This is a genomic window from Pseudopedobacter beijingensis, from assembly GCF_042678145.1.
Taxonomy (GTDB): domain Bacteria; phylum Bacteroidota; class Bacteroidia; order Sphingobacteriales; family Sphingobacteriaceae; genus Pseudopedobacter; species Pseudopedobacter beijingensis.
Genome location: NZ_JBHUDG010000003.1, coordinates 288,358 through 403,700, shown reverse-complemented (window position 1 = coordinate 403,700; position 115,343 = coordinate 288,358). Strand labels below are relative to the sequence as shown.

Here is a 115,343-nt window from a genome sequence, read left to right as displayed (position 1 = left end):
GAAGCCGCATGCAGCATGAACTGATAGCAAGGGACAAAAAGGTAAACTGGCATCCTTATACCCAGATGAAAACTGCGAAACACATTCCTATTGTCAGGGGCGAAGGGGCGTATATTTTTGATGCCAACGGCAAACGTTACATTGATGCCGTGTCGTCCTGGTGGGTTACTTTACATGGCCATGCTCATCCCTACATTGCTCAGAAGGTGTCTGAACAATTAAACACCTTAGAGCAGGTGATATTTGCCGGATTTACCCACCCAGTCGCCATAGAACTTTCGGAGAGGTTGTTGAAGCTGCTACCACAAAACCAGCAAAAGGTTTTTTATACAGATAATGGTTCTACCGCAGTGGAGGTCGCTTTAAAAATATGTGTGCAGTATGGCTACAATAAGGGAGGTAAGAAGAATAAGGTTTTAGCTTTCCGTAATGGTTATCATGGAGATACTTTTGGCGCTATGTCTGTTAGCGGTCGGGGACTATGGACAGCATCATTTGGAGAACTTCTATTCGATGTGCTGTTTATTGATGTACCTACAAAATATAATCTTCCTGATATAAAAGCTATTGTTGAACAGCATACAGATGAAATTGCCTGTTTCATATACGAACCTTTGGTGCAAGGTGCAGGTGGGATGTTGATGCATGAGGCAGATGATTTATCTGAGTTGATGAAGTTTTGTAGATCAAAAGGGATTTTGTTGATACAGGATGAAATTTTTGTAGGTTTTGGGCGTACCGGAAAACTGTTTGCTGCCAACCATTTGTCTGAACAGGCGGATGTCATGTGCTTTTCCAAAGGACTTACAGGAGGGACCATGCCATTAGGTGTAACCACCTGCACTCAAGAAATTTACGATGCTTTTTATGCTGATGATAAAACCAAAGCTCTTTTTCATGGCCATTCGTTTACTGGTAGTCCTTTAGCTTGTGCAGCAGCTTTAGCTAGTATGGATTTATTGTTACAGGAAGAAACCCAAAGCAATATTCAGAGAATTTGCAGACAACATCAGGGGTTTAGTATCATTTTGAAAAAACACCCGAAGATAAAAGATGTCAGACAGCAGGGGACTATTCTTGCTTTGGAATGGAAAATAGCAGCAGAAACTTCTTATTTTAGTGATATCCATGATGCGCTATATCCTTTCTTTTTGGAACGAGGTGTTTTAATGCGTCCCTTAGGGAATATTATTTATTTGGTGCCTCCGTATTGTGTTTCGCAAAAAGATCTGGAATATATTTATGAGTGTATTTTAGATGCACTGGAAATACAGGAGTGAGTATCAGGTTTATAAAAAAAGAGGGTATCTAAAAAGCATTAACGCTGTCACACTGAGTTTGTCGAAGTGTCCCTGCAATGGGACATAAAGGGCTTCGAGTGCCTCAGCCTGACAGAGAAATCTCTCTTTTTAGACACCTTCTTTTGTATGTTTTAAGGATTTCTTATCCTATTTGTGCTTTAATGTCTTCAGACATAGTTTCGTCCACTAAGATACGTCCGCAATGCTCGCAAACGATGATTTTTTTACGTTGACGGATATCTGATTGTCTTTGAGGTGGAATCTTGTTGAAACAACCAGAGCAAGAATCTCTTTCAATGGTTACTACAGCCAAACCATTCTTGTAGTTTTTTCTTAAACGGTTGTAAGCAGTTAGCAATCTCTCTTCAATTTTGCTGTTGTATTTTTCTGCGTCGTTTAATAAAACCTCTTCTTCTTTTTGAGTTTCAGAAGTAATGGTTTCCAATTCTACTTTTTTAGCAGAAAGGTCACCTTTTCTTTCCTCTAAGTTTTGAGAAGCTTTCTCGAATATCTCAGTCTTTGTTTTGATTTCATATTCGTGCTCTCTTATCTTTTTCTCGCAAACCTGAATTTCAAGACCTTGTATCTCAATCTCTTTTGCCAGTGCATCAAATTCGCGATTGTTTTTTACATTATCTTGCTGACCTTCGTATTTTTTAATCAAAGCCTGTGAGTCTTTGATCATGTTTTTTCTGGTAACGATGGCGTCTTCTAAATCGTCCAGTTCGTTTTTGATTTTTTGTATACGAGTTTCAAGGCCAGCCACCTCATCTTCTAAATCAGCAACTTCCATCGGAAGCTCTCCTCTGGTTTGACGGATCTTGTCAATCTTTGTGTGAATTGTTTGCAGTTCGTATAAAGCTTCAAGCTTTTGTTCTACGGTTTGTTCCATTAGGACAAATATTTTATTGGGTTCGTATTCTGTACAGTTAAACGGAGTGCAAATTTAGGAAATTTTTTTTGAATTATTTCCAATAGTAAATGTTGCGTAAATTGTTCACTTTCAAAATGTCCAATATCTGCAATCACGATTTTGTCTTCCGCATCAAAAAACTCATGGTATTTAAAATCGGCAGAGACGTAAACGTCTGCTCCTGCACGGATAGCGTCTTTCAACAAAAAGCTTCCAGCACCTCCACAGACAGCAACTTTTCTAATAGGTTTTTCCAATAGAGGGGTGTGTCTGATGACCTGTGCATTCATCTTTTGTTTCAGACTATGTAAAAATTCAAGGGCATCCATTTCCTGCGGTAATTCGCCAACCATACCTGCACCAACTTCAGAAAAAGCATTTCCCAATGCATAAATATCAAAAGCAGGTTCCTCGTATGGATGAGAATTTATAAGCGTGTTAACCAGTTTTCTCTCTAAATAAGAAGGGAAAATGACTTCAATACGTTTTTCCTCCTCGGTATGTCTTGTGCCAATATTGCCAACATAAGGAGAAGCTCCATCTTTAGCCTTGAAGTTTCCTAAACCATTGGTTTCGTAGCTACACTCTTCATAGTCGCCTATCTGTCCTGCACCGGCAGTAAACAAAGCCTGTTTAACTTGTTCCTTATGTTCGTTAGGAACAAAAGTCACCAGTTTTTTTAGTAGCCCTGTTTTTGGAGCCAAAACCCTGGTATTTATCAGACTTAGCCTGTCGCAAATTCTTTTGCTTACCCCAACATGTACATGGTCTAAATTGGTATGTATAGCATAAATGGCAATATCATGCTTAATGGCTTTGATGACCACACGTTCTACATAATTTTTGCCATTTAGTTTCTTTAAACCCTTAAATACAATGGGATGGTGAGCAATGATGATGTCGAATTGGTTTTCTATAGCCTCGTCAACAACAGCTTCTGTACAATCTAAACAAATAAGAGCATTGCTGATTTCTCTGTTAGGGTCGCCCACAATTAACCCGGCATTATCATATGATTCCTGATAAGCCAAAGGAGCAATTTCTTCAAGATAACCGGTCAGGTCTTTTATTTTCATTTAACAAAGATACAGAAGTACGGTCAGATTTATCCAAGAGACAAAATTCTGGCACTTTCCATCGCCATTTTGTAATTATACTCATTGGCCATGCTTTTGTAGTTAATCAAATCAACAATGGTTCCTATAAAACAAAGACCTACAGTAAAGAAATAAAGTATACCAAGAGCAATCTGGTTGGTCAAAAAACGTTGAATACCTGCAGCTCCAAAGAAGCCCAGCAAAGTAAACAGTAACAGATGCTGAGGATCTCGTCTTTTTCCATCATAAATAACAGAAAAAGTTTTTCTTTGTTCCTCATTCATATTCTTAGTGATCTCTTTCAGGAAAAAAAGTTCCTGGTCAGTAACATTGCTTAAATAGAAGAAATTACTATCCATGGTTAGTCTTAAATTTAGTTTGTAAGAACGTTTTCTTTGTTAGAGTGCAGATTCTGGAAATTATTACAAAAAATGCAAAAAAACCAAGAGGATGCATTTTCCATGATAAACTCCATTGGCCATGCATAAGGTAATGAATAGAGCGCCCCAGCCCGCAGCCCGGACAAAAACTAAACCCCAGCTGGTGAATAGGACATAAAGATATATGTTCCTCGGTAACCTTCATAAAATAAAGCAATAGCATCGCTCCCGAGAAAAAAAGAAGCTCTAATGGGATGTTTTTCAGTGTTTTTAGAGTAATTGGATAATTTTTCATCGATAAAAATATGCAGGTTAAGCATTCTGCTAAAATAACTATACAAAAGAAAAGAACGTTTGTTTGTCCCTTTATGTTTTAGATAATTATAGTCATTTCTTACAGTTTAAACAGGTTTGGCTATATTTGTAAAGAGGATAACGTTGTGAATATTAAGGATATTTTAAAAAGATACAAAGAAGACGAGCGTATAACCGGTTTGTCAAAAGAGCTTAATGGGGCAAAACCAAGAGTGCATTTAAAAGGACTAATAGGTTCTCAGGATGCATTTGTAGCGTCAGCGACTTATTTTATTAACCATAGAAACTTTATTTTTGTACTTCCGGACAGAGAGGAAGCAAATTTCTTTTCGGCCGATTTAGAAAATCTGACAGAAAAAGAAGTATTGCTTTTTCCTTCATCTTTTAGGAAGTCTGCCGATTTTACACAAGTTGATTCTGCGAATGTGTTATTAAGAGCCGAGGTTTTGAGCGAGCTTAATCATCATTCAGAATATGGGCGTTTAATAGTCACCTATCCCGAGGCTTTAGCAGAAAAGGTAATCAACAGAGCTGCTTTAGAAAAAAACACCCTTGAAATTACAGTAAATAATAAACTTAGTATTGATTTTATCAACGAGTTTTTAGTTGAATACGATTTTGAAAGAACCGACTTTGTTTACGAGCCAGGGCAGTTTTCTGTCAGGGGAGGTATTGTCGATATTTTTTCATTCTCGCATGACCTACCTTATAGAATTGAGTTTTTTGGAGACCATATAGAATCTATCCGAACTTTCGAAATAGAAAGTCAGCTTTCAGATGAGCAAGTTCGTTCAGTAACCATTGTGCCTAATGTGCAGTCTAAATTTCTTACCGAGAGTAACGTTTCTTTATTGGAATTTATAGATAGAGACGCCTTGGTTTGGTTTAAAGACGTACAATTTACAGTAGATGTGATTAAATCGGGATATAAGAAAGCGAATGAACTGTGGAAAGCCTTGCCGGTAGCAGATAAGGAAAAGAATCCCGAATGGTTAGATCCTAAATTTACGTTTATTGACGAACGGCTGTTTGCGGAACACATGAATGATTTTCCGGTGATTGAATTTGGAAAACAGTTTTTTTATACGCCTACATCAACTATATCTTTTGACTCTAAACCTCAGCCCTCTTTCAATAAAGATTTTAGCCTGTTGGTGCATAATCTGCATGAGAACGAAAAATCCAATATAGAAAACTATATTCTTACAGATTCACCTAAACAACAAGAGCGTATATTTTCTATACTTTCTGATCTGGATAAGAAGTTAAAGTTTACTCCCTTAAATACCTCTATCAGGGAAGGATTTGTAGATTATGATCAAAAAATAGCTTGTTATACAGACCATCAGATATTTGATCGTTACTATAAGTATAAGTTAAGACGAGGATATGCGAAGTCGCAGGCCATTACACTAAAAGAATTACGGGATTTAAAACCGGGCGATTATATTACGCATATAGATCATGGGGTTGGAAAATACGGTGGTCTGGAAAAAGTGGAGGTGAACGGTAAAGAACAGGAAATGATCAGGCTGATTTATGCCGATAACGATTTGCTGTACGTTAATATCAATTCCCTGAACCGGATCTCAAAATATTCGGGCAAAGATGGTCATATCCCTAAAATGAATAAGCTGGGTACCGAAGCCTGGGATAGATTAAAAAAGACGACTAAAAAAAAAGTTAAAGATATAGCCCGTGACCTGATTAAGCTTTATGCTACCAGAAAGGCACAGGAAGGGATGGCTTTTTCGCCAGATACCTATCTGCAAAATGAGCTGGAAGCATCTTTCATTTATGAAGATACACCCGATCAGGAAAAAGCTACGGCAGATGTAAAAAAAGATATGGAATCTCCGCATCCGATGGATAGGCTGGTGTGTGGAGATGTTGGCTTTGGAAAAACCGAAGTAGCTATCAGGGCTGCATTTAAAGCAGCAACAGATGGCAAACAGGTGGCTATTTTGGTGCCAACCACCATTCTGGCCATGCAGCATTATAAAACATTTACAGAGCGGTTGCAGGGTTTTCCTGTAAATATAGACTATATAAACAGGTTTAAAACAAGTAAACAGGTAAAAGATAGTTTAGAAGCATTAAGACAGGGAAAGGTAGATATACTGATAGGTACCCATAAACTGGTGGGGAAAGAAGTTAAGTTTAAAGATCTGGGCTTGCTGATTATAGATGAAGAGCAGAAGTTTGGCGTGACCGTGAAAGAAAAATTGAAGCAGATGAGGGCCAATGTAGATACACTTACCCTAACTGCTACGCCTATTCCGCGTACATTGCATTTCTCTTTAATGGGCGCCAGGGACTTGTCTATTATACAAACCCCTCCACCAAACAGACAGCCTGTATCAACAGAACTTCATGTTTTTAATGAATCGTTAATTAAAGAAGCGGTTGAGTTTGAGTTGGAAAGAGAAGGACAGGTGTTTTTTATCCATAATAGAGTAGCAGACCTACGCCAGTTAGGAGGGTTAATACAGAAATTAGTACCGAAGGCAAGAATAGCCATTGCCCATGGGCAGTTGGAGGGAGATAAGCTGGAAGATATTATGCTGGATTTTATTGATGGTAAATATGATGTTCTGGTTGCTACAACTATTATAGAAGCTGGTTTAGATGTGCCTAATGCCAATACCATTCTTATCAATCATGCCCACATGTTTGGACTGAGCGACCTTCACCAGATGCGTGGAAGAGTTGGTCGTTCCAATAAAAAAGCATTCTGTTATTTATTGAGTCCGCCATTATCAACTTTAACCCCCGAAGCCAGAAAACGTTTAAGTGCTATTGAAGAATTCTCTGATTTAGGTAGTGGATTTAATGTTGCGATGCGTGATTTAGATATCAGGGGAAGTGGCAATTTATTAGGTGCCGAACAAAGTGGTTTTATTGCTGAGATTGGTTTTGATATGTATCACAAGATTTTGGACGAAGCCATTCATGAACTTAAAGACGAAGAATTTAAAGAACTATTTAAAGACGAAAAGCCAAAACCTTTTGTAAGCTCTACTCAGATAGAAACAGATATGGAATTGCTTATTCCTGACGAATATGTAACCAGTATTCAGGAGCGTTATAATCTGTATACAGAGCTTTCCAAAATAGAAGACAAGGGCGCTCTGAAAGACTTCTCGAGAAAATTACAGGACAGGTTTGGGCCTTTACCAGGACAGGTTAAAGATTTGTTGAGAACGGTAGAGCTGCAATGGCTGGGGAAAGAAATTGGTCTGGAAAAAATCAGTTGGAAAAAAGGAATTCTGCGAGGGTACTTTGTTTCAGACAAACAGTCTAAGTATTTTGAATCAGAAATGTTTGGAAATATTCTACAGTTTGCCCAACAAAACCCCAGAAAGGTAAATCTGAAAGAAGTGAAAAATACCTTAAGGATAGCTGTGGAAGATGTGAATAATATTGATGAAGCCATCTGGGCATTAGAACAGATGAAAGACCCTGTGGTAATATAATAAAGCAAGAGAGCCGAAACATATGTTTCGGCTCTCTCACTTTATATCAAAATTATTTCTTCTATTTCAGGCTAAAAGAACCTCTGCCCATGGTAGCGCCATCAGCGTATAATATTACGCTATAAGTACCAGATTCAAAAGGAACCCGGTTGGTCCAGTCTAGAATATAAGATTTTGTTTCTCCGTTATATTCTACTGCAGTTTTATAAGTGTACTGGAACTCCTGATTGTTTGCGTTAAATATACCGCCTTCTCCAATGATTAAATTTCCGGCCGGATCTATAATTCGCATATAAATATCATGCATTCCCTTTGTGGCAATAGGGTTAGGGTTAATGGTAAAGGCAACCTTTATCTTTTGTGCCGTATTTGCCCTTGTTACCTGTGTCTCTTTTCCGTTAGATTTTACCTTAAAGCTGGCAATCTCTATAGAGCTGGTTTTTAAAGCAGCGCCTTCTCGTACTTTAACATTCAGCGAGTCATTTGCCTTAGAAAGATTTTGAGCCACTCTGCTTACGTTGTCTACCTGACTACGTAAACTGTCTCTTTCAGACGTGAGCACAGCATTCTTTTGTTCCAAAGTCTCTATGTCTTTGGTGTACTTCGTGACGAAATACCTAAGTTGTGTAACATCTTCTTTGGCCTTTTCCAGTTCGCGGGCTGTAAGCTGACCTTTGTTAAGTGCAACCCTAAGCTGCGCTATTTTAGCCTTTAGTTCCTCTTCTTTAGCCTTTAAATCATCAGAAAGATGTATGGTAGTAGTATTGGCTTGTTCCAGTTCAAGCTCAAGCTTTTCAAGTTCAGCCTGTAAAGCAGTTCTTTCCTCGCTTACAGTTACAATTCTTTTATCTGATTTGTTTTTTTGAAAGAACAAATAGGCATTGGTTCCCAATAAAGCCACAATAACGGCTATCAGGAAATAAATTTTACTCGTATCTTTCTTTTTTTGCTCTTTGGTTTCCATGTTAAAAATTTGTGCGGTTGTTCAGTTTAAAGCATTTAGCTACAAAAATTATTCCATTTGGTTACATAAGTGGCGAAAATAAAAAAAACGTTTGAATAAGAGGCAGAATAAAAAGTAATATCCTAAAAGTAATTGCAATGATGATTGCTTTTCCACGTTCTCATTGTTTGTTTATCTTTACATCCTTTAAAGACGAAGAATAGATTTTAATGAAAAATACAAGCAGGTGTCTAATCCTTTTTATAGTGTTGTTTTTTTATAGCACTTTAAGAAGCAATGCACAAACAGAAAACCCAAAAAGAGAATTCAGAGGCGTATGGATTGCTACCGTAGCCAATATAGATTGGCCCTCCAAAACGGTGAGAGATGCGCAACAACAAAAGCAGGATTTGATAGCTATTCTGGATCAGCATCAGAAACAGGGAATAAATGCAGTTATGTTCCAGATCAGGCCTGCGGCAGATGCATTGTATGCCAAATCAGAAGAGCCCTGGTCGCAATGGTTAACCGGAGTTCAGGGGCAAAAACCACAACCTTTTTACGATCCTTTGGAATTTGCAATTGCCGAATGCCATAAAAGAGGAATGGAGTTACATGCCTGGTTTAACCCGTACAGAGCTACATTTGACGCAACCAGTGCTATACACGAAAGTCATATTACCAAAAAGAAACCCAGTTGGTTCTTCTCTTACGGAGGCAAAAAGCTATTTAATCCGGGAATACCCGAAGTGCGGGAATACATTACAAAAGTTATCCTGAATGTAGTTGAAAACTACGATATAGACGGCGTACATTTTGATGATTATTTTTATCCCTATGCTATCAAAGGACAGGTAATTAACGATGCAGCGGCCTTTGCTAAGTATAACCCCAATAATCTTTCTTTGGCCGACTGGCGTAGGTATAATGTAGATGAGTTAATTAAAATGGTTGCCGATAGTATCAAGAACCATAAAGAATATGTGAAATTTGGTATCAGCCCTTTTGGTATCTGGCAAAATAAAAGACAAAGCCTAGAAGGATCGGAAACAAGTGGAGGCGATTCTTTCCATGGCTTATATGCCGATTCCAGAAAATGGGTAAAAGAAGGATGGATAGACTATATAAATCCCCAGATTTATTGGTCCTTTGCTTCTGCCCCGGCACCTTATGCTAAACTGGTAGATTGGTGGTCAGAAAATGCATATGGTAAACACCTGTATATTGGGCATGGTGCATACCGTATTAATGATGCCCGGGATTATGCATGGAGAGATCCCCGTCAAATTCCGGATCAGATAGAATACAACCGTAAAAATCCAAGAGTACAGGGCAGTATTTACTTTAGCTCTAAATCTTTAACCACTAACAAGCTGGGTGTAGCAGATTCGTTGAGTAATCATTATTATAAATATCCTGCTTTACCACCCGTAATGTTGTGGATAGACTCTATAGCGCCTTACAATCCGCAGAACCTGTTGGCACTGCAAACAGACAAGAGCGTACTGTTGTCGTGGAAACAGCCTTTGCCATCAAAAGATCACCAAAAAGTATATGGTTTTGTAGTTTATAGATTTAAAGAAGACGAAGATATTGATCTGGATAAGGCAGAAGCTATAAGAAATATATATTATTCAAATATTACATCCTGGGAAGATCTGGATGTGGTAAAAGGAGAAACTTATAAATATGTGATAACAGCAATAGATCGTATGAAAAATGAAAGTGAGTATTCCATACCAGTAGTTATTACTATTAAATAAAACACGAAAACATAATGAAACCGATAAAGACGGGGTTGCTGGCGTATGGTATGTCTGGCAAGGTATTTCATGCTCCATTTATAGAGCAGCATCCCGATTTTGAACTGACAAGTATTGTAGAGCGGTCCAAAGATCAGGCTATAAAGGATTATCCGAATATAAAACACCTGAAAGAAATAGATGATTTACTGGCCGATGAATCTATAGAGCTTGTAATTGTTAATACGCCTAACTTTACCCATTACCAGCTTGCTAAAGAAGCTCTTAATGCAGGGAAACATGTGTTGATAGAGAAACCCATGTCTGTTTTGAGAAGAGAAGCAGAAGATCTTTTTGCTTTAGCCTATCGTAAGAACCTGAAAATAATGGTTTATCAGAACAGGAGATTTAACAGTGATTTTTTGTCTGTTTCCGAAGTCTTAAATAGTGGACGCCTGGGGAAAATTGTTGAAGTACATTTTAGATTTGATAGGTACAGGACTGCTATAGGGCCTAAATATTTCAAAGAAAACCCAATGCCAGGTTCCGGTATTTTATACGATTTAGGAGCGCATCTTATAGATCAGGCGATCAGTCTGTTTGGGATGCCCCTGGATTTTATAAAAACCTACGGCTGTAACCGTCCAGATTCGCAGGTTGATGACTATGCCAATGTACATTTAAAATATAAAAACGGACTAAATGTATACCTGACGGCTAATCTTTTAGTTGCAGATGAAGGGCCTGCCTATATCATACACGGTACTCAGGGTACTTATTCTAAGGGAAAGACAGATGTGCAGGAAGATCAGCTTTTAGCAGGAATGAAACCTTTGGATAAAGGTTTTGGTATAGAAAAAGAAGGTTCGGAGGGAAGGTTGGTGACTATAGATGAAAATAACGAAAAACAGGTTGAAGCTATAAAAGCGCCATTAGGCAATTATATGGGACTGTTTGATGAAGTGTCTGCAACCATTAGACAAGACAAAGATTATTTTGTAAAACAACAGGAAATATTAGCCCAGATAGATGTTTTAGAAAAATAATTAGCTGATTATTAGTAGGGTTGTGCTAAACTTGTAGAAAAGCTATTGCAAATAGAAACAAATGTTTATATTTGCACTCCCAATCGCAAGGAAAGGGTTAAAAGGTCTGGTAGTTCAGCTGGTTAGATTATCCCGACATGTCGGGAGGGTCGCAGGTTCGAAGACAGTACCTTTTGAAAGTTTAGAATATTGGTCTGGTAGTTCAGCTGGTTAGAATACATGCCTGTCACGCATGGGGTCGCGGGTTCGAGTCCCGTCCAGACCGCTAAAGGTTAGCTTTTTAAGCTAGCCTTTTTTTGTTTATACCCCTTTATATTGCTCCAAGTGTTTTTCGCCTCCTTTCACCATCTTTTTTGTTATCTGACTTTCCCGAATAGGATAGATAAAGCCCTTGTTTTGTCAGCATATTTTGCTTATATTAGGTATTCCAGTCAATAACAACGTAAAAAGTAAAAGCCGTACTTTTTCTGTCAACCAGTATCGTATTTTCCAATTTATAAGTCCCACTCAAGTCCCACATAACTCCCAGTTAAGTCCCACTCAAGTCCCGGTTTACTATATACTTATTATATACTTACTTTACCCTTACTGTATACTTGCTATACTTATTCTTTACCTTGGGTATACTTTTTGGTTAGTGAGTCTTGGATAAAAGAGTTAATAAAGGGTAAGAAACAGCTAATAAAAGAGCAAATAGACTCCTAATGTGGTCAGTTGCAGGTAGCAAGTTTGTAGTAGCCCCAGAAAACTGACATAACAATATATGGGATTCTTTTATTTATGCTTGTTTCCTATTCTTGCCAAGACTAATATAAACTATAAGCCCACTACATGTTGCAAAAAACATAACGCCAACCATAGGTATAGCTGTGTTGTTGTGGAAATAGCTTACCAAAGCAGAGGTAAATGCACCTAGTGCCATTTGGATACACCCCAATAGGGCAGATGCACTGCCTGCCAGTTCTCTGAAAGGAGCTAGCGCCAATGCAGATGTATTGGGGAATATAAAGCCCTGACAGCAGAGATAAAAAAATATACAGCCAATGATTAAAGGAAGGGTAATGTAGCCGGATAGAGTGGCTATCAGCATGCCCAGAGATACAGCTACCTGAACATAGTTGGCTACTAAAGAAATTTGGGCGCTTGACCATCTGTTTAGCAAAAATCTGTTGATTTGCGTAGCTATAATTAAAGCTGATGATATAAAGGCAAATGCGGTACCGTATTGTGATGCGCTTAACCCAAAATATTCCTGCATAACAAATGAGGAACCGGCAAGATAGGCGTATAATCCGCTGGAGGCGAAGCTGCCTATCAGACAATATTTAAGAAAGTCCGGATTTTTTAATACTGACCAAAAGTTTTTGGAAACATCAGCAGGTTTTAAGGATAGCGATGCATTTCCCTGGTAGGACTCTGGAAGAATAAATAGAGTTCCCAATAAAATAATGAGGCCTATAAGGGTTAATATGATAAAGATGATGTGCCATTCGAAATGATTGAGTACAAATGCACCAACGCTAGGCGCTAAGATAGGTGATATACCTACTACAAGCATGAGCAAACTGAATATTTTAGCAGATTCTTTGGCATCATAATAATCTCTAACCATTGCTCTGGAAGCTACCATTCCACAACAACCGCCCAGAGCCTGTATAAGCCTGAATAAAATAAGATAATCTGCACTATTGGTAACTGCGCAAAATAATGAGGCGGCAATGTAGATGACTAAGCCTGCAATCAGCGGTTTTTTGCGTCCAAATTTATCCAGTAAGGGTCCATATATCATTTGACCTATGGCCACGCCAATAAAATAGGAGGTAAGCGAAAGTTGTATCTTTTCTACAGAAGTATTCAGGTCGCCTGCCATGTCCCCAAACGCCGGAAGGTACATGTCTATAGAAAATGGACTTATTGCTGTAAGGAGGCCTAAGAAAAGTAGAATAAGGAATCTTTGTGTTTTGCTCTTATCTTTCATACATAAAAAAGAGGCTAAGAGATGCTGAGATTTTGCAAAATGCAGAAAACCTGCTGGATGCCCCGTGAAATTATAAGTGGGCAAATTTACTTAAAAAATATGAAAGGGGTTTGGAACTGTGCTGAATTATTGGGCTGCGGTAAATAGTTCGAGAGCTTTACCCACCATTCTGTCTGAGCTATTGAGTACTTTATGGAAGCCTTCTTCTTTAAAATAATATCTGGCCATTAAGGCTTTGATTTCTTTTTTTAGTTTGGGTGTGCTTCTGGTAATATCACCGGGGCTGTAGTCAACTCCTTTTTCTTTTGCAAAAGATACAAATTTACCAATAACGTCATTAGATACGTTAAAGTACCTTTGGAAATCATCTGAAGAGCGGTATTTTACAGGTTGCTTGTTATTAATCAGAAACCTGTAGGTAAACTCAAGCAGAAGGTTATTTTCGTTGACCTTTCTATAGAATTCCGTAAGATAAGAGGTGTCTATCGGGATAAAATAATCGGGTGTAATACCGCATCCCGAAAATACTTCGCGGCCTTTACTTGTTTTAAATGCTTTATGGTCAGAATCTTGTTTCAGGGTGTCTTCAATAGAAAACTCGCCTTTGTTAAAACGGTTTAATAGATCCTGTTTGTATTCTGCAGAGCCTCTGTCGTATGATTTCTGTATAGACCTTCCTGAGGGGGTAAAGTACCTGGCAACGGTAAGGTTCATGGCAGAGCCATCCTCAAAAGCAAATTGCTCCTGAACTAATCCTTTTCCATAAGACCTTCTGCCAATAATATGGCCCCTGTCTAAATCCTGTACGGCTCCGGCTACAATTTCGCTAGCAGAGGCTGTATGTTCGTCAATCAGAATAGCTAATTTACCATTTTCGAAGATACCGTAATTAGTTGCTCTGTAGTCCGTTCTTGGTTCATGCAGGCCCTTTGTGTAAACAATAAGTTCATTGTCTCTCAAAAACTGATCTGCCATGCCGGTGGCTGCACTTAGGTACCCGCCTCCGTTTCCACGTAAATCAAGAATCAGGTTTTTCATTCCCTTTTTTTCCAGTTTACTGAGTTCGTTGGCAAAGTCTTCTTCAGTCCGTACATCAAATTTGCTGATTTTAACAAAAGCTGTTTCCGGGTTAATCATGTAGGCAATATCAATACTGCTTACTGTTATCTGGTCTCTTACAATAGAAAAACTCCGGGGAGTATTGCTTCCATAGCGTAGTACAGAAACCTCTACAGCACTTCCTCTTTTGCCTTTAAGCTTATTTACCAGATTATAGGCCAGTAGTCCTTTTCCGGTTAAAGCTTCTCCGTTTACGGCTATAATTTTATCGCCTTTTAAAAGGCCGGCTTTTTCAGAGGGGCCGCTGGGTCTTACTGAAGTTATAAATATGGTATCAGAAAGTAAATAGTATTCAATACCTATTCCTTCAAAGTTTCCTTCCAAACTTTCTGACTGTTTTTTGGCTTGTGTAGGTGGCAGGTAAATAGAATGTGGGTCTAAATGATCTAGTATTTCGCCAATGGCCAGGTTCTCCAGTGAGTCAACATTTACAGAATCTACATAGTTTTTTCTGATCAGGTTTAATACCCGGTTCACCTTGTTGTTTTTACCGAAATCGAAGTCCATAAGATTCCCTCCAACCATTTGTTGGTCGTATCTAACTCCTAAAATGAAGCTAAATATCATAACGCAAAGAAATGCGAGAATAATAAGGATGTTCTTATTGTGCGATTTCATAAAAAATTGACCACAAATTTAACAACAAGAATTTGATAAAACATGTTTTTATGGCTTTTAAAACATGATTTTTTATACTATTTGTTTTTTATAAAAAAATACAGCAATTATCTTTTAAGAATGGCTTGATCCTGATTAAAAGAACTTGCTGCGGATAGACTATTGATATTTGGAGGAAGAGATGTTCAGATAGTTTTAAATTAACCTGATCTCGACCATTATTCCTTATGTTTTATCCCTTTTTCAGCATCGACTGTAATGTAGTGCAACGGAGAAAACTCTGATGAAAGGGAGATGGAACAGACCTCTCGACTCGCAAGCTCACTATCATTGATGTTTTAATTAAGATTCTGATAATGAGCTTTTAATTGAGTTCGAAAGGTCTTTGATTTTTGTCATTGCGAGGAGGTTACGACGAAGTAATCTCTTGCTGTAACGTCATTCTATACTCAAGTCTACAGATCCTGAAGCAAGTTCAATATAATGCAATTATACAATGGTTCTCTTCTTACGTTGACGCTAATACGAAGGCTTTCGGATTCGGGAAAAAGGAAGAATCTTTTTAGGCAAGTTCTTTAATAGCATTAATTTGTTGTTGTTTTTGCTTTTAAGTTGTTAGTGATAAATGATATTCCTTTTTGCCGCAAGTTAGCAGGAGAAAGAGATCCGGACTCAAATTCAAAAAACATGATGTAATTTTCATTTTGAAAAACTATAGCGAAACCATTGGTTCTTGAACCAATATTATAGGATAATGTTTTGAGTTTTCCTATGGGCTCATCGTACTTTACATTTTGAAGATCTTTTCCTTTTTTGGTGGCTCTAAAATTGTCGCCAATATGTGTGTTGGGAGAGGTGAAATCATAGATAAATATATTCAGGTCTTCTTTTGATTTGAAAGCCATCTTTAGTGATTCATCATAGTTTTTCTGGAAATAATAATCTTTTGGACATTTTATTTTTGTTTGCAGATCAAAATTTATCAAAGAATCCTTTGTGACTTTTACAATCCCATACTTTTCTTTTTGGTAAGCAGGTAGTTGGTCTACGTATGCATAGCTATAATAGAATATGTTGTTAGAGATTTTTCTGGCCTCGTATTCACTGTTTTGTTGTTTTTGTTCGAGAAGCTGTTGTTGTTTGGAGGCTCTTTCAGCATTTATAATCTCATTTTGTTGTTTACGCTGGCATTTGTTGGCCATTTTAAACAATATCATTGTTATAAAAAAGATATATAAAAGTATCCTCCATATAGAAGGGGTTCTGTTATCTTGTTCTTCCATGTTTTTATACTGTTAATTGGTGGTAATTTCTCCCATTGTTTTACCCTCTTTGTCAACGTAAATGTATTTTACTGTTTTAATACCGTATTGTTGTATAGCTTTCAATGTGGCTTTAATGGTAGAGCTTCTTAATATTTCATCTCTAAGTATTTCACGGCTTTCATTGCTGGCCAATAATATAGTATAATCATCAGGAGCTTCAACGGTATACGCTAATTCGTTATCGGGGGTAATGTCTATTTTTAATATTTTAGTTCCTGTAGTTTTATCTTCAATAGGCAGGCCTTCATTAATAATTTTCAGTGCATCTGCCATTATTCCATGTGAAGGAGTTTGGGATTCTTTCAGGTTGTCTTTCCGATCTGTTTTTTGAGCTCGCAGTTCATTGAGTTTGGTTTTATTGATTTCAAATTCTGCAAAGCTTTCATTGTCTGACCCACATATTGCAAAAGTGATAGTTACGTCATTATTAATTAATTCGGTAAGTTTTGGGTTATCATTAAACATACTTTTGGTTAGGGGGCCGTACATTTGTTTGAAAAGATCCTGTTGGGTTTTGTCATCAGATTTGATGAAGGTATAAATCCATATTTTCATACTATTGGCAGAAGTAATTTCTGCCTTTGTACCTTTAATCATATCGTTTGAGATTGAAGAAGCATAGCGGTTATAACTATCTGCAAATTCTTTCATTTTTTGGGTAGTACTTTTACATCCGGTCAGTAATATTGTAACAGACACCAGTAATAAATACGACACTTTTTTGAATGTATAGGACATGATTTTAAATTGGTTTATTTTAAATTACAAATATAGTTTGTGTTTGCTAATTAAGAGAGTATTTAAAGCTTTAAAATAAAAATGTTTTCAGATATTTGCGGAAAGTAATAACAACAATAAAAATGGTTAAAACAACGGAGTCCGAATCAAAATACACCGATTTGGAGAAAATGTCGGTGTCAGAGTTGTTGGAAAATATTAACAGGGAAGACGCTACGGTTTCACTTGCTGTAAAAATGGCAATAAAATCTATTGAGAATTTAGTGGAGGCTATTGTTGCAAAAATGAAACTGGGCGGACGATTGTTTTATATTGGCGCCGGTACCAGTGGACGATTGGGGGTGGTAGATGCATCGGAATGTCCTCCAACATTTGGTGTGGATTTTAATTGTGTTATAGGGATTATTGCTGGTGGGGATGGAGCCATAAGAAAAGCTGTGGAATTTGCCGAAGACGACCAACAGCAGGCATGGAAAGACCTTAAGGCTCGTGGCATCACACAAAATGATGTGGTTATAGGTATAGCAGCATCGGGATATACTCCGTATGTTATAGGTGGTCTAGAGCGCGCCAATACCGAAGGTTTGGTAACAGGGTGTATTGTTTGTAATTCGGGAAGTCCTATTGCGCAGAGAGCTCAGTTTCCTGTAGAAGTGGTTGTTGGACCGGAGTTTGTTACCGGATCTACGAGAATGAAGGCAGGTACTGCTCAGAAGCTGGTATTAAATATGATAAGTACCTCGGTAATGATAAAGCTGGGGCATGTTAAAGGAAATAAAATGGTGGATATGCAACTCACCAATAATAAACTGGTAGATAGGGGTGTTAAGATGTTGATGCAGGAGATTAAGGCGGACGAGAAGACGGCTACTGATTTATTAAAGGAATACGGAAGTGTAAGGAAAGCGGCGGATGCCTACAGGAGGCTAAAAACAGAGTTATGCATGAAATAGAGCCTTTCTATAAATGGAGAGATGATTACGTGGCTGCGGAAGATGAGCGTTCGCCATTTTACGAAACAGAATATAGCGAGTTTTATTATGATAAACAGGTTTATAACTACCTGTTACATCCGCAATGGGACTTTTTTGGGTCAAATACATTGTACATTAAGGTGCTGTTTGTTGATTACGACCGTCAATATGCTATTATAGAGTTTATTGGTGAATGGAATGATGCTATTACCAATGATATTATGCTGTTGAAGCGTGAGATACTGGAAACTATTATGGATGAGGGGATCAATAAGTTTATATTGATAGGGGAAAATATCTTGAATTTTCATGCTTCTGATGATTGTTATTATGAGGAATGGTTTCAGGATGTAGAGGATGGCTGGATTGCAGGGGTTAATTTCAGACAACATGTTATTGATGAGTTTAAATCTATGAATCTGGATTACTATATAAATTTCGGAGGAGAACTGGATGAATTGGCCTGGAGAAATCTAAAGCCTTTACAGTTTTTTAAAAGGGTAGAGGAGTTAATGACACGACGTTTGAATTGAAAAATAAATCAGGAGATCTAAACATGATAACATCAAAAGTAAAATACCTGGGTTCTTTAAGAACAACTGCTACTCATTTAAGATCGGGAGAGACCATTATTACTGATGCTCCGGTAGATAACAATGGAAAGGGTGGGGCTTTTTCACCTACTGACTTATTGGCTACTTCATTGGCCAATTGTATGATGACCATTATGGGGATGGCTGCCAATACACATGGTATTGATTTAGGTGAAGTAGAAGCAGAGGTTACAAAAGTAATGGGTACTGAACCACGAAGGGTAACGGAAATTCATGTGAGTTTTAATTTTCCTAATCAATCAACTTATAGCGAAAAGGATAAGAAGATCCTGGAAAATGCTGCGATGACCTGTCCGGTGTTTTACAGCCTGCACCCAGATATCAGGAAAGAAGTTCAATTTAACTGGTAAGCGAAATTCAGTAAAATTTAAGCAAATTTACTTAAACTTCTTCTATACTGCTTCGGGGTTTCTTCGGGAAATACTCCCTGTTTCTCGAAGAAACCTCGAAGAAGCCTCGAAGGAATGTAAGAGATGCCGGCAGAACTCGGAAAACACTGGCAAAATGTAGCAAGTGATGCCGTTACCTATCCGAAAATAATGAGAGGTTTGTTGAAAACGCACTATTGAAGGTATTCAAAGGGAAATTGAGGGTATTTATTTACCCATTCTCTGACAATGAAACTACCCTCTTATAAAATTAAGGTTTAAATACTCCTAAACCTGGCTGTTAACCATTGTGGTAAATATATCTTTGAAAGAATAAAAATAAGTTGAGGGTATTTTGCTATATGTTAATTCTGTTTATATTAGATTTAATATTTTTTTCTGTTGATTTGATGAAAATACTATATCTATAAAAGATGGAACTACCGGCTACAGGTTTTGTGAGAGAGTTAGAGTCAGATAATTACCGTAACTATGTGCGCATGGTAGAGCAGATACAGCTGTTGTCTCCGGAAAACTTCATTACAGAGCTATTAAAGTACCATCCCGATGCAGATTATGATGAAATGAGGGGACGCATTCATATCAATACGGATATGATCAACACCGTGTTTAGATATATGAACCCCGAAGACGGATGTTATATTTTCAATTTTGACAGTTACAGCCCCATAGATATACATTATCACTATCTTCCTAATCCCGATACTGATTTTCTTTCAATAGCTCTTAATTTTATTGAAGAACGCGACAAGTTTCCACTTCATTATTATACTGCTGCCGGTTCTCATGCTACAGACAATCTCGGGCATATTTTTAACAATCTTTTTAGTGGAGATCTCTATATTAAAGCACATCAGAAGGCATTTGGTATAAGGATAGAGTTAGACAGGAACTGGATCAGGAATAATATTAACGAGCGTATTCTTCCACCTAAATCAGTGATAGATGCCATATTAAAAAAACAAAAAGAAAACTACTTCTTTATTGATGTTTTTAAGTACCGTTCTGTTGTGCAGGATATAAAGGCTTTGCTGGAGAGGCCTGACAATGCGTTACGAATTTTGCAGGTTAAAAATCTATGTTCTCAGCTTATTGCTGATCTCTTTACCGATGTCTTAAAAAACGAACTGTCATCCAATAATGCAGAAACAACATCGGGGGGCGAACTGGAGAAAGCGTTGCTCATTATTAGTGAATGTGCTGATGGGGATTTTCCGGGAATAGAGCGATTGGCTGCAGCTTGTAATCTTTCTCCCAGAACATTTATAACTCGTTTCAACAGTGTTTTTCATAATAGCCCCTATAATTATTATAAAAAAATTAAGATGGAATATGCCTGCACTGAATTAAAACGAGGAGTTACAGTAAAATCTGTAGCACATAAAGCAGGTTACAAAAATACCGCTTCTTTTTGCAGAGCATTTAAGCAGGTTTATGGAGAAAGTCCAATGACGTATTTAAAGCCCCAAACGGTTTAAGATAGAAGGCGAGACTTTTTTCAATATTTGCATATAAATTTTCAATATCTGTATATGTTTTCAAATTAATTTTGCTTTTCTAAGTGATTTGAAAACCAGATGAGGATGTCTAAAAGTACTAATACTGTGTACCCTGAATTTATCGGAGTGTCCTTATAATGGATATAAAAAACTTCGGGGGTCTCAGCCTGATAGGGCTCCTTTTTTATAACCTTATTCCTAACATAATATCAGATGAAAATGGATAAACCTTTACCTTTCTATTTAAAATCATTACTAACTGTTGCTATTCTGTCGCTAAGCCTTTCTGTCAATGCAGAAACCCCCGATGCCAACGGTATTGTCTATGTCAACATCAACGTTTCGGGAGGGAGTGGAAGTGGTAACAGCTGGGCAAATGCCACAACCAATTTACAAGGTGCTATTAATGCCTCGGGAGCATCAAAAGTTTTTGTAGCTATTGGGAATTACCCATCGCCAACTAATGGTTTTGTAATGAAAAACAATGTGGCAATCTACGGCGGTTTCGACCCCGATAATAACATAAAAACATTGGCCGATGCCCGTATCCTCCCCGCTTCTGGAGATGGTTTTGGCTCTATCCTTAACGGACAAAATGCAAAACCTGTTATTTGGAACGTATTTACATCTGCTACTGCAATGTATAATACAGCTGTTCTGGATGGATTTACCATTAGTGGGGGAAAGGTAACGGGAAATGGCGGTGGCATTCATAACGAATATGCTTCGCCAACATTAACCAATCTGGTAATCAAAAATAATAATGCAAGTAACAATGGTGGAGGGATGTATAATCTGTCCTCCTCGCCGATGCTCGACCACGTAACCATCAGCGAAAATACAGTTGACAATAGAGGCGGAGGAATGTATAATACTTCCACTTCTTCTCCTGCCTTAACTAATATGTTTATCAACGGCAATACGGCTGATTATGGTGGAGGAATGTATAATAACGGTTCTTCTTCTCCTACGTTGACCAATGTAACCCTTGCCGGAAATATGGCAGGCACAGGTGGCGGAATGCGCAATAGTGATGGAAGCTATCCCAAAGTATATAACACCATCATTCTCGGAAATCGTAATGGAATTGACAATGACGCTGCAGGACTTGATGCTGTAAGTAACCGTAATCTCATCCAAACAGGTAATGCAGCTTCAGGTGCCGAATTTGACGGAACGGCTACTGCCAATACTACTCCTGCAGATATTTTTACCGATTTTGCCAATGGGAATTACACGCTCAAAACAGGTTCATATGCTGTGGATGCCGGTAACAACGTTTTGTATAATGGTTTGGACGGAAACACCAAAGATTTGGCAGGCAATACAAGGCTTTACGGTTCTGCAATAGATTTGGGTGCTTACGAATACCAAGGAACACTGCCTGTAAGCTTAATCAGTTTTACCGCAAAAGCGGATGGTAACTACGCCAAACTGCAATGGACAACGGCTAATGAAACCAACAACAAAGGATTTATCATATATCGTAGTGGAAATGATGGGGTGTTTGTGAAATTGGGCGATGTACAGGCGAATGATTATTGCGCCCCTATATACTTACACCGACTACTCGCCCCTAAAGGGCACCAACTACTACAAACTGGTACAAACAGATAACGATGGCAAAACCACCGATTTGGGCGTTCGTATGGTAACTTTCAACCTTCAACTTTCTATTTTAAACTTATACCCTAACCCCACAACAGATGTAGTTATCACTACGTTTGCCACCGGCATTTACACCCAATTGGAAATAACAGACGTTACTGGTAAAACATTACAGCGCATGGCGATAAGTATAACGGAAAATAGTAAAACCGTTTCTTTAGGTAGATATCCGGCAGGGATGTATCTCATTAAATTAAAAGGAAACGGACAGGCAGAAAGGTATAAAATCATTAAAAAATAAGGGTGCTTTCAAACCAGCGGGATTGTTGCAAAATAGCCCATAGATTTTGAAAAACCAAAAAACGATTGATAAACAAAATGTACAGATCTTTATTCTCTAATCTCAAATTATTATTCGTTGCAATAATGCTATTGCTTTATATTAATGTAAACGCAGAAACCCCCGATGCCAATGGCATTGTGTATGTTAACATCAATGTTTCGGGAGGAGATGGTAATGGTAATAGTTGGCCAAATGCTACCACTAATTTGCAGGCTGCCATTAATGCCACAGGCGTTACCCAGGTATTTGTAGCCATAGGGAATTATCCTGTTGGTGCCAATAGCTTCATTATGAAAAACGGCGTGGCTATCTATGGTGGTTTCGACCCTGACAATAATATTCGCACATTAAACGATAGCCGTATTTTGCCCAATCTGGGCTCAGGTTCTGTACTAAACGGGCAAAATGTACGTCCTGTCATCTGGAACGTCTTCACCAGCTCAACCAAAATGAACGGCTCTGCCGTTTTGGATGGATTTACCATTATGAATGGCAGTTACAACGCAGACGGTGCCGGGATACGTAATATTTACGCATCGCCAACACTGCGCAATCTGGTTATCAAAAACAATACGGCAAACTATGGTGGTGGTATTGCAAATACAAGCAGCAGCAGTCCGGTACTTACCAATGTAAGCATTGTCGATAATACGGCTACTTCGTCTGAGGGTGCTGCGGGAATGTATAATACACTTTCCTCTTCACCTGTTTTAACCAATGTAACCATAGTCTATAATAAGGCAACCGCCTCCAATGCTGTGGCAGGTGGAGTGCGCAATTCAGGTGCAGCATCCACTCCGGCTTTTTACAACTGTATTATATGGGGTAACACCATCAATGGGAATGCTAGTACTTCGCAAGCCGATATAGGTGGCTCGGTAGCAGCACTTAAAAACAGTATTACCCAAAGCTATAATACAAACAACACGGCAGATAATAATTTGGTGGGTACAGACCCGAAGTTTACCGATGTAACCAACAAAGATTATACTTTATCTGCTGCATCTCCTGCCATTGATGCAGGAAAAAATAGTTGGTTTGTAGGTTTGGATGCCAATACCAAAGACCTTGTCGGCAATGCAAGGGTTTATAATTTTACAACAGGAGGTACTATTGATATGGGCGCTTACGAAAGCCCTTACGAAGCCGTTGGTCCACTACGGCCTGATGCTGCCGGCATTATATATGTAAGCCCTACAGGTGTTGGCAATGGTAGCAGTTGGGATAAAGCCACCTTTGATTTGCACAATGCCATTCACACCAATGGCGTACAAAAAGTATTTGTAGCCATTGGCAATTACGATGTAGGCGAGCACAGCTTTATCATGCAAAACGGTGTGGCCATTTATGGAGGTTTTGATCCCGGTCACAACATCCGTACATTAAGTGATAGCCGTATTTTGCCCAATCTGGGTATGGGAGCAGGCTCTATCCTTAACGGACAAAATGTACGTCCTGTAATTTGGAACGTTTTCGATAGCGGAACTAAAATGGATAATACTGCCATATTAGACGGTTTTACCATTACCAATGGTAAATATGATAATCATGGTGCCGGGATACGCAATCTTTATGCCTCACCAACGCTTACCAATCTGGTCATCACCGGCAATAACAATGTCACTACCGCTTACGACAGAGGAGGAGCCGGTATTTATATGTACTATTCCTCTCCGATTATAAGCAATGTACTTATCACCGACAATACATCCGGAGCACAGGGGGGTGGTGCTTGGGCTGACCAGTATTCGTTCCCGGTACTCACCAATGTACAAATAACCAGAAACAAAGGGGAATTTCAGGGTGGAAGTGGGTATTATAATGATAAAAATGCTTCATCCACACTCACGAACGTAAGCATTACCGATAATACATCATCCAACGGACAAACAGGGGGCATATATAATTTGGGGACGCTTAAATTAACCAATGTAACCCTTGCTGGCAATACGGCAAACAATACACCTACCGCTATTTATATGGCAAATAATAGTAGTATACAGTTTGATAATTCTATTGTTTATGGTGCTATTGCAGGTGCAGGCACTTATACAGCTCGATATTCTTTAACAGAAGGTAATACAGGTGGTATAAACGGTAATTTAGATGGCACTGCCATTTCGGCTACCCATGTTTTTAGTGATTTTTCCGCAGGCGATTACACCTTAAAATATACCTCACCAGCCATTAATGCGGGCAATAACACTTTGTTTTCGGGCTTAGATGCTAATACCAAAGACCTGGCCGGTAATGCCCGTGTGTACAATTACGCAAAGAGCGGTGTTATAGATTTGGGGGCTTACGAATATCAGGGGGAGCCTGTGTTACCCGTAACTTTAATCAGTTTTACAGCAAAGACCGATGGTGACTATGCCAAACTGCAATGGCAAACTACCAATGAAAAGGACAATAAAGGCTTTGTGATTTACCGTAGTGGAGATAATACGCTATTTACGCAGATTGGTGAGATACCAGGAACTTATAGCTTACAACCTACAACTTATAACTTTACAGACACAAACCCCTTAAACGGCAATAACTATTACAGGCTGGTAGAGGTAGATAAAGATGGTACCAATACAGACTTAGGTGTTAGAACAGCAACTTTTAACTTTCCACTTTCTACTTTCAACCTTTACCCCAATCCGGCAACAGAATATGTAAATATAACATTTGAAGCGGGTAGGTATACAGTTATTCAGTTACATAATGTACAAGGACAACTATTACAAATAATAGAATTGCAAGCTAATCAATCAGAATTAGGAATTTCTGTAACAGACTTATCTGGTGGGATTTATACTGTGATACTGACAGGGGAAGGAGGGCAGGTGGCAAAGAAATTGATGGTGGAACGATAGATAATCCTCAACCTAAAGATGTTGTTGTTTTTTGTCCATTATCTTGGTAAATACCTGATGCCCGAGCTGGGATATTTACGAAATCCTGATTATTTAAATGAGGATACTACTCCCTGAGAGAGATCAAACAGCATCCATTGTTTATTGAGTATATCGTTTTTTTTACTTTGCAGCAGGTTAATGAAATCTTTTACACCGGATGTTTCGTTGCCGTTTCCATGGATGAGTACAATACTCCCGTTTTTAGCTTTTCCTCCTTTTGCTAACCAGGCATCGCTACCTAAGGGTATAAGACCATATTGCAAAACTTTCTCAATAAGCTTTTGATCGGAAACAAGACCCGGGAACCGGAAAAAAACAGAGGGGACAATGCCATTTTTCAACAGTAGTTTTTCATTGTCCAAAATCTCTGCCTGTACATTTGTGCCTGGAGCCAGCATAAAATTTTGTGTTAAAGGGAGGTGGTTTACCTGATGGTTATAAGAATGATTAACCCATGTAATGGTGAATTGCTTTTTGTTCTGAAGTTGTTTTAACCATTCAAAATCAGTAGGGTGTTTGAGTAGCCATTTGCCAGAAATAGAGAAAGAAATGGGTATAGGAAGTGATGCTCCATTAAAATATGATAGCAGATTATTTATAATACTACGATCCATTTCTTTGTGTGCAGGGCATAAATCAACAGTTAGTGTTATTCCTTTTCTATTGGCTAAGGGAGTGTTTAGTCCCGAATTTTGTATGGGTTTGTCATTTAGTAAGATGCTTTCTATAGCTTTTATGTACGGAGAGGTTTTAAATATAACCCTGATGTTATTGAGTTCAACATTATTTAGCTGATAGTTTTCTGCGGGTTCTATGCGGTTAGTCAGGGTAAAGGGATCTGTCAAAAGAATATATTTTCTATTCTCTGCTTTAAAGCTTCTTATAGCGATGTATTTACCGGTTTGATTGGTAGCTAATGCATAAATGGTTTTATAAGAGTTAAGTTCGGCAATAGGTTGTGCATTATTTTTTAGGGCAAAGCAACAGCATAAGATAATTAGGTTTAGTTTTAGCAAGTATAAATTACCGGAAAACAGATGTGATAACATAAAAAAGGCATTCAGTGTTTTTACTTTGAATGCCTTAAATTAAGATATTTTCGTAAAATATTATGCATGTTCGGATGAGGGAGAGCCGGATTTATCAAATCTATCAGGGTAATTTAATGATACGGATATTGTCATGATAGGCAATTCGGGTAAGGGCATTGTCTGTTAAAATTACATTTCCGAGATCATCTTTACCTGCTTCACGGTATACACCCCACTTAAGATATCCTTTTTGACCTTTATTGAGCTGTGTGCCTGTATAAGTTCTGGCATTCAGGTTCTGTAAACGTAAGGTATAGTCTGTTTCTCCTTCGTATCGGGTGTATATCTTAAAATAACCGGTATTGTCTACCGTCCATTTTACATCTATTCTAAAATTAATCCATTTATTTATCTGTGGTCTGAAATCTGAAATGATGACACCGTTGCCTGTGGCATCATATCTTGCAGTAATAGTATTTCTTTTGGTTAATATCCTTATAGGTACAGGATCTCCGCCTGTTACTTTTAATTGAAAAATATTATCACCATAGGGCGGATTGGCAGAATTCCATTGCTGCCAGTCTTTTAAATAGACGCTAAATTCGTAACGGTATTCTGTTCCCGGGAAAAACAATGCGGAGGGAAGAGTAAGGGCATCTGATTCGCTGCGATAAGCGTCATTAGAGTAATACTCGGGAAGTCCCAGAGTTACCTTGTGGGCAATAGCATATTTACTGTTGAGTCCGGGGCTAACCATATAAGCGGCGTCTGCTGCGGAGGCTTTGGTTGATGTAATTTCAGGAATACCAGAGCTAAAAGTTCCCGATTCGTAATTGATGTTTAAAATGGTATCGGAAGCAGGAGGAATGGTACCTGTATCAACAACAGAAGTGTCCTTTTCGTTATCAGAGGGATTTTCGGTAGTTAGAGTGTCTTTTCTCTGATCTGGTTTGTAGGTTATACTTTCCTTTTTACCACAGCAAATAGTTGTTACCACACAGCTGCCTATTAACAGAAGGTTTATGAATTGATTTTTCATGAAATGATTGGCTTCTAATTGGTTTATTGTAAGAGAGTACCTGAAGATTAAATAAAAACGAGGTATGTTTTATTGTTTTCAGATACTCTCTTTGTTTTAATACAGTAAAGTAGTCAGTTTTTCTTTTTTACCGTTTACAACTATTGTAAGATCAATAATCCCTTTTTCGTAGTTGTTACCTTTATTCTCTATAACGGATACCTGCGGAGCCTGATCGGTCTCGAAAGGATAAAGCAAAGTGATAAAATACTGATTGTTAGCATTTGTTTTGGATTTTTCGAATGCAAATGCAGGTCTTTTCTCTTCTTTCTGGTATGCATAAGATACTTTTCCTTCTTCTTCTTTCAGACTTATTTTATCCGTGTTGAAGTTTTGTATCAGCAGGTTATTGTTGTCTGAATAAGTGGTGTAAACACTGTTTTTAATTTTGTCAAAAACCGGTTTGCTATCTTCTTTAAGCTGAAAATGGGTCGCTAAATTTCCAGTAGCTTCTCCATTGGCTTTATCAATAATGACGAAATACTTTTGGTTAACAAACAATACGCTACGTTGATGCTGAAGGCCGGAATAACTAGGGTTGGTGTAGGTTAAGATGTCCAGTTTCTTATCCGTTTTCCATTTATTTAGTTTCGCATCAGTAATCACCATGTTTTCGTCATTCAGCGTAAGGGTACTGTGTACTTTGGTTTGACGGTACCAATTTCTCATTTTCGTGATCTCCTCGTCACCGCTATATACGTAACAACCTGCATCTGGTGTAAAGTTTCTTCCTTTTATCCAAAGTTCAAAGGTGCCGTTATCTGGTTGTGCGTGGAACATTCCCGGACGACTTGCCTTTAATGTCATTACCGTCGAATGATCTGTCCAGCCGTTTCTAAAAGTATAAAAACCAGCTGTTTTTAGTGCATTTGAAAGATATTCTGGTTGTGTGCCTTCTTTACCATCGGTAGCAAAATATTTTATTACCTGATTGTTTGGAAATGCTTTTGACCATGATTGGTATTGTTTAATCATATTGGCTTTGGCACCTACCCATGAATCGCCAAACATAGGGAACGAATAGTCGGGGAATGAAAAGTTAATGGTTGCCAATATCATTTTCTCTACAGTTTGTTTATAGCTTGACGGGAATTCGTGTTCCTGTTTTGCCAGTTGGGCATATCTGTAGGCTTTTAAAAATATATCTATGGAAGCGTTGTGGTAAACAGGAGATAATTCCCATTGTAAACCATCGTCATACACCTGTTTTTTAATTTCTTCGTTTAAGATGTCTATTCCACTTTTTCTCCATTTTGGAGCCAGTTTAAGTTCTGGGAAAATACAGCCGGCACCTAATACCCTTTGCGCTTCAAATAATAGGTGATTTCCTTTTTCGGAGTAATTTTGATAAACATACTCTGTCTGATGGTTAAAGCTGCTTAAGAATTCCATCAGAAAATCCGGAGTAAACTCTGGTGAAGGGACAAAAAGATTAAAGATACCCGGTAAACTGTTGATTCTTTCTGATACCTCGAGCGAGCGCCAGGCAAAACGGTCATTGTCTTTAGATAGTCCTAAAGGGTTTTTTGTAGCCCAATCTCTAAATTGGAACACCCATTCTTTAGCATACTTTTCGTCGGCACTGCTACGGTAGGCCAATCCCATAGAAGTCCACCAGTATACCCTGTGTAACTGCCAGCGTACTTCATTGTCTTTTACGGGCCAGTATTGCCAGTTAATATCCTTACCGTAGTCATAAAAACCATAACCTTTCTGAGGCTGAAATTTATGTTCCAGGGCATTATCTGCTTTTTCCCGGTTAGCTTTACCTATGTCTTTACCGCGAAACCTGGCTTCATCGCCTACGTTGAATTCGGGATGCTTTACGGTTTTACGGTTGCGGTAATAATTTAGCAATTCTGCAGAAGCTTCATTGTATTTTCCTGCCTCAACCAGCTGTTTAACTTTTTCCAAGCCGGGATATTGTAAATCAATAATGTTAAAACTGTCTTTCGTTAACGGTTTATGCTGTGCTTTTGAAAACCCTGTGCCCAACAGTACGGTACAGCAAAGCATCAATAATCTGATTAATTTCATCTTTTAAAAGTTATAAGGTTTATATTTAATTACCCAGGTTAATTTTTTTGATTTCTGCATAGCGTTTCAGTGCTTCCAGATAGTAGTAATCCGCATAATTTAAAGGAGTGTCTGTTTCTGAATTGTACAGTAATGCACCCACACTATGTTTGAGAATAAAGTATTGATTCTCGTCTGGTTTAGCCAGATATTCATCGGATGATAAAGACTTAAGAATATCTTCCGCATAGTCCAGGTATTTTTTACCATCTTTTACCTGTGTACTTAACTCCAGTAAACCAGAGGCAATAACGGCGGCCGCCGAGGCATCTCGTGGAGCTTTTTCTTCTACATCTACTGCGTTATGTACATCAAAATCCCATACAGGCACTTTGTCTTTTGGCATACGCGGATGATTCATAATAAAAGCTGCAATATGTTTTGCCTGTTCTAAAAACTCCGGTTTTTTAGTGTTCGCATAACACATGGCGTAGCCATATAAACCCCATGCCTGACCACGAGCCCATGCAGACTCGTCTGTAACGCCCTGGTGTGTTCTTTGTGCCAGAACTTTGCCTGTTTTAGCATCATAATCTACCACATGGTACGAACTGTAATCTTTTCTGAAATGGTTTTTCATAGATGTTAAGGCATGTGCATTGGCTATGTCTGTATATTTGGGCTGCTTAAATTCTTTGGCAGACCAGTACAAATACTCCAGGTTCATCATATTATCTATAATCACCGGATAATGCCACCAGGAAAAGTCCCAGGAGCGGATAGCACCTACTTTAGGATTGAAACGGGCGGCTAAATTGGCTACACCGTCTTTTAATGCAGGTAAATATGCTTTGTCTTTGGTGATGCGGAATGCATTTCCATAAGAACAGAATAGCATAAAACCAACATCGTGGGTGTTTTTAATATAACGTACAGAGTCAAGAGCCAGTGTAAACTTACCTGCCTGTTGTTTTAAATTGTTGTCATGCGTAAGTTCATAGGCATACCATAAAGAGCCAGGGAAAAAACCAGTAGTCCAATCTGTGTATGGCGCAACTCTTACAGAACCATTTGGATTAATAGATCTGGGGTTTTGACCAGGGGTATAAACTGCTGTGGCTTTGTTTAATTGATATGCCGATGTTTTAACTGCTTTGGAAAACCATTCTTCTCCCTTGTTTTCGCCGGCTAATGCTCTTAATGAGTTTAGTTGTGAAAATACCAGGATGCATAACAGCATCCTACTGATACGGTTGTTATAGTACATAAATTCAGGTGTTCTTATTCACCGTGAAAATACACCTATACCTGAAAGAAGACTTTTAATTTTTGTCTAAATAGTTTTAATAATGTTGAATTACTTGCTGAAATGATAGTTTAAGAGTGATGGTATTAAAGGGTATTTGTTTTTGGCCCAATAACTCCTTTCGGAATCCTTTACAATGTTATCATATAAAACATTCCAAAATCAAAGTTGTATAGTTTATTCAGAATGAGTATATTGAAACATATAGCCTTTGCAAAGTTAGTTCTAATTGTATAGCTATAATAGGATAAGATAAAATCAAATAATCTCCCATTTTATAACTCCACCTATTCTCCGCCTATAGTCCACCTTTACTCCACCTATTCTCCACCATACCTGGTGTATACATGGTTTATATCTGGTGTTATTCTATAGCTATTCCTGTATCAACCCTGTGTTATACAGCCGCTTCGTTTTAGATAAAAGAATACTTCTGTATTTAGCACAATAGGTGTTCATCAGGAATAGCCAATAAAAGTACTTACGTTAGCTTCTTAAAGCTTTAATTTCTGCTTAATATCTTTTGGAAGACCTTTTTTATTTAGTAAAATGGATGTGGTTTTATATTTAACATAATTTTTGGTTACATATAAATATCCGCTATAGTCGTTATTTACACCCCATGAGTTTTTAACAATATAATACTCTTTGCCATTTTGATCTTTTGCCAATCCAATAATATGCATGCCGTGGTCGTCTGTAGTTTCGTAATTGTCAAAAGCCTTTTGGCGCATATCTTCCGTAATATCCAGTTCTGGTTTTGGACCGTTAAACATATTAGCTTTCTCTATATCGTTCATTATAGCAAAATCTCTGGCAGGTATATAGGCAACGCCATTTTTCCAGCTAAATCCTTTTTCGCTTACATCTGTTGCCCAGGCAATGGTATATCCGTTTTTAAGGGCATTGTCTATCACGTCCGTCAGTTCATTCATTCTTACATTATAAACCTGATCAAAAGACCAGTTGTCAGGAACCAGCAGTACAAATTTCTCGTAAAGCGGCTGATCTTTAAAAGAAGATATTTCTATATAATCAGCAGGGTTTAATCCCACAACTTCATCGGCAAAAGATTTTGGGGTATAGCTTTTTCCCTTGTAAGTGAATTTTTCTGGCACCTGTCCCAGGTAAGAATCAATTACCGCTGTATATGCATTAATCCAGTTAGGCGTTAATGATTTGTTGGGGTTTTTAACAACAGCTTTTAGTACACCTTCCTGTATAGCGGCCATTTCTCCAAAACGATTAATATCTGTCCCGTAGTTTAGTCCCGTATATACTTCTTGTGGCACTATCCCATATTTGGCATACATGTTAATTACATCATGTAAAGCACCACCATCACCTAAAGTTACAGCACCATGCATTCTTACATAGTTTTTTCCTTTTTCAACATAGGTGTTTCTTACGATAAACATTTCGGAAAGGTCAACAGCGGGTTTTCCTGCTTTTATCATTTCAGACTCAAGAAAAGAATTGGTAGAGTAACTCCAGCAGGTTCCCGAAGATCCCTGGTTTTTAATAGATGTATTAGAAAGATTAATAATAGGAGTAAAGGAGAAAGATTGTTTACTAATCTCGCTCTGGTTTTTAGTTAAGGAATTTATTAAGTTATCCTGGGCGTAGGAGGTAAAAACAGTTGAACCGGCAATGCAAACTAATAAAGCACTTCTAAGAAATTTATTCATTATATCAATCTGAATCAATTAGAGAATCAAAAAAGAGTCTCTCTTTTTATTAAAAAATTAAAAATAGCCAAAAATAAGCAAAACGGAGAAAGCTGTTAAGATACAATAGTGTAACATTGTTGTAGGCAAAGAGCGGAAGGCGATGTCCTTTAGGTACGGAGCTTAAAAAGACAAGGTTAGGTTACTAAATCATTACTGATTATAATTTTATTCTTATGTAACTTATTGTATTCAGTTTATTGCATCTCTTTTTTCTACCCTCTTAACTCATTAAAATTTAGTTTTAATCATTAAATACATTTGCAGAAAGCTCTTTACCCAGTCGGGAGCCATTCCATACCGATCTGGAATTATGATCTATTAAAAGTAATACTGCTAAAGAACAGCTTCTTTATATAAATGGTGAAAAACGGTACGCGGTAGAAAATTAACGTAGATTTTAATAAAGAAGTGAAGATAATGTTCAAACTTTTATAATAAGAAGTGATTTAAGATTGTTATAAATTTATATTGACATGGTTTTAATAATGTTTTGGGAAGTTAGGGAATCACTTTATGTTTTTCATGATAATTACTTCTCCATCTTTCAGGGCTTTAAACAGCCATTTGTTTTCTATACATTTTTATGTGCTTAATTTGTTTATTTGTATTACCACCTGCAAATATTTTAACACTCCCGGTCTGCAAATTCAGCACAGTGTTTCATTAAATTATTTTCTAAAACTTGCACCATTCTGTGTACAATTTATTAGAATAATCTTTAATTTTATTCATGCAAATTTTAATGTTAATCCTCTTTCGTTTTTTAGACTGCTATTGATGGAAAATTTATGTCTGGCAGAAACAACATCTGCACAACCGTTCCTGATCCTCTACGGTTGAGTTTCTCTATTTTTTGTCTAAAAAATAGAATAAATACACTTTGATATTTTACCCTTATATGAAAAAAAACTTACTTAAAGCATTTAAATGGAGTTGGGTGCTTTTGTTATTCCAATTTCAGATCATTAAAGCCCAAACTACCCTTGCGCCCGGTGATATAGCCTTTATAGGCTTTCAAACTGGAGGGGTGCCTGTTACACAGGATGGCTTCTCTTTTATTACCTTAAAAGACATTACAGCAACTACTAAAGTGTATTTTACCGAGAAAGGATGGGGCGGTACAACCTGGGTAACAAGTAGTACAGAGCCACATTTATTGTGGACAGTTCCTGCTTTTACACCTGCAGGTACTATAGTATCGGTTGTAGAAACAACTACAGCTGATGTATTTACAGTTACAGGCACAACAGGCACCTCAATTACATTTGCACTGGGGTCGGGTTTTAATCTTTCCGGAGGTGACCAGATGTTGGCCTACCAATCATCTACGGGTGCCGAACCCACTTCGCCTACATTTATTGCAGGTGTACATGCCGATTATAATTCAACGGATTATGATCTTGTGACTACATGGAATACTACATGGGATGGTACAACCGGTGCAAGTGGTGGTAATGAAAGTGCATTACCAACAGGTTTAACTAATGGGGTTAACTGTGTTTCATTATTTCCGGCTCCAGGTCCTGAAGTTGCCAACAGCAAATATACCGGTACACTTACGGGGACACCAACAGCTTTATTGGCGGCCATTAATAATCCGGCAAACTGGGATCATCATGCAAGTAATGATTTAGGTATAACACCATCAAGTTATCCTACACCTTCGGTATCTGTAGCTTCAGCTCCCTCTATTACAGGGCAACCCTCAAACAGCATCATTTGTGCCGGTGCCAATACCACATTTGGGGTTACGGCCAACAATGCTACAGGCTACCAATGGCAGGTAAGTACCAATGGTGGTAGTTCCTTTAGCAATTTAAGTAATGCAGCATTCTACTCAAACGTTACAACAGCTACATTAACCATTACAGGTGCAACAGCAGGCATGAACGGGTATCAATATAAATGCGTGGTTACCGGTACGGCTACGCCAAATGCTACTTCTAATTCGGCTACGCTAACGGTAAACGCTGCACCGGCCATTACGGCGCAGCCATCGGGAAGTAGCATTTGTGCGGGTACCAATACTTCTTTTACGGTAACGGCATCAAACGCTACAGGTTACCAATGGCAAGTAAATACAGGATTTGGATTTATAAATATTTCTAACGGAGCGCCCTATTCGGGTGCTACTACGGCTACCTTAACCATTACAGGCGCAACAGCAGACATGAACGCTTACGCTTACAGGGTTAAAGCCACAGGCAATTGTACACCAGAGGCTACTTCTAGTGCAGCCTTGCTAACGGTAAACGCTGCACCGGCCATTACGGCACAACCAATAGCAAAAAGCATTTCGGTAGGCGGTAATGCCTATTTTACGGTTACGGCTGCAAATGCTACCGGTTATAAATGGCAGGTAAGCACCAATAGTGGTAACTCCTATACCGATTTAAGCGAAACAGCACCCTACTCGGGCGTTACAACGTCTGCACTAAGCATTACAGGAGCAACAGCAGGCATGAACGGTTACCTTTACAGGGCTGTCGTTTCTGGAACCTGTACACCAAATGCTACCTCAAATGGTGCCACTTTAAGCGTAGCTACTACCATAAATTCCATTGTTGCGACTGGTACAAGTCCGTCAAACCAATCTATAGTTGCTTATACGGTAACTTTTGGAGCTTCGGTTACTGGCGTTAATGTTAGTAATTTTTCACTAACTCCCACAGGTATTACAGGGGCTTCTGTTTCTTCTGTAACTGGTTCGGGTACAGCTTATACGGTAAACGTTAACACGGGTAGTGGTGATGGAACGCTTCGACTTAATCTTGCTAATGCTACAAATATTTCGCCGGGTATTTCTACCACATTACCATTTACTGGTGACACTTATATTATTGATAAAACCCCACCAACGGTAACCGGTGTTACCAACAATGGCCTGTACAATACCAACAAAACCATTACCTTTAGCGATGGTACAGCGACTTTAGATAATGTTGCCTTTACAAGCGGAAGTACCGTAAGCGCCGAGGGCACGCATACCCTAATAGCAACCGATGCGGCAGGCAATAGCAGAACGGTAATTTTTACCATTGATAAAACTGCCCCAACGGTAACCGGTGTTACCGACAATAGCCTGTACAATATCAACAAACTGATTACCTTTAGCGATGGTACAGCGACTTTAGATAATGTTGCCTTTACAAGCGGAAGTACCGTAAGCGCCGAGGGTACACATACCCTAATAGCAACCGATGCGGCAGGCAATAGCAGAACGATAACTTTTACCATTGATAAAACTGCCCCTACGGTAACGGGCGTAACCTCGTCAACAGCAGATGGTACTTACAAAGCAGGAAATCCAATTAGCATACAGGTTAATTTTTCTGAAAATGTAACGGTAACAGGTACGCCAACACTTACGCTGGAAACCGGAACAACCGACCGTGTTGTTAACTATGTGTCAGGTTCGGGCACATCAACCTTAACATTTAGCTATACTGTACAGGCAGGCGATATAAGTGCCGATTTAGATTATGTTTCTGCCACGGCTTTGGCTTTTAACAGCGGTACTATTAAAGATGCTGCAGGCAATAGTGCTACCTTAACCTTGCCAAACCCAGGGGCGGCAGGTTCTTTGGGAGCTAATAAAGCGATTGTAATAGACGCTCAGGCCCCAACAAACACCATTGCAAGCCTGTCTTTCTCTGACGATACGGGAGCATCAAACACAGATTTTATTACCAATACTGCCGCCCAAACCATTTCAGGTACGCTTAGCGCCAATTTAGCTAGTGATGAAAAGGTAATGGTATCCATGGATAATGGTGCTACCTATACTGCTGCAACAATTAACGTTGGTACTAAGTCCTGGAGCCTTGCAAATGTTACCCTTAGTGGTAGTAATACGCTAATAGTAGTGGTGCAGGATTTGGCCGGAAACAGGGGTACACCACGTTCCCAAGCTTATACTTTAGACACTACCGCCCCAACCACTACCATTGCAAGCCTGGCTTTCTCTAACGATACGGGCACATCAAACACAGACTTTATTACCAATACTGCCGCCCAAACCATTTCTGGCACATTGAGTGCAACTCTATTACAAGAAGAACTGCTATATTTTTCTTCGGATAATGGTTCTACTCTGACAGAGATTAACTCCAGTGTTACCGGGACTAGTTTTAGTTTAACTCGCTCGCTTAGTGGTAGCAATACGATAAAGTTATATGTTGTAGATGCGGCAGGAAACAAGGGTGCAGAATTTTCACAAAATTATATTTTAGACCTTACTGCACCAACGGTAGCCATCACTTCTATAGCGGGGGCAAATGGCGCAAGCACTACAACTTCGCCCATACCGGTTACCATTACTTTTTCAGAAAATGTTACGGGTTTTACCTTGGGAGATATTATTATTACTGGCGGTATAGCAGGTAACTTTAGTGGCAACGGAGCTACCTATACCTTTAATGTAACACCAACAAACTACGGTACTGTAACTGTTAATGTGGCTGCCAATGTTGCAACCGATGCTGCCGGAAACGGAAATACACAAGCTACACAGTTTACGATTACCTATCAAAATCCGTTGCCGGTTAACCTGGTTAGCTTTACTGCTAAGGCAGAAAATAATGTAGCCAAATTACAATGGCAAACCGCCAGCGAACAAAATAACAGAGGCTTTGAGATTTACCGCAGTGGCGATGATAAGCAATTTATGCTCATAGGAACTGTAAAAGGTAATAGTAGCACTATTAACGATTATAGCTTTACGGATAAGCATCCGCTAGCTAGCGGAAACAACTACTACAAACTGGTACAGGTTGATATGGATGGCAAAGCGACCGAATTGGAGGTTAAAATCTTAAATTTTGCGCTTTCAGCAGCAGACATCCGACTTTACCCGAACCCAACTGCCAACAAAGCCACCCTGACTTACGATGCCGGACGATATACTAAGATGATCCTTGTGGATATAAACGGAAAAGTAATAAAGCAGTTGGCTATTGCAAAAGCCGATAGCAGTACGGTTGTTGATGTATCAGCTTTGCCAGGCGGAACCTATATATTCCGTTTAACGGGAAGTAGTTCTTCTGCACATATAAAAATGATAAAACAATAGGTCTCCGGTTCCCCAAAGTAATCCCTTTGGGGAACCGAAATGTTAAATTTAGGTATTATGAGTAAGAATAGTTTTTCCGATAAAAATAGTATGCCTGCTGTAATATCCCATACCATAATCCCCCATTTTAATTTTATGAAACAATTTTACAAGTCTTTGCTGTTACTCGTTGTGGTAATGGTATTTTTTGTAGGCAAGCTTACAGCCCAAACTACCGAAACATTTGAAAGCTATACCACTGGCGGCAAGCCTACAACGTTTACCAGTGCAGGGCGATCATTTACCCTATCTGCAAATGACTGCCATGCAAATGGCGGAGGAACCTTTGGTATTTTTATACCTGGGCAATCATACCAAGATTGTGACGGTAATTCCCACACAAGCACGGGTGCAGGCTATGGCGTTGGTGCAAGCTGCGCTTCGGCAACAGCGTGTGGTGGAGCCTCAAATAATTTCATAGATAACGGTGCATCAACAGGTGTTAATCAAATTTACTCCATAAAAACTACAAACAGTTCCCTTTTTACCATCAAATCTATTTATGTTTTTATCTCAACAGATCAAGGAAGTGCATCCTCTACTAACGGAGGTGTAACATTTAGAGGTAAAAAAGCTGGGGCAACTGTATTCACGCTTGCTAACCCTACGCTTAGTGTCAATACCAATGGTTTTACATTTATAAATTTTGTAGCCGCCGGTTATGGAAGTGCTAATATTGATCAATTGGAAATTCAAGGTGGCGCAGAAGTAAATTATTTAGCTTTAGATAACTTTACATGGGATGTTGCCGCTGTGGCTGTCCCAACGTTTGCCAACCTTAACAACGATGTTGTGGCCTGGGCAGGTGTTAACAGTACAGTAGGGCTTGATGAAGCCTCCAACGCCACCATTAGCGATGCCGAGTTTGATGCCTTAAACAGTGGCAACGGCAATTATTCAGGTGCAACTTTAACCGTACAGCGCAGCAGTACCACCCTAAGCAGCGATGTTTTTGGCTTTAACACCACCACTGGTGCATTGTTTACCGTAAGTGGAGCAAACCTGCAAAGCGGCGGGCTAACCTTTGCCACATTTACCAATACTGGGGGCGTACTTACCATAACCTTTACAAGTTCGGGAACAACGGCTACCTCAGCATTGGTGAACAACATCATAAGAAGAATTACTTACCGTAACGATACGCCGTCGGGCGATGCTACTATTCGTTTTACCTTTAGCCACGGCTCCTCAAACACCACCGCCGATGTTGCCGTAACCAGCAACACCATTTACATAACCAACACTACCGATACCGGAGTCATTAACCTTAGCGATGGCGTAAGTTTTAGCGAGGCTGTAGCTATTGCCGCTGCCGATGCAACCGGCAGTCAAACACTTGTTTTTACCAGTGCATTTAGCACTACGGTTGCTTTGGCAGGTAGTTTAACTATAAATGAAAGCCTAACCCTTAATACCGATGCGGCAAGCGGGATGACCATAAACGGCGGTACCACCATTACTTTGGGCAGTGGAACAACGCTCACTTTAACCGGTGCCTCTGGTACGGTTACCATAGCGGCTACATTGGGTGGTAGTGGCTCTTTAATTAAAGAAGGCAATGGCACGCTGGTGCTAAGTAGTGTAAGCAACGAGGCCAATATGTCTGGAGGTATTACCGTAAATGCCGGAACTTTACAAATAACCAGCGATGACCAGCTTTCTTCGGGTACATTAACGCTTAATGGAGGTACGTTAACTAATGGTACAGCTGCTTTTACCATAGACAATACTATTGTAATCGGTTCAGCAGGGGGTACGTTTAATATCGGTGGTGGCAGTGGTGCAACCCAGGTTGTGCTTTCGGGCGTTGTTTCAGGCTCCGGTACGCTTACCAAGAGCGGTACGTCCATTCTTGAGCTAAGTGGTAATAATACCTATACAGGTAGTACCAATGTTACGGCAGGTACGGTTGTCGTTAGCCAAGCCAATGCCTTGGGTACTACTGCCGGTGCTACTACGGTTAGTGCCGGTGCCACGGTACGGCTTGCAGGTGGCCTTACCGTAGCCGAGTTTTTCAACATAGCAGGTACGGGCAAAAGTGTATCTGCCGTTAACTATGGTGCATTACATTTAACTGGTGGCACCACCACGCTAAGCGGTCCGGTAATGTTTACCGGCAATGCCGATATTAGTGCTGCCTCGGGTGCTACCCTTACGCTTTCGGGGGCATTGGCGGGCAATTATACCCTTAACAAAACCGATGCCGGTACACTTATATTATCCAATACCAGCAACGCTGCAGGTATGTTGGGTGGGGCAACTGTAACAGCAGGTACTTTGTCTGTTACAAGTGCTGACCAATTACCTGCCGGAACCCTAACCCTTGATGGAGGAACTTTGCTTGCCGGAACGGGAACGTCTATCACGTTTGACAATGCTGTAGTGATAGGCAGTTCCGGAGGAACCATTAATCCCGGTACTGGTACAACACAACTCAATGGAGCTGTAAGCGGCAACGGTACGCTCACCAAATTGGCAAGCGGTTCTCTTTACCTCAATACTGCCAATACTTTTTCTGGTGGGCTAAAGGTAAGTGCAGGTTTTGTCGCGGCTTTCAATTCACCATTGGCACTGGGTACAGGGCTAATTACCCTTGAGAATGGCACTCAGCTTGGTTTTGCTACTATAACTAACGGAACAGTACCCAACAATATTCAGTTAAATGGTAATGCTACTATTTTAAATGGTACACTTGCATATACCATTGTAACCCTAAGCGGAGTAATTTCAGAAAGCGGAGGTAGCCGAAATCTTACCATAAATGCTAATAATGGTACTAATTCGTCCATCACGTTGGGCGGAGCCAATACTTATACAGGTACAACTACTATTGGTAGCGGCACAGTTGGCATTACCAATGCATCTAATATTAGTGCCGGTGCAATTATACTCAATGGCATAAATACCATTTTTAAAATTACGGGGTCTGGTGTTACGCTCAACCATAACATTACATTGTCAAACAGTGCTACTATTAATAATGCCAATGCTGTTACACTTTCGGGGGTAATTAGCGGTGCTAATGCGCTTACCAAATCGGGTGTAGGCACTTTAACGCTTAGCGGCACAAATACTTATTCGGGTAGTACAACCGTTACTGCAGGCACGCTTGCTGTAAATAGTAGCTTGGGCAGTACAACTGCTTTAACGGTTGCCAGTGGTGCTACTTTGGGTGGCAGCGGCAGTATATTTGCCAATGCATCAAACAATACGGTAACGGTTAACAACGGTGGTGCATTGGCACCGGGTAACAGCCCCGGCAAGTTAACCATTAACGGCAACTTGACTATGGCTAGCGGCAGTACCTTTTCGGCAGAAATTGCCGGAACTACCGCCGGTACCAATTACGATCAGGTAGAAGTATCGGGCAATGTAGATATTACCGGGGCTACACTTGTGGCAACCCATAGTTATACACCGGGCAATACCGATGTCTATACCATTATCAACAAAACAGGTTCGGGCGCAATAACAGGTACATTTAGCAGTTTGGCCGAAGGTGCAACACTTACTGCGGCAGGCAATGGTAAATTGCTAAAGGCATCGTATATTGGCGGTACAGGCAACGATATGGTATTAAGTTACCAAAACGCGTTGCCGGTTACCCTTGTTGCTTTTACGGCAAAGGCCGATGGCAATGATGCCAAATTACAATGGCAAACCGCCAGCGAACAAAATAACAGAGGCTTTGAGATTTGGAGAAAGACTGAGGGTTTGGAGTTTGTAAAAATAGGTGAAGTGCGATCAACTATCAACCATGGACTATCAACCATCAACTATCTTTTTACAGACAAGCAACCCCTAAACGGCAACAACTACTACAAACTGGTACAGGTAGATATGGATGGTACAGCAACAGAACTGGACGTTAGAACGGTAAACTTCGGACTTCCGACATCAGACATCCGACTTTTTCCCAACCCAACTACAGATAGGGTAACCATTGCTTTTACGGGCAGTTACCGTAGCCTTAATGTGTCAGATGCAATGGGGAAAATACTACAGACCCAACAATTAAATGCCACACAAAAAGAAATAACGCTCAACCTGTCAACTTATCCATCGGGTATCTACTTTGTTAAACTGGTAGGGGATAACCATGTAGAAACCCAAAAAGTCATTAAAAAACCATAGTGAATTATCAATAAAGAAGAATATAGATCGATATATTAAAAAAAAGGGGTATCAAAAGGATTTTGTCATCCCGGGAGCAGCTGAGGGATCTCTTTTAAAAGTACTTAGGGAAGAGATTTCTCTTCGCTGTACTCATCGAAATGACAACGTTTTTATTTTTTCTCCTTTTTGAAGAGGGATTAAAGGTGAGAAGATAAAAGTTCTTATCTTGACGCCTATGAGAACAATGGGGTAGAAACATAGTTTTTTTATCATAAAGCGCTATATCTCTATGTGGAAAAAAATGTCATGTAGTAAAATGTCTCGAATCTTGTATTTGTTTATCACTTTATTCTATTCTGATTTGCCTTTACAAAAGCGGACCACCCTGAATAAGATTTGCTATTCCCATTAGCAGATATTTTTTGGAACGAATGACAAACGGCAACAGCTAATCCATCGGTGGCATCGAGAAATTCTGGAGTTTCTTTGAAATTAAGCAACTGCATGAGCATGGCAGCCACTTGTTCTTTTGTGGCATTTCCATTTCCGGTAATCGCCTGTTTTACTTTTTTGGGAGAATATTCCATAATTGGGAGATTCTTTGCTAATCCAGCTGCCATAGCAACGCCCTGAGCTCTGCCTAGTTTTAGCATCACCTGAACGTTTTTACCATAAAATGGAGCCTCTAATGCCATACAATCCGGTTGGTATTGTTCAATCAAGAGGCTTGTCTTTTCGAAAATGCGTTGAAGTTTTAAAGGGTGATCATCCAAATGGTCCAAACGGATAACTCCCAGACTTATCAAAGAGATCTTGTTTCCGGTTTCTTTAATCAGGCCATAACCCATAATCGCTGTACCTGGGTCTATGCCTAAAATGATACGTTCTTTCGATTTTTCCCTCTGCATGAAGACAATATTAAGCTAATTTCTTAACATTGCACAAAAACAAATTCATTGACGCAGAAACAGAAGAAAATTTTAAGTTACCTCATTAAGTTCGGTGTTCTGGTACTGGCTACTGTTTTTATCTATAAAAAACTGAGCAACAACGAAAACTTAAAAAACTTTGTTGAACTCATTAATGGGTTACAGAAGAGCGCTGTGGTGCTGTGTTTAACTGGTGTATTTGTTTTAATGTTGTTAAACTGGTTTGTAGAAAGTGTAAAATGGCAGTTTTTAGTAAAACGGGTAGAGGAAATTAGTTTATGGCGGGCAATAGAATCTGTTTTTTGCGGACTTACCTGGGCGGTTTTTACCCCAAACAGAATAGGTGAGTATGGCGGAAGGGTCTTTTTTCTGTCCAGCAGAAAGCGGATAAAAGGAGCTGTAGCTATGAGTGTGGGGCATATTGCCCAAATGGTTTTAACCAACATTGCAGGCGCAGTAGCCATCATTTGGTTCCTTTATACTTTTCAGGAATTAAATGGCTGGCTTTTAATGCTTACTAGTGCTTTAGGTATTGTGTTTTGTGGTTTTTTTATTGTTTTCTATTTCAATATACATTGGCTTAGCAATCTGGTTAGTAAAATAGGTTTCCTGAAAAAATTCAGCCGTTTTTTTGATGTGCTGGAATCTTATTCAAAGCAAGAGCTTTTTAAGGTCATGCTTTTCAGTCTGCTTAGATTTGTAGTTTTTACTTCGCAATATTTACTGATTATGAAATTGCTGATTCCAGAAATAGCGGTTTATGAATGTGTATTATTGGTATTTATATTGTTTTTTGTACAGTCTGCGCTGCCTTCTTTAGATTTGTTGGATTTTGGCGTGAGGAGTATGACCGCTACTTATTTTTTTAGTTACATTACCCATCAGGAAATTGCAGTTATGGCGGCTGCCTCGCTAATATGGTTTGTTAATCTTATTATTCCGGCAGTAATAGGTTCTTTTTTTGTATTTAAACTTAAATTCTTTGGCAATAACTATTAGTATCATTATAGGTGCATTGCTTACGCTGTTTTACGTAAGTATGGTTCTTTTCTTTCGCAGAGGATGGATGAATATTCCCGAATACAAAATTCTTCCACGAGAATGTAATACCACTGTATCTATTATTATTGCTGCAAGAAATGAAGAAAAAAACATCGCTTCCACTATTAATGATATTCTTTCACAGAGTTACCCTAAACATTTATTTGAGCTTATTATTGTAGATGACCATTCTACAGATAATACGGCAAATATTGTAGAAAATTATGCTTCAGAAGGAGTTAAGCTTATTAGTTTAAGAGAAAGTAATGCTTTGAACTCTTATAAGAAAAAAGCAATTGCAGAAGCTATAACCAATGCAAAAGGCGATTTAATAGTTACTACAGATGCCGACTGCAATATGGGAACCAAATGGCTGGAGACGATTGTGAGTTTTTATGAGGCTAACGATCTTAAGTTTGTAAGTTCTCCGGTAAGTTATTTTAAAGAGCAAAGTCGTTTTGAGGAACTTCAGACTCTAGAGTTTTTGTTTCTGATAGGACTGGGAGCTGCAGGTATTGGGAATAAAATGCCATCTACCTGTAACGGAGCCAATCTGGCCTATAGAAAAGATGTTTTTATGGAAGTAGGAGGTTTTAAAGGAATAGATGACCTGGCCTCTGGCGATGATGAATTGTTATTACATAAAGTTGCAGAAAAGTACCCCAACAAAATAGGTTTTTGTAAATCAACCGATGCTGTTGTTTATACGCTAGCCAAAGAGAATCTTAAAGAATTTATATCACAAAGAAGAAGATGGGCAAGTAAGAGTGTAAAATATAAGGATAAAAAAATAGTGGTTATGGCAATTTCTATTTGGTTATTTAATCTATCTTTTTTGTTTAATTTTGTGGCAAGTTTTTTTTCTATTGTTTTTTTAAAGTTTTTTTTAGCTCAATATATAGTAAAAGTTTTAGCAGAGCTTAGTTTATTGTCGAAAATAACCAGTTTTAACAAAAGAAATAGCTTACTGAAGTATTTACCTGTTTTAAGTTTTTTACATGTTGTATATATAGTTTATATTGGTATAGCCGGAAATTCAGGCAAGTATAATTGGAAAGGACGTATGGTAAGGTAAAAGGCGATTTTTATAAATAATAATAGGCAATGACAAAAACTAGTTTGAAAAAGTATAACGATATCACAGAAGCTGAAATAGAACAAGTAGATCTGGTTGAGTTGTTGTTAAATCGTCAGGCCGAACTAAATACACTTCTTGAAATAACTCAAGCTATTAACAGAAATGTTTCCAGCGCGGTTTTGATCGAGATGATGGAACTTATCCTTAAAAATAGCTTAGAAATCAACAAATTTTTATTGCTGATTAAAGAAAAAGAACAGGTTAAATGTATTTCTTTCTTTGGCGAAAAGCTTAAAACAGAGCAAGAATACAAAGAAGTTTTATCACAGGTTTCTGATGTAAAAATTCCTCTTGATCTCACTAGCCACGGAAATGCCCTACTTTCCAACTACAATTATTTCATTCCCGTATATCATAAAAGCCAACCTTTAGCTTATGTATTTGTTGGAAACCTAAAATCTAAGGGCAGAATAATTATTAAAACTAAGCTTAACTATATACAAACACTGATAAATGTAATTATAGTTGCGTTTGAAAATAAAAAGCTTTTTAAGGAACGCATCCAAAAAGAACGTTTGCAACGCGAATTGGAATTGGCTGGAGAAGTACAAAATATGCTGATTCCGGGCGTGCTTCCAAATAACCCTAATCTGGAGCTGGATGCTATTTATCTTCCCCATCAAAATATAGGCGGTGATTTTTACGATTTTATCAAACTAAGCGATGGAGATTTTCTATGGTGCATTGCCGATGTATCTGGAAAAGGAATCTCTGCGGCTTTAATTATGGCTAATTTTCAGGCTAGTCTTAGGGCGCTGGCATCATCAGACCTATGTTTGAAAGAGCTGATTGTGAAGCTTAACGAATTGGTGTTTAAAAATACCGAAGGTGAAAGGTTTATTACCGTATTTTTGGGTAAGTTTAATGCCCGTACCAATAAAGTAGAATACATAAATGCCGGACATGTAGCTCCATTGCTTATGAGAGGTACTGATATTATTCCGTTAGAAAAAGGTTGTATGATGATTGGCGTGTTTGATGAATTGCCATTTATTAATATTGGAGAAGTAGAGGTTGAGCCAGGTTCTATTGTGTTTAACTATACAGATGGCATTATAGAGTATGACGGAGATGAAGAAAAAACCATTTCTGAAAAACATTTGGTAGACATGGTGTCCAAAAACAAAAAAAACAGCCTAAAAGACCTGCACAAAAATCTGATGAACTCTATTTCAGAAATACATCAAGGGCAAGAAGCCAAAGATGATATCACGATGTTAAGCATTCGTTTCTTATAAAATCCCCAAAAAACACCGGGAATTAAAAGTTTCCAATTTATGCAAACCTTACCGGTAACGATTGCATAAATAAATATAGACCGAAAGTAAAATGCTGGTTTTTTATTTACTAAAATTGTTCTCTAGCGGCATTTTATCGGTTTAAATAAGCTTTGAAAACAGAGCAAAATCATAAAATTTTCAGATCGGTAAACTGCTGTTTTTTTGAATAACCAGTTTATGTATAATTTTATGAAAGTACCTTTAAGCTTAATTGGATTAGTAGCTCTTAACATTTTTACCAGTCGGTCTTTTGCCGGTAATTTAATAGAAGAAAGAGCAGACTCGGTCTTATTCGAGAAAACTTTTAACGTTAGACTTCCTAAAATAGCTACACCAGTATTTAAGAAAGATACATTTTATGTAGAAAAGTTTGGGGCAAAACCAGATGGTATTACACTAAACACAAAAAGTATTAATGCGGCTATAGAGGCTTGTAGTAAAAATGGTGGTGGCGTAGTTTTTCTGGGTGGTGGTGTTTGGTTAACCGGACCTATCAAAATGCAAAGCAATGTTAATTTGCATATTAAAAGAGACGCTATCTTACAGTTTACAAAAGATAAAAACGAATATAAGCTGATAGAGGGAAATTGGGAAGGAAAACCAGCGGTAGTAAACGAGTCGCCTATTTCTGCTTTTAATGTAGAGAATATTGCTATTACCGGAGAAGGTATTGTGGATGGAAATGGAGATGCCTGGCGTTTAGTGAAAAGGGGAAAAATGACAGATTCTCAATGGAAAAAACTGGTGGCCTCAGGAGGTGTGTTGAGTGCTGATGGAAAAAGCTGGATGCCTTCTCAAAGTTACAAGAATGGAGATTTGTCTAAAGATGCCAGAACCATGCAGCCAGGATCAAAACCATCAGATTATGCGTCAATGAAAGATTTTTATCGACCTAATCTTTTGGTAATAGCCAATTCCAAAAAAATATTATTAGAAGGTGTTACCTTCCAGAATTCGCCAGCCTGGTGCTTGCATCCTTTAATGAGCGAAGATTTGGTGCTACGCAATGTGTTTGTTAAGAACCCGTGGTATGCGCAAAATGGAGACGGTATAGATATAGAATCCTGTAAAAATGTACTGATAGAAAATTCCACTTTTGATGTAGGTGATGATGGGATTTGCATAAAATCTGGAAGAGACGAACCCGGTAGAAAAAGAGGAATGCCTACACAAAATGTTATTGTTAGAAATAATATTGTTTATCATGCCCATGGTGGTTTTGTAATAGGTAGCGAAATGTCGGGCGGAGCCAAAAACCTTTATGTGTATAACAATTCATTCATAGGAACAGACATTGGTTTGAGGTTTAAAACCACCAGAGGAAGAGGCGGGGTAGTAGAAAATGTATATATCGCTAACTCTTATATGAAAGATATCCCTGGAGAAGCCATTCTTTTTGATATGTATTACGAGGCTAAAGACCCTATTCCTTTAGCAGGAGAAAAAAGACCGGCACCCGTAGCGGAGTTTAAGCCAGTGTCAGAAACGACACCGCAATTCAAAGATTTTTATATAAAAAATGTGGTATGTAATGGGGCCGACAAAGGTTTGTTTGTAAGAGGTATACCGGAAATGAACGTAAAAAACATCTTTATAGAAGATGCGATACTGGAAGCAAAAACAGGAATAGAGATTATAGAAGGAACCAATATTAATCTGAAAAACGTTCGTTTGATAACACAGGGGAATAATCCGTTAATCTTTATAGAAAACAGTAAAAAAGTAAATATAGACGGTTTAAAAAGCGATAAAAAAGAGCCAATGCTTATCAGTATTTCAGGAGACAGAAGCGGAGACTTAGTGCTTAAAAACTCAGAAATAACACCATCAAAAGATAAAGTAGAATTTAATTATGGTGCCAAAGCGTCCATTTTAAAAACAAAGTAATGAATATGGTAATCAAAAGTATAAGTAAGCTAACTGTGGCTGCTTTAATAGGGATCATATCTTTGCAATCCCAAAAGGCACATGCGGCTTCAGAACCCAAAGTTTCTGAAGAAATAGCAAAGACAATTATGTCTAAATGGCCTTATCCTATAGAGAATGAGAGCAGAAGGATAAAATGGACTTACGAAACCGGGGTATTCCTTGAAGGAATTAAGGATGTATGGCAAAGTACTGCAAAAAAAGAGTATTTCGACTATCTGCAAAAGGCAATGGATACCTATGTAGATGAAAGCGGGAATATAAAAACCTATAAAAAGGAAGATTATAATATTGATAATATAAAAACCGGCAGAACGCTATTGTTGCTTTATCGCGTAACCGGAAAGCAGAAATATTTTAAAGCTGCGGCAAAATTAAAGGAACAGTTAGACGAACAACCCCGTACCAAAGCGGGCAGTTTCTGGCATAAGAAAATTTACCCCCACCAGGTTTGGTTAGATGGCTTATATATGGGAATGCCTTTTTATACAGAATGGGCATCTATGTTTAACGATACCAAAATTTATGAAGATGTTGCCAATCAGTTTGTGCATATAGAAAAAGAGGCTAGAGATCCAAAAACAGGACTGATTTATCATGCCTGGGATGAGTCCAGAGAGCAAAAATGGGCAAATAAAGAAACAGGAAACTCACCTCATTTCTGGGGAAGAGCTATGGGGTGGTATGGGGTAGCTATGATTGATGTGCTGGATGATTTTCCTTTAGACCATCCTGGAAGAAAACAAATCATAGCAGTTCTTAATCGGTATGCAGAGGCAATTGCTAAAGTTCAGGATAAGAAATCAGGACTTTGGTATCAGGTATTGGATATGCCAACAAGAGAGAGGAATTATGAGGAAGCATCAGCCTCAAGTATGTTTGTTTATACTCTTGCAAAAGGGGTGAGATTAGGTTATCTGCCACAAAAATTTGAACAAGTAGCTCAAAAGGGTTATAACGGTATCCATAAAAAATTCCTTGAAAAAGGAGCCGATGGACTATTACATCTGAACGGAACCGTAAGTGTGGCAGGTTTAGGAGGAAAACCTTATCGTGATGGTAGCTATGACTATTATATGAGCGAGAAAGTAGTGCAGGATGATCCAAAAGGGATAGGCGCGTTTTTGATGGCAGCCAATGAAATGGAAATCAAAAACATTGCACAGGTAGGGAAAGGAAAAACTGTAGTTCTGGATAATTATTTCAATAACGAATTCAGAAAGAATGCACTGGGATATACAGAAAGCTATCATTATCTATGGAATGAACTTGATAATAATGGTTTTTCTTTATGGGGATTAAACTTTGCCAAACGGGGAGCAAAGCTCGAGACCTTAAAAGAGGCTCCTAATGCTAAAAACCTGGCGAATGCAAGTGTTTATATTATTGTGGATCCGGATGATGCCAGCGAGACGGCCAAACCTAATTACATGGATGAAACATCGGTAAAAAACCTGACTGATTGGGTGAAAAAAGGTGGTGTTTTAGTGCTCATGGCAAACGATGATAAGCATTGTGAGTTACCACATTTTAACAGCTTGCCAAGAGCTTTTGGAATGGAGTTTAAAGAAGAACTAAAAAATCCGGTTACCGGAAACCAGTATGAGATGGGGGCAATCTATGTCCCGGAAAACAATATCATTTTTAAAGAATCAAGAAAACTGTATCTCAAAGAGATTAGTACGTTAAACGTGAAAATGCCAGCTCGGTCGGTACTTGACCATAAAGGAGATGTGGCTATGGCTGTGGCTCAATATGGAAAAGGGACTGTTTTTGCAGTAGGAGATCCCTGGCTGTACAATGAGTATATAGATGGTAGAAAACTACCTGCAAGTTTTGACAACTTTAAGGCTAGTGAAGAACTGGCAGACTGGCTATTGAAACAAGCTACCACAAAATTGAAAAAATAGAATAATAAAGAAAAAGAGAGTGATGGAGTTATTGAATAAATCGAGTTTAAGGAAAAAATATCTTAATGTAGTGCTCCCATCGGAGCAAACATTGGAATTGCCAGAAAAGGTATTGCAGTTTGGCACCGGAGTATTGTTGAGAGGTTTGCCTGATTATTATATCAATAAGGCAAATTTAGAAGGAAAGTTTAACGGCAGAGTGGTTGTGGTAAAGTCAACCGATCATGGCGGTACCTCAGATTTCGATCAACAAGATAATTTATATACCATTTGCATCAGAGGAATACAAAATGGTGAGAAAAAAGAAGAAAACCAGGTTGTATCTGCTATAAGCAGAGTACTTACAGCGGGTAAGCATTGGGAAGAAATTCTTGATTTTGCAGCAAGTCCAACATTGGAAATTATTATTTCTAACACTACTGAAGTAGGTATCAGATTGGAAGAAGATAATGTGCATAGTCAGCCTCCGGTTTCCTTTCCGGGCAAACTGTTAGCTGTATTGTACCATAGGTATAAAATGTACAATGGCTCTAAGGAAAGAGGTTTGGTTATTGTACCCACAGAATTGATTCCCGATAACGGAACAAAGTTAAAAGATATTGTAATAGAGCTGGCGCATAGCAATCAGCTACCTCCACCATTTATACGTTGGGTAGAAGAGTATAACTATTTTTGTAATTCTTTGGTTGACAGAATTGTTCCGGGGAAACCAGCTGCAGATATTAAAGATAAATTAGAAGCAGAGCTAGGCTATCAGGACCAACTTTTGATTATGTCGGAAGTATATAGTCTGTGGGCTATAGAAGGAAATAATAAAGTAAAAGATGTTTTAAGTTTTGCAGAAACAGACAGCGGAGTGGTTGTAACACCGGATATAGGACTGCATCGTGAATTAAAATTGAGGTTGCTGAATGGTACTCATACTTTAAGTAGTGGCATTGCTTTCCTTTCGGGATTTTCTACGGTGAAAAAAGCAATGGATAATGTTGACATGAGCGCTTATGTAGAGCAATTGATGAAACAGGAAATTGCCCAAAGTATTCCTTACGAGGTAGAACATACCGCTGCTATTCATTTTGCGGACAATGTAATAGACCGTTTTAAAAATCCACATATAGAGCATCAATGGATAAGTATTACCATGAATTATACTTCTAAATTGGGTATGCGTGTAGTACCATTGTTGTTGAATTATGCAAAAAGCAATAAAAGTGTTCCGGAGCTGATGGCTTTAGGCTTTGCAGCTTATATCGCCTTCATGAAAGGATCTGAAAAAGATGGAAAATATTACGGGCAGGTAAACGGTGTAGAGTATCCTATTAATGATGATAAGGCAGCTTATGTAGTAGGGCTGTGGGATACACATGGAGAAGAAAATATAACAAAGGCAATATTAAGTGATACAAATTTGTGGGGAACAGACTTGTCTGAAATAGAAGGATTAGAGAAAGCAGTAAACGAAAACCTGCATAATATTCTAGAGCGTTCTATGGTGTCTGTTTTGAGCAATTTGTTTATAAAAGCATAACAATGAAACACAGAGTTTTAAAAGTAAATCCGAATGATAATGTATTGGTGGCATTAACGGATCTGAATAAAGGGGATATTGTTCATTATGGCGGAGAAGCTTATGAACTTTTAGATGATGTAAAAGCTAAACATAAATTTCTGACAGAAGATCTTTCCAAAGGATCGGAAGTAATTATGTACGGTGTTTTGGTAGGAAAGGTACAAAATGACCTGAAAAAAGGTGATGTATTAACAACTGCTAACTTAAAACATGCCGCATTAGGTTTTGAAACAAGCGAAGAAAGAAAGACAACATGGAATATACCGGAAGTAAGTCGTTGGAAAGATAAAACTTTTAAAGGATTTCATAGAGCGGATGGTAGCGTGGGTACTGCCAATTATTGGTTAGTTGTTCCTATGGTATTTTGTGAAAACAGAAATCTGGATGTTTTACAGGAAGCCTTAATCGCTCCTTTAGGTTATGGTCGTCAAAACGATTATCAGTCTCAGGCTGATAAATTGATTCAGATGTATCGTTCGGGGGCTGTTGCGGAAGACTTATTGAGTGCAGAGATTTTTGTAGAAAAACAAAATGAAAAAAGCAGAAGAGTGTTTCCTAATGTAGATGGGATAAAATTTCTGAAACACGATGGTGGTTGTGGGGGGATAAGACAGGATGCTGAGACTTTATGTGGCTTATTGGCAGGATATATTACCCATCCCAATGTGGCCGGGGCAACTGTATTGAGTTTAGGATGTCAGAATGCGCAGGTTTCTATTCTTCAGCAAGAGATTGCAAAAAGAGACGCTAAATTCTCTAAACCTTTATACATACTGGAGCAACAGCAAATAGGAACAGAGGCAGACCTGATGTCCGAATCTTTAAAACAAACAATGGCAGGTTTGGCATTGGCTAATGAGAATCAAAGAAAAGACGCACCTTTAAGTAAAATTACCATCGGTTTAGAATGTGGTGGTTCCGATGGTTTTTCTGGTATTTCTGCAAATCCCGCTATAGGTTATACTTCTGATTTACTGGTGGCTTTAGGCGGATCGGTGATTTTAGCAGAATTCCCTGAACTTTGTGGTGTAGAACAAAACTTAAGCGACAGATGTGTGTCGGTCACAGAAGCAGAACGTTTTTCCAGTTTAATGCGTACTTATGAGCAAAGAGCAGAAGAAGCAGGCTCTGGTTTTGATATGAACCCTTCGCCGGGAAATATTAAAGATGGCTTGATTACGGATGCTATTAAATCTGCCGGAGCGGCCAAAAAAGGAGGAACATCGCCAGTTGTTGAAGTTTTGGATTATCCTGAAAAAGTAACTAAACCCGGTCTGAACCTATTATGTACACCAGGAAACGATGTAGAAAGTACAACGGCAGAAGTGGCTTCGGGAGCAACTGTAGTTTTGTTTACCACAGGTTTAGGAACGCCAACCGGTAACCCGGTAACACCGGTAGTAAAGTTAAGTAGCAATACTACTCTTTATAATAAAATGAACGATATTATTGATATTAATACCGGAACAATTATAGAAGGAGAGGAGACGATTGAAGAAGCGGGAGCAAGAATTTTAGACTATGTGATTGCTGTGGCCAGCGGAGAAATTGAAGTAAGCGCAGTAAGGCATGGACAAGACGATTTTATACCTTGGAAAAGAGGGGTAAGCTTATAAAATTGTAAAAATAATAAAGAATAAAACAAGGCTATCGTAATCGGTTACGTGAATAAATCATGGAGAATATGAAGTTAGAATGAAGAATTTTTCTCAAATTTCATCTCCATAAATTTAGATGCGTTCCGTAAGTGATGGCTTTTTAGGTTAAATCATTTTAAACATTAAAGAAATGAAAGAAGGTTCAGTGATTCCAGAAGACTTTATTTTATATAGCAAACAGGCAAAAGCTTTGTATCATGATTATGCTAAAGATCTGCCTATTGTAGATTATCATAACCATTTGCCTCCAAATGAAATTGCGGAGAATAAAAAATTCAAGACAATTACAGAGATATGGTTAAAAGGCGACCATTATAAGTGGAGAGCAATGAGAGCCATGGGGGTAGATGAAAAATACATTACCGGTGATGCCAGCGATTTCGAGAAGTTTAAAGCCTGGGCAAAGATTGTACCTGCGTTAATCAGAAATCCATTGTTCCATTGGACACACATGGAATTGAAAAATCCTTTTGGTATTAATAAATTTTTGAACGAAGAGTCTGCAGAAGAAATTTATAACCATTGTAATGAACTTTTGGCTCAGGATAATTTCTCTACTCAGGGTTTGTTAAAAGGGTTTAATGTAGCTATGGTTGGCACAACAGACGATCCTATTGACTCTTTAGAATACCATAAGACATTATTGAATAGTGATTTTTCTGTAAAAGTAAAGCCATCTTTCAGACCAGACAAATCCCTTATGATTGGTGATGCAGCTAATTACAGAGCTTATATCGGGAAATTATCTCAAGCGTCTGGAGTAAATATTAAAGATGTAGATTCTTTGGTGGCAGCTTTAAGAAATAGAATTGATTTTTTTGCAGCACATGGAGCATCCATTTCAGATCATGGTTTAAATACTATTCCATCTAAAGTTTCGTTAACTACAGAACAAAAAGATGAGTTCAGGAAATTTCTGGCAGGCGAAATCAATTCCTTCTCAGATACTGATGCCTTTGCAGGTTATGTGTTAACAGAAGTCAGCAAAATTTATCATGAAAAAGGCTGGGTACAACAATTTCATTTAGGTGCTATCAGAAATAACAATCACGGGCAGATGAGGAAATTGGGACCGGATACAGGTTACGATTCAATAGCTGATTATCCTCAGGCGCAAAGTTTATCTAACTTTTTAGGTAATTTAAGTTTGGAAGATCAACTGACGAAAACAATTATTTATAATCTAAATCCAGCAGATAACGATGTTTTTGCTACAATGATTGGTAATTTCCAGGACGGCAAAACCAAAGGGAAAATGCAGTTTGGCTCAGGTTGGTGGTTCTTGGATCAGAAAGACGGAATGGAAAAACAATTAAATTCTCTTTCAAATATGGGGGTTTTAAGTACATTTGTTGGAATGCTTACAGATTCCAGAAGCTTTTTGTCATATTCAAGACACGAATATTTCAGAAGAATACTGTGTAATGTGCTGGGCAGCGAAATGGAGAATGGACAAATTCCTGATGATGAGAAATGGATTGGAAAGATTGTACAGGATATTTGCTACTATAATGCAAAAAACTATTTTAATTTATAATGGCTAAAGTATTAACATTTGGAGAGCTTCTTTTAAGAATCTCTCCAGATGCAGAAGCCAGCTGGCTAAAGACCAATAAGGTTTCTGTTTTTGTTGGAGGGGCTGAACTAAACGTAGCAACAGCTCTTGCAAAGTGGGGGGTAGATGTTTCTTATTTAACAGCACTTCCAGATCATTCGTTAACACACCAGATTTTAGATTATGTAAATGATCTGAAAATTGACACCTCTAAAGTAGCTCTGCAGGGCGAAAGAATTGGTACTTATTATCTTCATGAAGGAAAAGATTTAAAAAGTTCAGGGGTTATTTACGATAGAGCTTATTCTTCATTCTATTTCCTTAAACCAGGAGATATTGACTGGGATAAAGTATTAGAAGGAGTAAGTTATTTTCAGTTTAGTGCAATATGTCCGGCTGTTTCGCAAAGTGTGGCAAACGTTTGCCTTGAAGCTGTGAAGGCTTGTAAACAAAGAGGCATATTTGTAGCGCTGGATTTGAACTTTAGAGCCTTGCTTTGGAAATATGGCAAAAGCCCGGTAGATATTCTTCCGGAAATAGCAGAATATTGCGATCTGATTATGGGGAATATTTGGGCAGCCCATCGTATGTTGGGAACCCCATTGTATGACGAGTTGATAGAACCAGATACTTTAGAAAAATATTATGAGCACTCTGCGAAAACTTCGCAAGAAATCATAAACCGTTTTTCATCATGTAAAATGGTAGCCAATACATTCCGTTTTGAAGCGGGAGAGGGAATCAGCTATTCTACAACCCTTTATACGGAAGGTATATTACACACCTCAAAAAAATATAAAGCTGATAAAATCATCAATAAAGTAGGAAGTGGCGACACTTTTATGGGAGGACTCCTTTTTGGGGTGGTCAATAACCTGTCTGCCCAGGATACTTTAGAGTTTGCTACAGCTGCGGCATATAAAAAACTGTTTATACCTACAGATGCCACCTCAACAACCAAGGAAGAAATTTTTGAAACAATAAAAAGTCATGATTAATAAAGAAGGAATACTGGATGTTATTATAGAGCAAGGAATGTTGCCTTTGTTCTATCATGAAGACAAAAACTTGAGTTTAGATATCATCAAAACGGTATACAATGCCGGGGTGAGAACTTTAGAATATACAAACAGAGGTCCCGCTGCATTAGAAAATTTTAAGTTTCTGAAAGAAAACACCAAAGGTCTTGCAGGATTTTATTTGGGTATAGGAACTATAAAAAATGCCAAAGAAGCACAAGATTTTGTGAATGCCGGAGCAGATTATATTGTAGCACCTACAGTAAACGAAGAGGTAGCTAAAGTAGCAAGTGATAATAATTTGCTTTGGGTTCCGGGATGTATGACACCTACAGAAATTAGCAAAGCGCAAACTCTTGGAGCTTTATTAATTAAATTATTTCCTGCTAATATTTTGGGTCCGGGTTTTATGGGAGCTATTAGAGAATTGTTTGCAGGTCAGAAATTTATTCCAACCGGCGGTGTAGAAATTGAAGAGAATAATTTGAAAACGTGGTTTAAGTCTGGTGTTTGTGCAGTAGGTATGGGTAGTAAGATGATTACCAAAGAAATAATGGATAACAGGGACTTGAAACAATTAGAAGAAAATACGGTTAAAGCCCTATCTTTAATCAAACAATCTAAATAATAGAACCTAAATATTAAACGAGATGAGTACAAAAAAAGTAGGGAAATACAGGTGGTCTATATGTGCCCTTTTGTTTTTCGCAACAACGATTAATTATTTGGACAGGCAGGTCTTGTCACTTACCTGGAAAGACTTTATCGCTCCAGAATTTCATTGGACAAATAACGATTATGGTAATATTACAGCCTTATTCTCTATTTTTTATGCCGTAAGTATGCTGTTCGCCGGTCGTTTTGTAGACTGGATGGATACTAAAAAAGGTTTCTTATGGGCAATAGGTATATGGTCTATTGGAGCCGTATTACATGCTTTTTGTGGTATTGCTACATCAGGTGTTGTAGCTGGACAATGGTTTGTAGGTTTCGAAGGAGCTAAAGAAGCTATTGCAACAGTTAACGATATTGGCCTTGTGCTTAATGTGAGTGTGGCTTTATTTATTTTTGCCCGTTTTGTACTGGCTGTTGGAGAGGCAGGGAACTTTCCGGCTGCTATTAAAGCTACCGCAGAGTATTTTCCTAAAAAAGATAGAGCTTTAGCTACCAGTATATTTAATGCAGGAGCTACCGTAGGTGCATTGGCTGCCCCAATTACCATACCGGTTATTGCCGAACATTGGGGATGGGAAATGTCGTTTATTATTATCGGTGCTTTAGGTTTCGTTTGGATGGGATTCTGGGTGTTTATGTATCAAAAGCCAGAAGTTCATCCTAAAGTTTCTAAAGAAGAGCTTGCCTACATTCAACAAGATAATGCTGAAAACGTACAAACAGAAGTGGTAGCCGAAAAGAGGGTGTCTTTTGTTGAGTGTTTTAAACACAAGCAAACCTGGGCTTTTGCATTTGGTAAATTTATGACTGATGGAGTATGGTGGTTTTTCTTATTCTGGGCACCAGCCTATTTAAGCTCAGTTTATGGCATTAAATCATCGGACGTAGAAGGACAATTAGCCATATTTGTTTTATATGCTATTACGCTTTTGTCTATTATTGGAGGATGGTTACCTACTTATTTTGTAGAAAGCAAGGGAATGAATCCTTATGCTGGTCGTATGAAGGCGATGTTGATTTTTGCATTTTTTCCGTTAGTTGTTCTTTTTGCTCAGCCATTAGGACATATTACTTATTGGATTCCGGTTATCTTAATTGGTATCGGAGGTGCAGCGCATCAGGCATGGTCAGCTAATATATTCTCTACTGTAGGAGATATGTTCCCTAAATCGGCTATTGCTACAGTTACAGGAATTGGTGGTATGGCTGGAGGTATCGGAGCTTTTATCATCAATAAAACTTCGGGGGTACTTTTCGATTATGCTGGTCAAACAGGTATGGTGTTTATGGGGTTCAAAGGTGAAGAGGCTGGATATTTTATCATATTCTCGGTTTGTGCAATCGCATATCTAATTGCATGGGTTGTCATGAAATCTTTAGTTCCAAAGATGAAAATGGTAGAAATGTAATATTGATTTCTGATAAATTTTAATAAAAAGGGCAGATATTTTTCTGCCCTTTTTATTGCTCTAAACTTTTCCGTATTCCCAGCTCTAATCCCCTCAACTCTGCCAATCCTTTCAGCCTGCCTATAGCCGAATAACCAGGGTATGGGGTTTTGTTTAAATCGTCCAACATCTGATGTCCATGATCAGGACGCATAGGGATATTCCTATTTTCGGTAAGCATTAATTTTACCAGACGTTTCATAAGCTCGTACATATTGGCGTCTCCTTCCAGATGATTTGCTTCATAGAAATTACCCAGTTCGTCCCGTTGTGTGCTTCTCAAATGAGTGAAATATATTCTTGAACCAAGTTTTTCGATCATGCGAGGAAGATCGTTGTCTGGTCTGGCGCTAAAAGATCCGCTACAAAAGCAGAACCCATTGGATTTAGCAGGTACCTGATCTATAATATACAATGCGTCGGATTCTGTAGACATTATTCTTGGTAATCCTAAAATAGGATATGGTGGATCATCCGGATGTATAGCTAGTTGAATACCGAGTTGATCAGCAATGGGCGTTATCTCCGTCAAAAACGAGATTAGATTTTTCCGTAGAGAATGGGTGTCAATACCCTTATATTCGTTTAGGAGCTCTAAAACCTGTTTAGAAGTGAAGTTTTCGGTACTCCCTGGAAGAGCTTGTAAACAGGTAGCATTTAATTTGTCTCTTTCGCCAGCCGAAAGTGCATCGAAGAGCGATTGGGCCTTTTCTCTTTCTTCTTTAGAGTAATCATTTTCGGCTCCCGGTCTTTTTAATAAAAATAGATCAAAAGCAATAAAAGCCAACCTTTCAAATCTTAAAGCTAAAGCTCCTGAAGGAAGTGGGTATTGAAGGTCAGTACGCATCCAGTCTAAAACCGGCATAAAGTTGTACGTTACCACAGAAATACCACAGGTTGACAGGTTTTTTAAACTTTCTATATAATTATTTATGTATTGTTTATAATTCCCATTTCTTTTCTTGATATCATCATGTACAGGAAGGCTTTCTACAACTTCCCATTGTAGCCCTTCCTTGGTTATAATTTCTTTGCGTTCATTAATATCTTCCGTTGTCCAAAGTTCACCTACAGGAATTTGATGCAAAGCTGTTACAACTCCGCTACATCCTGCTTGTTTTATATCCTTTAAAGAAACGATATCTCCTGGACCATACCATCTCATGGTTTGTATAAGACTCATTGTTTTATGTGTTTTGTAACCGATGTAGGTTGTAAAGCTTTGTTTTTATATTTACAACCATTTGTAGGGTAAATATAAAAATTATATGCAATCGGTTGCAATTTTGATTTTTAGTTTTTACTTTTAAGTATTAATTCCGCTCTCCGGCAAGTTTTTATTACTAATCAATTTTATACCATTTGTATCAAATGAAAACACCAGGCGCTATTCTATTATTTTTGTTGGGAATAACGAAGTTTTATAATTTACAAGCCCAAATTCCTTTGGTTTATGGAATGGAAAATACAGGGAGAGATTGTTTGTTTCCTTCTTTACGTTTATTGGATGAACTGCCTGTTCAGAAGTATTTACCAGATCCTTTTATAAAATCTGATGGCAGCGGTCGTGTAGTGAGTTTTGAAGATTGGGAATGCAGAAGAAACGAAATTAAAAAACAGATAGAATATTATGAAATTGGTGTAAAGCCAGAAAAAACTGAAAACATCATAGCGAATTTTTCAGGAGATACCCTGACAGTTAATGTTACCGTAGATGGGAGAACACTGATTCTTCAGGTTCAGGTTCTTCTTCCTGCAGGAAAAGGTCCTTTTCCTGCTGTTATAGGGATGAACAGGCCAAGTGGGAGTCTTCCCGATTCATTATTTACACAAAGGAATATTGCGAGGATAGTATATCATCATGATCAGGTTACCTCTTATAAAAATCCCCAATCTACAGATGCTTTTTATCAACTCTATCCAGAATATAATCTGGATAATTCTGGTCAGTATTGTGCATGGGCTTGGGGAATAAGCAGGATAATAGATGGATTGGAGTTGGTGAAAGCAGATTTGCCTGTTGATTTAAATCATTTAGCGGTTAGCGGATGCTCTTATGCAGGTAAAATGGCATTGTTTGCGGGCGCATTTGACGAACGTATTGCTTTAACAATTGCACAAGAATCGGGAGGTGGAGGAGCTCCGTCATGGAGAGTTTCGGAAACAGACGGTAAAGTAGAGAAAATAGGAGCGACTAATTATCAGTGGTTCAAGAATGATATGATTCAATTTGCAGGAGATAATGTTTCAAAACTTCCTCATGATCATCACGAGCTGATGGGAATGATCGTTCCGAGGGCCTTATTGATTACAGGTAATACAGATTATGAATGGCTATCCAATTTTTCCTGTTATGTATCTGCCAAAGGAGTACAAAAGATATACAATGCTTTTGGTATAGGAGATAGATTTGGATTTTATATAGATGGGGGATATAGACATTGTGTTATACCTGATGCACAAGTGCCGATATTAGGTGCCTTTCTGGATAAATTTCTTCTGGGTAATTTATTTGTGAATACAGATTCTGTAGAGGTTTTTCCTTTAGGCTTTGAAGAAAAGTTTGCACAATGGATTCATTGGTGAGTGATTCTTTTGTACAGAATACATGATGAAAATGGAATAATCTTCTTTAATGCAATCGATAACAGTTCTTTTATATACTTAAATCCATGTTTTTTCATTCAATAAAAATAAAATCACAAAAATCAATGCAATCGGTTGCAAAAATGATTTTTAATTTCTAGCTTTATCCTAACCAATTAGAATATCGGATACAGAGAATCTAATTAACCAGATATAAAAACATAATTATGGACCAATTAATAAAAAGCATGAAAAAAAACTACCCGAAAACTTAAGCTGTGCTTTGCTTGAAAAGCAACTTTTAATAACCTAAAAAGAAAATTGACTTAATATTTCTAATCATGAACAAAACCAAAAAGCATAAAAAAAATTTATTTTTATTGCTGTTTATTATGGCGATAAGTGTTCTGCCGTATGGCGCTTTTGCCCAAATTAATTTACGGGGAAAAGTTCTGGACGAAGCAGGACAGCCTTTACCTGGTGCAGCAGTTAAACTTAAAAATGGGACATCAGGAACTCTAACCGGAGCTAACGGTGACTTTGAGATAAAGGCTCCTTCATCAAATGTTATAATTGTTGTTTCCTATATCGGCTATATCAGTCAGGAAATAAGTGTGGCAGGGAAAACCAATGTTACCGTTACCTTAAATCCCGACCAAAAGAGTTTACAGGAAGTAATTGTAATAGGCTATGGTACCCAAAGAGCGGAAGCGGTAACAGGATCTGTAGCTACTGTGAGGGGGGATGTATTAAGAGAGGTGCCATCAACCAACATAACTCAGGCTATGCAGGGACGCTTGGCGGGGGTTGAACTCTCTCAAACTTCCTCTCAGCCAGGGGCTGCCATGCAAATCCGTATTCGTGGTACACGCTCATTGAATGCGACTAATGATCCCTTTATTGTTCTGGATGGAATTCCCTTTTCCGGCTCTATCAGTGATATAAATTCGGATGACATCAAAAGTTTAGATATATTAAAAGATGCTTCTGCTACGGCTATTTATGGGGCAAGAGGAGCTAATGGTGTTATTTTGATAACTACCAATAAAGGACAGGCAGGGCAGGCTGCCAAAGTTAGTTATAGCAGTTATATAGGAACAAAGGATGTTTTTTCAAAATACCCGATGATGAACGGGCAGGAGTTTGTTGCACTACGTAAAGCCGCTGGGAAATACACGAATGCACTGGACGAAGCAGATGATGTAAATACCGATTGGCAGGATCTGCTATACAGAAAGGGAATAATGACTAATCATGATGTGAATGTAACTGGTGGATTACAACAAGGTAATTATAGTTTCAGTGCAGGATATCTGGAAGATCAAGGAGTTATACCTACTCAACAATACAATAAATATTCTGTCAGAGGTAGCTTGGATCAAGGAGTAGGAAAGTACTTCCGTTTTGGTTTTACTACCAACACGAATTACAGTAAATCTCAGGGATCCAATGTAGGAATGTACGGAGTTCTAAGTATGTCACCTATAGCTAATCCCTACGATGCCAATGGAAACTGGAAGAGAACTATTAAAATGCCTTTAGATGAACAATGGTCTTATTCTAAAGATGTGGTAGAAAGTTTAAAAGATCAATGGCTGAGTGAGACAAGAGCATTAGGAAGCTATAACTCTATGTATGGGGAAGTTAAAATTCCGGGAGTAGAAGGCTTGAAGTATAAAGTGAATATAGGCTTAAACTACAGGCAAAGTAACGGAGGAAGCTATACAGGAGAAGGGATTAATAATACAAACCCATTAACACCATCGGCGGCTTCTATAAGTAATTCGCTGACCACCTCCTGGGTTATAGAAAATTTATTAACCTATGATCGCACATTTGCCGAAAAACATCAGATAAATGCAGTTGCATTATATTCTGCTTCTGAAGATAAATATAACAGTTCAAGAGTTTCGGCAAAGGATATCCCCGCGGATGCTTTCCAATTTTATAATTTAGGAAGAGCAGAGGGAGAAATAACGATAGACCCTACTCAGCAACCTTATACCTTAAGCGGTTTACTATCATGGATGGGGCGTGTAATGTATTCTTATGACAATAAATACATGATTTCTGCAACGTTACGTTCTGATGGTTCTTCTAGATTGGCACCAGGACATCAATGGCATACCTACCCCGCAATATCATTAGGTTGGAATATCAAGAAGGAATCGTTTATGAACAATATCGATTTTATTGATATGTTGAAATTGAGATTTGGTTTTGGACAAACTTCTAATCAGTCCGTTAAACCTTATGCAACACTAGGGCTTTTGAATACCAGGCCTTATAATTTTGGAGACACTTATTCTACGGGCTACTATGTTACAGAATTGCCCAACCCTGATTTAGGATGGGAGTTTTCTAAAACCACAAATTATGGCTTAGACTTTTCTTTACTAAAAAGCCGTTTATCGGGTACAGTGGAGTATTATGATACCCGAACACATGATCTTTTAATGCAAGTAAGTCTTCAAAATATGTCAGGAGTTAGCTCCTATACAGCTAATATTGGTAAAACCCAAAATAAAGGGATTGAGCTTTCGCTGAATGGCGTAATTTTAGAAGACCTGAATGGATGGAGATGGGAAGCTGGTATCAACTTATATACTAACCGAAATAAAATTGTAGAGCTAGCTTCCGGAACAACAGAAGATAAAACTAACTGGTGGTTTGTAGGTCACCCCATAGATGTTATTTACGATTATCAGAAAATCGGTATATGGCAGGAAAATGAGGCTACTGCCGTAAAGCAATATGAAGGATCTGCAGGACAGCCGGGAATGATTAAAGTTCTTTATTCAGGAGATTATAATGCCGATGGTTCACCAACGAGAACAATTGGTCAGGATGATCGTCAAATTATAAGCATGGAACCAAAACTTCAGGGGGGTTTTAATACAAGAGTGTCTTATAAAGGATTTGATTTTACCGCAGTCGGTGCTTTTAAAGATGGAGGCGTACTGATTAGTACCTTGTACTCCTCATCAGGATATTTGAATATGATGAGTGGACGCAGAGGAAATGTGAAAGTAGACTATTGGACACCTGAAAACCCAGGAGCGAAATACCCTAAACCAGGAGGTGTAATGGATGGCGATAATCCGAAATATGGCAGTACTTTAGGATATTTCGATGCATCCTATTTAAAAATAAGAGCATTAACATTGGGCTATAGTTTTGACAACAGCAAGTGGTTAAAGAAAATTGGTGTAGACGGATTAAGGTTATACGCCACTGCTCAAAATCCTTTTGTGTTATTCTCTCCTTATCATAAAGAGTCTGGCATGGATCCGGAAACGAATTCCTATGGAGACGAAAATGCAGCGGTAACAACAACCTATCAAAAGCGTTTGTTGACTTTGGGAACCAATGCTCCGTCAACACGAAACTATTTATTTGGATTGAACTTAAGATTTTAAAGATTGGAAACTATGAAACATTCACATATAAGAAATTTAGTTGGAGCAGCATTGTTTTCGATGCTTTCCGTAGGTTGTTCCAAAATATTGGAAGAACAACCACGTAGCAATTATACACCAGAATATTTTAAAACAGAAAAGGGAGTAAATGGAGGATTAACAGCATTGTATGCACATCTACGTTATGTTTATGGACAGGCCTATTATTACAATACTTGTTTGACAGGTACTGATGAGGTTACCTATGCTCAAAGTGCTGATCAAAACTTTAAGGATATGGATCTTTCTGGTGTTGGAGAAATCACAGGATCCAGTAGTCGAACAGATGCATTATGGAATGCAGCTTTTCCTGGTATAAATACTGCAAATGGAATTATTGAAAATGCAGAAGCAGTAGGAACCATTTCAAGAGCTTTAATAGCAGAAGCCAGATTCTTTAGGGCATTTGATTATTTTGTATTGGTGCAAACCTTCGGGGGAGTCCCTTTAGATTTAGGTTCAGGAGAGTTGAAATTTAATATCAACCCAGTCAGGGCTTTTAAACGAAATACAGTGCCGGAAGTTTATACGAAAGTTGTATTCCCAGATTTATTAATAGCGGTAAATGACTTACCTGTTAGTGGACGTGTAACGGGTGGTGCTACAAAAACATTGGCTCGTTTGTATTTGGCAAAAGCGTATCTGACTTACGGCTGGTGGTTACAAAACCCCAATAATATTCCCACATATCCTGAGACAGCTCGCACAGATCCAGACGGGCATGATGCTGCCTGGTATTTTCAGAAAGCCTATGATATAGCAACAGATGCTATAAATAGTCCCGGTCCATTTAAGCTACAAGAGACATTTTATGATGTGAATCTGGGCACAAATGATCGTAATGCAGAGATTTTATTATATGCAGATCATACGGAATCTAGTGAATATTATAATGCATCCAGTTTGACTTATAGCAATGGTCAGGCACCGGAGAATTTTGCCGGTTGGATGATGACCTGGAACTATACGGAAATTCAGAGCGGAACAGATGTCGCCTGGACAAATAAAGTAAACTCTGTTCAGCGTGAAGCTGTGCAAGCTTTAGGCCGTCCGTGGACCCGGATGTGTCCGACCATTGGCGTAATAGAGAATACATTCGCTGATAAGACTCTGGATTCGAGATATGATGGAACATTCACTACAGTGTACCGAGGTAACTGGCAGAAAAACAATGTAAACTTAGCTTCGGTATACAACGCAAATAATTTGCCAGTAGCCCAGGGAGGTGCAATATTAACTTTCCTTAATGAAGAACCGGCTACAGCCATAACATATCCCAGCGGAGCGGGTAAAAGTAATATAGGCGTAGGGGAATTGGCAGGTCGCTCTGATTTTGTCGTATCTCCGGAAGGAATTAGCAGGATAGTTTATCCGGGTTTGTGGAAGTTGGGACCATATAGAACAGATAATGGTACTGGTTTAGGACAGCCTAATGCAGCAAGTACAAGACCATTTAATATTGCTAAATTCTCCGAATTATATTTTATTGCAGCGGAAGCTGCAGTTAAAGGAGCCACCGTAAAAGCGGGACAAAGTGCAAGAGAGTTGATAAATGTTATCCGGTCGAGAGCGGGTAAATGGCGTTGGGATAATGGAGGGAATATAGCAAAAGTACAGGATAATAGCTCCGATATGGTAGCCGCAACACCAGTAGCTATTGATATCAATTATATTTTAGCGGAGCGTTCCCGTGAGTTTTATGGAGAAGGGTATCGTTGGTATGATCTTGTTCGTACACAAAAATGGAATGAATTAGCTTCTGCTTATCGTATAGGGGGAGCCAATAAAGGGGATCATACACCTCAAACGGTTACCAGGACAATTTTACCATACCATTATATGAGACCGGTTCCATACGGAGAGATAGCCGGAATGGAAATAAGTGCTGAGGAAAAAATTAAGTTCCAAAACCCGGGCTATCAGTAGCCTGAGTTGTTATTATATTAAGTTCGGGTTATTATCAATGGAGTTATCGATAATAATCCGAACTTTTTTGTTTAGACTGTTCGCACACTTCTCAACTTATAATATGTCGATGGAATTTTTGAAATTTATAGTTTTACTGCTATCGATTTTTTGTTTTATTATAAAGGTTTTTAATGAGTTATAAACTTTTATAATAAAAAATAATGCAACCGGTTGCATTATTGGATTTTAATTTTTAATTTTATTTCACTGGAAAATTTAGAGTGTGCATTGTAAATTTTTTTGGGCCAATTTTTAAACCAAGCTACTCAAGAAAATACGCATGGTGATTCTCAAGTTTGTTGACCCAGACTTTTAAAATATTATATAAACCTTTTAATTATGAGAATTTCATACTTATCCTTTTGTAGGCAAATAGGGACGAATCTACTCAAGTATTTCTGTCTTTGTTTTGTTCTTGGAATCGCTGTAGGGGAAGTAATGGCACAAACCAACATTGCCATTAGTGGGAAGGTTGTTGATGAAACCTCCCAACCACTAACAGGAGTGTCTGTGCAGTTAAAAGCTGGCGGGGCAGCCACAATGACTGCGGTTGACGGTACATTTAAGTTAAATGTACCGTCAAATAGCATTCTTGTTTTTTCCTATTTAGGCTATATATCGCAGGAAGAAACAATAGGTAGTCAGCCTAAGATTTTAGACATCAGAATGGAACCTGCTGTAAGTGCTCTTAATCAGGTAGTGGTTATTGGTTATGGAACGCAGAAACGTTCTGATCTTACGGGTTCTATAAGTTCTATAGGGGAGAAAACCATAGCAGAGTCTGGAGTTATAGCTATAGATCAGGTGTTGCAAGGAAGAGTTGCAGGGGTGCAGATGCAGCAGAACTCGGGAATGCCGGGCTCCAGTAATACGGTTCGTGTTAGAGGTATTAATTCACTCAGTGCCTCTACAGAGCCTATTTATGTAATAGATGGTGTGATTATAGAAGGAGGGGCTTCCAGTGGTGCAAATACCAATACCAACGCACTGGCATCCATTAATCCTACAGATATTGTTTCGATAGATGTATTAAAGGATGCTTCGGCTACCGCTATTTATGGCTCCAGAGCATCTAACGGAGTTATCGTTATTACTACCAAAAGAGGAAAGTCAGGAACATCCACTATTAGTTATTACGGGAGTATGGGGATGCAGCAGCTCCCTAAGAAAATGGATATGCTTAATCTTAGGCAATACGCCGAACATCGCAATGTACTGGCAAGCTATAGTCTTATCAACCCAAATAATAATTTCATCAATCCAGAATTATTAGGAGAAGGAACAGATTGGCAGGAAGAGCTATTTAACAATGCATCTTTATATAATCATAACCTTTCGGTGTCAGGAGGAAATGGAGGTAACACTTATTCATTAATAGGAGGTTATACAGATCAGGATGGTATAGCCGCAGGTTCAGGATTTAAACGTATTACTTTAACAGGTAATTTTGATTCACAGGTTAAAAGTTATCTGAAGGCGGGAATTAACTTTTCTTTCAATAATCTGAAACAACGATTAACGGTATCCGATCAATCTTTGATTGCAACAGCTTTAAGAACCACACCGGATGTACCGGTACGAAATTCTGATGGATCTTTTGCTGCTTCTGATGAACAGTTTATGCCTACCAATCCCATGGCTATGGCTATGCTTATAAATAATAGAATGGAGTCCTATGGGATACGTGGCAATACCTATGTTTCTGCAGATATTATTAAGGGATTAAATTTCCGTTCGGAAGTAGCTTTTGATTTTAATACACCAAATAGTTATCGTTTCCAGCCGACTTATTATTTATCATCTACACAATTTATGGATGATAACGAAGGGACTTATTCAAAACAATTTAATAAGTTTTGGACCTGGCGTAATATTTTAACATATACCAAAAGCTTTGGTGTCCATAATATTAATGCCATGTTAGGGCAGGAAATGCAAAAGAATTCTTGGGAGTATCTAGGCGGTTCGCGTACGGGCTACACCACAAATGGATCTACAGATCTTAATCTTGGTGATGCTACTACAGCAGCAAATACAGGATATTCGGGAGCAAGCGCTATACTTTCCGAATTTGGACGGGTATTTTATTCTTATGATGATCGGTATTTGTTAACGACTACTTTACGACGAGACAGATCTTCTAAATTTGCACCGCAAAATCGTACAGGGTGGTTTCCTTCAGCAGCTTTTGCATGGAAGGTTTCCAATGAAAAGTTTCTGAAAGATAATTCCTCTATCAGTGACCTGAAAGTCCGTTTAGGTTGGGGATTGGTTGGAAACCAGAATATTCCTGATAATTATGCGTATCTGGCGACTTATGGTACCGCTACCACAAATTGGGGAACGGGTCTTATTGCCAGAAATACACCTAACGAAGATTTAAAATGGGAGAGTACCCAATCCAGTAATATTGGTGTAGATGTTTCTTTATGGCAGGATCGTATTAGTCTAACAGTAGATGCTTACTATAAAAAGACGGAAAACTTGTTGATGCAGGCTTCCCTTCCTGCTTATGCCGGAACAAGTGGTACCGGATCAAGTGCCCGTCCCTGGGTGAATTTGGGGTCCATTGAGAACAAAGGCGTTGAATTCTCTTTGTCTACGCTTAATATGAAGAACGAAAGCTTTAGCTGGCGTACCAATGCGGTATTTTCTTTAAACAGAAATAAAGTATTATCTATAAATACTCAAACAGGAACGGATGAACGTTATTTGGTAGATGGGTCTGATCGTCAGTTAATTAATAAAACAGTTGTTGGACAATCTATAGGGCAATTTTATGGTTATGAAGTTATAGGTAGGTTTGAAAAAGCAACCGATTTTTATTATAAAGATGCCAATGGGAATATAAAAAGAACTCCCGTGATGTCTGATCTGCCTATTGACGAACAAAGCGGACTTTGGATAGGAGACTATATTTACAGAGATGTTAACAAAGACGGAATAATAGACGAGGAAGATAGAACTTTTATAGGTAACCCTGAACCCAAATTTACTTTTGGATTGGGTAATACATTTAATTACAAAAACTGGGATCTGTCCGTTTTTCTTACAGGTTCTGTTGGCAACGACGTTATTAATTATTCACGTCGTTCTTTGGAAAACCCAAGGAGAAATACATCCAATTTGTATACTACAGCTTTAAATTATGCTAAACTGGGACTGATAGATCCTAACGGGCCGAATGATTACCGAAATGTTATGATAACAGGAGGAGATTGGGACATGAGCCGCTTGGCTGTTGGTCAAAAAGCATCAGATTATAATTATGTGTTAAGCAATCGTTTTATTGAAGATGGTTCCTATCTAAGAATCCAGAATATTGCGTTGTCGTATAATTTCTCATCAAGATTATTGAACAAGATTAATATTCAGAACCTAAAAGTGTTCGCTAATATTCAGAACCTGTATACGTTTACCAAGTATTCGGGCTACGATCCTGAAATTGGTATCTCTTATAGTGGCGGAAGCCAACTGAATGGAGTAGATAATGGCCGTTATCCTACCCCGCGTATGTACACAATTGGTCTAAACCTTAGCCTGTAGTATTATGAAAAGAAAATTAAAAATAACAAGATATATAGGGATTGCCGCACTGATGGGATGTGTTCCTCTTCAGCAATCTTGTAAAGATTTTTTGGATATTACTCCTAATGATCAGATTGTAGGAGAAAGCCTGACGGCAGAGAATTTGCCCTCTCTTACCTCTCCGTTATATAATGTTGTATGGGCAGATTTTAATGAGAAGTTTTATTTTGGTTTAGGAGATGGGGCCTCTTATAATTTGTATGCGCCCTATTCAGACTATGTATATCCTTTTGCAGATTTAGCTGTTACTGGTATTACGGGGCCTTTAGTACAAGCCTGGCAATCTTTTTATGTCGTTGTTCAACAAGCCAACAAGGTAATTATCAGTATAAAACAAAGTTCAGCAACAGAAGCGCAAAAACAACAATATATTGCTGAGGCGCGATTTATGAGAGGAGTAGCTTATTGGTATCTGGCTTCTTTGTGGGGAAATGTTCCTATTACCGAAGACCCCAGCGCAATAGTCAATCAGCCGGTAGTGAATACCAATCCCAGAAAAGATGTTTTTGAATTTGCTATTCGGGATCTGGAGTATGCTGCAAAATATCTTCCTGCAACTTCTCCGCAATTGGGAAGATTGAATAAGTATTCCGCTTACGGCATGTTGTCCAGAGTATATCTGGCCTACTCGGGATATATTGACAACTCGGGTAATGCAAATGGGGGAACACGAAATCAACAATATCTTGATTTAGCAAAAAATGCAGCCCGTGTAGTTATTAACCAAAGTAATTTTCATTTGATGGATTATTATCCTGATTTATTTAAAGTAGAAAATAATAATAACACAGAGTCTATGTTTGCCCTTCAGTGGGTACCAGGTTTAAATAATAGTACAGGTTGGGGATATATTAACCCGCATCAGGCATATTTTGCATACAGCTCTGAAATTACCGGAGATGATGCTGCCTGGGGGGGCTGGACCAGAGCAACGTATGATGTTATTAAGGAATATAATCCAAGAGATTCAATTAGGAGAAAAGCAACCTGGATAGGTTACGGTGATTTTTACGCAGAAATCAATAAGGCAAATGGAGGTTTATTGAACGATCGCGGTGATGGACGGCAGTATCTGAATGTTAAAAAAGGTGTTGTGGGCTCGTCCAAAGATAATCCAGGAGTTGGACGTATGAACTCTGCTTTGAATACTTATATGATGCGATTAGCCGAAGTATACTTGAATTACGCTGAAGCTATTCTGGGAAATTCAGGATCGACAAGTGATGGTGATGCAACTGAATATTTTAATAGAGTACGTAAAAGGGCAGGAATGCCGGAAAAGACAAGTATAACCTATGAAGATATTCGTTACGAGAGACGTGTAGAATTTTGTATGGAAGGGCAATATTGGTATGATCTGGTGAGCAGAGCATTCTATAAACAACAGGAAGTAATTAACTATATAACGGCTCAGAGTAGAAATACCATTATTCCGTTTTTATTTGAAGCTCCAAATGTTTTACAAATAGATCCTGATCGGGCTAGTTCACCTCGGGCTGTTGGTGCGGTAACACCGTCTATATTCGTAATGCCTTATCCAGAATCAGAGCTTCTTCAAAACCCTCTGCTAAAGGAAGCTCCGGTACCGTATGTATTTACAGAGGTAAGAATTACCGATTTGTTTGATTAAAACTAAAGAAGACATGAAAAGTTTAAATATGAAATTTTTTACGGAAACCCGATATATCCTTCTTGGTATCCTTTTGATGACATCCGGATTGTTTGGGTGTAAAAAAGACAAAAATGAAAGCAGCGGTCCTGTAGCAATTAACGCCGTGTATTTACAGAATGTAAATTCAGATGTAAAAGATCGTAAAGTAGAATTTGCCCGCTTAGGTCAAACCATAAGGATAGAAGGAACAGGTTTTATGGGAGTTCAACAAATATATGTTAACGGTTATAAAACTTCTTTTAATCCGGCTTTAATGACTGACAACAATATATGGCTTTCTATTGGAGCAAAAACACCAACTTTAGATGCTGATCCGGAAAAGCGCAACACGATTATTATGGAAAAAAATGGACAGCAGACGATATATTCATTCGAAATCCGTTCTTCTGCACCATCAATCTCGTCTGTTTCGCATACCATGCCCAAGGCAGGAGAAAAGATTACAATTTATGGTTCCGGTTTGCAGGCCATACAAAGCGTAACTTTTCCAGGAAATATCGTAGTAACGGAAGGAATAGAATCAGATGATGTAGATGGTAAATATTGCACTGTAATTGTTCCTGCGAATGTATCTGCAGACGGGGGAGCACTATTATTACTTGGTGCTAACGGCGGAGCCTATTCTCCTGCTTATTTTAACTTTAAAAAAGGATTGCTACATAATTTTGATGATGTAAATACACAATCGTGGAGCCAGGGTAGAATATCGGATGATTTAGATGTACTATTACCCGGTAGTGGCAACGGACCAAAATCACAAGGAAAATATCGTTCATTAAATAAAGATGGAGAAGTTATTAATGCCTCAGATGCTTTGGTAGATGTTACACGCTATTGGATTAACAATGGTGTTTGGGCAAGTAAGATAACCAATGAAGTTATACCTGCTGCTACACCAACAGATCAGGTGGCTATACAAATGGATATTTATGTAGCAGGAGATTGGAATTCTGGTAATATCCGTTTTGTGGTGGCAGATGGTTTCGGGGCAAGTCGTTATGCACTGCTATATGCACCATGGGAATCTAATGGAGCAAGAGTACCTTTTGTCAATCCCGGTTCATGGTTTACCATCACCTTACCTTTTAGTGGCAGTGCTGATTTTAAAGATAAAACTTTTGGAGATGTGCTGACAGTGATTTCAACAGTTACCTACGCACAGGCCGGTCCTTGGTTAGAGAATGGACCTATAAACGGAGTCGTGGCACAACCGACCAATGTTAATATTTATTTTGATAATATCAGGATTGTACCGTTGAATAAACCAGTGTACAGCGATTTTGATTAAACATCATTTAGAACTTATCATAAGATATTATTATGAAAAAGAAATTGAATAAATCATGGAACCAGGCTCTGTTTGTAAGTGCTATTGCATTAACAACTTTCAGTTCCTGCGAAAAAAATATGGATTGGGGCAGAGATCCTATGTATGGTGAAGTTACTACGGCAGAACTCCCACTCGCTTTAAAAGAAGCTATATCACGTTACGAACCATTAAAAAACTACGCTAAAGACTACTCTATCGGAATTGGTATTAGCGAAGATTTGTATAACTCTGAAGAGGTGTATAGAAATATTGTTAATGCCAATTTTAAAGAAGTTACGCTGTCTAACTCTATGAAACACCGATGGATGGTAGGTAGTAACGGGCAATTGAATTTCACAGCAGTAGATGCGGCTATAGATAAATTCACTCAGGCAGGATTAAAGGTTTATGGACACACATTAATTTGGCATCAGAACCAGAATGCAAGTTATCTGAATAGTTTAATTGCGCCTGTTATTGTTCCGGTAGCAGGAGGAAGCATATTAGATATAAGTACACTTGCAGATGGCTCTTTCACAGGGTGGAGTCGCCCAAATAATCAGGTAGGCATCAGTAAAGTAAATAATGTGGGATTGAGTAATGGTCCCGCTCTGCGTTTTGAAAATCCGACTTCAGGAGCAGAATACCTAACTCAATTGATCAGTCCGGATATCATAGCAGTCCCTGGTCATAAATATGAAGTATCATTCTGGATAAAGTCAGACAATGCAGGAGAGGGGCGCTTGTCCTTCTCAGGTATGTCTAATGGATATCCTTATGTAAATGGTAAAAAACTTTTTACAACTTCTGGTGCATGGACACAAGTTACATATAACACCTCTACTATTGGAGATACATGGACTGCCAGTGCCGACAAAATAAAAATATCCTTTGATATGGGAAGTACTGCAGGGGTTTATTATGTTGATATTAATTCTATCAGCGTAATAGATAAAGATGCACCGGAAACAGCTTTTAATTATGTAACCAATGGTGATTTTGAAACAGGTGCATTGGGAGGTTGGGTTGCAACCCAAGCAAGTGGAGTGGGTGTTTCTGTTTCAGCCGAGGATAAACACTCTGGAACCTATTCTGTAAAAATGATATCACCTGCAACAGCTTCAGCAGCATATAATATACAGTTACAGAGTCCTTCAATTACAGCAACGGCAGGTAAGGATTATACCTTGTCTTTTTATGTGAAATCTAATACCGATGGCAAAGGAAGGATTTCTTTTCCTGGACTTTCTGAAGAATATCCTTGGATGGATTGGAAGGGAACAGGGTCGGGATCAGAAGCGTTTACAACCAGTACAAGCTGGTCACTAATCAGTGTTGATTTAAATAGCCTGTCTTATAAATCAGGAAGCAATAGCTTTAAATTAAGTTTTGATATGGGGTATCTACCTAATGTAACATACTATATAGACGATATTAAGCTGGTAGAAAAAGGAGCGACAGGTGGAGGTGGACAACCTATTAAAATCGAAAAAACAGATCAGGAAAAGAAACAAATTATTTCTGATGCCATGAAAAGCTGGATTACCGGAATGGTTGGCCATTATAAAGGAAAAGTTCATGGTTGGGATGTGGTGAATGAAGCCATGACAGAATCCGGAGCTCTACGTACAGGAACTTCTGTGGCCGATAAAGCTGCTGATGAGTTCTACTGGCAGGACTATATAGGAGAAGATTTTGCAGCCGATGCTTTCAAATTTGCTAAACAGGCAGATCCTGACGCTAAACTATTTATTAATGATTATAATTTAGAAACACCAGGATTGACTAAATTAAATGGGCTTATCGACTTTGTTTCAAAAATAGAGAGTAAAGGCGCAAATGTGGATGGTATTGGAACACAGCTTCACGTTTCTATTACTTCCAATAAAGAAGGCATTGCTCGTATGTTTGAAGCCATGGCTGCTACAGGAAAATTGGTAAAAGTAACCGAATTGGATGTCAAAGTAGGCACCAATGCACCTACTCTAGAACAATATGCAGAACAGGCAGAAATGTACCGTTACATTGTAGAAATGTATAATAAGTATGTGCCTAAGGCACAGCAATATGGTATTACCGTATGGAGTGTTTCTGATAATGATAAAGAACATGAATATTGGATTCCGGATGACGGACCAAATTTATGGGATAAGAACTATCAGCGTAAACATGCTTACAAAGGCTTTGCTGATGGGTTAGCGGGAAAAGATGTGAGCGCAGACTTTAGTGGCGAATTGCAAAAGTAAAAAACAAAATAAAGAAGAATTTGGTATGACACTGACAGGAAAAGAAACTGTCAGTGTCCATGCGTAATTGCAGGAGGGTATAACCTGCTGAAATCTGTTCAGAAATAATGAAATTAAAAATAGCTTTAAGTGTATTTACGTTATTCCCTTTCTTTGGAGCGTTAGTTTATGGACAGAATCTTAATAATACCAGACAAAAAGAGCAATTAAATCAAGGTTGGAAATTCTATAAATACCAAGCAGATGAAACACCGGATAATCTCATTTATGACGTTCGTCCAGAAGTTAATGAGTATAAAGACAATATCCCTGCAGATAGTAAACCCACCGATGCTGTAAAAGTTCAGGCCGATAAATCTGTTTTAAAATCCTGGATTTTACCATCAGGGAATGATTTTATAAAAGATCCGGCAAAAAGATACTTGAGGCCAGTGGGGAATCCTGGAGAGCAATTTCCTTTTGTACAAAAAAGCTTTGATGACTCTACATGGGAATCAGTTCAGTTACCACATGATTGGGCGATAAAAGGACCGTTTTATGAAGGATGGGATACAGAAATAGGAGGTGGAATGGGACGTTTGCCAGTGCAGGGTGTGGCTTGGTATCGGAACAAAATATCCATTCCACAATCAGATAAGGGAAAAAGAATTTATTTGGATGTAGACGGCGCCATGTCTTATGCAATGGTATGGGTAAATGGTAAACTTGCCGGAGGCTGGCCATTTGGCTATACCTCGTGGAGTTTAGATATTACCCCTTATCTGGATTTTGGAAAAGAAAATCAGATAGCTATACGTTTAGATAATCCAGCAAATTCATCACGCTGGTATCCGGGAGCAGGTTTGTATCGGAATGTATGGTTAACAAAAGTTGCCCCGGTACATGTAAAAACTTGGGGTACGTTTGTAACAAGCAAAAATATAAGTGCAAAATCGGCAAACGTTAATTTAAATATAGAATTGCTTAATCAATCGCCACAAAAACAAATCGTAAGTATATCTACCGAAATATTTCAGTTAGGAAAACAAGGAGAAAAACTTCAGAAAGTTGCTTCAGATAAAGCTGTTTCTAAAAGTCTGGATGCTAATACATCAACTGTGGTAAAAACATCATTAGATATCCAAAATCCAAAATTATGGAAAGTGTTGCCTCAGGATGGACAAAATCTATACATAGCGGTAACACAGGTGAAATCTGGAAATCAGCTTGTCGATATTTATGAAACGAAGTTTGGTATTCGTGATCTTCATTTTGATGCCAAAAAAGGTGTTATTGTAAATGGCGAAAAAGTCTATATCAAAGGAGTCAATCAGCACCATGATTTAGGTGCTTTAGGTGGAGCTTTTAACCAGAAAGCTGCAAGACGTCAACTAGAATTGCTAAAAGAAATGGGCTGTAATGCAATCAGGATGGCTCATAATCCACCGGCTCCGGAATTGTTAGATTTAACAGACGAAATGGGTTTTTTGGTGATCGACGAAATTTACGACTCATGGGAGAAAAAGAAAACACCATTGGATTTTCATTTGATTTTTCCGGATTGGTACGAACAGGATTTAAGGGCATTGATAAGACGGGATAGAAATCATCCATCAGTTATCATGTGGAGTTATGGAAATGAGGTGGGAGAGCAATATACAGAACAAGAAGGCACCGAATTAAGTCGTAAGCTGAATGCCATTGTAAAAGATGAAGATACTACAAGACCTACCACGGTTTCTATGAATTATGCAAAGCCAAATATGCCTTTTTCTGGTGTGACAGATGTGATTAATCTGAATTATCAGGGCGAAGGGATTAGAAACGGAGCAGGTTATGAGGGTTTGAAGGGAATAACGACACCGCCCTTGTACACTGCATTTCATGATAAATATCCTGACAAAATGATTATCAGTAGTGAAAATGCAGCTACATTGAGTAGCAGAGGCGAATATTTATTTCCGGTAACGAATTTAAGCAGCGCACCGGCAAAAGATGGTTCGGGGGCAGACCCTAAAACTATGCAGGTAAGTGCTTACGAATTGTATTCTGTAGAATTTGGTTCTTCCGCAGACAAGGTTTTTGCAGCCACAGAACAGCATCCATTTGTTGCAGGAGGCTTTGTTTGGTCTGGTTGGGATTATCTGGGAGAACCTACACCATATTATCTGGCAAGAAGCTCTTATTTCGGGATTATTGATTTGGCAGGTTTCAAGAAAGATCGGTTTTATCAATATCAGGCGCATTGGCGTCCCGATTTTCCAATGGTACATATATTACCACATTGGACCTGGCCAGAAAGAACAGGGTTGACTACACCTGTTCATGTTCTTACCTCAGGAGACGAAGTAGAATTATTCTTAAATGGAAAATCCTTAGGAAAGAAAAGAAAAGGACAATACGAATATCGTTTGCGTTGGGATGACGTGAAATATGAAGCTGGCGAATTAAAAGCAATAGCCTATAAAAATGGAAAGATATGGTCAGAAAATAGTGTGAAAACAGCTGGGAATGCCACAAAATTGGTGCTGAAATCAGAAGATAAAACTATTCGTTCTGATGGTGAAGATCTAACTTTTATTACAGTGCAGGTTTCGGATAATAACGGAATAATGGTACCAAAAGCTAAGAATCGTATTCGTTTTTCTATAGAAGGGCCGGGTGAAATTGTAGCAACAGACAATGGTGATCCCACGGATTTAACTTCTTTTGCCGCATATCAGCGTAATGCATTTAATGGATTGTGTTTAGTGATTGTGAAGGCTCAGCAGGATAAAACAGGTGTCCTAAAAATAAAAGCTGAAGCCGATGGATTGATTTCAGGTGAGATACCCATAAAAATTAGCAACTGAAAAGATCTGAACTAATAAGAGCGAGTTCTCCAACTCGGTTGGTTAAATATATAAATTGGTTTCAGAAGTGGCTGTAGAAATACAGCCGCTTTGTTTAATTTTAGTTAGTTTTTTACGAAAGATATATGAAAATTGTAACCTCTAAATCAGCTTTTCGAAAGCTAAGTGCTTTAATAATATTAATCAGTATATCTCTGTTTCAATCTATACAGGCTCAGGATAAAATTACCATCAAAAACCCTATACTAAAAGGTTTTTACCCCGACCCGAGTATAGAAAAAGTGGGTGATGACTACTACCTTATTAATTCGACTTTCTCCTATTTTCCTGGCATTCCTATTTTTCATAGTAAAGATTTAAAGAACTGGAAGCAAATAGGAAATATTATTGACAGACCAGAGCAAATGGACTTTATGGGAGAACGGATGACAAGGGGCTTATTTGCCCCGGCAATTAGTTATCATAAAGGTGTTTTTTATGTGGTTTGTACAGATATAGATAACGATGGCAATTTTGTCGTTACGGCTACTAATCCGGCAGGCCCGTGGTCAAAACCTGTAAAGTTGCCGGAAGTAAAAGGAATAGACCCTTCTATTTTTTTTGATAACGATAAAGCATATATCATTTACAACAGCGATGCCCCGGATTTTAAACCTTTGTACGATGGACATAGAACCATCAGGATGTACGAGTTTGATTATCAAAACCTGAGAGTTAATGGGCAAGAAACTATCTTGGTAAATGGAGGTGTTGATCTTGCTAAAAAACCTGTCTGGATAGAAGGGCCACATCTATATAAAAGAGGAGAATATTATTACTTATGTGCTGCGGAAGGTGGAACTTCAGTAAACCATTCTCAGGTTATTTTTAGAAGTAAGGATGTTAAAGGTCCGTTTATTCCTTGGGATAAAAATCCAATCCTAACACAAAGAAACTTAAGCCCAAACAGGCCAAATCCGATTACATCAACAGGTCATGCTGATTTGGTAGAAGGGCCGGATGGGAATACTTATGCTGTTTTTTTAGCGGTAAGGCCTTATTCCGGTGATTATTATAATACCGGCCGTGAGACCTTTATAGCCCCGGTAAAATGGACAGAGGATGGTTGGCCAATTATCAATCCAGATCATAAAGAGATACAATACGAATATACTTTCAATTGGAAAGAGCAAACAGAAAAAGCGCCATTCCCTTTAAATGGTAATTTTCAGCAACGTTATATTTTTAAAGATACCATCGCTAATTCTCTGCTGTTTATGCGAACGAAAGACGACTCCTGGTATTCGCTTTCTAAGCAGAAAGGGTTGATATTGAAGCTGAAGCCTGAGACAATTATGCAAGAAGGTAATCCCGCATTTATCGGTCGACGTCAGCAACATTTAAAAATGGAAGCAAGTACCGACATGGAGTTTACTCCACAGAATGGAAATGAGACAGCAGGGATTATCATATTTCAGAGCGAAAAGCACTTTTATTATATGTGTAAATCAAAGTTTCAGAAATACGATGTCATTCAGCTTTACCGAGGCGATGCTAATAATCCCTTTATGGATTTAGTAACTCAAAAACAGACTAAGAAGTCGGCTAAAGTACAGTTAAAAATTGTAGCTGATGGTGCGAGTTATTCGTTTTATTATGCGGAAAAAAAAGACGAATGGAAACCACTTAGAGAAAAGATGGATGGAAGGTATCTCAGTACAAAATCAGCAGGAGGTTTTGTAGGGTGCTTAATTGGTGTATATGCCAGTTCAAACGGGCAAGCTTCCACTAACCAAGTGCATTTTAAATACCTGGATTATTTAGGAAAAGACGATTTATAGACTTAATCCATAATCGTCGAGGTGTCTAAAAAGAGAGATTTCTCTGTCAGGCTGAGGCACTCGAAGCCTTTCATATCCATTGTAGGACAATCGACTTGTCATGGCGAGGCTTTCGAACCATCAGTGTGAGTGCTTTTTATACACCCTCCTCTGGGATAAGAGGGAAGATTGTTATTGCTTGCGGTTAACAGATCCTGAAACAAGTTCAGGACGACTTAATTAAGAGTGATTATGCCGCAATAAGATGTATTAAACAATCAATAAACATATTATGAACCAAAAGCAAAGTAGATGAAAAAGCAGTTATTAATCATTTCGCTCTCTTTAATTACATTTTTAGCTTACGCGGATGTTAAGTTACCACGTTTGGTAAGCGATGGCATGGTACTGCAAAGAGATCAAAAAGTTAAAATATGGGGTTGGGCAGATCAAGGGGAAAATATTAAGCTAGATTTTCGGAACAAGAGCTATCAAACCCAGGCAGATAATATGGGGAATTGGTCTATAGAATTACCGCAAATGAAAGCTGGTGGGCCATATCAGATGTCTATCGTAGGAAAAAACAAGGTAGAATTACAAAATATTCTGGTAGGTGATGTTTGGATCTGTTCTGGTCAGTCTAATATGGAATTGCCGGTAGATCGTGTAAAAGTGAAATATCCGGGTTTGGTAGAAAATAGTAAAAATAATTATATCAGGCATTTTGCAGTAAATACGACTTACGAATTTAACGAGCTGAAAAAAGATTTTGCTACAGGCGAATGGAGAACCGCGTCTCCGGAAAATGTAGGCGCTTTTACGGCTGTAGGCTACTTCTTTGCCAAAGCACTTTACGAAAAATATCATGTGCCTATTGGTCTGATCCGGATTGCTGTTGGGGGTTCTCCGGCAGAAGCTTGGTTACCAGAACAAAGCATTGCAAAGTATCCAAATTATAATCAGTTGCTGAAAAAATATCAGCATAAAGCAACGGTGGATAGTATTATCCGAGCAGATAAAGCCGGTGTCGATGCATGGAATAGTCGTATCGATCAAGAAGATTCGGGGCTAAAAGATCATTGGTTGAACAATGACTACAACTTTGCAAATTGGGATAAAATGAGTGTTCCGGGATTATGGAAAACCAATCCTTTCATTGCGAATGAACAAGAGGCACATCTAAATGTTGTAGGGAATGTAAGAAATAGCGGGGTAATCTGGTTTAAAAAAGAAGTCAACCTGACAAGATCACAGTTAAACCAACCGGCAATGCTCATTCTGGGAGCCTTGGTAGACCGGGATGAGGCTTATGTAAACGGTGCAAAAGTAGGGACGACAGGCTATCAGTATCCGCCAAGAAGATATAATGTTCCTGAAGGGACATTAAAAGAGGGGAAAAATATCATTACGGTCAGATTGGTTGCAAATAATAGAAACGGGGGATTTGTACCTGATAAATTTTATGGTTTAACATTGGGTAAGGATACCGTTTCTTTGACCGGAGATTGGTATTATAAAGTAGGTTATGCTTCTACGCCAATGCCATCCAATCAGGTAACTTTCCATTATCAGCCCTCAAGTTTGTTTAATGCTTTGGTTGCACCGTTGAAAAACTATGCTAAAAAAGGGGTGATTTGGTATCAGGGAGAATCTAATACCAAAAATCCTAAAGAATATGAGAACCTGTTTGCTGATTTGGTGAAAGATTGGAGAACTTATTTCAATCAGCCAAAAATGCCTTTTCTATATGTTCAATTAGCTAATTTTATGGAAGAGAGTGCTGTTCCGCAGGAAAGTAATTGGGCCGAGATGCGGGAGGTTCAGCGAAAAGCATTAGAAATTCCTCATACAGCAATGGCCGTTATTACCGATGTGGGCGAGTGGAATGATATTCATCCTTTAGATAAAAAAGCAGTTGGCGATAGACTGGCTTTAGCAGCAGAAAAGGTGGCTTATGGAGATAAAAAGGTGGTTTACTCCGGGCCAACTTTAAAATCTTACGAAATAAAGAATGGTCAGTTTATACTGACTTTCGAGAATGTTGGTTCTGGTTTGATGAGTAGAAATAACGAGGAGTTAAAACATTTCGCTGTTGCGGATGCTTCTGGGGATTTTAAATGGGCAAAAGCTAAGATAGAAGGAAATAAAGTCATCGTTTGGAGCGATGAGGTTAAAGATCCTAAACGTCTAAGATACGGTTGGAGCCATAATCCCGCGAAAGCGAATCTGTATAACAAAGAAGGTTTACCGGCATCAGCTTTTCAGGTGCCTTAACATTTTTGGATAATTAACTGCAAAGGATACAAAGAGCTTAAAGTTTAAAAAGAACAGGTTCTTTGATTAAAAAATATAAACATGAATCAGAAGAGTTTAATCGTTTATTTAGTAGGCTGTTTTTTCTGTGTACTTGCAGGTAGCAGCACTTTAAAAAGTCAGGAAATACCCTATAGGTTTAGAGATCCGGATGCACCCATAGAGGAGCGCATAGAAAATCTATTGGGCTTACTCACTTTAGAAGAAAAAGTCGGGCTGATGATGAACAGTTCTAAACCTGTAGCCCGATTAGGGATACCGGCGTACGATTGGTGGAATGAAGCTTTGCATGGCGTGGCAAGATCTGGAAAAGCGACCGTTTTTCCCCAAGCTATTGGTATGGCGGCAACCTGGAATGAACCCGGACACAAGCAGACATTTGATATTATTTCTGATGAAGCCAGAGCGAAATATAACGAAGCGGTTAAAAGTAATCAGAGAGGAAGATATTATGGTTTGTCTTTCTGGACGCCGAATATCAATATTTTTAGAGATCCAAGATGGGGTAGAGGGCAAGAAACCTACGGAGAAGACCCGTATTTGACCACGCGGTTGGGTGTAGCGGCTGTTAAAGGTTTACAGGGAAACGACCCTAAATATTTTAAAACCCATGCCTGCGCCAAGCATTTTGCCGTACATAGCGGTCCCGAGTGGAACAGACATTCTTATGATGCTACTGCATCGGGAAGAGATTTGTGGGAAACCTATCTTCCCGCATTTAAAGCGCTGGTGAAAGAAGCCAATGTACAAGAAGTGATGTGTGCTTACAATGCTTTTGATGGCCAACCGTGTTGTGGTAGCGATCGTTTGTTAACAGATATTTTAAGAAATAGATGGGAGTATAAAGGGATTGTAGTTTCCGATTGTTGGGCGATTGATGATTTTTTCAAAAAAGGACATCACGAAACGCATGAAGATGCCGCTTCAGCATCGGCAGATGCAGTAAGGCATTCCACCGATTTAGAGTGCGGCAGTGCTTATGCCAGTTTGGTCGATGCCGTTAAACAGGGTTTTATTTCTCAGCAACAGATGGATGTTTCTTTGCGAAGGGTGTTGAGAGGTTGGTTTGAATTGGGGATGTTAGATCCGACAAATCGTTTGCCATGGAGTAATCTGCCTTATAGTACTGTAGCTTCCAAAGCGCATATCCAGCAGGCATTAAAAGTAGCAAGAGAGTCTATGACTTTGCTGAAGAATGAAAAATCGGTACTGCCTTTAAGTAAGAGTGTGATGAAAATAGCCGTTATTGGACCTAATGCGGCAGATAGCGTGATGCTCTGGGGCAATTATAATGGAACACCAACCGCTACTGTTACCATTTTACAGGGGATAAAAAATAAATTGCCGAATGCGGAGATTATTTATGATAAAGGAAGTGATTGGGTAGATCCCTGGGTGCGAACTTCTCTATATGCAGGATTTTCAGAGTCAGCTAAGGGACAAAAGGGATTGAAAGTGGAGTTTTTTAATAATGCTGAATTGGCTGGAAACCCGGAAGCTACCGTTATCAATACCTTAGGGATAAATTATAATAATGCGGGCGGAACCGCTTTGGCTCAGGGGGTTAATTTGCAAAATACCTCTACCAGAATATCAGGAATATTTACTGCTCCTTATACCGGTGAAGTGGCTTTTAAAGCCAACGCTTCGGATGGTTATATACTTTATATAGATGGGAAATCAGTTTTAGCTAAAAAAGGAAGGGAAGCTTCTATAGGTACAGAGTATTCGATGAGGGTAGAAAAAGGAAAAAAATATTCTGTTGTATTAGAACATAAACAGGTTGGAAGATCTGTAAATATTGGTTTTTCGGTATTCAAAAAAGATAAAGCAGACTTTACGACCTTAACGAAACGTTTAAAAGATGTAGATGCTATTGTGTATGTTGGTGGATTGTCTCCACAGTTAGAAGGCGAAGAAATGCCGGTAAATGCAGAAGGATTTAGGGGAGGAGATAAGGTTTCCATCGATCTGCCTAAAATACAGCGTGAATTGCTGACATCCTTAAAAACGATAGGAAAACCTGTGGTTTTTGTTTTATGTACCGGCAGCTCTTTGGCTTTGGAGCAGGATGAGAAAAATTATGATGCGCTGTTATGCGCCTGGTATGGTGGGCAAGAAGCTGGGACGGCTGTAGCTGATGTGCTGTTTGGAGATTATAATCCGGCAGGAAGATTACCTGTAACTTTCTATAAAAGTCTGGCCCAATTAGATCAGGCACTTTTAAAAACAGCTGATACCAGCAAACAAGGCTTCGAAAATTACAGTATGAAGGGAAGAACGTACAGATATATGGATACGAAGCCTTTATACCCTTTTGGTCATGGCTTAAGTTATTCTAAATTTGAGTACGGAAACGTGAATTTAGGAACCGATGTGATAAAATTGGAAAAAGGTTTACGACTGAGTATACCAGTGACTAACGCATCTTCTTTAAAAGGAGAAGAAGTAGTACAGCTTTATGTGAAAAGAAATGGAGATCCCGATGCTCCGGTTAAATCTTTAAAAGGTTTTAAACGGGTAGCTATAGATGCAGGAAAAACACAATACGTAGATTTCGACCTTTCGGCGGAAGCCTTTGAATTTTACGAAGTATCTGTAGATGGGCTTATTCCTAAAGTAGGCGATTACACGATAATGTATGGAGGTTCTTCAGATGATGAAAATCTGAAATCTGTTGCTGTAAAGGTTGTTCTGTAGGAATTTAGATGCTTATTTTCCACATCGTCCTTTTGTAGAGATACGATGTGGAAAATAGATTTTTTTAATAAAAGCCGTCCTGGCGAGACCGTTTCATTTAAAACTATATCCAAAATTAAATCATCTTGGGATGTTTCGCTCCATTATGACAGGTAGCACATGATATGGCTTTTAAAGAGCCGTCTTCCTGCTTTTTATTAAAATAGCTTTTGTTGATCTTTGTTGTCATACGCATCATTTTGCGGGCAATTTCTTTGTGTTTGTTCTCATCGCTTGCAAAGTCTAGTTTGGATGGATCATCTTTTCTTGCAGCATGGCAAAAATTACACTTTACGCCTAAAGCTACTTTAAAATCATCCATGATGTTCTTAAGTTCATCATGACTAATATTTTTCGGTAATACTTTTAGATTTTTAGCTTTCTGGTCCTCCTGTTGCGGTGCAAATGCACTCATTAAGGCAACAAAACACAAGATGGCTGAGATGGTTATAATTTTTTGGTATCTCATTTTAGATAGTTTATTGGTATAGTACTAATGTAAGAAAAAGTGAAAAAAGAAGGAATTATAAAGTGAAGAGATGAAAAGTCATTATGAAATATTAGATTCTTGTTAGTAGTAAGAACACGTACGGTTTTAGGCTTTATATACTCCTATACAAACTTGTTTTTTTATCGCCAAACCTTTCAATTAAACCAAGTTGTACACCATTCTTTAAATCCCGGCTTGCTGTTGCAGATGAAATTTCGGAGTAGTGTTTCATGTAATCTTTTCTGGAAAACTCCTGTTTGTTTGTTTCCAGAAATATTTCCAGTCGTTCTCTTTCGTTTAATTTTCTTGAAGTATTTTCTAATAATTCAACCAAGGAGGAATCAATTATACCCAGCATATATTCAATAAATATAGTGGAGTGCCCACGTTTATCCGAAACAGAAAGTGCATTATAATATTCTTTCTGATGTTTAGAGATCAGCGTTTCAAAAGGCAGAAACTCGAATAGCGGAAATTCGTCCATTAAAATCAATGTTTGCCAGAGCCTTCCCATTCGTCCATTCCCATCTAAAAACGGATGAATAAACTCCATCTCATAATGAAAAACACAGCTTTTAATGAGTGTTAACTCAGATTTATCTTTTAAATATTTGAAAAGATCACACATTAAAAAACTAATATTCTCAAAAGGAGGCGCTATATGCTCGATATTTGTACCTTTTACAATACCTACACTTTTATTCCTGTATCTTCCTGGGGTTTCAATCAATCCGGTCATCAGTAATTTATGTGCTTTTAAAAAGTCCTTTTCTGAGTAAGATTTTAAATGGCCAAGCACTTTATAAACGGTGAGTGCATTTAAAACTTCTTTGATGTCCCTTTCTGGTCCGACTACCCTTTTATTTTCCAGAATAGAAGTAATCTGATCTTCAGAAAGTGTATTACCTTCAATATTTAGCGAAGCGTGAATCGTTTTGATTTGATTTTGTTTACGAAGTTTCGGATTCGATTTAACTAGATGTTTGGCATTAATTTCTCCTATTTTCTGAGAAATAGATGAAATTAAAGAAAGGATTTTAGAGGTTATCTGATATGGAGGTTTCACTTTGATACTATCATTTGATACTATCAAATATAAAATTTTAACAAATAAAAACGCAAAGCGTCAAATAAAAACCTTTGAGTGCTTTGCGTTCGTATGGTTGAAAAATTTATAAAACTCTATTTCTTCATCGGGTTAATGGTTTGAATAGTTCCATCTGGATTGTATTTTAATTCCGTAACCTTGATATTTCTCAAGTGTGTTTTACCAGAAATTTGTGTGTCGTGATAGAATAACCACCATTTTCCGTTATGCTCTACAATAGAATGGTGATTTGTCCATCCTTGTACAGGTTCTAATATCACCCCCTGATAAGTAAATGGGCCGTAAGGGGTATCACCAATCGCATAGCAGATATAATGCGTATCTCCTGTAGAGTAAGAAAAATAATATTTGCCATTGTATTTGTGCATCCAGGCTGCTTCAAAGAAACGTCTGTCGTGATCTTTGGTCAATATTTCTTTACCATCTTTGTCTAATATTTTAATCTCTCTAACTGGTTCTGCAAAACTCAGCATGTCTGCGCTCATTTTGGCAATACGTGGTCTTAAAGCAGGTTCATCCTCCTTTTGAGAATCGGTCATAGAACCATTTTTATTAAATTTGCCATTCTCCCATTTTTGTAATTGACCACCCCAGATTCCACCAAAATACATATAAGAAGTGCCGTCATCATCGGTAAATACCGCAGGATCCATACTGTAGCTTCCCTCAATAGGTTTTGGCTCCGCTTTAAAAGGACCGTAAGGTTTGTCAGAAGTAGCAACACCAATTCTGAAGATATCTTCTTTGTCTTTCATAGGGAAATACAGGTAATACTTTCCATTTTTGAAAGCCGCATCAGGAGCCCAAAGTTGACGGCCCGCCCATGGAATATCTTCTCTTTTCAATACAACGCCATGATCTGTGACCTTTCCACCAACGCTATCCATAGAATAAACGTGATAGTCACGCATATCGAAATGGTCTCCATTGTCATTTTCAGGAGTTCCTGCATCGATGTCATGTGAAGGATAAACGTAAATTTTTCCTTCAAATACATGTGCAGAAGGGTCGGCAGAGAATAAATCGCTAACCAAAGGTTGACCGATAAATTTGGAAGTGTCCGCTGTTTCTTGCGCGGTTTGGTTGCTTGTTGTTTTACTGTTGTTTTGGCAAGAAATTCCAGCTACAGCCAATAGGGCTAATGCGTATGGAAATCTGAGTTTTGTTTTCATGGATTATAATTTTGTTAAGTTTATGATTATTGATTAAGGTTTTAATGTTTCTTCCGGCCCCAGAAAACTGTATTTAAGTCCTCCGGTATCTAAAATAAGTTTTTGTAAGACAACGGCAGGAGAAATCATCCAGTATTTAATGGTGTTTTTTCCTGCTTTGGCAATATTGAGTTCAGTTTTAAATTCTTTAATACTATTGGCAACCGCCTTGTCCCAAACTTTTGGTTTGTTGTCATCTTCAGTAATATTTACAATAACCGGTTGTTCATCATTTATAGAAATGGCAAATTGAAGACCTTTGCCCTGTCTGAAATCTAAAGTCGGACTTGCCAAAGTATGCAAGGTGTAATTTCCGGCTTCGTTGACGAAAATATCATATTCCAGATAGGGCGTTTTATGATCTAATTTTTGATTTGCAACGGTAGAAGGGTAAACAGTCATCCCGCCAAGGGTTTTACCATGGTTTTCTAAATGTTTCCAAAAAACAGGTCGATTATTGTTTGCTCTAGAATAATGTGGAGCTTCTATGGCAATAACACCATTCTGTTCTGCAAATAGGTTTTTGCCTTCGCTAAATCTATTGTCAATTGTAATAGGCAGTGTGATTCTGCTTCCTTCATTTCCTGATACTATAATCTGGCTGGATATTAATCTTTTTGGTACCAAATCCCAGTTTATAGTGACCCAGATACGTTCCTGATCTTTAAAAGATCCATTTGATTGCGATAAGGTGATATATTTAGAAGCTTTGATATTAAACTTGACTTCTCCGTTTCCTCTGTTAAATAATTCAAAATAGTGCTTAGCCTTAGACATAGCGTTAAATACAGGCAGTTTTTCATTTGCTGTTGCTTTTCCTGTCCAAAATGATTCACTAGCTTCTATGCTAAGTCCTAATGAAGGCTTATGCGAAGCTTCATACTGGGTTGTTTTTGGCATCACATTCGATTCCGGCTGTTGCCAATAGGTATAGCCAATATGTGTCTGGTCCATCATGTGTTTCCATTTACCATTGGCCATCACATCATTATAATAATGGGTAATTTCGGCGTCTTTTTTAAATCTTTTTTCTACTTCGTTTGCATAATGATTGGTTACATTTCTGCCTTGCTGAGCATAAAGTGTGTTTTGAGCATGGGCATAATACAAATGATGTAAATTTCCATTAGCTTCTATAGGATGTAAAACCAATTGGTAATAGCTGTCTTGATACTCTTGTGGGATTTTAGATTTAATTTCTTGTGCTTTTTTTAAGAGTGAATCATAATCTGCAATAACCCTTTCCCATTCTCTGTAATTGATTAAACTGTAAGTATTAGCGTTTAGTAATTCTGGTTTTATACGTCCTGCATATTTCAGATAAGTATCAATCAAATCAGCAATTTCATTTTTGTATTGAGATCCAAACTGTTTTGCAGCCCAGTTAACGGTATAGTTTTTCAGTTGTTCGGAAGGGATAGCATCCGGACTCCAAGCATAATCCAAAAAGAACTCGATGGGGAATTCCATTGGTTTTAAATCGCCAACATTGACAATCCAAATTTGATTGGCATCATATTGATAAGCCAAATTCATCTGTTCCCAGGTTTTTTGAATAGGATTGGTATTGATCCATTTGTAGTTTCTTGGTCCGCCAACATAATCAAAATGATAGTAAATGCCATAACCACCTTTTCTTGGTGCTTCTTTTAAATCGGGTAACTTTCTGATGTTCCCCCAATTGTCATCACATAACAATAGTGTAACATCATCAGGAACACGCATTCCTTTATCATAATAATCCTGTACCTCTTTGTATAAAGCCCAAACCTGTGGTGTTTGTTCTGCTGGTTTCTGTGTTACGTCCTTAATAATGTCTCTTTGGTCTTTCACAATTTTCTCCAGTAAAGCGGTGGCAGTACCTTCCGTCATGGGTTCATCGCCATCGCCACGCATTCCTAAGGTGACTAATATTTCTTTATCGGTAACTCTTTCAAAACCTGTTTTCCAGAATTTCTTTAACTCCTCTTCGTTTTTGGTATAATCCCAGGGGCCTTTTCCGTAACGCTTCCATTCGTCATGTGCTCGGGTTAAAGGTTCATGGTGCGATGTGCCAATCACGATACCATATTCATTGGCTTTTACCGGGTTTAATTTATCGTCGTCGTTAAAGGCGCTTCCCCACATGGCAGGCCACAGGTAATTACCTTTTAATCTTAGTATTAGTTCGAAAACTTTTTCGTAAAACTGATGATTGAAACCGCCAAATTCTTTTTTTGCCCATCCGGTTAATGCAGGTGCTTCGTCATTTAAAAAGATTCCCCGGTATTTAACCGCAGGACTTTCTATGACATACCTTCCAGTTTTTACATAAAGATTCTTACTTTTCTTAACGGGAACATCTGCCCAATAATACCATGGAGAAACTCCCATTTGGTAAGACAGTTCGTAAATGCCATAAATGGTTCCACGCTTGTCGCTCCCCGCAATCACCAAAGCCTGTTCTATCCCTTTTTTAGGATTGGATACAACTTCTATCAAAGTGCTTTCCCACTTTCCAGAAACGCCGTTTACATTGATTTTTTTATTTTGGATGAGCTCATCAATCAACGCCGATTTTCCAATTGTACCTATAATAATTACGGTTTGTGCGTTGTTTTTATTTAGCTCTGGACTGATATCCGTAACAAGTTTAATATCATTTTGTAAGTCTTTGATAGCCCTTTTTACTCCATCAAAATCTTTTTCATCATATAAAATGGTGCTGTTTTTTGAAGAGGAAACAATAGGGAAACTATTAGCCAAAGCACTCTCGTTTACTATAGTTTCCAGTCCGCTTGCGTAAGCCTGGACAAAAAACAAGGATAAAATAAATACAAAAGTTAATTTCTTCATGTTCTAAAAGTTTACCACCTCCCAAAAAGCAGCTTTTGGTTTTCCATTGGTATCAAATAAGGAAGGATGGTTTTTTCTTCCTTCTACCGGATAATGATCCAGCCAGCTGTATTTATCAGTTACGTTCCAGAACGTTACGTTGGTCACATTGTTTTTGTACTTTCTGAATACCTCAAAAAACATTTTGTATTGATTGGCTTGTGCTTTTTTCAATTCGGGTGTATATTCGTCAGACTCATCAGAACGTTTAGCTCTCTTTTCTTTCTCCCATTTGTAGATAGAAACATCCAATTCGGTAATATGAATTTCTAAACCTAGAGAAGCATATTTTTGGATAGCATATTCCAGCTCATTTCTTGAAGGTTCAAAAATAGACCAATGTCCTTGTAATCCTACTCCGTTAATAGGAATGTTTTTGTCTTTTAGTCTTTTCAATAAAGTATAAATGCGTTCTACTTTTTCTGGTCTTTCGCTATTGTAATCATTATAAAAGAGTTTGGCATTGGGGTCGGCCTCATGGGCATATTCAAAAGCTTTTTCGATATAATCATCCCCAATAATTTCTGTCCATTTGGAAGATCTGATCAGGTTGTTCGGATTGTCGTCAATTACCTCATTTACCACATCCCATGCATATATTTTTCCTTTGTATCGGTTAACCACGGTATGGATATGTGTTCTTAACCGTTGGAGCAGCAATTCACGTGAAACATTATTCCCTTCTTTATCAACAAAGAACCAATCGCCAACCTGTTCATGCCAGCATAAGGCGTGACCTCTTACTTTCATGTTGTTTTTGACAGCGAAATCGACAATTTTATCTGAGGGCCCCCAATTGAAAACACCTTCTTTGGGTTGTATGGGCCCCATCTTCATATCATTTTCCGGAGTCAGGCTATTAAAATTCTTCTTAATAAAACTGGCTTCTGGTTCTGTCAGGCTTTTTTGATTTACGGCCACGCCAATGGGAAAGTAATCTTTGTAATAATCTTTTAATCCTTTTGTCTCCTGTGCATTTCCCTTGCAGGATGTTATAGCTACAGTAAGTAAAGCGGCAGAAACGGTTTTTAGCATTAATGTTTTCATGATACTGGTTTATATTCCCGGAACGTATTTGTACTCCAGGTTTTGATAATAATTTAGATCTTTTTCTGGCTTAGAAAGCCCTTTAGGTAAGGGTAGTCCTGAGATGGACTGAAAATAAAGTACACAGGAGTTTCTCCATAAGATGGCTTCTTCATGCTGTACTTTTAATAATTGTTTAACCTGAAGATGGATGTCTCCGTCGACTTTTGAAGCCAGAGAATCCCATGTGTTTTGCATTTGCTCTACTTCTTTTACACCCAGATAATAATGCTTAACAATACCATCCCATAATGATTCGCCCGATTTTAATTTGTAACTCCACGGCAAGTGATGAAACCACAACAGGTATTTTTCGGGACAGGTATTAACATCGTTGAAGATTTTTGCTACTTCGGGAAAATATTGCGCAGTGGCGTTGCTACCACTGGATGTTCTGTCGAAACCTATTCCGTTTTTATCTGCCTGATGATAGTATACCGATGTCCAATCGGCTCGGGGCTTATCTTTAATCCATGGGCCGGGGCCATAATGATGGCTCCAGCTCATGATATGGTGCAGCCCCAGAGGTGTCATATAATTGACGATTGTTTCGCGAGATTGGAGCATCATCTGCGATATGGCTTGTAATGTTGATGCATCTGTGTTAAAAGTCATTTTTATCCATTCGGAAGCAATTTCTTCACTGGAAAGAGAGTAATTCCATGCCAGTTTCCCAAAAGCATACCAGTTGGATTGGGCAAAAGGATGTCCGCACCAATTGATATCGTTTCCAATATTGGCAACCCCTGCAATACCCGAAATGTTATGCCCATCTAAAGAACCATCTATTACTTTTGCTACGGTAGAACCTTTCCCTTTGGCATAAGTATCGGAATCTAAACATTCTTTAAACAGAGGGGATAGGTAGGCGAGGTTGGTCGACATCCCCAGGTATTCTTGTGTAAGCTGTAATTCTGCCATGATAGGTGTTTTAGGCAGGGCACCAAAAAGTGGATGAAATGGTTCTCTGGGCTGGAAGTCTATAGCTCCGTTTTTTACCTGTACCATTACATTTTTATCGAATTTTCCATCTAAGGGAGTGAATTCGTTATAAGCTTGTTTTGCCCGGTCTTCGGGAATCTCGTTGGCATACACAAATGCTCTGTACATTAATATTCCCTGATGGGGTGCCAATGCCCGGGCGAGTACATTTGCGCCATCGGTATGTGTACGACCATAATCTTGCGGGCCTGGTTGACCTTCTGAGTTGGCTTTTACTAGAAAGCCACCAAAATCAGGAATCAGTTTATAAATCTCATTGGCTTTGTCTTTCCACCATTGGGCAACATCCTCGTTTAAAGGATCTGCGGTTTTTAGTTTTCCTATTTCAATAGGTGATGTAAATCGGGCAGAAAGATAAACCTTGATACCGTAGGGTCTGAAAGCATCAGCCAATGCTTTTACTTTTAAGAGCCATTCGTGGGTTAAAATCAGTGAATTGGCATTTACGTTATTCAATACCGTTCCATTGATACCTACAGAAGCATTTGCCCGGGCATAATCAATATACCTTTTGTCTATATATCCTGGTAAGGTGTGCCAGTTCCACAAAGAGAAACCTGCATAACCTCTTTCAACCGTTCTGTTCAGATTGTCCCAGTGGTTTAGTATCCGGTGCTGTATTTTGGGAGATTCTGAGATATTCAGACCGGTCAGTCTTTTTTGTAATTGTAACTGTTTAATAAAAGCAAATGTTCCGTATAGTAAACCTATATCTGATTGAGAAGAGATGAGTATGATCTGTTTATTTTGTACAGTAACCTGCTTTATAATGAATCCGTCTGCATTATCGGGAACCTGTTGATTGATTTGAAGTGCTTTTAAAGCACTTTCTTTAAGTAATACCACACTTCCGCTCTCCATTGATCTGTTTGATGGAAGATCTTTTCCTGTTAAGATCCCAAAAGCATTTTGCAGTTCTTTGGCTGCTACTTGCTGCGTACTATTATTGCTATCGAAGTGGATACTTTTTAGCAGGCCGGTATACTCTTTCAGGGAAACAGGGTCGGTTAGTTTCTGATAGTTCAGCCAAAGATTATATCCCTGATCTGCTTTTACAGATAATGTTGTCAGCAGTATTAATATCAGTGTTTTTTGTATGAATTTCATAATGCAATCGGTTGAATTTTTTCTGCTTAGGTTATTTAATGAATTGGTTAAAGTAGTTTTATCTTTTAACGGTCGACCCTCTAACTACCAGTTCTGCATTGAGTATAACGGTACTGGTAACATCTTTCTCGCTTTTATTATCTATTTTTTCTATGGCTATTCTGGCTACTGTTTCTCCCATCTGGTATCCCGGATAATTAATAGTGGTGATATTAGGCTCGGTAACTTTTGAAATCAGATCGTTGTTGAAACCTATTATCGCCATTTTTGATGGTATTTTGATACCATTTTCTTTTAATATGGAGAGCGCAAATGCAGCCGAAGTATCGTTGGTTATAAATAAGGCATCGGGTAGTTTTTTACGAGTAAGTATCTGGTTGTGTATGCAGTTGTATATCGCATCTTCGCTTAAATCATTACAGATAAAGTTATCTTCTCTGTAAAGAATGTTATGGTCTGTTAAAGCTCTTTTATAACCTTCAAATCTATCTTTATAAACGTTTCTTTTGATATTTCCGGTGATATGGACAATGTCTTTATAACCTTGCTCAATTAAATGAAGTGTGGCTTCGTATCCTGCCCTAAAGTTATCTATAACCACTTTTGTAGCATTTATTGATTCGGGAACACGGTCAAAGAATACCAGGGGGATTTCTTTATTGATGAAAGACTGGAAATGATCCATATTGTCTGTCTCATAAGATAAAGAAACTATTAAAGCATCTACCCGATTATTGAAATGTGTAAAGACGTTGCTGCGTTCTTTGGCTTCGCTTTCTAATGATTGGCTGATGATAATATTATAACCTTTATTATTGGCTGTTTTTTCTATACCCGATAATACTGATGACATAAACGGACTGTTTAATCGGGGAACAATAACGCCTATGGTGTTTGTTTTCTGCTTACGTAAATTACTGGCAAACTTATTGGTTCTGTAACCCATTTTCTTCGCCAGGGCAAATACCTTTTTTTTAGTCTCCGAGTTTATTGCTGGATGATCTTTTAATGCCCTGCTTACTGTTGCTGCGGATAACCCTAATTTCTCAGCCAGATCGTATATTGTAATTTCTTTTTTGCTCATGTAAGATTTTGCGGTTATAATCTCTGCAACTAAAATAGTAATTTTTTCGAAATATAATGCAATCGGTTGCGTAAAGATGATAAATATATAATGAGTTTGTTTATTTTATTGCAAATAGCCTTTTGTATATAGCTTAAGTGCTGAAAATATTTATCGGGTAGATCTTATTTTAAAATAAATTATATCATCATTAATCAGTACTTCTTTTCTGGTTTACCGTTTACAGTTAATAAAGCTCATTATTTTTCCCGGTGTGGAGTCAATAATTTCTATGGTATATCGTCCTATCAGAGATTATGGTGATAAAGAATATGATGTACACCGGTTAAAAAACCAATCCATTAAGGGAGTGCTTAAATTGAACCATATATTTTATAGCTTACTCATGCGTTATTGATTAATTATACAGTTACTATTGTAAGCATTTTTATAGAGATTTATTAGAGGTAAAACAGAGGGTTTATAGAGGGTTCGTAGAGGTAAAGCTCTATGAAATCTCTATTTTAGTGCTTCTATATTTATAGTTAAATACCATTGTTAATATCTTTATCGTATATCTCTCTTTTAATAGGGTTAGTTCTTTGTAAATTATGGCAATACTTAAAGATGGTATCAAGAGATCATGTTCAGAGAAGAGGGGTAGTATTGAATAACAGGTAAATAGTCAGATTATATTAATCTGTGGCCTATTTACAGTGGTTAGCCTGTTTGGTGCAAGTATCACGGTAGAAAAGAGCCAAACCCTACTTATACTAGTTGTAGAAAAATGAGAATAATAAAAGCTTTAAAAAGTGAAAATAAATTAATGATTAACAAAATATGGATTTAAAAGGAAAGAATGCACTTATTACCGGAGGAGGTAGAGGTTTAGGTAAGGCTGTTGCTATAATGTTGGCAAATGAGGGTGTTAATATTGCTATTACCGGTAGAAATGAAGAAAACCTAAAACATACAGTAGCAGAGCTAAAAACAAAAGGAGTAAATGCTACTTATGCTGTATTTGATGTGGATTCTGAAGATGAGGTTATTAAAGGAGTGTCGGCTATTGCAAAAAGCTTAGGAGGTATAGATATTTTAATAAATAATGCAGGTATTGGAGATTTTGGCTCTTTTGAAAACATGTCTTCTTCCAGCTGGGAACAGGTGATAAAAACCAATCTATTTGGTGTTTATTATGTAGCTAAAGCTGTACTGCCTTACCTTAAAGAAAAATCTGAAGGAGATATTGTAAATGTGGCTTCTACGGCAGGATTAAAAGGAGGACCCAATATGTCTGCTTATTGTGCGTCTAAGGCGGCAGTTATTTCTTTATCACAATCTATGATGGCAGAATTAAGGAAGTTTAATATTAGGGTAATTACGCTAACTCCCAGCACTATTGCTACGGATATGAGTATTGATGGCGGGCTAACGGACGGTAACCCTGAAAAAGTATTACAACCAGAAGATTTTGCAGAATGGGTGAGAGATATTTTAAAGATGAACAGAAGAGCTATGATTGCTAACGGTTCTATTTTTTCTACCAATCCATAATCGTTGTTTGAATTTTTGGAGATAGACTTGCTATATACATGTACCTCTATTGGAGGTAATGCAACAGAATGTTTTAGGTGAAGTGAATAATTTGGAGTAGACTTTATTTTATAGTTATGTTAAAGTATTCCCTGGGGATCGATATTTCAAAAAAGGACTTTCACGCCTGTCTTTCAGTAATTAATACTTGTCAGGAAGTAAATGTCAAGGCTTCCCGAAAGTTTCCAAACCATACAGAAGGGTTTAGGGAACTGTGTACATGGATTACCAAACACCGGAAGGAATCCAATATTCCATTGTGTATCACCATGGAGGCCACAGGTGTTTATTTTGAGGCCTGTGCACTCTATCTTTTCAAATCAGGCCATAAAGTATCGGTAGTGCTGCCAAATAAGGCCAAACAGTACCTGAAAGCCTTGGGGCTGAAAACAAAGAACGACAAGATAGACGCATCGGGACTTGCCAGAATGGGAGCCCAGCAAAATCTGGAGAACTGGGAACCCCTGGACGATTTTTTCTATTCGCTCAGGGCACTTACCCGCCACCACCAAAGCCTGCAGGAGCTAAAGACCAATATCAAAAACCAGCTGCATGCCGATATGCACAGTATTTACAGTAGCAAAGCGGTAATAAAGCAGCTCAAAAAGCTGGTAGCTACCCTCGATAAGCAAATAGAAGAAACAGCAGCGGCTATTTCCAAGCATATATCAGGCAATAAAGAAGTAGCGGCCAAAACTGATAAGATACAGCAAATAAAGGGGATAGGGATTATTACCATAGCCACTGTACTGGCAGAGACAAATGGATTTGCACTCTTCAGCAGTATCCCCCAGCTGGTGAGCTATGCAGGGTATGACGTGGAGGAAAACCAGTCGGGAAGCCGAAAGGGAAAGACCCGGATATCAAAAAAAGGGAACAGCAGGATAAGAAGATGTCTGCACCTGCCGGCATTTAACGTAGTGCGGTACAATATGGGGGATTTCAGGCCATTCTATGAGCGCATCCTTTCGAGGCATAACCAAAAGATGAAAGCATACGTAGCTGTGCAAAAGAAACTTCTGGTATTGATATATACGCTTTGGAAAAAGAATGAGGACTTTAATCCTCCCGCTCAAACAACAGAAGAAGAGATATTCATAAACGAGGAGATGGAGCCTTCTTTCGCTTTGGCTCGACAGAGCCAAATAAACAGCCCCGATGAACGGGGCTGAACTAGATAGACATTCATTAACGTATCAATGTATGCCTTCTTTCGCTGTACAAAAATAACGTGAAAAAACTTAAATTTAAACTTGTTTTTTATGACAGTACCTTGCGCCAAACAGGGGAAACTTAATCTTTATGCATGAGTAGCAAATATAAATTTGAAAATATAGATGGGTTATTGAAGATAACAGTTTTGTAGTGAGAATAGAATAAGAAACTCAGGCAACACGACAGACGGTCATTCTGTTATGATAACTGGATATAATAATGATGGGAAAATGGAATATTTCGATCCTGAAACTGGAATATATGATACCGAGTTACCTGGTAACTTCTATAATGTAATAGAGATAACTGGAAAAAAATAAACATGTATTATGAAAATGTATAAACAAATTTTAATGACCGTACTATCAGTTCTGTTCTTTTTTAGCAGCAGTGCACAGTCAAATATTAGCAGTCAGAAGCGTCTTAATATTTATAATATTATAAAGGTTCAAAATTCTGCCGAGAGGACTACTCGTGACCTGATTATAGGACCTGAACAAATAGAAAAGCTTGAGTTACTATCGAAACCTGATGCTGAAAAAGCGTATAGTAGCATTAAAGCTGACATGTTCTTTGTGGTTATTCCAAAAGCCGATGTTAAATTTTTCAATAAAACCCAACTTTTTAATTTATACAAAGTTGACGGGAAATACCGAAATCTTCCGGTTTTGATTGATGGAGAGCAGTCTACAGATTCAGAAAGTCTTTTAGCTGCCAATGGAACGATTTCCAAGGTGTTAGTTAATCAGGAATCAGGATTTATTGATATCATCACCGTGTTTCACAAAAACCACATTGATCTAAAGAAAAGAGCTATTGAGTCAAAGGAACAACGGTTGAAAGAAATTCAAGAGAAGCAGAAGAAACGAAATTAATATCAATAAGTGTTGTCCGACCAATGATATGATTCGAGATTTTGACAGGGTACACTATCCTCAATGACACAAGAATGCGAAAGGGCAAGGTGGGTAAAGGCTTCTTGTGTCTTGTGAGTTCGGAAAGTGGCAATGATATTGAATCAAAAGAAGGGTAGATATTTCGGACGGAGTCCTTGGATTCAATGGGGGCATTTAAGTGATCTTTCAGGATACTTAAACCAGGGAGAGGGAATTAATTCACTAACGTAATAAAACACAATATTTAATGATCATAAGTTTACTTTTCGACTCTATATTTTTAGGATTTGCTTGGTATAGCATCCTATTTGGAATTAATAAAAAACTCATAAAAAGTCAAAATATATTCCTAAATGACATGGTTGACAAATCTGCTATTCATTTAGTTAGATACACAGGACTGCTATTTTTTATATACTTGACTTTTTCTATTGTGCATTCCATTATAAATTCTGTTTTAATCAATAGAATGTTTGGACCGTATTGGTTTGGGTTTTGGATTTATCCTTTTGGTTATTTTGTATTGACACAGTTATTATGGGGTAGGAGAATAAAAACAAATATGCCAATACGACTTTTAATAGCCCTCGTTTTACTATTTACACCCTCTATAGAAAAATCAGCTATAATTATTACTTCTTTGCATAGAGACTATTTAGAGAGTAGCTGGACATTCTCAAATCAGGAATTTATTGGAAATATTGTTCTGGATTGGGTGGTGAAATTACTTGTTTTTGTGATACTGATTTCGTTAACGAACTTTTTGCTAAGCAAAAGAAAACACCTTATCAATCGTTAGATAATCCAATATGCGAATTGAAAAACATCAGCCCTATCCTAGTTTAAGTCTTAGTGTGCAAATGCAAGAGGGATAGGTTTGACTTAAATCCTACATAAAATTACAAATACCTATAGAGCTAAGTTTTGCATCTCTATGGATTGCTTAACTTGAGACATAGACATAGAATATAAGAGGTTTCCTCGAAAGTCAGACTGATAGAGAGCCCTCTATTTCTCTTCCCTTTTTCGGAAGTTTTTCCTCTCAAAAGTCTTTTGCTCAAATCTAGAAAATGATACAACCTTAATTTGCTTTCATCCGTAAAAGGAAGAGGAGTACAAAAGATTTGATATTCAAACTTTTGTGATTTGGAAGAACGTATGATTTTTTAGATGAAGCACCTTTACTTATTAGATAAAACTATACACACTATATTGTTTAAACTTTTCTTAACTCTATTAAAAACCAGACTATTATTTGTTTTGTTTTTAATGAGTTGTCTCTCTTTTAGTGTTTTTGCGGAGGGGAGTAAGGATATGATTGCCAGTGGAAATGGACATAGAGCTCATTTCCTGAGTTCTGATATGGACGGGGAGGGGATTCCCTTTCCAACCAAAGGAACTGTAAAAGTTTATGCCAAAGTAGGGGAAAGGTTGTTTTTGGGGTCCAGTGCTGTAGGGATTGGAAGTGGGAGAATTAATGTTAAAGTTCCTCAGGGAGGAGGGACAATTACCTATACTACAACAACCCAAGGGGTAATATCTAACAGGAGTCAGGAAGTTTTTGGTCCGTCTTTAAATGGAGGAGCAGATGGGGGGTATATTCCTTATATTATTACGGTTGGTGCAGGACAGGAGGGAATTTGGGAAATAGATTTTATTTCACCATCACCGACAACAGATCCCAGATCTGTTAATGGGACAAATCATCCACCAGTGAATTCAGTTGGTTTAGATTGGGTTCCGCAGCTATCAACCGTACCATATATTGCTGCTTTTGATGTTTCTGTTCGTAATGCAGCAAATACAGGCTTTGTGAGCGGGAGAGCTTTTATGAATGTATTTAATGGTACGCTATCGGCAGGTTCTTCATTATTTTATGCTCAATTTAACATCCTAACATACGATGGCTATTTGTATGAAGTAGACAATAATGGACAGGCAGGTTATATTTTTTCTTTTTTCGTTAATAATAAAGGGTTCAAGAATGGAAGTGGAGATCCTGCTTATCGAAGCGTCACTTCTGCTACCACTGTTAATACTAAAGATCCGAGAACAGATGACACGGCAACCGATTTTACACATAAAATATTTTTCAATACTCCGGCAGCTGATTTGCCGGAAGATGCACCTACACCTACCGCAACTACATGGCTAAGAAAACCTATTAAAGCTTTGTCGGTATCGGACGTTTTGTTTACGGGATTTGAAGGTACGGAGAATAAAGCAGGAACATTTCCACTGGGAGGCTTAATCAAGTTTAAAACAAGTCAACCTGGCTCTTACGATATAAATATCGATATCAACAATAACGGCATTTTTAATGAGAATGTTGATGTAAGATTAACAGGTACTGCTGTAAATGGAGACAATGAAGTGCGTTGGAATGGCTTGGATGGTAATGGTGGGAAGGTTTATGGAGGTGTTCCATTAAGTCCTAATCAGTTACAGGTGAGTCTTGTTGGGGGAGAGGTACACTTTCCTTTTTTGGATGTAGAAAATAATGTCAACGGTATTATTATAAAGCGTATAAACGGAGCAAATGCGCCTGACTATACTGTACATTGGAATGATGAAGATATCACCGCTAGTACAAGTGTCCCTATCCCAAAAAAAACACCAATTGGCGGGGCGAACAGTTCTTCAAACGGGCATAAATATGGTAATACTTCATACAGTACAAGCGCTTATGGAAATAAGGTAGGTTTAGATACCTGGGCTTACCTTGTAAGTGCACCTCAAATACCCTATTTAAATATAACATTTCGGGAAGCAGATCTCGAAGTGGTAAGCATTTTAGCAAATAAAACTACCTATTGTGTTGGGGAAGAGATGGTGTATACTGTAAGGGTTAGGAATAACGGCCCCGATGATGTAGAGGGAGCTAAGTTTTTCTTTGACTATCCGGCGGAATTTACCATTACAGATATCACTACTTCTTTTCTTCCTGCTAATATTGGTAATCAGATTGTAAACAGTCAGACTAATACTACACAATATAATGCGGTATTAAACCTGATAAATGGTGCTGAATTAACTTATATTATAAAAGGAACTTTATCTGCGTCTCCGGCTGGAGGAGTAATTACAAAAGCCTCTGTTATGCGGCCAAAAGATGTAACAGATCCGGATGCTACCCATCCAGATGCGGCAGAACCTACCGATCCGGAAGTGGAATGTAATTACGGAACGGTAGGGTGTAATAATATTAAAACACATTCAAATGTTACACTTTCTGGAGTCACTATTAATATGGGCAGTAACCAGACCGTAACGGAAGGGACGGGAGGGATAAAAACAATGACTTTTCCTGTAACTTTATCGACGACTTCTAATTGTGATATTACAATAGATTATGAGATTGCGCACCTTACTACAGACGCTGCAGATTTTATAGGGCCTACATCGGGAACTCTTATTGTCCCCAAAGGGCAAACACAAGCCAATATAGTTTTGCAGATTGCTACAGATAATATTATCGAAAGAAATGAGGAGTTTAAACTGGTTATCACCAATCCTTCGGGATTAAATACCATTGGTATAAAAGAAGCAACGGGGACTATAGAAAATGATGATAGTGGAATCATCAATGTTACTAAAGTAGATGGTTATGAGGAAGGGGCGGTACCTGCAAAATTGATATTCAGTTTTGCTAATGGAGTAACTTCTGACTGTGATTTGGAAATAGATTTTACATTAGGAGGAACGGCAGAATGGGGTGGTGTAGACTATATAGGTACTCAGGCTAATACTGTGATTATACCGGCAGGACAATCAACCTACGAATTGATATTTCCCGTAATTAATGATGATATAATAGAGGGCAATGAAACCATTTTTATTGCAGCGGTACAAAGTATAAGGAGTAGAAGACCAGAGAACGGAAATCTTCAAAGTGCCTATAATATTAGCTTAAACCCAAATGTACCCTCCATTACCATTTTTGATAATGATAAGGGGACTATAAAGTTAAGTGGTCCGGTAACCCTGAACGAAGGAGATACTAATTACACTGATTTTACATTTAACGTTACTTTAGACAAAGAAACGGCAGGGGCTTTTACTTTAAATTTTAAAACGGCTGATGGTACAGCCCTGGTTGCGGACAATGATTACGAACCTCAGAATCGTGTAGTTACCATTCCTAAAATGCCGGGGACTTATCCGGTAACAGTAAGGGTAATTGGAGATCATAAAATAGAATCGGACGAATATTTCCATGTAACCATTAGCGATTTAAGTAATAATTATAGTGGCAACCTGAGTATAACACAGGGAGCGTCTATCGGATATATCCTGAATGATGATTCGGGTATATTAGATATTGTCTCTGAAAATACAACCGAGGGAGGTGCTGCAGCATATTTTGCGTTTACTTTACGTGATAATAAAGTTGCTGATACAGATATTATAATTAGTTATACTTTAACAGGGAAAGCCAATGGCAATGGTATAGATTATGATAAACCACAAACGGGAACCATCACTTTGTTAAAGGGGCAAAGTACTGTTCATTTATATCTGAATACTTATGACGATGGACTGGTAGAGGGAACGGAAGATGTGGTTTTAACGGTAAACTCGTTGTCACATCCAGGAATAACGCTTTCGGGTAATATGAGTACGCTGTATATTTTTGATATTAACAGGGTGCAAATAACCGTAGCAGATGCACAGGTAATAGAGGGTAATGCCGGAACAAGTCTGTTGAGATTTAAAGCTGTATTAAACGGCAGAACTGATAGAGATTTTACCCTGCCATTTACCATACAGGACATAGAAACAACTTTAGGTACAGATTATACCGTTACCACAATAAGTCCTATTTCTTTTTCGCCCAATTTAGCCACACAGGAAGTTAATATAGATATTGCTGTTAAAGGTGACTATGATATAGAGGGGGATGAAACTTTACAATTGATATTAGGTGCACCATCCAAAACGTTTAATGGTGCATTAACAGTGCAAAGTGTACCTGCAATAGGTACTATTATAGATGATGACAGCGGCCAGATAACGGTAACTGCCAGTAATGGAAAAGAGGAGAATGAAGAACCTGTTGTATTTACCTTCTCCTTCCCGGTGGGGGTAACAGCTACAACAGCTACAGAAATTAATTTTACATTAGCAGGCAGTACAGCCTCTGCAGGTACAGATTATAAGGCACCAACGGTATACAAGGTTACTATTCCGGCAAATACCAATAGTGCAACATTAACCATCCGGGTAAATGATGATGATATTATAGAAGGAACAGAAACAATTGTTTTAACGCCTTCTCCAATTATAGGTAATCCGGGAGTTACAATAAATACACATGCCATCACAGCACAAATAGAAGATAATGACAAGGGGACAATTACTTTAACAGGTCCACCAAGTATTATTGAAGGAGATAATGGCGTAAATACTATCAATTATACTATTAAGCTGGATAAAGAAATACAAACCCCTATACAGTTAAGTTACCGCACTGCGGATATAACTGCTTTTGCAGGAGAAGATTACGATGGTGTATTGGATACCTACACCTTTCTTCCGGGGCTTAGTGAACAGGAAATTACTGTTCCGGTAAATATAAGAGGAGATAAAAAGATTGAGGCAGATGAAGTTTTTCGCTTGATATTGAATCCTTTGCTTCAGGACTTTGACGGACGTCTGACTATATCAAACCCTTATGTAGAGACCACTATTGTAAATGATGATTTGGCAAACATTGTTATCCATAAAATAGATGGAAAAGAAGGTAGTCAGGACGCCAGATTTACGATTGGTTTTGATGATGGTTATAGTGCGGATGTTCCGATAAGTATTTCCTATACTTTAGGCGGAACGGCTCAAAATCCAAGTGATTATACCGGGGCAAGTTCAGGAGTGTTAACCATCAATCCGGGGCAAAGTACGGTACAGTTAGATTTACCGGTAGTAGATGATAATCTGGTAGAAAATCTCGAAACCGTAACAATTACACTGGCAAATACATTATTACCTTACCATATCACATTTACCGAATTACAGAAAACACTGAATATTATAGATAATGATGCGGCAAGTATTTCCATCTCAAATGCATCAGTAGTTGAAGGGAATGAGAGTGATACTTACCTTGTTTTTGATGTTGAGCTCACAGGTGCAAACGTTCAGGATGCTTTTTCCCTACCTTTCACCATCACAGAGGGTACCGCTACTGTTAACGTTGACTATGAAGTGCCAGCATCAATTACTTTGTATTTTAATGGTCCGGCAGATCGTAACAAACAGATACGGGTTCTTGTTAAAGGTGATTTAATTATTGAAAAAGATGAAACCTTAAATGTTGCATTAGGGTTGCTGTCTGCTAACTTTGGCGGTCGGTTGACTATTGCAAATCCCAATGCAGTTGGTACTATCGTTAATAATGATAAAGGCATAATTCAGATTGTGCCGTCGCATGGTAATGAGGAAGGTGCTGTAGCGGGCTTTTTCCATTTTAATTTCTTAAATGGAATAACATCTGATGAGCCAACAACTATTCGTTTTAATCTGGGAGGTTCAGCGGAAAATCCTGATGATTATACTACGGCTAATTCTGCATTTGTTACTATTCCTGCCGGATTGACAAGTGGAGAGGTAAAAATAGAGGTAATAGATGACGATATTGTGGAAAATACAGAAACTGTTATATTAACAACAACAGGTGTTGATACTGCTTATCCGACAGCTGTTACGGTTTCCAACTCTCCGCAAACTGTTAATATACTGGATAACGATAAAGGAGAGCTTGTGCTGATTACTGAGCCTGATGTTACAGAAGGAGCTGATGGGGAAACAAAAATCGTTAAGTTTAAAGTAAAACTGACTAAGGCGACGGCTTCTCCTTTTAGTGTAAATTATCAGTTTACAGATATTACGGCGACTAATGGTAACGATTATCAGGCGAGCAACGGCACCTGGAATTTTGAAGGAAAGGCAGGTGAGGAAAAAGAAGTATCTGTAATTATTGTTGGCGATTCTAAAATAGAAGATAGTGAAACTTTCAGGTTCCAGTTTAATACTTCGGCAAATTTGTATAACGGTGCCATCAGCATCCCCAATAATACGGCTGTTTTCACTATTATAAATGATGATAGCGCACAATTAAGTATAACTAAACAAGATGGAGAAGAAGGTGGAAACGATGGTTATTTTACCATAAGTTTTCCATCGGGTTATACAGCAGATCTTCCCATACAGATTGGCTATACTTTAAGCGGGGCACAGGCAGGGGATGATTATAAAGCCCTGCCGGGAACAATAACATTACCTGCAAATACAAATTCTATTAACATTCCTATAGAGATTATTGATGATGCCAAAGTAGAGGGCGATGAATTTTTGACGATTACAGCCAATATAGTTACTCCTGTTTATGGAGTTACTTTTGCTAATAATAGCAGTACATTAAAAATCACGGATAATGATTTTGGAACTGTTACCATAAATGATGTTACGGTTAACGAACAAAATAATGGGGTACATACACTGTCTTTTGATGTGCTATTGGATACAGAAACGGAAACAGCATTTAATGTAAACTATAAAACTGAGGACGGAACGGCAATAGCCGGAGAGGATTATGAGGCTACAACAGGAACACTAACTTTTGGCGGAGCAAAAGACGAGGTACAGCATATACAGGTTAAATATTATGGCGATAAAAAAGTAGAGGCAGACGAAACATTTAAAGCCATTTTACAATCACTCTATAAAACGTTTGATGGTCATCTGTCTATCAGTACAACAGCGCATACCGGGACAGCTACCTTAAAAAATGATGATAGTGCAGTAGTGGCAGTTGCTGTAACCCATGGTTCGGAAAATGGGACAAAGGGTGTATTCAGGTTTTACCTGGAAAACGGAGCTACCTCTGATAAACCTGTTACTCTAAATTATCAATTGGGAGGTACTGCATTAAACGTCTCAGCAAAAAAAGATTATGATATCACACATCCAACATCGGTAACTATTCCGGCAGGGGAAAACTATGTTGATGTGGAATTAACTATTGTGGATGATACCATTGTAGAGGGAACAGAAACAGTTGAACTTAAAAATGTGCAGGTGTTTAGTGGTTATGGGAGTGCAATTACCTTATCACCAACAATTCCTGTTTTAAATATCACAGATAACGATAATGCAGAGATTACAATTACAGCGGTAGACGAGCTGACAGAAGGTAATACCGGAGATTTTAAACAATACCGTTTTACCGTAAAATTAAATGAGGAAACAGCAGATGCTTTTAACGTAAATTATACGGTGACAGATGGCACAGCTCAACGAACTGATGGAGATTATGTGATAAACCCTACGGGAACTTTAAACTTCCTGGGAGAGAAAGATGAACCCCATTATATAGACGTACAGATAAATGGAGATGATAAAATAGAGCCAGATGAAGATTTTGTAGTAACCTTGTCTTCTCCATCAAATAATTTTGAAAACAGACTGACTATTCCTGTAAAAACAAAGAAAGGAATTATTAAAAACGATGACTTTGCAGATATTGTTATCACCAAACAGGATGGAGCAGAAGGGGGACAACCAGCGGCATTTATCTTTACGTTAGGTAATAATAAAACGGTAGACGAAGATATCTCTATTGAATATATTTTGGATAATGTATCGGCAAAAGCAGGGGAAGACTATACTATTAATCCAACTGATGTTAGTCCTTTATTGTTGAAGAAAGGAAGTAACAGTGTAGCCTTAACCTTAAATGTTATTGATGACAATATTGTAGAAGGAACGGAAACCGTTAATATTACTGCACACACACAAAGCAATTTGCGCAATAATATTATCATCAGCAATCCAGAGGTAACACTAAATATTGAGGATAACGACGAGGCTACACTGTCTATACAAAATGTAAGTAAAGCGGAAGGTGATAGTAACACCACCATATTTACTTTTACAGCAGAATTGGATAAAGCCACGCAAAAACCATTTTCTGTAAAGTATGCAACAATAGATGGTACGGCTATAGCTGGAGAAGATTATCAGGGAGCAACAGGGACACTTAATTTTGGAGCTTTATCTACCACTTCACAAACTTTTTCGGTACAGGTAAACGGAGACAAGAAGATTGAAGCAGATGAAGTTTTTAATGTGCTTCTGAGCGATTTGAGTACAGATTTTGGAGGCAAATTGCATTTGCCAACTTTACCGGGTACCGGAACTATAATAAACGACGATGAGGCGGTAATTAATATTACTTCGTTAGATGGGGGGGAAGGTTTTCCTCAGCGTCCTCGTTTCCGTTTTGAGATTACGAACGGCAATACTTCCGATCAGGCTATAGTTATCAATTACAGTTTAGAAGGAACGGCTACCAGTCCGTCAGATTATACGGTAGTAACCAACAGCAATGTCACCTCAAATAGCGTGACCATTCCGGCAGGCTCCACTTATGTTGATCTGGAATTTGATGTGGTGGACGATGATATTGTAGAGCTTACCGAAACTATTTCGTTTAAAGCGGTGAGTATCAATACAACATCTACAGCTTACCCTTCTCAGATTACTTTAAGTAATGACAGACCGGTAATAGAAATAAAGGATAACGATTCGGCAGAATTACAATTAACAGGTATAGGTAATATTATTGAGGGCAATTCAAGTATCACCAAAATAAATTACAGACTTAAACTGACAAAATCAACTCAGGACCCGTTTATCATAAAACTGGCGACAGAAGATGGTCTGGCCAAGCAAAGCGACAACGATTATTTCTTTTTACCGCAGGATATTATCCATCCTGGAAACAAAGACATAGAATTATCTATTACAGTAGATATTATAGGCGACACCAAGGTGGAAGCAAATGAAGATTTCTTCTTCAACATTCTGGGAGTCAGCAATAATTACGAAGGCAGATTAACCATCCCAACACCGTCTATAAAAACCTGGATAGATAACGATGATTTTGCAGACATTACTATTACTGCTAAAGATGGAGAAGAAGCACCAGCTAATAACAAACCGGGAATATTTACCTTTAGTTTACCACCGGGCATAACGGTAGATGAAGACCTGATTATCAAATATACATTAGATGGTACGGCAAAATCTCCTGCAGACTATGCTCCGGTAAGCGGAGAAGCAATCATAAAAAAAGGAACTAACTCTGTAGACGTTCAGATAGACGTGGTAGATGATGATATTGTAGAGGGAGATGAAACGGTAATCCTTACGGCAACATTGCCCAATGTTCATTATGGTATCCAGTTTAAGGACAATACCAATACGGCAACCCTAAAAATCATCGATAATGATTACGGTTTAGTAAGTATTAATGATGTGCAGGTACAGGAGCAGCATTCGGGCGAACATACCTTGACCTTTAATGTAAGCATAGATAAAGAAGTATCACAACCTTTTAAAGTCTATTACCATACCGAAGACCAAACGGCAACGGCTGGCGAAGATTATAAAGCGGTACCGCCCTCTGCAATATCTATAGGACGACTGCCTTCAGATAATAACCCAATAAACATTACCTATTATGGCGACAGAAAAGTAGAAGCGGACGAGATTTTTAGGTTAGTGCTCACCGGCTTAGAAGATCTTTTTAGCGGACACCTGACTTTAGATCCGGCCAAGCATATAGGGTTGGGAACCTTGCGGAATGATGACAATGCCGAAATTAAAGTCACAGCTATCCACGGTAAGGAAGATGGCGACAATGGCAAGGCTATTTACAAGTTTACTTTGGTAGACCGTTTCGGTAACGAAGTAACATCGGATAAGCCAGTCACCATCAACTATCATTTAGGCGGAACGGCAGTCGCTGCGGATTACAACCTGGCCAATAATGGATTGGCCACGGAGATTGTGATTCCGGCAGAAGAAAGCAGTATAGAATTGGTCTTCAATATTGTAGACGATGAAATAGTAGAGGGAACAGAAACCGTTATATTAGAAGACCTTGCCATTTCTTCGGCTTATGCCAATGAAATCAAATTAGGGACATCAATTCCGGTATTGGAGATCAGGGATAATGATACGGCCACTTTAACGGTTATCAGCGAACCTAAAATCTTAGAAGGAGACAGCGGAGAGACAGATTACATATTTACCGTGAAGCTGGACAAAGCAACATCAAAAGATTTTACGGTTAACTACCAAACGCAGGACATTACCGCAACTGCGGGAGAAGATTATGTGGCAACAACCGGGACTTTGACATTTTCGGGCAACAAAGATGAGCCACATACTGTAACGGTAAAAATAAAAGGTGACCATGTGGTAGAGCCGGATGAGACATTCTCTTTACTGTTTGGGAATCCGAGCAGAGATTTCGAGGGCCTTTTGACCTTCCCTAAAAAGGATATCATCGGGACGATAGAAAATGATGATTTTACATCGATAAAGATCACCACTCAAAAGGGAAAAGAAGGTGCGCAGAATGCGACTTTCACTTTCGAATTGACGAATGGGAAAACGGTTGATGAGGATTTAGAAATCAGCTATAATTTAGATAATATATCGGCTAAAATAGGAGAAGATTATACCATTGATCCGACAGAGGTAAGTCCGTTAAAAATACCGAAAGGAAGTAATAGTGTAACACTTACGCTTAAGGTTATTGATGATAACCTGGTTGAGGGAACAGAAGAAGTTAACTTAACGGCATCGGTTAGAAGTAATCCAAGAAATAACATTGCTCTGGTTGACAATAAAGCAAAAGTAGAAATAGAGGATAATGACAGTGCTGTTATTAGTATAACTAATCCTACCATAACAGAAGGAGATTCTGGTACCCAGAATTTAGAATTTACTGTCTTGGTAAGTCAGCCTACACAAGAGCCGTTTACCGTAAAATACAGTACCGCAGATGGAACGGCTAAAGTAGGTAGCGACTATATTTCCGAGCAGAATGGTATTTTAGCTTTTGATAAAGACAACACTTCACGTAATTTTTCTATTAAGATTATTGGCGATAAGGTAGTAGAAGCAACCGAACAGTTCTACGTGGCTTTAAACAGCCTGAGCAATAATTTTGGTGGTCACTTGACTTTGCCGGCACAACCTGCCACAGCCACCATAGTAGATAACGATTATGCGAAAATCAGTATCACCGGAACCAATGGAAAAGAGGAAGGTCCGGTAAATGGTCAGTTTGTATTCAGGATACTGGATGGTTATTCATCAGATACACCATTTACAATAGATTATGATTTAACGGGAGATGCAGTACAAGGAGAAGACTACAGCAATGCAGCAACAGGTACCATTACTTTTGAACCGGGCGAAACAGAGAAAGTATTACAGATAGAGGTTATAGATGATGATAAAGTAGAGGATGATGAAACAGTTATATTAACAGCGAAGCTGAACAGCATTTATCCGCAGATAACTTTAAACAATAGTGTAAGCACCATCAAAATAGAAGATAATGACGCTGCAATAATTACCCTAACAGGAGTAAAATCAGTGGTTGAAGGTAAAGATGGTTATAGAGAGCTAACGTATACCGTAAAGCTGAATAATTCTTCTGCCAATCCTTTTGATATCGCCTATTTTACAGAAGATATTACAGCTAAAGTTGCAGATGAAGACTATTTGGAAGCTAAAGGAACGCTAAGCTTTAGAGGGTATGAAGGTGAAGAACATACTTTTACCGTATTTGTAAAAGGAGACGAGAAAGTAGAACTGGATGAAACTTTCAGGGTATCCATCAAAGCGGTAGATGCCAGTCCACTAAGCAATCGTTTAAATATTACCGGATCGCCAATTGTGGTAACTATTGTAAATGACGATGAGGGAAAGATTCACATTACTAAAATAGACGGAGCAGAAACGGCGGATAATTCTAAACCAGCTCAGTTTGTTTTCGGTTTTAATGGAAACATTACTTCAGAAAAAGACATCAAAATTCCTTACAGCTTATCAACCAATAGTGCAATAGGAAATGGTGTAGATTATACCGGCGACTTAAATGGAGTAATTACCATCCCGGCAGGTCAGCAAACAGCAACTCTAACCTTACCGGTTATTGATGATGATATTGTAGAAGGTACAGAAACTGTAACCCTAACCGTAGTTAACCCAACTTTACCAAAAGATGTCGCATTGGCTAATACCAGTCAAACTTTGTCTATTATAGATAATGACGAGGCTTATATTACCATCCAGAATGTCAATGTACAGGAAGGAAACAGTGGCAATACCCTGATGGAATTTTCGGTGGCTATTGATAAGCCCACACAAGAAGGTTTCTCTATCTCTTACAAAACAGAAGACGGAACTGCTTTAGCAGGAGAAGATTATGTAAGTATTCCTGCAGGTGTAACCACATTCAATAGGCTGTCTAAAGAAACATTGAAAATCTCGGTCACCGTAACAGGAGATACCAAAGTAGAAGCCGACGAAACCCTGAAACTCATACTAACCGCTTTGAGTAATACCTACGAAGGCAGATTGCATTTACCATCCAATCCGGCTATAGGAACCATTATTAATGATGACAATGCGAAAATTGCAATTACCGGAACTAATGGAAAAGAAGAAGGGAAAGTAACAGGAACATTTAAGTTTACCTTGCTGGATGGGGTAACAGTAGATCAGCCGATAACCATTACATACAATTTAGGTGGTTCGGCAACGGGAAATAATGTGGATTATAATGACCTGCTAACAGCGGGAACTTTAGTTATTCCGGCAGGGGAGCATAGCGGCACTGTGTTTATCAATGTGGTAGACGATAGCATTATAGAAGACACAGAAGATGTGATTATAGAAGCTACATTAGCTAACAACCCGTACCCCAATAATATAGCCTTAAACGCCACTACGCATACCATAGAAATAGAAGATAATGATTATGGTACATTAAGCATTAACGGTCCTTTAAGTATTATTGAGGGAAATAGTGGTAGTCAGATACTTTATTTCGATGTCACCTTAAGTAATCCTACCACGAGGAGCTTTACTGTAGAATACGAGACAGAAGACGGAACGGCAACTTTAGATGATAATGATTACCAGTATGCGAAAGGAATACTTTCTTTCGATGGTCAGAAAGCTAATGATGTACAGCAGATTTCGGTAGCTATTAATGGCGACACTAAAGTAGAAGGAGACGAGTTCTTTAAAGTGATCCTGAAAGGGCTTTCTGATAAGTTTGGTGACAGGTTACGTATTGTTGGCTCACCAGCCATTGCTAATATTATCGACGACGATAATATAGCCTTTAATAAAACCATTACGATCAAAAAGCAGGATGGCGAAGAAGGTTTAAGTGATGCCGCATTTATCTTTAGCTATCCGCCAGGAGTAACTTTGGATACCGACACTAAAATCAACTTTAATTTAAGTGGTACAGCCGAGATCAATAAAGATTATACCATTATTGGTTCTTCATCTTCGATCACGATAGAGGCCGGTAAAAACAGTGCAACTTTAAGGTTAAGAGTTATAGATGATGAGATTGTAGAAGATACCGAACAGGTAGATTTGACTGTTGTTGGAGCACCAATTAATCAGAAATATCCTGATGTAAAAATGGACAACAATACCAGTACCTTGTTTATTGAAGATAATGATTATGGTAAGATAACGGCACAATCCAGGTTAATAACCGAAGGAGATAGCGGCACTAAAGAGGTGGTTTTTACATTACGGTTAGATAAGGAAACCGCCAAAGACTTTAAACTGAAATTCCACACGGAAGATGGCACCGCTAAAACTTCCGATTTTGATTATATCGCCGTTGATGACGAGGTGTTTTTTAATGGGAAAGCAAATGAACCACAGGAAATAAAAGTTCGCATTATCGGTGATAAGAAAATAGAAGCAGACGAATATTTCGAGTTGTTACTGACACAGCTTTCCAATACTTTCAATAACAGATTAAGTATTGTGAATACCAAACTGACAGGCACCATAGAGAATGACGATAAAACCAACATTATAGTTACCAAAACAGATGGCGAAGAAGGCGGCAGTCCGGTAACATTTACTTTTACATTAGAGGATGACGTTACAGCAGATGAACCTATTCTGATTGATTACGAAATGATGGCAGAAAGCACAGCGATAGGAAATGGAATAGATTATATAGGCGCAACTTCTGGTACCGTAACCATAAAACCCGGAGATCATGCCGTAACATTGGTGTTGGATGTTGTAGATGACGAGTTGATAGAAGATGATGAAACCATTGTGCTAAAAGTAAATGCAATAAGAGGTAAATATACCAATGAAATTGCCATCCCGACAGAGTCCACAACCGCATATATCAAAGATAATGATAATGCAGAAATCAGGATTTTAGGTCCGGTAGAAGTAACAGAAGGAGATGTAGGCACAACCGAGGCAAAATTTACCGTAATCCTGAATAACAATGTAGGAAACCCTTTTACAGTAAACTACCGTACTGTAGACGGAACAGCAACTGTGGCTGATAACGACTATATTCCAAAATCAGGTACTTTAGATTTTGGAGGAACAAAAGGAGAAAGAAAAGAGATTATTATTCTGGTAAATGGCGATAAGAAAATAGAAGGCGATGAAGATTTCTTTGTACAATTATCCGGTCTGTCCAATGATTTCAATAAGCGTTTGATTATAGAGATTGATAAAGCCAGAGGAATTATTATAGACGATGATAATATAGAAGCCAATAAAATAATCCATATTACTAAAACAGATGGGGCCGAAAAGGGAGATGACGTGGTATTTACGTTTAGCTTTCCTCAGAATGTAGTAAGTGATTATCCGACCAGAATCCCGTATGCCCTATCAGGGGTAGCAAAAGGAGCAGGAATAGATTATATAGGTGATATTTCCGGAGAAGTGATTATTCCGGCAGGAGAAAATAAGGTAACATTAAGGCTTCCGGTAATAGATGATGAGATTGTGGAAGGTACAGAAGTTATCGAGTTAACAACTGGAAATGTAATCAATGAAAATTACGGAAAAGTATCGGTTAGTAACTCGCCAATTCAGGCATATATTTTGGATGACGATTACGGGAAAATCCGAATTGAAGATGCACAAATTAGCGAAGGAGACCTGGCCTATAAGCAAATTAAGCTAGATGTAGTACTGGATAAAGAGACCGGACTACCTTTTACTATTACTTACAATACAGAAGATGGGACCGCTAAAGTAGCAGATAACGATTATGTTGCGGTAAATAACGGAACCTTAAGTTTTGACGGAAAAGCGGGAGAAAAACAAACTATTGAGATAACCATTGTTGGAGATAAAAAGATAGAGGCAGATGAAGTTTTTGATGTGGTGTTGAAAGCCCTATCCAGCACTTTCGAAGGCAGATTGTCTATACAAAAAAACAGAGGTACAGCCACTATTTTGAATGACGACACAGCAGAAATTATCATTACCGCAATGGATGGTGCAGAGGCAGGTACTATTCCTGTGCGCTTTAAATTTAGTTACCCATTAGGTTATACTTCTGATGTGCCAACGGTGTTGAATTACACACTTGGAGGTACAGCTACGGCCGGAGGAGTAGATTATAAAGGCAGTGTAAATGGAGTGTTTGCTATTCCTGCTGATAAAGAAAGTGCCATATTGGAACTTCCGGTAATAGATGACGATATTGTAGAAGATGATGAAACCGTTAGTATTGCCATCAATTCGATAAATACAAACTATCCGGCGTCTATAACCGTAAATCCAAAATTACCTGTAGCAAAAATTATGGATAATGATTCTGCCATATTGAAGTTAAGTAATCCTGTAACACAGAAAGAAGGCGATAACGGCACTACAGCTTATACGTTCAATCTTACTCTGGAAAAAGAGACCGGCAGAGGATTTGTAGTGAAGTATACAACGGCGGACGGAACAGCAACTGTTGCAGACAAAGATTATACCCATACAGCGGGAGAGTTGCCTTTTGCAGGAAAGGCCGGAGAAGTACAATCTGTAACAGTTTTGGTAAACGGAGATTTAAAAATAGAAGCCGATGAAGACTTTAAATTCAAAGTGTTCGATTTAAGTGAAACGTTTAATAACCGTTTAACCATTCCGGTAACAGAAACGAAGAATGTGATCCTGAATGATGATAGCTCTTTAATAACTGTGATTAAAGTAGACGGAATAGAAGGCATGCAGGATGGACAATTTGTGTTTGCCTTAAATCCGGGAGTAACCTCAGACAAAGATATTACCATACATTTTAAATTGAGCGGTACCGCAACAGCAAGCGATTATATCGCCCTCCCTTCGGCAACCAGTATTACCATCCCGGCAGGAGAAAACAGAGCCGTATTAACTATTAAAACTCTTGACGATGATATTGTAGAAGAAACAGAAACCGTAGTACTAAATGTTACCAAAATAG

64 protein-coding genes and 1 tRNA gene (2 of these 65 only partly in view) are annotated in these 115,343 nt (G+C 38.3%); 42 read left to right on the top strand and 23 right to left on the bottom strand.

What is annotated here, in order from left to right:
* Window positions 1-24 carry the end of a biotin synthase BioB gene (gene bioB, locus ACFSAH_RS03410; protein ID WP_379661290.1) on the top strand. 969 nt of this gene lie to the left of the window's left edge, so only the last 24 of its 993 coding nucleotides appear in the window; the start codon falls outside the window, past its left edge; it ends in the stop codon at window positions 22-24.
* The gene (gene bioA / locus ACFSAH_RS03405; RefSeq protein ID WP_379661289.1) at window positions 9-1,280 is read left to right on the top strand and encodes an adenosylmethionine--8-amino-7-oxononanoate transaminase; all 1,272 of its coding nucleotides are present in this window, start codon (window positions 9-11) and stop codon (window positions 1,278-1,280) included. The genes bioB and bioA overlap by 16 nt, the downstream gene beginning before the upstream one ends.
* 163 nt (window positions 1,281-1,443) lie before the next feature.
* Here the strand turns inward: bioA and ACFSAH_RS03400 are convergent, their stop codons facing one another.
* Genes ACFSAH_RS03400 through ACFSAH_RS03385 form a run of 4 tightly spaced genes read right to left on the bottom strand, consistent with a single transcriptional unit; the run spans window position 1,444 to window position 3,896 of the window.
* Entirely contained in the window at window positions 1,444-2,193 is a 750-nt protein-coding gene (locus ACFSAH_RS03400) for a zinc ribbon domain-containing protein (protein WP_379661288.1), read from the bottom strand.
* Window positions 2,193-3,290: a Nif3-like dinuclear metal center hexameric protein gene (locus ACFSAH_RS03395; protein WP_379661287.1), complete on the bottom strand. Its 1,098-nt coding sequence runs from the start codon at window positions 3,288-3,290 to the stop codon at window positions 2,193-2,195. The genes ACFSAH_RS03400 and ACFSAH_RS03395 overlap by 1 nt, the downstream gene beginning before the upstream one ends.
* 29 nt (window positions 3,291-3,319) lie before the next feature.
* Complete coding sequence (locus ACFSAH_RS03390) at window positions 3,320-3,670, bottom strand: TM2 domain-containing protein (protein WP_379661286.1); 351 nt, start codon at window positions 3,668-3,670, stop codon at window positions 3,320-3,322.
* Entirely contained in the window at window positions 3,663-3,896 is a 234-nt protein-coding gene (locus tag ACFSAH_RS03385) for a DUF2752 domain-containing protein (RefSeq protein ID WP_379661602.1), read from the bottom strand. Before ACFSAH_RS03385 ends, ACFSAH_RS03390 begins: the two co-directional genes overlap by 8 nt.
* Window positions 3,897-4,131: 235 nt before the next feature.
* Between ACFSAH_RS03385 and mfd the strand changes: the two genes are divergently transcribed.
* A complete protein-coding gene (mfd, locus tag ACFSAH_RS03380; protein WP_379661285.1) occupies window positions 4,132-7,482 on the top strand; it encodes a transcription-repair coupling factor in 3,351 nt (1,116 codons plus the stop codon).
* 61 nt (window positions 7,483-7,543) lie between these two features.
* On the opposite strand, the gene ACFSAH_RS03375 is transcribed toward mfd, so the two are convergent.
* Window positions 7,544-8,446, bottom strand: a complete 903-nt coding sequence (locus ACFSAH_RS03375) for a hypothetical protein (RefSeq protein ID WP_379661284.1) — start codon at window positions 8,444-8,446, stop codon at window positions 7,544-7,546.
* A gap of 209 nt (window positions 8,447-8,655) precedes the next feature.
* On the opposite strand from ACFSAH_RS03375, the gene ACFSAH_RS03370 reads away from it, so the two are divergent.
* The 3 genes from ACFSAH_RS03370 (at window position 8,656) to ACFSAH_RS03360 (ending at window position 11,478) form a co-directional block, all read left to right on the top strand.
* Complete coding sequence (locus tag ACFSAH_RS03370; RefSeq protein WP_379661283.1) at window positions 8,656-10,188, top strand: glycoside hydrolase family 10-like protein; 1,533 nt, start codon at window positions 8,656-8,658, stop codon at window positions 10,186-10,188.
* A gap of 14 nt (window positions 10,189-10,202) precedes the next feature.
* Window positions 10,203-11,213 carry a Gfo/Idh/MocA family protein gene (locus tag ACFSAH_RS03365; protein ID WP_379661282.1) on the top strand — a complete coding sequence of 337 codons (1,011 nt, stop codon included), beginning with the start codon at window positions 10,203-10,205 and terminating at the stop codon, window positions 11,211-11,213.
* 191 nt (window positions 11,214-11,404) lie between these two features.
* A tRNA-Asp gene (locus tag ACFSAH_RS03360) sits at window positions 11,405-11,478 on the top strand.
* 513 nt (window positions 11,479-11,991) lie between these two features.
* On the opposite strand, the gene ACFSAH_RS03355 is transcribed toward ACFSAH_RS03360, so the two are convergent.
* The 4 genes from ACFSAH_RS03355 to ACFSAH_RS03340 all read right to left on the bottom strand — a co-directional run bounded on the left by ACFSAH_RS03355 (window position 11,992) and on the right by ACFSAH_RS03340 (window position 16,991).
* Window positions 11,992-13,191, bottom strand: coding sequence for a multidrug effflux MFS transporter (locus ACFSAH_RS03355; protein ID WP_379661281.1), 1,200 nt, complete (start codon window positions 13,189-13,191; stop codon window positions 11,992-11,994).
* 126 nt (window positions 13,192-13,317) lie between these two features.
* Window positions 13,318-14,877: a S41 family peptidase gene (locus ACFSAH_RS03350; protein WP_379661280.1), complete on the bottom strand. Its 1,560-nt coding sequence runs from the start codon at window positions 14,875-14,877 to the stop codon at window positions 13,318-13,320.
* 635 nt (window positions 14,878-15,512) lie between these two features.
* Entirely contained in the window at window positions 15,513-16,211 is a 699-nt protein-coding gene (locus ACFSAH_RS03345) for a hypothetical protein (RefSeq protein WP_379661279.1), read from the bottom strand.
* Between the two features lie 12 nt (window positions 16,212-16,223).
* Complete coding sequence (locus ACFSAH_RS03340; protein ID WP_379661278.1) at window positions 16,224-16,991, bottom strand: hypothetical protein; 768 nt, start codon at window positions 16,989-16,991, stop codon at window positions 16,224-16,226.
* 107 nt (window positions 16,992-17,098) lie between these two features.
* On the opposite strand from ACFSAH_RS03340, the gene murQ reads away from it, so the two are divergent.
* From murQ to ACFSAH_RS03305, 7 genes are all read left to right on the top strand, one after another.
* Window positions 17,099-17,944: an N-acetylmuramic acid 6-phosphate etherase gene (murQ, locus tag ACFSAH_RS03335; RefSeq protein WP_379661601.1), complete on the top strand. Its 846-nt coding sequence runs from the start codon at window positions 17,099-17,101 to the stop codon at window positions 17,942-17,944.
* Window positions 17,932-18,498 (top strand): hypothetical protein, encoded by a 567-nt coding sequence (locus ACFSAH_RS03330; RefSeq protein ID WP_379661277.1) that lies wholly within the window; start codon window positions 17,932-17,934, stop codon window positions 18,496-18,498. The genes murQ and ACFSAH_RS03330 overlap by 13 nt, the downstream gene beginning before the upstream one ends.
* A gap of 23 nt (window positions 18,499-18,521) precedes the next feature.
* Complete coding sequence (locus ACFSAH_RS03325) at window positions 18,522-18,929, top strand: OsmC family protein (protein ID WP_379661276.1); 408 nt, start codon at window positions 18,522-18,524, stop codon at window positions 18,927-18,929.
* 452 nt (window positions 18,930-19,381) lie between these two features.
* Window positions 19,382-20,446: a helix-turn-helix transcriptional regulator gene (locus ACFSAH_RS03320; RefSeq protein ID WP_379661275.1), complete on the top strand. Its 1,065-nt coding sequence runs from the start codon at window positions 19,382-19,384 to the stop codon at window positions 20,444-20,446.
* A gap of 234 nt (window positions 20,447-20,680) precedes the next feature.
* Window positions 20,681-22,084, top strand: a complete 1,404-nt coding sequence (locus ACFSAH_RS03315; RefSeq protein ID WP_379661274.1) for a choice-of-anchor Q domain-containing protein — start codon at window positions 20,681-20,683, stop codon at window positions 22,082-22,084.
* Window positions 21,990-22,376, top strand: coding sequence for a T9SS type A sorting domain-containing protein (locus ACFSAH_RS03310; protein WP_379661273.1), 387 nt, complete (start codon window positions 21,990-21,992; stop codon window positions 22,374-22,376). Before ACFSAH_RS03315 ends, ACFSAH_RS03310 begins: the two co-directional genes overlap by 95 nt.
* A gap of 125 nt (window positions 22,377-22,501) precedes the next feature.
* The gene (locus ACFSAH_RS03305; protein ID WP_379661272.1) at window positions 22,502-25,279 is read left to right on the top strand and encodes a T9SS type A sorting domain-containing protein; all 2,778 of its coding nucleotides are present in this window, start codon (window positions 22,502-22,504) and stop codon (window positions 25,277-25,279) included.
* 89 nt (window positions 25,280-25,368) lie between these two features.
* On the opposite strand, the gene ACFSAH_RS03300 is transcribed toward ACFSAH_RS03305, so the two are convergent.
* From ACFSAH_RS03300 to ACFSAH_RS03280, 5 genes are all read right to left on the bottom strand, one after another.
* Complete coding sequence (locus ACFSAH_RS03300) at window positions 25,369-26,370, bottom strand: polysaccharide deacetylase family protein (RefSeq protein WP_379661271.1); 1,002 nt, start codon at window positions 26,368-26,370, stop codon at window positions 25,369-25,371.
* Window positions 26,371-26,473: 103 nt separating this feature from the next.
* Window positions 26,474-27,391, bottom strand: coding sequence for a heparin lyase I family protein (locus ACFSAH_RS03295; RefSeq protein WP_379661270.1), 918 nt, complete (start codon window positions 27,389-27,391; stop codon window positions 26,474-26,476).
* A gap of 96 nt (window positions 27,392-27,487) precedes the next feature.
* Window positions 27,488-29,467, bottom strand: coding sequence for a heparin-sulfate lyase HepC (hepC, locus tag ACFSAH_RS03290; RefSeq protein WP_379661269.1), 1,980 nt, complete (start codon window positions 29,465-29,467; stop codon window positions 27,488-27,490).
* Window positions 29,468-29,492: 25 nt separating this feature from the next.
* Entirely contained in the window at window positions 29,493-30,713 is a 1,221-nt protein-coding gene (locus tag ACFSAH_RS03285) for a glycoside hydrolase family 88 protein (protein WP_379661268.1), read from the bottom strand.
* 533 nt (window positions 30,714-31,246) lie between these two features.
* Window positions 31,247-32,440 (bottom strand): C1 family peptidase, encoded by a 1,194-nt coding sequence (locus tag ACFSAH_RS03280; protein ID WP_379661267.1) that lies wholly within the window; start codon window positions 32,438-32,440, stop codon window positions 31,247-31,249.
* 940 nt (window positions 32,441-33,380) lie between these two features.
* Between ACFSAH_RS03280 and ACFSAH_RS03275 the strand changes: the two genes are divergently transcribed.
* On the top strand, window positions 33,381-37,553 hold the full coding sequence (locus ACFSAH_RS03275; protein ID WP_379661266.1) for an Ig-like domain-containing protein: 4,173 nt from the start codon (window positions 33,381-33,383) through the stop codon (window positions 37,551-37,553).
* Window positions 37,554-37,610: 57 nt separating this feature from the next.
* Entirely contained in the window at window positions 37,611-41,726 is a 4,116-nt protein-coding gene (locus ACFSAH_RS03270; RefSeq protein WP_379661265.1) for a T9SS type A sorting domain-containing protein, read from the top strand.
* Between the two features lie 323 nt (window positions 41,727-42,049).
* Here ACFSAH_RS03270 and ruvC read toward each other — a convergent pair whose 3' ends face one another.
* Window positions 42,050-42,616, bottom strand: coding sequence for a crossover junction endodeoxyribonuclease RuvC (ruvC, locus tag ACFSAH_RS03265; protein ID WP_379661264.1), 567 nt, complete (start codon window positions 42,614-42,616; stop codon window positions 42,050-42,052).
* 48 nt (window positions 42,617-42,664) lie between these two features.
* On the opposite strand from ruvC, the gene ACFSAH_RS03260 reads away from it, so the two are divergent.
* From ACFSAH_RS03260 to ACFSAH_RS03210, 11 genes are all read left to right on the top strand, one after another.
* Window positions 42,665-43,636, top strand: coding sequence for a lysylphosphatidylglycerol synthase domain-containing protein (locus ACFSAH_RS03260; protein WP_379661263.1), 972 nt, complete (start codon window positions 42,665-42,667; stop codon window positions 43,634-43,636).
* On the top strand, window positions 43,620-44,753 hold the full coding sequence (locus ACFSAH_RS03255) for a glycosyltransferase family 2 protein (RefSeq protein ID WP_379661262.1): 1,134 nt from the start codon (window positions 43,620-43,622) through the stop codon (window positions 44,751-44,753). Before ACFSAH_RS03260 ends, ACFSAH_RS03255 begins: the two co-directional genes overlap by 17 nt.
* A 29-nt stretch (window positions 44,754-44,782) precedes the next feature.
* Entirely contained in the window at window positions 44,783-46,054 is a 1,272-nt protein-coding gene (locus ACFSAH_RS03250) for a PP2C family protein-serine/threonine phosphatase (protein ID WP_379661261.1), read from the top strand.
* A gap of 231 nt (window positions 46,055-46,285) precedes the next feature.
* Window positions 46,286-47,983, top strand: a complete 1,698-nt coding sequence (locus tag ACFSAH_RS03245) for a glycoside hydrolase family 28 protein (RefSeq protein WP_379661260.1) — start codon at window positions 46,286-46,288, stop codon at window positions 47,981-47,983.
* Window positions 47,983-49,932 (top strand): glycoside hydrolase family 88 protein, encoded by a 1,950-nt coding sequence (locus ACFSAH_RS03240; protein WP_379661259.1) that lies wholly within the window; start codon window positions 47,983-47,985, stop codon window positions 49,930-49,932. The genes ACFSAH_RS03245 and ACFSAH_RS03240 overlap by 1 nt, the downstream gene beginning before the upstream one ends.
* 22 nt (window positions 49,933-49,954) lie before the next feature.
* Window positions 49,955-51,460: a tagaturonate reductase gene (locus ACFSAH_RS03235; RefSeq protein WP_379661258.1), complete on the top strand. Its 1,506-nt coding sequence runs from the start codon at window positions 49,955-49,957 to the stop codon at window positions 51,458-51,460.
* Window positions 51,461-51,462: 2 nt separating this feature from the next.
* Window positions 51,463-53,118, top strand: a complete 1,656-nt coding sequence (locus ACFSAH_RS03230) for a UxaA family hydrolase (RefSeq protein ID WP_379661257.1) — start codon at window positions 51,463-51,465, stop codon at window positions 53,116-53,118.
* A gap of 172 nt (window positions 53,119-53,290) precedes the next feature.
* Complete coding sequence (gene uxaC, locus ACFSAH_RS03225; protein WP_379661256.1) at window positions 53,291-54,697, top strand: glucuronate isomerase; 1,407 nt, start codon at window positions 53,291-53,293, stop codon at window positions 54,695-54,697.
* Window positions 54,697-55,713, top strand: coding sequence for a sugar kinase (locus ACFSAH_RS03220; protein WP_379661255.1), 1,017 nt, complete (start codon window positions 54,697-54,699; stop codon window positions 55,711-55,713). The genes uxaC and ACFSAH_RS03220 overlap by 1 nt, the downstream gene beginning before the upstream one ends.
* Window positions 55,706-56,362 (top strand): beta/alpha barrel domain-containing protein, encoded by a 657-nt coding sequence (locus ACFSAH_RS03215; protein ID WP_379661254.1) that lies wholly within the window; start codon window positions 55,706-55,708, stop codon window positions 56,360-56,362. The genes ACFSAH_RS03220 and ACFSAH_RS03215 overlap by 8 nt, the downstream gene beginning before the upstream one ends.
* A gap of 22 nt (window positions 56,363-56,384) precedes the next feature.
* The gene (locus ACFSAH_RS03210; protein WP_379661253.1) at window positions 56,385-57,818 is read left to right on the top strand and encodes an MFS transporter; all 1,434 of its coding nucleotides are present in this window, start codon (window positions 56,385-56,387) and stop codon (window positions 57,816-57,818) included.
* Between the two features lie 52 nt (window positions 57,819-57,870).
* On the opposite strand, the gene uxuA is transcribed toward ACFSAH_RS03210, so the two are convergent.
* The gene (gene uxuA / locus ACFSAH_RS03205) at window positions 57,871-59,040 is read right to left on the bottom strand and encodes a mannonate dehydratase (RefSeq protein ID WP_379661252.1); all 1,170 of its coding nucleotides are present in this window, start codon (window positions 59,038-59,040) and stop codon (window positions 57,871-57,873) included.
* 188 nt (window positions 59,041-59,228) lie between these two features.
* On the opposite strand from uxuA, the gene ACFSAH_RS03200 reads away from it, so the two are divergent.
* From ACFSAH_RS03200 to ACFSAH_RS03150, 11 genes are all read left to right on the top strand, one after another.
* Window positions 59,229-60,443, top strand: a complete 1,215-nt coding sequence (locus tag ACFSAH_RS03200; RefSeq protein WP_379661251.1) for a glucuronyl esterase domain-containing protein — start codon at window positions 59,229-59,231, stop codon at window positions 60,441-60,443.
* 341 nt (window positions 60,444-60,784) lie between these two features.
* Window positions 60,785-63,862: a SusC/RagA family TonB-linked outer membrane protein gene (locus tag ACFSAH_RS03195; RefSeq protein ID WP_379661250.1), complete on the top strand. Its 3,078-nt coding sequence runs from the start codon at window positions 60,785-60,787 to the stop codon at window positions 63,860-63,862.
* 12 nt (window positions 63,863-63,874) lie between these two features.
* Window positions 63,875-65,827 carry a RagB/SusD family nutrient uptake outer membrane protein gene (locus ACFSAH_RS03190; RefSeq protein WP_379661249.1) on the top strand — a complete coding sequence of 651 codons (1,953 nt, stop codon included), beginning with the start codon at window positions 63,875-63,877 and terminating at the stop codon, window positions 65,825-65,827.
* 480 nt (window positions 65,828-66,307) lie between these two features.
* Entirely contained in the window at window positions 66,308-69,415 is a 3,108-nt protein-coding gene (locus ACFSAH_RS03185; RefSeq protein ID WP_379661248.1) for a SusC/RagA family TonB-linked outer membrane protein, read from the top strand.
* A gap of 4 nt (window positions 69,416-69,419) precedes the next feature.
* Window positions 69,420-71,087: a RagB/SusD family nutrient uptake outer membrane protein gene (locus ACFSAH_RS03180; protein ID WP_379661247.1), complete on the top strand. Its 1,668-nt coding sequence runs from the start codon at window positions 69,420-69,422 to the stop codon at window positions 71,085-71,087.
* 28 nt (window positions 71,088-71,115) lie between these two features.
* On the top strand, window positions 71,116-72,417 hold the full coding sequence (locus tag ACFSAH_RS03175; RefSeq protein ID WP_379661246.1) for a glycan-binding surface protein: 1,302 nt from the start codon (window positions 71,116-71,118) through the stop codon (window positions 72,415-72,417).
* 32 nt (window positions 72,418-72,449) lie between these two features.
* Window positions 72,450-74,684, top strand: coding sequence for an endo-1,4-beta-xylanase (locus ACFSAH_RS03170; protein WP_379661245.1), 2,235 nt, complete (start codon window positions 72,450-72,452; stop codon window positions 74,682-74,684).
* Between the two features lie 107 nt (window positions 74,685-74,791).
* Window positions 74,792-77,515 (top strand): beta-galactosidase GalB, encoded by a 2,724-nt coding sequence (gene galB / locus ACFSAH_RS03165; RefSeq protein ID WP_379661244.1) that lies wholly within the window; start codon window positions 74,792-74,794, stop codon window positions 77,513-77,515.
* 125 nt (window positions 77,516-77,640) lie between these two features.
* Window positions 77,641-79,335, top strand: a complete 1,695-nt coding sequence (locus ACFSAH_RS03160; protein ID WP_379661243.1) for a glycoside hydrolase family 43 protein — start codon at window positions 77,641-77,643, stop codon at window positions 79,333-79,335.
* Window positions 79,336-79,626: 291 nt separating this feature from the next.
* Window positions 79,627-81,588, top strand: a complete 1,962-nt coding sequence (locus tag ACFSAH_RS03155; RefSeq protein ID WP_379661242.1) for a sialate O-acetylesterase — start codon at window positions 79,627-79,629, stop codon at window positions 81,586-81,588.
* A gap of 81 nt (window positions 81,589-81,669) precedes the next feature.
* The gene (locus ACFSAH_RS03150) at window positions 81,670-84,327 is read left to right on the top strand and encodes a beta-glucosidase (protein WP_379661241.1); all 2,658 of its coding nucleotides are present in this window, start codon (window positions 81,670-81,672) and stop codon (window positions 84,325-84,327) included.
* A 115-nt stretch (window positions 84,328-84,442) separates the two neighbouring features.
* Here the strand turns inward: ACFSAH_RS03150 and ACFSAH_RS03145 are convergent, their stop codons facing one another.
* The 7 genes from ACFSAH_RS03145 to ACFSAH_RS03115 all read right to left on the bottom strand — a co-directional run bounded on the left by ACFSAH_RS03145 (window position 84,443) and on the right by ACFSAH_RS03115 (window position 94,328).
* Window positions 84,443-84,835 (bottom strand): c-type cytochrome, encoded by a 393-nt coding sequence (locus ACFSAH_RS03145; protein WP_379661240.1) that lies wholly within the window; start codon window positions 84,833-84,835, stop codon window positions 84,443-84,445.
* Between the two features lie 133 nt (window positions 84,836-84,968).
* Window positions 84,969-85,949 carry a Fic family protein gene (locus ACFSAH_RS03140; protein WP_379661239.1) on the bottom strand — a complete coding sequence of 327 codons (981 nt, stop codon included), beginning with the start codon at window positions 85,947-85,949 and terminating at the stop codon, window positions 84,969-84,971.
* A gap of 89 nt (window positions 85,950-86,038) precedes the next feature.
* Window positions 86,039-87,136: a glycoside hydrolase family 43 protein gene (locus ACFSAH_RS03135; RefSeq protein ID WP_379661238.1), complete on the bottom strand. Its 1,098-nt coding sequence runs from the start codon at window positions 87,134-87,136 to the stop codon at window positions 86,039-86,041.
* A gap of 33 nt (window positions 87,137-87,169) precedes the next feature.
* Entirely contained in the window at window positions 87,170-90,010 is a 2,841-nt protein-coding gene (locus ACFSAH_RS03130) for a glycosyl hydrolase 115 family protein (protein ID WP_379661237.1), read from the bottom strand.
* Window positions 90,011-90,013: 3 nt separating this feature from the next.
* Window positions 90,014-91,096 carry an endo-1,4-beta-xylanase gene (locus ACFSAH_RS03125; RefSeq protein WP_379661236.1) on the bottom strand — a complete coding sequence of 361 codons (1,083 nt, stop codon included), beginning with the start codon at window positions 91,094-91,096 and terminating at the stop codon, window positions 90,014-90,016.
* Between the two features lie 9 nt (window positions 91,097-91,105).
* A complete protein-coding gene (locus ACFSAH_RS03120) occupies window positions 91,106-93,244 on the bottom strand; it encodes an alpha-glucuronidase family glycosyl hydrolase (protein WP_379661235.1) in 2,139 nt (712 codons plus the stop codon).
* Window positions 93,245-93,302: 58 nt separating this feature from the next.
* Window positions 93,303-94,328, bottom strand: coding sequence for a LacI family DNA-binding transcriptional regulator (locus ACFSAH_RS03115; RefSeq protein WP_379661234.1), 1,026 nt, complete (start codon window positions 94,326-94,328; stop codon window positions 93,303-93,305).
* 819 nt (window positions 94,329-95,147) lie between these two features.
* Here ACFSAH_RS03115 and ACFSAH_RS03110 point away from each other — a divergent pair.
* The 5 genes from ACFSAH_RS03110 to ACFSAH_RS03090 all read left to right on the top strand — a co-directional run.
* Window positions 95,148-95,861 (top strand): 3-ketoacyl-ACP reductase, encoded by a 714-nt coding sequence (locus tag ACFSAH_RS03110; RefSeq protein WP_379661233.1) that lies wholly within the window; start codon window positions 95,148-95,150, stop codon window positions 95,859-95,861.
* A gap of 116 nt (window positions 95,862-95,977) precedes the next feature.
* Entirely contained in the window at window positions 95,978-97,072 is a 1,095-nt protein-coding gene (locus ACFSAH_RS03105; RefSeq protein ID WP_379661232.1) for an IS110 family RNA-guided transposase, read from the top strand.
* Between the two features lie 396 nt (window positions 97,073-97,468).
* On the top strand, window positions 97,469-97,990 hold the full coding sequence (locus ACFSAH_RS03100) for a hypothetical protein (protein WP_379661231.1): 522 nt from the start codon (window positions 97,469-97,471) through the stop codon (window positions 97,988-97,990).
* Between the two features lie 583 nt (window positions 97,991-98,573).
* On the top strand, window positions 98,574-98,810 hold the full coding sequence (locus tag ACFSAH_RS03095; RefSeq protein WP_379661230.1) for a hypothetical protein: 237 nt from the start codon (window positions 98,574-98,576) through the stop codon (window positions 98,808-98,810).
* Between the two features lie 470 nt (window positions 98,811-99,280).
* Window positions 99,281-115,343, top strand: the 5' portion of a protein-coding gene (locus ACFSAH_RS03090; protein ID WP_379661229.1) for a Calx-beta domain-containing protein. 1,667 nt of this gene lie beyond the right edge of the window; only the first 16,063 of its 17,730 coding nucleotides appear in the window; its start codon is at window positions 99,281-99,283; the stop codon falls past the right edge of the window.

Bases quoted from the DNA above. Each gene is read 5' to 3' on its own strand.
- bioA (WP_379661289.1), top strand. From the start codon at position 9: ATGCAGCATGAACTGATAGCAAGGGACAAAAAGGTAAACTGGCATCCT.
- ACFSAH_RS03400 (WP_379661288.1), bottom strand. From the start codon at position 2,193: ATGGAACAAACCGTAGAACAAAAGCTTGAAGCTTTATACGAACTGCAA.
- ACFSAH_RS03395 (WP_379661287.1), bottom strand. From the start codon at position 3,290: ATGAAAATAAAAGACCTGACCGGTTATCTTGAAGAAATTGCTCCTTTG.
- ACFSAH_RS03390 (WP_379661286.1), bottom strand. From the start codon at position 3,670: ATGGATAGTAATTTCTTCTATTTAAGCAATGTTACTGACCAGGAACTT.
- ACFSAH_RS03385 (WP_379661602.1), bottom strand. From the start codon at position 3,896: ATGAAGGTTACCGAGGAACATATATCTTTATGTCCTATTCACCAGCTG.
- ACFSAH_RS03375 (WP_379661284.1), bottom strand. From the start codon at position 8,446: ATGGAAACCAAAGAGCAAAAAAAGAAAGATACGAGTAAAATTTATTTC.
- ACFSAH_RS03370 (WP_379661283.1), top strand. From the start codon at position 8,656: ATGAAAAATACAAGCAGGTGTCTAATCCTTTTTATAGTGTTGTTTTTT.
- ACFSAH_RS03365 (WP_379661282.1), top strand. From the start codon at position 10,203: ATGAAACCGATAAAGACGGGGTTGCTGGCGTATGGTATGTCTGGCAAG.
- ACFSAH_RS03355 (WP_379661281.1), bottom strand. From the start codon at position 13,191: ATGAAAGATAAGAGCAAAACACAAAGATTCCTTATTCTACTTTTCTTA.
- ACFSAH_RS03350 (WP_379661280.1), bottom strand. From the start codon at position 14,877: ATGATATTTAGCTTCATTTTAGGAGTTAGATACGACCAACAAATGGTT.
- ACFSAH_RS03345 (WP_379661279.1), bottom strand. From the start codon at position 16,211: ATGGAAGAACAAGATAACAGAACCCCTTCTATATGGAGGATACTTTTA.
- ACFSAH_RS03340 (WP_379661278.1), bottom strand. From the start codon at position 16,991: ATGTCCTATACATTCAAAAAAGTGTCGTATTTATTACTGGTGTCTGTT.
- ACFSAH_RS03330 (WP_379661277.1), top strand. From the start codon at position 17,932: ATGCATGAAATAGAGCCTTTCTATAAATGGAGAGATGATTACGTGGCT.
- ACFSAH_RS03325 (WP_379661276.1), top strand. From the start codon at position 18,522: ATGATAACATCAAAAGTAAAATACCTGGGTTCTTTAAGAACAACTGCT.
- ACFSAH_RS03320 (WP_379661275.1), top strand. From the start codon at position 19,382: ATGGAACTACCGGCTACAGGTTTTGTGAGAGAGTTAGAGTCAGATAAT.
- ACFSAH_RS03315 (WP_379661274.1), top strand. From the start codon at position 20,681: ATGAAAATGGATAAACCTTTACCTTTCTATTTAAAATCATTACTAACT.
- ACFSAH_RS03310 (WP_379661273.1), top strand. From the start codon at position 21,990: ATGTACAGGCGAATGATTATTGCGCCCCTATATACTTACACCGACTAC.
- ACFSAH_RS03305 (WP_379661272.1), top strand. From the start codon at position 22,502: ATGCTATTGCTTTATATTAATGTAAACGCAGAAACCCCCGATGCCAAT.
- ACFSAH_RS03300 (WP_379661271.1), bottom strand. From the start codon at position 26,370: ATGTTATCACATCTGTTTTCCGGTAATTTATACTTGCTAAAACTAAAC.
- ACFSAH_RS03295 (WP_379661270.1), bottom strand. From the start codon at position 27,391: ATGAAAAATCAATTCATAAACCTTCTGTTAATAGGCAGCTGTGTGGTA.
- hepC (WP_379661269.1), bottom strand. From the start codon at position 29,467: ATGAAATTAATCAGATTATTGATGCTTTGCTGTACCGTACTGTTGGGC.
- ACFSAH_RS03285 (WP_379661268.1), bottom strand. From the start codon at position 30,713: ATGTACTATAACAACCGTATCAGTAGGATGCTGTTATGCATCCTGGTA.
- ACFSAH_RS03280 (WP_379661267.1), bottom strand. From the start codon at position 32,440: ATGAATAAATTTCTTAGAAGTGCTTTATTAGTTTGCATTGCCGGTTCA.
- ACFSAH_RS03275 (WP_379661266.1), top strand. From the start codon at position 33,381: ATGAAAAAAAACTTACTTAAAGCATTTAAATGGAGTTGGGTGCTTTTG.
- ACFSAH_RS03270 (WP_379661265.1), top strand. From the start codon at position 37,611: ATGAGTAAGAATAGTTTTTCCGATAAAAATAGTATGCCTGCTGTAATA.
- ruvC (WP_379661264.1), bottom strand. From the start codon at position 42,616: ATGCAGAGGGAAAAATCGAAAGAACGTATCATTTTAGGCATAGACCCA.
- ACFSAH_RS03250 (WP_379661261.1), top strand. From the start codon at position 44,783: ATGACAAAAACTAGTTTGAAAAAGTATAACGATATCACAGAAGCTGAA.
- ACFSAH_RS03245 (WP_379661260.1), top strand. From the start codon at position 46,286: ATGAAAGTACCTTTAAGCTTAATTGGATTAGTAGCTCTTAACATTTTT.
- ACFSAH_RS03240 (WP_379661259.1), top strand. From the start codon at position 47,983: ATGAATATGGTAATCAAAAGTATAAGTAAGCTAACTGTGGCTGCTTTA.
- ACFSAH_RS03235 (WP_379661258.1), top strand. From the start codon at position 49,955: ATGGAGTTATTGAATAAATCGAGTTTAAGGAAAAAATATCTTAATGTA.
- ACFSAH_RS03230 (WP_379661257.1), top strand. From the start codon at position 51,463: ATGAAACACAGAGTTTTAAAAGTAAATCCGAATGATAATGTATTGGTG.
- uxaC (WP_379661256.1), top strand. From the start codon at position 53,291: ATGAAAGAAGGTTCAGTGATTCCAGAAGACTTTATTTTATATAGCAAA.
- ACFSAH_RS03220 (WP_379661255.1), top strand. From the start codon at position 54,697: ATGGCTAAAGTATTAACATTTGGAGAGCTTCTTTTAAGAATCTCTCCA.
- ACFSAH_RS03215 (WP_379661254.1), top strand. From the start codon at position 55,706: ATGATTAATAAAGAAGGAATACTGGATGTTATTATAGAGCAAGGAATG.
- ACFSAH_RS03210 (WP_379661253.1), top strand. From the start codon at position 56,385: ATGAGTACAAAAAAAGTAGGGAAATACAGGTGGTCTATATGTGCCCTT.
- uxuA (WP_379661252.1), bottom strand. From the start codon at position 59,040: ATGAGTCTTATACAAACCATGAGATGGTATGGTCCAGGAGATATCGTT.
- ACFSAH_RS03200 (WP_379661251.1), top strand. From the start codon at position 59,229: ATGAAAACACCAGGCGCTATTCTATTATTTTTGTTGGGAATAACGAAG.
- ACFSAH_RS03195 (WP_379661250.1), top strand. From the start codon at position 60,785: ATGAACAAAACCAAAAAGCATAAAAAAAATTTATTTTTATTGCTGTTT.
- ACFSAH_RS03190 (WP_379661249.1), top strand. From the start codon at position 63,875: ATGAAACATTCACATATAAGAAATTTAGTTGGAGCAGCATTGTTTTCG.
- ACFSAH_RS03185 (WP_379661248.1), top strand. From the start codon at position 66,308: ATGGCACAAACCAACATTGCCATTAGTGGGAAGGTTGTTGATGAAACC.
- ACFSAH_RS03180 (WP_379661247.1), top strand. From the start codon at position 69,420: ATGAAAAGAAAATTAAAAATAACAAGATATATAGGGATTGCCGCACTG.
- ACFSAH_RS03175 (WP_379661246.1), top strand. From the start codon at position 71,116: ATGAAATTTTTTACGGAAACCCGATATATCCTTCTTGGTATCCTTTTG.
- ACFSAH_RS03170 (WP_379661245.1), top strand. From the start codon at position 72,450: ATGAAAAAGAAATTGAATAAATCATGGAACCAGGCTCTGTTTGTAAGT.
- galB (WP_379661244.1), top strand. From the start codon at position 74,792: ATGAAATTAAAAATAGCTTTAAGTGTATTTACGTTATTCCCTTTCTTT.
- ACFSAH_RS03160 (WP_379661243.1), top strand. From the start codon at position 77,641: ATGAAAATTGTAACCTCTAAATCAGCTTTTCGAAAGCTAAGTGCTTTA.
- ACFSAH_RS03155 (WP_379661242.1), top strand. From the start codon at position 79,627: ATGAAAAAGCAGTTATTAATCATTTCGCTCTCTTTAATTACATTTTTA.
- ACFSAH_RS03150 (WP_379661241.1), top strand. From the start codon at position 81,670: ATGAATCAGAAGAGTTTAATCGTTTATTTAGTAGGCTGTTTTTTCTGT.
- ACFSAH_RS03145 (WP_379661240.1), bottom strand. From the start codon at position 84,835: ATGAGATACCAAAAAATTATAACCATCTCAGCCATCTTGTGTTTTGTT.
- ACFSAH_RS03135 (WP_379661238.1), bottom strand. From the start codon at position 87,136: ATGAAAACAAAACTCAGATTTCCATACGCATTAGCCCTATTGGCTGTA.
- ACFSAH_RS03130 (WP_379661237.1), bottom strand. From the start codon at position 90,010: ATGAAGAAATTAACTTTTGTATTTATTTTATCCTTGTTTTTTGTCCAG.
- ACFSAH_RS03125 (WP_379661236.1), bottom strand. From the start codon at position 91,096: ATGAAAACATTAATGCTAAAAACCGTTTCTGCCGCTTTACTTACTGTA.
- ACFSAH_RS03120 (WP_379661235.1), bottom strand. From the start codon at position 93,244: ATGAAATTCATACAAAAAACACTGATATTAATACTGCTGACAACATTA.
- ACFSAH_RS03115 (WP_379661234.1), bottom strand. From the start codon at position 94,328: ATGAGCAAAAAAGAAATTACAATATACGATCTGGCTGAGAAATTAGGG.
- ACFSAH_RS03110 (WP_379661233.1), top strand. From the start codon at position 95,148: ATGGATTTAAAAGGAAAGAATGCACTTATTACCGGAGGAGGTAGAGGT.
- ACFSAH_RS03105 (WP_379661232.1), top strand. From the start codon at position 95,978: ATGTTAAAGTATTCCCTGGGGATCGATATTTCAAAAAAGGACTTTCAC.
- ACFSAH_RS03100 (WP_379661231.1), top strand. From the start codon at position 97,469: ATGACCGTACTATCAGTTCTGTTCTTTTTTAGCAGCAGTGCACAGTCA.
- ACFSAH_RS03095 (WP_379661230.1), top strand. From the start codon at position 98,574: ATGCCAATACGACTTTTAATAGCCCTCGTTTTACTATTTACACCCTCT.